At 43.3% G+C, this 115,343-nt stretch carries 99 protein-coding genes, 4 tRNA genes and 3 pseudogenes (2 of these 106 cut by a window edge); 30 read left to right on the forward strand and 76 right to left on the reverse strand.

Annotated features, from left to right (window positions below):
- From AAC852_RS15335 to AAC852_RS15390, 12 genes are all read right to left on the reverse strand, one after another.
- Positions 1–468, reverse strand: partial view of a phage baseplate assembly protein V gene (locus AAC852_RS15335; protein ID WP_340621748.1) — the 5' portion only. The gene continues 1,146 nt to the left of window position 1, outside the view; 468 of the gene's 1,614 nt are visible here — the first part of the coding sequence; it begins with the start codon at positions 466–468; its stop codon lies off the left edge, out of view.
- Positions 468–1,154: a CIS tube protein gene (locus AAC852_RS15340; protein ID WP_047684497.1), complete on the reverse strand. Its 687-nt coding sequence runs from the start codon at positions 1,152–1,154 to the stop codon at positions 468–470. The genes AAC852_RS15335 and AAC852_RS15340 overlap by 1 nt, the downstream gene beginning before the upstream one ends.
- The gene (locus tag AAC852_RS15345) at positions 1,151–1,348 is read right to left on the reverse strand and encodes a DUF5908 family protein (RefSeq protein WP_047684494.1); all 198 of its coding nucleotides are present in this window, start codon (positions 1,346–1,348) and stop codon (positions 1,151–1,153) included. Before AAC852_RS15345 ends, AAC852_RS15340 begins: the two co-directional genes overlap by 4 nt.
- Positions 1,345–1,803, reverse strand: a complete 459-nt coding sequence (locus AAC852_RS15350; RefSeq protein WP_047684491.1) for a phage tail protein — start codon at positions 1,801–1,803, stop codon at positions 1,345–1,347. Before AAC852_RS15350 ends, AAC852_RS15345 begins: the two co-directional genes overlap by 4 nt.
- Positions 1,804–1,818: 15 nt before the next feature.
- The gene (locus AAC852_RS15355) at positions 1,819–3,027 is read right to left on the reverse strand and encodes a phage tail sheath C-terminal domain-containing protein (protein ID WP_340621749.1); all 1,209 of its coding nucleotides are present in this window, start codon (positions 3,025–3,027) and stop codon (positions 1,819–1,821) included.
- Positions 3,028–3,093: 66 nt separating this feature from the next.
- A complete protein-coding gene (locus AAC852_RS15360; protein WP_340621750.1) occupies positions 3,094–4,542 on the reverse strand; it encodes a phage tail sheath family protein in 1,449 nt (482 codons plus the stop codon).
- 25 nt (positions 4,543–4,567) lie between these two features.
- Positions 4,568–5,638, reverse strand: a complete 1,071-nt coding sequence (locus AAC852_RS15365) for a phage tail sheath family protein (protein WP_340621751.1) — start codon at positions 5,636–5,638, stop codon at positions 4,568–4,570.
- Positions 5,639–5,676: 38 nt separating this feature from the next.
- Positions 5,677–6,126 (reverse strand): phage tail protein, encoded by a 450-nt coding sequence (locus tag AAC852_RS15370; protein ID WP_047684479.1) that lies wholly within the window; start codon positions 6,124–6,126, stop codon positions 5,677–5,679.
- A gap of 500 nt (positions 6,127–6,626) precedes the next feature.
- Positions 6,627–8,945, reverse strand: coding sequence for an FdhF/YdeP family oxidoreductase (locus AAC852_RS15375; protein ID WP_340621752.1), 2,319 nt, complete (start codon positions 8,943–8,945; stop codon positions 6,627–6,629).
- 525 nt (positions 8,946–9,470) lie between these two features.
- A complete protein-coding gene (locus AAC852_RS15380) occupies positions 9,471–10,238 on the reverse strand; it encodes a hypothetical protein (RefSeq protein ID WP_340621753.1) in 768 nt (255 codons plus the stop codon).
- A gap of 204 nt (positions 10,239–10,442) precedes the next feature.
- On the reverse strand, positions 10,443–11,663 hold the full coding sequence (locus AAC852_RS15385; protein WP_340621754.1) for a DUF819 family protein: 1,221 nt from the start codon (positions 11,661–11,663) through the stop codon (positions 10,443–10,445).
- Positions 11,664–11,717: 54 nt separating this feature from the next.
- A complete protein-coding gene (locus tag AAC852_RS15390) occupies positions 11,718–12,443 on the reverse strand; it encodes a M15 family metallopeptidase (RefSeq protein ID WP_052189693.1) in 726 nt (241 codons plus the stop codon).
- Between the two features lie 424 nt (positions 12,444–12,867).
- On the opposite strand from AAC852_RS15390, the gene pyrI reads away from it, so the two are divergent.
- The 4 genes from pyrI to nrdG all read left to right on the forward strand — a co-directional run bounded on the left by pyrI (position 12,868) and on the right by nrdG (position 16,494).
- A complete protein-coding gene (gene pyrI / locus AAC852_RS15395; protein ID WP_340621755.1) occupies positions 12,868–13,347 on the forward strand; it encodes an aspartate carbamoyltransferase regulatory subunit in 480 nt (159 codons plus the stop codon).
- 86 nt (positions 13,348–13,433) lie between these two features.
- Positions 13,434–13,820 carry a 2-iminobutanoate/2-iminopropanoate deaminase gene (gene ridA, locus AAC852_RS15400; protein ID WP_038261552.1) on the forward strand — a complete coding sequence of 129 codons (387 nt, stop codon included), beginning with the start codon at positions 13,434–13,436 and terminating at the stop codon, positions 13,818–13,820.
- 294 nt (positions 13,821–14,114) lie between these two features.
- On the forward strand, positions 14,115–16,025 hold the full coding sequence (gene nrdD / locus AAC852_RS15405; protein WP_340621846.1) for an anaerobic ribonucleoside-triphosphate reductase: 1,911 nt from the start codon (positions 14,115–14,117) through the stop codon (positions 16,023–16,025).
- Positions 16,026–16,029: 4 nt separating this feature from the next.
- Positions 16,030–16,494 (forward strand): anaerobic ribonucleoside-triphosphate reductase-activating protein, encoded by a 465-nt coding sequence (gene nrdG, locus AAC852_RS15410; protein WP_340621756.1) that lies wholly within the window; start codon positions 16,030–16,032, stop codon positions 16,492–16,494.
- 43 nt (positions 16,495–16,537) lie between these two features.
- On the opposite strand, the gene AAC852_RS15415 is transcribed toward nrdG, so the two are convergent.
- Positions 16,538–16,969 carry a YhbP family protein gene (locus tag AAC852_RS15415; protein WP_340621757.1) on the reverse strand — a complete coding sequence of 144 codons (432 nt, stop codon included), beginning with the start codon at positions 16,967–16,969 and terminating at the stop codon, positions 16,538–16,540.
- 116 nt (positions 16,970–17,085) lie between these two features.
- Entirely contained in the window at positions 17,086–17,337 is a 252-nt protein-coding gene (gene bhsA, locus AAC852_RS15420; protein ID WP_340621758.1) for a multiple stress resistance protein BhsA, read from the reverse strand.
- Between the two features lie 277 nt (positions 17,338–17,614).
- Between bhsA and AAC852_RS15425 the strand changes: the two genes are divergently transcribed.
- Positions 17,615–17,905, forward strand: coding sequence for a GIY-YIG nuclease family protein (locus AAC852_RS15425; RefSeq protein WP_340621847.1), 291 nt, complete (start codon positions 17,615–17,617; stop codon positions 17,903–17,905).
- Positions 17,906–17,994: 89 nt separating this feature from the next.
- Here AAC852_RS15425 and AAC852_RS15430 read toward each other — a convergent pair whose 3' ends face one another.
- The 4 genes from AAC852_RS15430 to AAC852_RS15445 form a co-directional block, all read right to left on the reverse strand.
- Positions 17,995–18,498: a GNAT family N-acetyltransferase gene (locus AAC852_RS15430; protein WP_340621759.1), complete on the reverse strand. Its 504-nt coding sequence runs from the start codon at positions 18,496–18,498 to the stop codon at positions 17,995–17,997.
- 300 nt (positions 18,499–18,798) lie between these two features.
- Positions 18,799–19,956 carry an ABC transporter permease gene (locus AAC852_RS15435; protein ID WP_340621760.1) on the reverse strand — a complete coding sequence of 386 codons (1,158 nt, stop codon included), beginning with the start codon at positions 19,954–19,956 and terminating at the stop codon, positions 18,799–18,801.
- An 18-nt stretch (positions 19,957–19,974) separates the two neighbouring features.
- A complete protein-coding gene (locus AAC852_RS15440) occupies positions 19,975–21,135 on the reverse strand; it encodes an ABC transporter permease (RefSeq protein WP_340621761.1) in 1,161 nt (386 codons plus the stop codon).
- A gap of 60 nt (positions 21,136–21,195) precedes the next feature.
- Positions 21,196–22,167 carry an HlyD family secretion protein gene (locus AAC852_RS15445; RefSeq protein ID WP_340621762.1) on the reverse strand — a complete coding sequence of 324 codons (972 nt, stop codon included), beginning with the start codon at positions 22,165–22,167 and terminating at the stop codon, positions 21,196–21,198.
- An 848-nt stretch (positions 22,168–23,015) separates the two neighbouring features.
- On the opposite strand from AAC852_RS15445, the gene AAC852_RS15450 reads away from it, so the two are divergent.
- The 4 genes from AAC852_RS15450 to AAC852_RS15465 all read left to right on the forward strand — a co-directional run bounded on the left by AAC852_RS15450 (position 23,016) and on the right by AAC852_RS15465 (position 29,049).
- Positions 23,016–26,006: an inverse autotransporter beta domain-containing protein gene (locus AAC852_RS15450; protein ID WP_340621763.1), complete on the forward strand. Its 2,991-nt coding sequence runs from the start codon at positions 23,016–23,018 to the stop codon at positions 26,004–26,006.
- Between the two features lie 146 nt (positions 26,007–26,152).
- A complete protein-coding gene (locus tag AAC852_RS15455) occupies positions 26,153–27,850 on the forward strand; it encodes a LytS/YhcK type 5TM receptor domain-containing protein (RefSeq protein ID WP_340621764.1) in 1,698 nt (565 codons plus the stop codon).
- Positions 27,851–27,852: 2 nt separating this feature from the next.
- Entirely contained in the window at positions 27,853–28,572 is a 720-nt protein-coding gene (gene btsR, locus AAC852_RS15460) for a two-component system response regulator BtsR (protein WP_340621765.1), read from the forward strand.
- 63 nt (positions 28,573–28,635) lie between these two features.
- Positions 28,636–29,049 carry a hypothetical protein gene (locus AAC852_RS15465; protein ID WP_340621766.1) on the forward strand — a complete coding sequence of 138 codons (414 nt, stop codon included), beginning with the start codon at positions 28,636–28,638 and terminating at the stop codon, positions 29,047–29,049.
- A 222-nt stretch (positions 29,050–29,271) separates the two neighbouring features.
- On the opposite strand, the gene AAC852_RS15470 is transcribed toward AAC852_RS15465, so the two are convergent.
- From AAC852_RS15470 to rlmE, 16 genes are all read right to left on the reverse strand, one after another.
- Positions 29,272–31,185: a DEAD/DEAH family ATP-dependent RNA helicase gene (locus AAC852_RS15470; protein WP_340621767.1), complete on the reverse strand. Its 1,914-nt coding sequence runs from the start codon at positions 31,183–31,185 to the stop codon at positions 29,272–29,274.
- Between the two features lie 171 nt (positions 31,186–31,356).
- Entirely contained in the window at positions 31,357–32,241 is an 885-nt protein-coding gene (gene nlpI, locus AAC852_RS15475; RefSeq protein WP_340621768.1) for a lipoprotein NlpI, read from the reverse strand.
- A 204-nt stretch (positions 32,242–32,445) separates the two neighbouring features.
- Positions 32,446–34,599 carry a polyribonucleotide nucleotidyltransferase gene (gene pnp, locus AAC852_RS15480; RefSeq protein ID WP_340621769.1) on the reverse strand — a complete coding sequence of 718 codons (2,154 nt, stop codon included), beginning with the start codon at positions 34,597–34,599 and terminating at the stop codon, positions 32,446–32,448.
- A gap of 303 nt (positions 34,600–34,902) precedes the next feature.
- Positions 34,903–35,172, reverse strand: coding sequence for a 30S ribosomal protein S15 (gene rpsO, locus AAC852_RS15485; RefSeq protein WP_038261508.1), 270 nt, complete (start codon positions 35,170–35,172; stop codon positions 34,903–34,905).
- A 151-nt stretch (positions 35,173–35,323) separates the two neighbouring features.
- Positions 35,324–36,271 (reverse strand): tRNA pseudouridine(55) synthase TruB, encoded by a 948-nt coding sequence (gene truB / locus AAC852_RS15490; protein WP_340621770.1) that lies wholly within the window; start codon positions 36,269–36,271, stop codon positions 35,324–35,326.
- The gene (rbfA, locus tag AAC852_RS15495; protein ID WP_340621771.1) at positions 36,271–36,681 is read right to left on the reverse strand and encodes a 30S ribosome-binding factor RbfA; all 411 of its coding nucleotides are present in this window, start codon (positions 36,679–36,681) and stop codon (positions 36,271–36,273) included. Before rbfA ends, truB begins: the two co-directional genes overlap by 1 nt.
- Before the next feature lie 106 nt (positions 36,682–36,787).
- Entirely contained in the window at positions 36,788–39,559 is a 2,772-nt protein-coding gene (gene infB, locus AAC852_RS15500; protein ID WP_340621772.1) for a translation initiation factor IF-2, read from the reverse strand.
- A gap of 25 nt (positions 39,560–39,584) precedes the next feature.
- The gene (gene nusA / locus AAC852_RS15505) at positions 39,585–41,093 is read right to left on the reverse strand and encodes a transcription termination factor NusA (protein WP_340621773.1); all 1,509 of its coding nucleotides are present in this window, start codon (positions 41,091–41,093) and stop codon (positions 39,585–39,587) included.
- 21 nt (positions 41,094–41,114) lie between these two features.
- Positions 41,115–41,567 (reverse strand): ribosome maturation factor RimP, encoded by a 453-nt coding sequence (gene rimP / locus AAC852_RS15510; protein ID WP_340621774.1) that lies wholly within the window; start codon positions 41,565–41,567, stop codon positions 41,115–41,117.
- 237 nt (positions 41,568–41,804) lie between these two features.
- Positions 41,805–41,881: transfer RNA gene (locus AAC852_RS15515), tRNA-Met, on the reverse strand.
- A 58-nt stretch (positions 41,882–41,939) separates the two neighbouring features.
- A tRNA-Leu gene (locus AAC852_RS15520) sits at positions 41,940–42,029 on the reverse strand.
- 112 nt (positions 42,030–42,141) lie between these two features.
- Positions 42,142–42,489 carry a preprotein translocase subunit SecG gene (secG, locus tag AAC852_RS15525; protein ID WP_038261492.1) on the reverse strand — a complete coding sequence of 116 codons (348 nt, stop codon included), beginning with the start codon at positions 42,487–42,489 and terminating at the stop codon, positions 42,142–42,144.
- 197 nt (positions 42,490–42,686) lie between these two features.
- Positions 42,687–44,018: a phosphoglucosamine mutase gene (gene glmM / locus AAC852_RS15530; RefSeq protein ID WP_340621775.1), complete on the reverse strand. Its 1,332-nt coding sequence runs from the start codon at positions 44,016–44,018 to the stop codon at positions 42,687–42,689.
- A gap of 83 nt (positions 44,019–44,101) precedes the next feature.
- Positions 44,102–44,947 (reverse strand): dihydropteroate synthase, encoded by an 846-nt coding sequence (gene folP / locus AAC852_RS15535; RefSeq protein WP_340621776.1) that lies wholly within the window; start codon positions 44,945–44,947, stop codon positions 44,102–44,104.
- A 113-nt stretch (positions 44,948–45,060) separates the two neighbouring features.
- Complete coding sequence (gene ftsH / locus AAC852_RS15540) at positions 45,061–46,986, reverse strand: ATP-dependent zinc metalloprotease FtsH (RefSeq protein WP_340621777.1); 1,926 nt, start codon at positions 46,984–46,986, stop codon at positions 45,061–45,063.
- 47 nt (positions 46,987–47,033) lie between these two features.
- Positions 47,034–47,663, reverse strand: coding sequence for a 23S rRNA (uridine(2552)-2'-O)-methyltransferase RlmE (gene rlmE, locus AAC852_RS15545; RefSeq protein WP_038261480.1), 630 nt, complete (start codon positions 47,661–47,663; stop codon positions 47,034–47,036).
- Positions 47,664–47,796: 133 nt separating this feature from the next.
- Here rlmE and yhbY point away from each other — a divergent pair, with 133 nt between their 5' ends.
- Positions 47,797–48,090 (forward strand): ribosome assembly RNA-binding protein YhbY, encoded by a 294-nt coding sequence (gene yhbY / locus AAC852_RS15550; RefSeq protein WP_340621778.1) that lies wholly within the window; start codon positions 47,797–47,799, stop codon positions 48,088–48,090.
- A gap of 151 nt (positions 48,091–48,241) precedes the next feature.
- On the opposite strand, the gene greA is transcribed toward yhbY, so the two are convergent.
- Positions 48,242–48,718, reverse strand: coding sequence for a transcription elongation factor GreA (gene greA / locus AAC852_RS15555; RefSeq protein WP_038261474.1), 477 nt, complete (start codon positions 48,716–48,718; stop codon positions 48,242–48,244).
- Between the two features lie 314 nt (positions 48,719–49,032).
- Here greA and dacB point away from each other — a divergent pair, with 314 nt between their 5' ends.
- The gene (gene dacB, locus AAC852_RS15560; protein ID WP_340621779.1) at positions 49,033–50,481 is read left to right on the forward strand and encodes a serine-type D-Ala-D-Ala carboxypeptidase; all 1,449 of its coding nucleotides are present in this window, start codon (positions 49,033–49,035) and stop codon (positions 50,479–50,481) included.
- 77 nt (positions 50,482–50,558) lie between these two features.
- Here the strand turns inward: dacB and cgtA are convergent, their stop codons facing one another.
- The 4 genes from cgtA to AAC852_RS15580 all read right to left on the reverse strand — a co-directional run bounded on the left by cgtA (position 50,559) and on the right by AAC852_RS15580 (position 53,336).
- Positions 50,559–51,728 carry an Obg family GTPase CgtA gene (gene cgtA, locus AAC852_RS15565; protein ID WP_340621780.1) on the reverse strand — a complete coding sequence of 390 codons (1,170 nt, stop codon included), beginning with the start codon at positions 51,726–51,728 and terminating at the stop codon, positions 50,559–50,561.
- Between the two features lie 130 nt (positions 51,729–51,858).
- Positions 51,859–52,116 carry a 50S ribosomal protein L27 gene (gene rpmA / locus AAC852_RS15570; RefSeq protein ID WP_038261469.1) on the reverse strand — a complete coding sequence of 86 codons (258 nt, stop codon included), beginning with the start codon at positions 52,114–52,116 and terminating at the stop codon, positions 51,859–51,861.
- 20 nt (positions 52,117–52,136) lie between these two features.
- Positions 52,137–52,445, reverse strand: coding sequence for a 50S ribosomal protein L21 (gene rplU / locus AAC852_RS15575; RefSeq protein WP_045968299.1), 309 nt, complete (start codon positions 52,443–52,445; stop codon positions 52,137–52,139).
- A gap of 124 nt (positions 52,446–52,569) precedes the next feature.
- Positions 52,570–53,336 (reverse strand): IS5 family transposase gene (locus AAC852_RS15580; RefSeq protein ID WP_340619644.1). Its coding sequence is split into 2 segments (ribosomal slippage): positions 52,570–52,961 and positions 52,961–53,336, totalling 768 coding nucleotides; the frame shifts between segments, so codons are not numbered across the junction.
- A 204-nt stretch (positions 53,337–53,540) separates the two neighbouring features.
- On the opposite strand from AAC852_RS15580, the gene ispB reads away from it, so the two are divergent.
- Positions 53,541–54,512 carry an octaprenyl diphosphate synthase gene (gene ispB / locus AAC852_RS15585; protein WP_340621781.1) on the forward strand — a complete coding sequence of 324 codons (972 nt, stop codon included), beginning with the start codon at positions 53,541–53,543 and terminating at the stop codon, positions 54,510–54,512.
- Between the two features lie 46 nt (positions 54,513–54,558).
- On the opposite strand, the gene AAC852_RS15590 is transcribed toward ispB, so the two are convergent.
- Together AAC852_RS15590 and AAC852_RS15595 are read right to left on the reverse strand one after the other, a co-directional pair.
- Positions 54,559–54,942 carry a DNA-binding protein gene (locus tag AAC852_RS15590; protein WP_340621782.1) on the reverse strand — a complete coding sequence of 128 codons (384 nt, stop codon included), beginning with the start codon at positions 54,940–54,942 and terminating at the stop codon, positions 54,559–54,561.
- A 75-nt stretch (positions 54,943–55,017) separates the two neighbouring features.
- Positions 55,018–55,365, reverse strand: a complete 348-nt coding sequence (locus AAC852_RS15595) for a DNA-binding protein (protein ID WP_340621783.1) — start codon at positions 55,363–55,365, stop codon at positions 55,018–55,020.
- Positions 55,366–55,552: 187 nt separating this feature from the next.
- On the opposite strand from AAC852_RS15595, the gene AAC852_RS15600 reads away from it, so the two are divergent.
- On the forward strand, positions 55,553–55,816 hold the full coding sequence (locus AAC852_RS15600; protein ID WP_047684383.1) for a helix-turn-helix domain-containing protein: 264 nt from the start codon (positions 55,553–55,555) through the stop codon (positions 55,814–55,816).
- Positions 55,817–55,927: 111 nt separating this feature from the next.
- Here AAC852_RS15600 and mdh read toward each other — a convergent pair whose 3' ends face one another.
- Positions 55,928–56,866 (reverse strand): malate dehydrogenase, encoded by a 939-nt coding sequence (gene mdh / locus AAC852_RS15605; RefSeq protein ID WP_340621784.1) that lies wholly within the window; start codon positions 56,864–56,866, stop codon positions 55,928–55,930.
- A 445-nt stretch (positions 56,867–57,311) separates the two neighbouring features.
- Between mdh and argR the strand changes: the two genes are divergently transcribed.
- The gene (argR, locus tag AAC852_RS15610) at positions 57,312–57,782 is read left to right on the forward strand and encodes a transcriptional regulator ArgR (RefSeq protein WP_340621785.1); all 471 of its coding nucleotides are present in this window, start codon (positions 57,312–57,314) and stop codon (positions 57,780–57,782) included.
- Between the two features lie 121 nt (positions 57,783–57,903).
- On the opposite strand, the gene mpl is transcribed toward argR, so the two are convergent.
- Positions 57,904–59,274: a UDP-N-acetylmuramate:L-alanyl-gamma-D-glutamyl-meso-diaminopimelate ligase gene (gene mpl / locus AAC852_RS15615; RefSeq protein WP_340621786.1), complete on the reverse strand. Its 1,371-nt coding sequence runs from the start codon at positions 59,272–59,274 to the stop codon at positions 57,904–57,906.
- 170 nt (positions 59,275–59,444) lie between these two features.
- Here mpl and fbp point away from each other — a divergent pair, with 170 nt between their 5' ends.
- Entirely contained in the window at positions 59,445–60,458 is a 1,014-nt protein-coding gene (fbp, locus tag AAC852_RS15620; RefSeq protein WP_340621787.1) for a class 1 fructose-bisphosphatase, read from the forward strand.
- A gap of 421 nt (positions 60,459–60,879) precedes the next feature.
- Entirely contained in the window at positions 60,880–61,410 is a 531-nt protein-coding gene (gene ppa, locus AAC852_RS15625; protein ID WP_047684367.1) for an inorganic diphosphatase, read from the forward strand.
- 133 nt (positions 61,411–61,543) lie between these two features.
- Here the strand turns inward: ppa and AAC852_RS15630 are convergent, their stop codons facing one another.
- From AAC852_RS15630 to tamA, 3 genes are read right to left on the reverse strand one after another with little or no spacing between them, the layout of a single operon-like run.
- Positions 61,544–61,891, reverse strand: a complete 348-nt coding sequence (locus AAC852_RS15630; RefSeq protein ID WP_038261434.1) for a gamma-glutamylcyclotransferase family protein — start codon at positions 61,889–61,891, stop codon at positions 61,544–61,546.
- Positions 61,892–61,893: 2 nt separating this feature from the next.
- Positions 61,894–65,655: an autotransporter assembly complex protein TamB gene (gene tamB / locus AAC852_RS15635; protein WP_340621788.1), complete on the reverse strand. Its 3,762-nt coding sequence runs from the start codon at positions 65,653–65,655 to the stop codon at positions 61,894–61,896.
- A complete protein-coding gene (gene tamA / locus AAC852_RS15640; RefSeq protein ID WP_340621789.1) occupies positions 65,652–67,394 on the reverse strand; it encodes an autotransporter assembly complex protein TamA in 1,743 nt (580 codons plus the stop codon). The genes tamB and tamA overlap by 4 nt, the downstream gene beginning before the upstream one ends.
- Positions 67,395–67,528: 134 nt before the next feature.
- Between tamA and msrA the strand changes: the two genes are divergently transcribed.
- Entirely contained in the window at positions 67,529–68,176 is a 648-nt protein-coding gene (gene msrA, locus AAC852_RS15645; RefSeq protein ID WP_340621790.1) for a peptide-methionine (S)-S-oxide reductase MsrA, read from the forward strand.
- 158 nt (positions 68,177–68,334) lie between these two features.
- Positions 68,335–69,576: pseudogene (gene paeA, locus AAC852_RS15650) on the forward strand (polyamine export protein PaeA); the annotation flags it as partial.
- Between the two features lie 15 nt (positions 69,577–69,591).
- On the opposite strand, the gene AAC852_RS15655 reads toward paeA, so the two are convergent.
- Together AAC852_RS15655 and AAC852_RS15660 are read right to left on the reverse strand one after the other, a co-directional pair.
- The gene (locus AAC852_RS15655) at positions 69,592–70,476 is read right to left on the reverse strand and encodes an IS982 family transposase (protein ID WP_340619422.1); all 885 of its coding nucleotides are present in this window, start codon (positions 70,474–70,476) and stop codon (positions 69,592–69,594) included.
- Positions 70,477–70,800: 324 nt separating this feature from the next.
- The gene (locus tag AAC852_RS15660) at positions 70,801–71,007 is read right to left on the reverse strand and encodes a DUF1107 domain-containing protein (protein ID WP_038261417.1); all 207 of its coding nucleotides are present in this window, start codon (positions 71,005–71,007) and stop codon (positions 70,801–70,803) included.
- A gap of 304 nt (positions 71,008–71,311) precedes the next feature.
- On the opposite strand from AAC852_RS15660, the gene AAC852_RS15665 reads away from it, so the two are divergent.
- Entirely contained in the window at positions 71,312–71,869 is a 558-nt protein-coding gene (locus AAC852_RS15665) for a YtfJ family protein (RefSeq protein WP_340621791.1), read from the forward strand.
- A 154-nt stretch (positions 71,870–72,023) separates the two neighbouring features.
- Here the strand turns inward: AAC852_RS15665 and cysQ are convergent, their stop codons facing one another.
- Complete coding sequence (gene cysQ / locus AAC852_RS15670) at positions 72,024–72,764, reverse strand: 3'(2'),5'-bisphosphate nucleotidase CysQ (protein WP_340621848.1); 741 nt, start codon at positions 72,762–72,764, stop codon at positions 72,024–72,026.
- Positions 72,765–72,826: 62 nt separating this feature from the next.
- Positions 72,827–73,447 (reverse strand): BamJ family beta-barrel-assembly machinery protein, encoded by a 621-nt coding sequence (locus AAC852_RS15675; RefSeq protein WP_340621792.1) that lies wholly within the window; start codon positions 73,445–73,447, stop codon positions 72,827–72,829.
- Between the two features lie 199 nt (positions 73,448–73,646).
- On the opposite strand from AAC852_RS15675, the gene AAC852_RS15680 reads away from it, so the two are divergent.
- Positions 73,647–73,826 (forward strand): hypothetical protein, encoded by a 180-nt coding sequence (locus AAC852_RS15680; RefSeq protein ID WP_340621793.1) that lies wholly within the window; start codon positions 73,647–73,649, stop codon positions 73,824–73,826.
- A gap of 65 nt (positions 73,827–73,891) precedes the next feature.
- Here the strand turns inward: AAC852_RS15680 and rplI are convergent, their stop codons facing one another.
- From rplI to tsaE, 17 genes and pseudogenes are all read right to left on the reverse strand, one after another.
- Positions 73,892–74,344, reverse strand: a complete 453-nt coding sequence (gene rplI / locus AAC852_RS15685) for a 50S ribosomal protein L9 (RefSeq protein WP_340621794.1) — start codon at positions 74,342–74,344, stop codon at positions 73,892–73,894.
- A gap of 38 nt (positions 74,345–74,382) precedes the next feature.
- Positions 74,383–74,610: a 30S ribosomal protein S18 gene (rpsR, locus tag AAC852_RS15690; RefSeq protein ID WP_000135199.1), complete on the reverse strand. Its 228-nt coding sequence runs from the start codon at positions 74,608–74,610 to the stop codon at positions 74,383–74,385.
- Positions 74,611–74,614: 4 nt separating this feature from the next.
- The gene (gene priB, locus AAC852_RS15695; protein ID WP_340621795.1) at positions 74,615–74,932 is read right to left on the reverse strand and encodes a primosomal replication protein N; all 318 of its coding nucleotides are present in this window, start codon (positions 74,930–74,932) and stop codon (positions 74,615–74,617) included.
- Positions 74,933–74,937: 5 nt separating this feature from the next.
- Entirely contained in the window at positions 74,938–75,336 is a 399-nt protein-coding gene (gene rpsF / locus AAC852_RS15700) for a 30S ribosomal protein S6 (protein ID WP_038261402.1), read from the reverse strand.
- Positions 75,337–75,468: 132 nt separating this feature from the next.
- On the reverse strand, positions 75,469–76,206 hold the full coding sequence (gene rlmB, locus AAC852_RS15705) for a 23S rRNA (guanosine(2251)-2'-O)-methyltransferase RlmB (RefSeq protein WP_340621796.1): 738 nt from the start codon (positions 76,204–76,206) through the stop codon (positions 75,469–75,471).
- Between the two features lie 75 nt (positions 76,207–76,281).
- Complete coding sequence (rnr, locus tag AAC852_RS15710; protein ID WP_340621849.1) at positions 76,282–78,747, reverse strand: ribonuclease R; 2,466 nt, start codon at positions 78,745–78,747, stop codon at positions 76,282–76,284.
- 56 nt (positions 78,748–78,803) lie between these two features.
- The gene (gene nsrR / locus AAC852_RS15715; RefSeq protein ID WP_340621797.1) at positions 78,804–79,223 is read right to left on the reverse strand and encodes a nitric oxide-sensing transcriptional repressor NsrR; all 420 of its coding nucleotides are present in this window, start codon (positions 79,221–79,223) and stop codon (positions 78,804–78,806) included.
- 352 nt (positions 79,224–79,575) lie between these two features.
- Positions 79,576–80,118: pseudogene (locus AAC852_RS15720) on the reverse strand (RNA-guided endonuclease InsQ/TnpB family protein); the annotation flags it as partial.
- 97 nt (positions 80,119–80,215) lie between these two features.
- Entirely contained in the window at positions 80,216–81,514 is a 1,299-nt protein-coding gene (locus AAC852_RS15725; RefSeq protein WP_340621798.1) for an adenylosuccinate synthase, read from the reverse strand.
- Positions 81,515–81,750: 236 nt separating this feature from the next.
- Positions 81,751–82,761: a protease modulator HflC gene (hflC, locus tag AAC852_RS15730; RefSeq protein ID WP_340621799.1), complete on the reverse strand. Its 1,011-nt coding sequence runs from the start codon at positions 82,759–82,761 to the stop codon at positions 81,751–81,753.
- Between the two features lie 2 nt (positions 82,762–82,763).
- Entirely contained in the window at positions 82,764–84,005 is a 1,242-nt protein-coding gene (gene hflK, locus AAC852_RS15735; RefSeq protein WP_340621800.1) for an FtsH protease activity modulator HflK, read from the reverse strand.
- A gap of 320 nt (positions 84,006–84,325) precedes the next feature.
- On the reverse strand, positions 84,326–85,606 hold the full coding sequence (gene hflX, locus AAC852_RS15740) for a ribosome rescue GTPase HflX (RefSeq protein ID WP_340621801.1): 1,281 nt from the start codon (positions 85,604–85,606) through the stop codon (positions 84,326–84,328).
- Between the two features lie 95 nt (positions 85,607–85,701).
- On the reverse strand, positions 85,702–86,004 hold the full coding sequence (gene hfq, locus AAC852_RS15745) for an RNA chaperone Hfq (protein ID WP_340621802.1): 303 nt from the start codon (positions 86,002–86,004) through the stop codon (positions 85,702–85,704).
- 108 nt (positions 86,005–86,112) lie between these two features.
- On the reverse strand, positions 86,113–87,054 hold the full coding sequence (miaA, locus tag AAC852_RS15750; protein WP_340621803.1) for a tRNA (adenosine(37)-N6)-dimethylallyltransferase MiaA: 942 nt from the start codon (positions 87,052–87,054) through the stop codon (positions 86,113–86,115).
- Entirely contained in the window at positions 87,047–89,047 is a 2,001-nt protein-coding gene (gene mutL, locus AAC852_RS15755; RefSeq protein WP_340621804.1) for a DNA mismatch repair endonuclease MutL, read from the reverse strand. The genes miaA and mutL overlap by 8 nt, the downstream gene beginning before the upstream one ends.
- 110 nt (positions 89,048–89,157) lie before the next feature.
- Positions 89,158–90,525 (reverse strand): N-acetylmuramoyl-L-alanine amidase AmiB, encoded by a 1,368-nt coding sequence (gene amiB, locus AAC852_RS15760; RefSeq protein ID WP_340621805.1) that lies wholly within the window; start codon positions 90,523–90,525, stop codon positions 89,158–89,160.
- Between the two features lie 14 nt (positions 90,526–90,539).
- Complete coding sequence (gene tsaE, locus AAC852_RS15765) at positions 90,540–91,004, reverse strand: tRNA (adenosine(37)-N6)-threonylcarbamoyltransferase complex ATPase subunit type 1 TsaE (protein WP_340621806.1); 465 nt, start codon at positions 91,002–91,004, stop codon at positions 90,540–90,542.
- A 262-nt stretch (positions 91,005–91,266) separates the two neighbouring features.
- Here tsaE and queG point away from each other — a divergent pair, with 262 nt between their 5' ends.
- Complete coding sequence (queG, locus tag AAC852_RS15770; RefSeq protein WP_340621807.1) at positions 91,267–92,424, forward strand: tRNA epoxyqueuosine(34) reductase QueG; 1,158 nt, start codon at positions 91,267–91,269, stop codon at positions 92,422–92,424.
- A 623-nt stretch (positions 92,425–93,047) separates the two neighbouring features.
- On the opposite strand, the gene AAC852_RS15775 is transcribed toward queG, so the two are convergent.
- Positions 93,048–94,481 carry a 4-hydroxyphenylacetate 3-hydroxylase family protein gene (locus tag AAC852_RS15775; protein ID WP_340621808.1) on the reverse strand — a complete coding sequence of 478 codons (1,434 nt, stop codon included), beginning with the start codon at positions 94,479–94,481 and terminating at the stop codon, positions 93,048–93,050.
- Between the two features lie 960 nt (positions 94,482–95,441).
- Here AAC852_RS15775 and AAC852_RS15780 point away from each other — a divergent pair.
- The 3 genes from AAC852_RS15780 (at position 95,442) to AAC852_RS15790 (ending at position 98,489) form a co-directional block, all read left to right on the forward strand.
- The gene (locus tag AAC852_RS15780) at positions 95,442–96,305 is read left to right on the forward strand and encodes a tetratricopeptide repeat protein (protein ID WP_340621809.1); all 864 of its coding nucleotides are present in this window, start codon (positions 95,442–95,444) and stop codon (positions 96,303–96,305) included.
- Positions 96,306–96,626: 321 nt separating this feature from the next.
- A complete protein-coding gene (locus AAC852_RS15785) occupies positions 96,627–97,535 on the forward strand; it encodes a DMT family transporter (protein WP_340621810.1) in 909 nt (302 codons plus the stop codon).
- Positions 97,536–97,577: 42 nt separating this feature from the next.
- On the forward strand, positions 97,578–98,489 hold the full coding sequence (locus AAC852_RS15790; RefSeq protein WP_340621811.1) for an AEC family transporter: 912 nt from the start codon (positions 97,578–97,580) through the stop codon (positions 98,487–98,489).
- 31 nt (positions 98,490–98,520) lie between these two features.
- Here the strand turns inward: AAC852_RS15790 and AAC852_RS15795 are convergent.
- Positions 98,521–98,596 (reverse strand) — tRNA-Gly (locus tag AAC852_RS15795).
- 261 nt (positions 98,597–98,857) lie between these two features.
- Between AAC852_RS15795 and AAC852_RS15800 the strand changes: the two genes are divergently transcribed.
- Positions 98,858–102,250: an indolepyruvate ferredoxin oxidoreductase family protein gene (locus AAC852_RS15800; protein ID WP_340621812.1), complete on the forward strand. Its 3,393-nt coding sequence runs from the start codon at positions 98,858–98,860 to the stop codon at positions 102,248–102,250.
- 64 nt (positions 102,251–102,314) lie between these two features.
- Here the strand turns inward: AAC852_RS15800 and AAC852_RS15805 are convergent, their stop codons facing one another.
- From AAC852_RS15805 to orn, 4 genes are all read right to left on the reverse strand, one after another.
- On the reverse strand, positions 102,315–103,016 hold the full coding sequence (locus tag AAC852_RS15805) for an FAD-dependent oxidoreductase (protein ID WP_340621813.1): 702 nt from the start codon (positions 103,014–103,016) through the stop codon (positions 102,315–102,317).
- A complete protein-coding gene (locus tag AAC852_RS15810; protein WP_340621814.1) occupies positions 102,985–103,746 on the reverse strand; it encodes an NAD(P)/FAD-dependent oxidoreductase in 762 nt (253 codons plus the stop codon). Before AAC852_RS15810 ends, AAC852_RS15805 begins: the two co-directional genes overlap by 32 nt.
- A gap of 312 nt (positions 103,747–104,058) precedes the next feature.
- Positions 104,059–104,134, reverse strand: a tRNA-Gly gene (locus tag AAC852_RS15815).
- Positions 104,135–104,334: 200 nt separating this feature from the next.
- The gene (gene orn / locus AAC852_RS15820) at positions 104,335–104,880 is read right to left on the reverse strand and encodes an oligoribonuclease (RefSeq protein ID WP_340621815.1); all 546 of its coding nucleotides are present in this window, start codon (positions 104,878–104,880) and stop codon (positions 104,335–104,337) included.
- Positions 104,881–104,990: 110 nt separating this feature from the next.
- Here orn and rsgA point away from each other — a divergent pair, with 110 nt between their 5' ends.
- From rsgA to mscM, 3 genes are all read left to right on the forward strand, one after another.
- A complete protein-coding gene (rsgA, locus tag AAC852_RS15825) occupies positions 104,991–106,061 on the forward strand; it encodes a small ribosomal subunit biogenesis GTPase RsgA (protein ID WP_340621816.1) in 1,071 nt (356 codons plus the stop codon).
- 143 nt (positions 106,062–106,204) lie between these two features.
- Positions 106,205–107,140, forward strand: a complete 936-nt coding sequence (asd, locus tag AAC852_RS15830; protein WP_340621817.1) for an archaetidylserine decarboxylase — start codon at positions 106,205–106,207, stop codon at positions 107,138–107,140.
- Between the two features lie 24 nt (positions 107,141–107,164).
- The gene (mscM, locus tag AAC852_RS15835) at positions 107,165–110,524 is read left to right on the forward strand and encodes a miniconductance mechanosensitive channel MscM (RefSeq protein ID WP_340621818.1); all 3,360 of its coding nucleotides are present in this window, start codon (positions 107,165–107,167) and stop codon (positions 110,522–110,524) included.
- Positions 110,525–110,913: 389 nt separating this feature from the next.
- Here mscM and AAC852_RS15840 read toward each other — a convergent pair.
- The 3 genes and pseudogenes from AAC852_RS15840 to AAC852_RS15850 form a co-directional block, all read right to left on the reverse strand.
- A pseudogene (locus AAC852_RS15840) lies at positions 110,914–111,183 on the reverse strand (helix-turn-helix domain-containing protein).
- A 260-nt stretch (positions 111,184–111,443) separates the two neighbouring features.
- A complete protein-coding gene (locus AAC852_RS15845) occupies positions 111,444–112,313 on the reverse strand; it encodes an integrase domain-containing protein (RefSeq protein ID WP_340621819.1) in 870 nt (289 codons plus the stop codon).
- Positions 112,314–112,543: 230 nt separating this feature from the next.
- Positions 112,544–112,753 carry a hypothetical protein gene (locus AAC852_RS15850; protein ID WP_340621820.1) on the reverse strand — a complete coding sequence of 70 codons (210 nt, stop codon included), beginning with the start codon at positions 112,751–112,753 and terminating at the stop codon, positions 112,544–112,546.
- A 584-nt stretch (positions 112,754–113,337) separates the two neighbouring features.
- Between AAC852_RS15850 and AAC852_RS15855 the strand changes: the two genes are divergently transcribed.
- On the forward strand, positions 113,338–115,119 hold the full coding sequence (locus AAC852_RS15855) for a type VI secretion system baseplate subunit TssF (RefSeq protein WP_340621821.1): 1,782 nt from the start codon (positions 113,338–113,340) through the stop codon (positions 115,117–115,119).
- A 29-nt stretch (positions 115,120–115,148) separates the two neighbouring features.
- Positions 115,149–115,343: the 5' portion of a type VI secretion system Vgr family protein gene (locus AAC852_RS15860; RefSeq protein WP_340621822.1), read on the forward strand. The gene runs 1,821 nt beyond the window's last position; the window shows 195 of its 2,016 coding nt (coding positions 1–195); it begins with the start codon at positions 115,149–115,151; the stop codon falls past the right edge of the window.

Consider the following 115,343-nt stretch of genomic DNA (forward strand, 5'->3'; position numbering starts at 1 on the left):
AAATTGCACCATTTGCTCATGTTTTTGATCTAATGCAGCAATCCGTCCAAAATGCGCTTTGATACCTGCCTGATTCAATAAGGTGTTCAGAATGGTTTTTTCGTTACTGGCCTTAAACAGTTGTGAGTGCTGAGTATCAACCATCAGTTGCAACCGATGTCTGACGACCAAAGTAAGCAATAATTGCTTATTTTTTATCTTCAACGTGTTACGGGTAATCAGGCCATTGAACAGTACCGATTTCCTGCCACCCTCAATCATTTCCAGCCGCAGAGTTTTCCCCACCTGACAATGTGCCAGTTCTGCTTGTACATCTGCCTGACTGAAAGCGGAAAGCGGTCTGTCTGGTAAGCTGAGTTTCAGCGTTGCACAAGGGATGCTGTTAACGCGGTAGTAGGTATCTGCATCAACGGCAGCCAACAGTGACAGCACCTTGCCATCTGCAATGATTTTCAGTTGATGGCTCATCAGGCGTCTCCTCTGGTGGCCTGCAATATTTCCCCCGGTACAAATCCGTTAAGATTATCCAGACCGTTTTGCCAGGCCAGCGTCAGGTAATCGACACCGCCAGACAGCGTTGAGGCTGTGCTGGCCGCCATCAGAGACAGCGAAACACCATCCTGTACCCGTAAGGCGATTTTCGCCGGTGATTTCAGGTTTTGTTCTGTCTCCTGTAAGACCAGACTTTCATCCGCCACCAATGTCAGGATGACCCGCGCCCGCAAAGGGGTAGCATCACGATCAAACAAGGTGTAATTGACCGATAAGCCTTTCGCTCTGCCGGCAAAATAGCCGCGGTTTTCCCAACGCATTTTTCCCCATTTAATTTGCAGGAATCGCGTTTCATTACTGGTGGCATCCACGCTGCACAATTGCTTAAGCTGCATTAGCTGAGCTTCAACAGGAGTTTTGTTGCCCGGCATCGTGGCGTCAAAGATCAGTTCAAGGGATAACCCTGCGGGCTTGGCCTGTACGTAAATGCTGCTCTGTTTTTCGCTATTAATCGCCTGGGATTGTTGATAATCCGTTTGATAATCCAGTTGCAGGGAATCGGGGTTATACAGGGCCTGAAGGGTGCCTGCCCGTATTTTTCCTTCCCGGTCTTTATAAGCGTTAATGGTCAGCTTCGCTAAACCACGTTCTATTAAACTCATGGACGCCACCCTTCCTCATCGCGTAATGCCGCTAACACTTCGCGTTTAATTTTTTCAACCCAAATGGCTTCATCCAGACTTTCCTGAATCAAAGAATGGCCTTGTTGAGCGGATTCATTCGTTTGTGTTGGTAGTGTTGGTGCGGATGAAACCACTTTTGCCTGAATAATTAATTCTCTGATTTCTACTGTCATACTTTGACTCCCAGCCAGCACATATCCTGATAGCGCAGTTCAAGGGTATTCACCAAGATGGCGTTACTGTTCGCATCAAAGTCACTGGTTTGCCAGCGTACCGGTAAAGCGTTACTTAACGTCCAACTGGACAAAGGCAGTGAATTTTCGTTTAACAGCATAATCACCACATCTGCATAGGCGATTTTTTCACCGCGCAATACCCGATCAAACATCCAGGTCAAAGGAGAAACCGTCATCACACCACGCTCCAGCGTTAATGTGCCGTGTTGGATCTTCTCGGCCAGATAGTTATTGCGGGCGTTCTCGCCGCCTTGACTGTGTTGAGTGACTTGAAGTTCACGACTCAGACCAGAAATACGTTGAAAACGGATATCCAGCGGATCAGGAATACCATTAAAAATAAAACTCGCCATAAAGCGGTGGGATACCACAGGGGTGTAATAATCGTTCATTGTGCTCTTTCCTTCTTAAGACAAAAGCGCTCCCGTTTGGGTATCAAATACCAAACTGATTTCGATAAATTCAGCGGGAGACAAGACGGCCAAAGCAACTTTCATGATCATTTTCCCGGCACGGATATCCTCTTCAGTCATCGTTTCATTTACGCCTAACAGCACAGTAAATGCCTCATCTTCCCGTGAACCATACAAGCCGCCCTGTAACCACAGTTGCCGTAACCAGTTGTAACTTTGCCCCTTGCATTTCATCCACGTCAGTTCGTTATTAGGCTCAAAGAGATACATACGGGCCAATTGCGCCAAATGCACGGTAACATAAGAAACCAGACGTCGTGTTTGCAGGTAACGCCACGGCGAGCTATCCCTGTTTTCCAGTGTGCGGCATCCCCATATGCGTATGCCTTTGCCGGGGAAAGTGCGGATCACATTGAGTGAAGCGCCATTGACGTTAAACAGCACACTCCCTTGCAGATAAGACTTAACCGGCCGAATAACCTGAGAGAGGGCAATATTGGCTGGTGCTTTCCACACACCGACGTCACTATCTGTGTGCTGGATAACTGCCGCAATCGCGGCGGTGGGAGAGAGCACGATATTGTGTGGGCTGGATATAACCTGATAAGTGGTTTCCAGACGAGGCCAATAAGCGGCTCCCCATTGGCGAAGCTCTGATGAGAGACCTTCCAGACATTGCCGGGCCTGTTCAACTTCATCCGGCGCATCCAGCAGCACAAAGAGATTGGCGCGGATCTGGCTTAGTTGCAGCAGTGCCATCCAGCTTTCAGACCACAACTTGATCAAAGTGTGTTGATCATCAATGTCACTGTCATTCAGTCGGGCAATATCCGGTGCCAAAATCAGGGTAATCTGTGATTCCCCACCGATAGCTTCTGACACCGCATCAGACCTTAATGCTGTTATCAGTACTTCGGCTTCTGCCTGGGTCATGTTTGCTGAGGGCATATTGCCTTGCAGCGGCAAAACAAAAGCCTGTTTCCCGCCATTATCGAAATAGTGTCTGACCGCCCATGCCATCAGATGATTGTCACCAAATAGCCGGGTATATTCCGCCAGATTGTCGATACGAACTGCGGTTTTTGCTTGTTGTGAATTGTGGGATGTATAACCAATAAATACTGGCACTGCGCCAGGTATTTCTTGCTGACCTGTAGCAATGATACTTTCTGTTAAAGTTACGCCCGGTTGAATTCTTTCCATCATCATCTCCTTTCATTGGGTGAGATAGGCACTGCTAATTCAGTGCCTGGTATTTAATCTCGGAGATTACTGAGCAACATCCTGCGTAAATTGCAGAACGATAAATTCAGCCGGTCGCACTGCGGCCAGACCGACTTTCATGATCATTTTGCCGTTTTTAATATCGGTATCAGACATGGTGATACCCTGACCAATATGGACAAAATAAGCTTCTTCCGGCTTATCCCCCATCAGGGCATTTTTTTGCCAGAGAGCATAAAGATATTGGTCAACGGCAGCTTTGGCACGCATCCAGGTCGGTTGATTATTGGTTTCAAATAATACGGCTCGCAATGCCTGACGGATATCGCGTTCGACGGAATTGAACAGGCGGCGGACAGGAATATAGCGCCAATGGGTATCGTTGGTGTCGGTACAAGTACGGGCTCCCCAAACCATTATGCCTCGATCAGTAAATGAACGAATGACATTAATGCCTTTGTTATTCATGTTGCCCTGTCGTTCGTCATCGACTATATCCGTCAATCTTTTGATGCCGGTAAGTGCAACGTTGGCTGGCGCTTTCCAGACACCACGCTGGTTATCTGTTTTGCAATAAATACCTGCAATGGCGGAACTTGGAGGAAAAATGAGTTCACATTGCTGTTTCTGCTGCAATTTGTCATTAATGTTCTGCGCCAGCGTCTTATCTTTTTTCCTGAGTTCATCCAGATTTTTCAGTTTATCTTTGCCTGATTCATCCTGATACCCACTGATAATAACGTCCTTATCGTCAGGCAAAGCAGATAATTTCAGGTTTGTTTCCAACAGAGGATAATAAGTGGCAACCTTAGCACCATTGCCTACACTAGTTGTCGGTTCACCATTGTGGCTATCTGCAATCAGAAAATAGCCTACTTTATCATCATCTAACAGTGGGCTGACTGCACCATAGACTTTGTTTTTATAATTCCAATCTGCTTCTGGACAAACCAACAGGGTGATATCCCCTTTTTGTTCTATCACATTAGGAATGGAGGCCAGAGCCAAATCGTCACTGACATTGTTTAACGGGTAGATATAACAAGCCCCACCCCCATTTTGAAAATAGAGCCTCAAGGCTTCTACGGCTTGAGATAGATTGACGTCCTCAATATTGTGAATCCATTTTTGGGGTTCTTCTTCCTCTGCCGAGAGAGTCTGAACGTTGGGAGTCTCCTGGGTTTCAGTCTCTTTATTTTCGATTTTTTCTTTCTTATCCTGTTCTTTTTCTGTTGCGCCTTTTTTTACGCCATCAGAAGAAGAAGAGGCTTCAAGACTAGAGCGGATGACAATTTCTGTCACTGGCGTCAAAGAAAAAGAGGAAGTAAATTCAAGCCAATTGTTGATACGCATACAGGCTTGGGTTGGCGCCGCCGTTTTTGGGGTAAATTTGCCGATAAAAACAGGCACGGCAGTTGGGCTGTTGCTAACAGACAATGCAAGGGATGCATCCTCTTCAATATAAACACCGGGCCCTTTTAAATTAGCTGGCATAATAATTCCTTATCAATCAGTATGATTAATGCTGTTCTACATCTTGCGTAAACTGGAGGATGATAAATTCCGCAGGCCGAACAGCCGCCAGGCCGATTTTTACAATCATTTGTCCTTGCTGAATCTGTTCTGGTGTCATCGTGATCCCCTTGCCAATCTGTACGAAGTAAGCTTCTTCTTCCTTACTGCCAGCCAATCCCCCTTGTTGCCATAAGCCATGAAGATAGTTGCTGATTGCCGCTCTGACACGTTCCCAAGTCGGCTGGTTGTTAGGTTCAAACATGGCGAAGCTCATGGCACGCTTAACATCTCGCTCAACGGTATTAAACAGGCGACGTACAGGGACATAGCGCCAGTTGTCATCATCTTGCAGTGTTCTTGCTCCCCAGACGGTAGCGCCGGTATTGCTGAAATTTCGAATCATATTGATGGCACGGCCGGAGTTATATGCACCCTGAACTTCATCCGTGATCAGGAATGCAGGCTCCAGACCCCCTTTCAATGCGATATTGGCAGGCGCTTTCCAGACTCCGCGAGAGAGATCGACAGAGGCGTAAACTCCGGCTATAACAGCACTCGGTGGAATGGTCGTCTTGGCCCAATCCGCTTTCAGCCACGGGTAGTAAACTGCGGCGAACGCTGTGGCGTCATATCTGTTCTTAACTGTCTCCGCATTCTTGATATTCAACGCTTCTTCAGGTCCATCAAAAATGGCAAATAACCCTTTCCCTGGTTGGCATAAGGTCGCTGCTGCTGTTTTAATATCTTCACCCGCAGCAACCAGCAAGGTGACATCATCTAAGGTTGGGATCACTTTTTCTAAGCTATTGGTCTTAACGAGATAGCAGTAACCTCCGCCATTGGTAAAATAAGCCCGCAGAGAAACTGACAATTTATCTGCTGTATTAAAATTATTTGATACCTTATTAAGATATTCCATCCAGGAATTAATTCGTAATGCGGTGTTTTCGGCAATAATATTATTTTTTTCATTTACTGCAAAAACAGGGACGGCGGTGGCGCTATGAGATACAGATAGCGCCAGGCTATTCAACTCTTCAATATAAACGCCAGGATAACGGGTATCGATTGTCATAAAAATTTCCTTATACAAGATAAGTAACTATCAATGCCTCAAACAGCCTGCATAGTTACGCGATCGGCTGTCAGAGTAATTTCCTGAACAGCGATGTCATTGCTGGTCGCATCAAAGGAAGGAGAAGTCAGCGAGGTAGGAAAAGCATTAGCAACATTCCAGGTCATTAATAACTCAGTGCCTGCATCATTGGTTAAGCTAATAGTAATATCTTTTTTCTCGACCTGATTAAGCTGGATAGAATTAATCCAATCAAATAATTCTGTTTTGCCCGGAAAAACCCCTTTACGCAGAGTAATATGAATAGGTTGACGCTGCCCCGGCATTTTGAACCAATTACCCACGCCATCACGGTATTCAATGGTTTCATAATTAATATCCAATCCTGAAACACTGTTAAATGGGATTTTTTCATCGCCAACAGAAACAATGAAACGATAAGAGGGAATCGGATATTCAACTGCAATTTGAGATGTGCTTATAGACATAATAGCCTCTTAAAAAAATGATTAGGGTTAGTTTCTTTGAAATAGGATGTAAGACTATATATTTGGAGAAAGCTACCGCCACAAAATGACAGTGAATATCATTCTGGAAATTTTTTGTGGCCATATCATGCTTACATTGATATTTATAATCGATACCTAAATCGATATTCATATCAATAATCATCGTGCCGAAAAATCTATAATGAGTATATTGCCAATAATGCAATTTGCTTTTTATGCAATTTAATTCCTGTGATAAAAATATTTTTGTTAATTGTTATTTCACAATGTTTAATATATGTTAAAAACCATTCAATAAATAAAATATAAGATATTAAAAATGAAAATAGAGTTAAGTGAAAAACTGCTATTAGGGTTATTAGGAAAGAAGTTATATGAAATGGAAAATGCAGATGTGATTTCAAAAACCGGGCTTGAATTGATATCTGCTTAAAGAACTATTTTTAATATAACAGTTCCTTAAGCAGGGCGACATAAAATTATACAAGGCGCTGAGGCTCTGATTCATGCAGTTCAGTCAACGATAATTTCACCGGAACAGATTTAGATGTTGGTGTCCCCGTACCATTACCAATGCTATCCATCGGGACTAACGGATTAGCTTCCGGGTAATAAGCCGCAAGGTTTCCGCGAGGAATGGTGTAAGGAACAAGTTTAAAGCCATGCACTTTACGCTCAATACCGTCATGCCATATTGTTTCGATATCAACCAGATCTCCTGCCTGATATCCCAATTGAGCAATATCTTCCGGGTTCATAAACAAAACTTCCCGCTGACCATAAACACCACGATAACGGTCATCCAAACCATAAATGGTCGTGTTGTATTGATCATGCGAGCGTAATGTCTGTAAAGCAAAGGGAATTTCAGCTCCGTCGATTTGTGGGAACAGTGTTTTTGGTAATGGTGCGTGGCTAAACTGAGCTTTTTTGCTCGGTGTCAGAAAACGCAGTTCTGCCGCAGCATTGCCAAGATAGAAACCGCCCGGCTGTTCACATTTTTTATTAAAGTCAGCAAATCCGGGAATAGTTGCCGCAATATGATCACGGATTTTGTTGTAATCTCCGGCTAATTCCAGCCAGTTAATTGTTGGGGTATTGCCCAAAACCGCATCGGCAATACCTGCAATAATGGCAGTTTCAGAACGTTGGGTATCAAATAGGGGTTTATTCACTCCCTCGGAAGCATGTACCATGCTGAAAGAGTCTTCTACCGTCACAAACTGTGCACCACTGAGCTGGATATCCTGTTCAGTACGCCCCAACGCAGGCAGGATCAGAGCATCTTTTTTACCAGTAATAAGATGACTCCGATTTAATTTTGTACTGATATGAACAGTTAAGTCACAATGCCGAAGCGCTTCTTCTGTACGTGGGCTATCAGGCGCAGCAGCGGCGAGGTTCCCTCCTAAAGCGATCAACACCTTCACTTGATCACGCAACATAGCTTCCAGCGCTTCCACGACATTATGGCCGTGGGCACGAGGCGGTTCAAAACCAAAATGGTTTGCCAGACTATCAAGGAAATATTGGGAAGGTTGTTCATTTATCCCCATTGTCCGGTTTCCCTGTACGTTGCTGTGCCCACGAACCGGGCATACGCCTGCACCGGGTTTACCCAATTGACCAAACAGCAATTGCAGGTTTGTAATTTCACGAACGGTATCCAGAGAATGTTTATGCTGTGTAATCCCCATCGCCCAGGTACAAATAACCCGTTCGGCGTTCTGATAAATATCAGCAGCCTCGCGTAACTGTGCCTGCGTTAAGCCTGATTGTTCTTCAATAAACGACCACTCAGTAGCAGCAACTTCCTGCAAATAAGCATCCACACCTTCGGTGTAGGCCGAAATAAAATCTTGATCAAAAATACCTGCTTTTCCGGCATTCGTCAGTGCGTTATGGGTTTCTAAAAGTGCTTTGACCATACCCCGCACAGCCGCCATATCTCCACCCAGTTTAGGCTGATAGTAACGATGGCTAATATTACCCGCTATTGGCGTGATCATTTCGAGTGGTTTTTGTGGATCAGCAAAACGTTCTAAGCCACGTTCGCGCAATGTATTGAAGGTGACAATTCTGGCGCCGTGCTCGGCGGCATGTCGTAAACTATGCAACATTCGTGGATGGTTTGTACCGGGGTTTTGACCAAACACAAAGATGGCTTCAGCGTGATCAAAATCATTCAGACGAATGGTTCCTTTGCCAACACCCAAACTTTCCAGCAACCCATAACCGCTTGCTTCATGGCACATGTTCGAACAATCTGGGAAATTATTGGTTCCCAATACCCGGCCAAATAACTGATACAACCACGAAGCTTCATTACTGGCCCGACCAGAGGTATACAGTTCCAACTGATTGGGGTTATCCATTGCCTTAATATGTTGAGCAATAAGAGAAAAAGCCTGCTCCCAACTAATTGGTTCATAGTGATCCGTTTTACGGTTATAACGCATCGGTTCAACGACCCGTCCTTGATATTCCAGAAAATAATCACTTTGTTGGTAGAGTTTACTGACGCTGTATTTAGCGAAAAATTCGTTGTCTACATGGCGACGGGTCGCTTCCCAGGTAACCGCTTTAGCCCCATTTTCGCAGAAACTGAAAAGGCTTTTGTTATCATCTCCCCATGCACATCCCGGACAATCAAAGCCTTTGGGTTTGTTCATGCGCATCAGGTTAACCATGTTTTTTAATGCTTGTTTACTATCAAAGACAAAGCGTGTTGTTGCCTCCAATGAACCCCAACCGCCCGCAGCAGCGCGATAAGGTTTTATTTTTGTTTTGAATTTCATAACAATCTCGATTTTTTAACATGGTGGTCAAAAAATTGGCCACGGATTGGCAGATGAATCAGAAACGACAAACTGATTTATTGTGATATTTATTCCGTTCTTATACAACGAGAAAACCGAATTGTCTTCCTATTGGTAGTACTGACTGAAATTTGTTAGAGATCACAATCTCCAATAGAGCAAGCAGATTGGTGAAAATAAACACAATAAATAATAAGACGTTATCAAAACAAGGTATTGCTTATTTTTAATTCATAACTGAGTGTTTTTTATGCTTCGAGCGGAAGGTACAAGTGTAATTTTTCTATACACAAGTGATCTTCTCACGGTGAAAGTGGTTCTGAGCTTGTATTCAACAAACAGAAAAATTTACTACATAAAAGTAACCATCCGATAAGCTACACCTAGTCAATATTATCCTGATAATCATACAAAATAATATTGGTCAGCGAAGATTACGGGTCGGGGGTGTAGTGATTACGGTGGCGAGTATAGAAAAGACCACATTCAGCGGCCTTATAATAATTAATTACTGGTTTCTTTAGACGGGGTAGTTAACTCTTTCTCGCCAAACGATACATAAGTATCTACATCAAATAGAGAAAATGATTCTATTTGGTCTATCGGTAATATATGTCGAAATTGATACACTGATAATGGATCAGAATTTAACGTTATATTTTTCTGGTTATAAATAGTCACATAACTATGCTCGACTTTGAAAGATAAGCTGTCTTTCTCTCGATACCCACTTATAAACGGTATAATTGACACCATTGCATCTGAATGAGTGTGAAAATTATAAAACTTCGCTTCATCAACCATTCCAACATATACCTTTCGAGATTTAAGAGTGACCATAACGAGAAGACCACGCTCTAAGGATTCTAGCAACAATTCATTTACAGAATCTTTTTTCGCATTACTCCTAATAGCCTTAATTCTATATTCATAGTTTTCTGATCTATTTTTAGCAATTGAAGCTTGAGCTATGCTCATAAGTACTGTAGATATAACCACAATCCATGAAAAAAAGCTTGCTGTGGCGTATCTAAATCCATTCAAATCTGTAGCAAATGTAAATTGAGTATATTTTACCCCTAAATATGCAGGTACATTCATAAGGTACATTGCTAAATACAATAGCGCATCAATAAATACAGCCATGATAAAACCGGCGATCAAAAATTCCCCGCCTTTTAAAGCCACTTGAAAGTAAGCATTCCACCCCTGCGCTTTTTGTAACTCAATTTTTGATGGTAAAATACTATATATACATACAGTATCACTCATTACATTCACTAAAAAGAAGATTTTACCTATCAATTTCGAAGCAACTTAATAATCTAAATTGAATGCTGCTCAATAACAAAGCCATGCCGGAACGCAACCTCGAACTCAGGGTATAGATCACCGGATGCTTACGGGTAAAAGGTAACAGCATCTATCATTACCCATAATTTTTTGGAAAATGTTATCAACACAGCACTCCTTCGGCTATGACATTTTCCCCACGACAAAATAAACAAATGTGCCAACGTAATTACCAATCACATAACCCACTGTGCCAATGACCATAATCGGCCCGACCAGAGTATTCCAACCCCGGCTGATTGCCATTGCTGCTGCTGTGGTTGGTCCACCAATATTGGCGTTACAAGCAAGAATGTTCTCCTCCAGACTGAATTTAAACACTTTCCCCGCCATGAAGGTGAGCAGCAAGTTAATCATGGCAATGATGAAAACAAAGACAAACAATAACGGCGCGTTGCTGATAATGGCGTGGATTGATGCGGGTATACCGATAACGACAAAAAACATATAAATAGCATAAGTACCAAGCTCCTGCGTACCATTTAGATTGCTGAATGTTTTTTTGAAAATCGATACAAGGATAAATGTCACCGTTGTAAGGAGCAGATATTTATCAGATATCAGGCTAAAAACCAGCTCTTGATAAATAGTGCCGGGTTGCCCAAACAATGCCTTTAACCATGATGAGAGGCGGAATGATAAAGCGACGATAAAGATTGACCATGCCAGCGATAATACAATGTCTTTCAGGGCGATATTTTTCGGTTTCCAATAAGCTGCGGCGAAGGTCTGGGCGTTATCCAGATTGGGATCATTATCTATCGCATCTGAATAAGGACTTCCCCAGAACCTCCTTGCCACTGTCCAGCCCGATATAACGATCAGGATAATAAAATAACCTGCCATCATCACATGATCAGCCACAATGGTGGATGCAACCATACTCTGAGAAGGTTCTAATTTAGCTGCCATCGCTGCAAAGTTGACACCTCCTCCCGTATAAGATGCGGAAATCATGCCACTGATTTTATCCAGTTCGGGAATATATCTCCTGAGCAGATGGAAAGCGATGATTGTTCCAAACATGGTGGCAATAGAAGAAATTAAAAATAATATCAATAACCGCCAACTGCCTTTAATAAGGTTTTGTAAATTGGTTTTGAATAATAATAGTGGAATAGCTAAAGGGACAATATATCCCCAGACAGCATCATAAACAGGGGCTTCAGTCGGAATAATATGTAAATTGGAGGCTAATATCGCTATTACCAGAGCAATAACCGCACCCGGTATTTTAGTCGCCCATTTATACTTCTGCTCAAACATAATTGCACAAGCTACTGCAATCATAATAAAAGCCCAAAGCATTAATGAATTATCAGCGCTAATTAAGGTACTTTTCATTATTCGCCCCTGTAATAAACTTTGTTTAGTTAAAGCTAATACATCCGCCGTATTTCAAGTTGTAGCTTTGTTTATATCTGCATCCACCGCGCCATAAATGGCGTTACTGTTTTTATAAAAAGCCCACGAGGAATTACCATAATCATAATGCCACCATTCAGTCGGCAAATTAGTAAAACCAACCTGAATCATGGTGTGATACAGTATCCTCCGGTATAAAGTAGCAGGCATGTTGTTTTCCGGTGTATTTTCTAACGCGGCGGTATAAGATAGCTCTACCACTTCATCAAACTCAGTCCCCATAAACAATGCCTTTCCAGATGTCATGTCAAACAGCGTCACATCCACTGATCCCCCCGTCAGATGAGGGCTAATCGGATTTAGTGCCGTCGGAGCCGGTGCCACAAATCGTTCCAGTAATTTTTTTTGTTCTTCAATGGATAATTGGCTGTATTGCTCAGCTATTTTAGCCTGAGTTTTTTCCTGTAATGCCTGCTGAGTTTCCCGTGAACGCCATCCATCCAAAACCAAAATCCCTAAATGAGATGGTAACAATTGTGAGGCTTCAACTAATTTTTCAACCACACTTTTTCTTACTGCACAATATTCAACAGAACCTTTTATACCTGCAAGAAAATAGACGGGTTGCGATTTTATTTTATCTGTCTCAGGAATTATCTCTAAAGATTCATGACATTCATTGATGTGTATTTTATTAATGTTGCTCCATTCAAAAATTCTTTCCGTAACAATTTTTTCCACATTCAGAGAGTGCAACATATTCACCTTTATATTTATCTTGATTTTCAAAATGTTACATTAAATAGATTTTGCTGATTATTTTAAGAAATAAAAACTGAATCATTAGTTTTTTTCTTTAAAAGAAACAGTACATTTACAGACTAGCAACAAAGATACAGGCTATCAAATTTTATTTTCTTCCTGTCGGGAAAATTAAATCATTATTTGGAATTACACTGATGGAGATACAGTATATATTTCTCAATAATATTACAAAAATTTATCATCAGGTATTTAACCCAAATGATTTGGTTGAAATACCATAAGAAATGATTTCACAAGCGACTATGATATGTTTATCACGCAAGATGAAATGCCAAACCTTATATGACAAAATAGGAGCATGTCCCTGATTCCCTAATATCTGGAGGAGAAATACCCTAAACGGTATTCAAAGTACAACATGACCCAAGACCATTCACTACAAGATCATCAATTACAAGTAGAAGCCATTAAATGTGGCACCGTTATCGACCACATTCCGGCCCATGTCGGTTTTAAGTTATTGTCACTATTCAAGCTCACAGAAACCGACCAACGCATTACTATTGGTTTGAATTTGCCTTCCAATCAATTGGGTAAGAAAGATCTGATCAAAATTGAAAATACGTTCCTGACAGAACAGCAGGCAAATCAACTCGCTATGTATGCGCCACATGCAACTGTGAATAATATTGAAAATTACGTTGTCGTGAAGAAGATGCCAATCAACCTGCCAGAGCAGGTTGACGGTATCCTTGTATGCCCGAACAGTAACTGTATCAGTCATAATGAACCAGTAGAAAGCAGTTTCCGCGTTATGGAAACCGCTAACGATGTCGTCGTCTGTTGCAAATACTGCGAAAAAGAGTTTGATCGTCAGGCTGTCATCAGCAACGATTAAAATCCCGCAGTTGATGCTGGCCAGAGGGGCACTATAATGTTGACCTCGCAAAAATTTTCCATTCTGACGTTAAACAGGAGTTTCTAATGTCACATTCCATTCACACCGACAATGCACCAGCCGCAATCGGCCCTTATGTTCAGGGTGTTGATCTGGGCAGCATGGTTATCACTTCCGGTCAGATCCCTGTTGATCCGAAAACGGGTGACGTTTCTGAAGATATTACGGCACAAACCCGACAATCACTGGAAAACGTCAAGGCTATTATTGAACAATCTGGCCTGAAAGTAGCGAATATCGTAAAAACTACAGTGTTTGTTAAAGATCTGAATGACTTTGCTACAGTGAATGCAGCCTATGAAGCATTCTTTACTGAACATAACGCGCCTTTCCCTGCTCGCTCATGTGTTGAAGTTGCTCGTTTGCCAAAAGATGTAAAAATCGAAATCGAAGCTATCGCTGTTCGTAGCTAATTCATAGCTTCATCAACCCTGATAGCTCAATATCAGGGTTGATATTCTCTCTTTTTGCCTCCCCACTTCGTCCCAGAATAATTTCCCTGTTCTTTGTCTTAGATCAACTTATTGCATGGTATATTGATTAGAAGAACCCACATATTGTGCTTAAATATAAAAATATAACTATATATGGTGTTTATGCACAAGATTATCCACATCAAATTAAAAACTGACCATCATGCAATTTTAGTTTGTGGGTAACATTTTGTGGGTAGCATATTGAGGAACTCTATTGTGAAAACGGTTGTGATGCAGCGCAATAACCATCCAGTTAATGTTGAGAAAAAAGCTCTCCATGAATGGCATGATCGACTAGATCAGGAAATTCGCGGCCTGATCGAACAAAGCGATCTACCTTTACTCAATGAAAATGCCAATAAAGATGCTAAAGTGATCCCCACTCAGCGTGACTTACTGGCAGGGATCGTCGCCAGACAGTATGCCAAACAACATATGCTGCCGAGTGATGTTGTTCTGGCACATGAAAAGGGAGAAATTCACTATCATGATCTGGATTATGCCCCATTTTTCCCAATGTTTAACTGTATGTTAGTTGACTTACAAGGCATGCTGACCAAAGGGTTTAAGATGGGTAATGCCGAGATTGAACCGCCAAAGTCGATCTCCACAGCAACTGCCATTACAGCCCAAATTATTGCACAGGTCGCCAGCCATATTTATGGCGGTACAACCATCGACCGTATTGATGAAGTGCTCGCCCCGTTTGTTGAAGCCAGCTATAACAAACATTTGATCATCGCAAAAGAGTGGAATATTACAGATCACACAGCCTATGCTGAAGCCCGCACCGAAAAAGAGTGTTACGATGCTTTCCAGTCTTTGGAATATGAAGTGAACACGCTGCACACCGCCAACGGGCAAACACCGTTTGTGACATTCGGTTTTGGACTGGGAACATCAAAAGAATCCCGTTTGATTCAAACGGCTATTTTACGTAACCGTATTGCTGGCTTAGGCAAAAATCACAAAACCGCCGTATTCCCAAAACTGGTTTTTGCCATTCGTGACGGGCTAAATCATAAGTTTGGAGATCCTAACTATGACATCAAATTATTGGCTCTGGAATGTGCCAGCAAGCGCATGTATCCCGATATTCTTAATTATGATCAAGTGGTTAAAGTCACCGGATCATTTAAAACTCCAATGGGTTGCCGTAGCTTTCTCAGTGTTTACGAAGAGAATGGTCAACAAATTCATGCAGGGCGCAATAATCTGGGGGTAATAAGCCTGAATCTTCCCCGTATCGCGATTGAAGCCAAAGGCAATGAAATGCGTTTTTGGCAGCTACTGGAACAACGCCTGTTGGTTGCCAAAAAAGCATTAATGACCCGAATTGGACGCCTTGAAAACACCAAAGCACGGGTTGCCCCTATCCTCTATATGGAAGGCGCTTGCGGAGTAAGGTTGAAAGAGGATGACAATATTGGCGAAATCTTCAAACATGGGCGGGCTTCTATTTCATTAGGGTATATTGGTATCCATGAAACGATTAATGCATTATATGGTGATCACTTTCATCTATTTGACGATGAACAACGTCGCCAAAAAGCAATCTCTATCGTCAAACGCTTACGCAAAGCGGTTGATACCTGGAAACAGGAAACCGGCTATGGATTCAGTTTATACAGTACGCCAAGTGAAAGTTTATGTGACCGTTTCTGTCGCCTTGATGCCGCTGAATTTGGCGTGATCCAGGGAGTCACGGATAAGGGTTATTACACCAACAGCTTTCATCTGGATGTAGAGAAAAAAGTTAATCCCTACGATAAGCTGGATTTTGAAGCACCTTATCCCCCATTAGCGAATGGTGGTTTTATCTGCTACGGCGAATATCCCAATCTGCAACATAATTTGAAGGCATTGGAAGATGTATGGGACTACAGTTATTCCCGTGTCCCTTACTATGGAACCAATACTCCAATTGATGAATGTTATCAATGCGGTTTTACCGGAGAATTTTCCTGTACCAGCAAAGGGTTCACTTGTCCCCGTTGTGGTAATCATGATTCAGCGCATGTTTCTGTGATCCGACGGGTTTGTGGATATCTTGGCAGCCCTGATGCCCGTCCATTTAATGCAGGTAAACAGGAAGAGGTAAAACGTCGCATCAAGCATCTCAACAATGGGTCAATTGGCTAATATCATGAATTACCATCAATATTATCCGGTTGATGTGGTTAATGGCCCCGGAACCCGCTGTACCCTGTTTGTGGCTGGCTGTTCCCATCAATGTCGTGGTTGTTATAACCAAAGTACATGGCGGACTGACTCAGGTCGCCCCTTCACGCAAGCTGTTGAAGATCAGATCATTACTGATTTGAAAGATCTCCGCATTAAACGGCAAGGGATATCATTATCTGGCGGCGACCCTCTTCATCCCTCCAATACGCCTGATATTCTCAAATTGATCAAACGGATAAAGAGAGAGTGCCCGGATAAAGATATTTGGCTATGGACAGGTTATGTCCTCCACGAGTTAAGCGGTCTCCAACAAGAAATTGTCAGTTATATTAATGTGTTAGTTGACGGAAAATTCGAACAGGATTTGCACGATCCGGCGCTAATCTGGCGAGGCAGTAGTAATCAAGTCATTCACTATTTACGATAATGAATTACGATAATTTTATGATATGAAATTTGCAGCACTAATATTAACGCCGCCAATGTAATTTTTTACCAAAGCCAAGTGTGTTATCCACCATTTTTATCTCATTCAGGTTCAATTGCCAAATAGGCGATTTTGCTGTTATTGCAACAGGAAAACGGTGGCAGTAGTTTGCTCTGGCAACTGTTTCAGCCTTACCTGTCAATGAGACGACTTCACCACGAAACTGAATGCCTCTGATTTGGGAAACATTGTGAGTTTGCCCGGCAATAGTACCTGCAACTATGGCGTTTTCCTGCATCATTTTACCGTGGCGGGTATCAGGTTCAGTCATAAACCAGAGTGCCATTTTATCGACATCAAAAACATAGAAACAATTTGCGCACCATAGATCTTGATTTGAAGAAGTACAAATTGTGAAGACATGTTGCTCGGCAAGATACTGGCAAATTATTAAGATATCTTTATTCAATTCCATCTAATTCCATACTGTTATATTTGCTTATCTCAATCAGAACACATCTGGATATTGATTCAGTGATGTGTTCTGATATTTGTACAGTAGTATAATATTTAAACTGATTTAACTATAAGTTATTTATAGATTTCTGCAACACCATGCAGTTTATCGTGGCCAGTAGCAGAAATAATGCGGAAATAAGCTGCTCCAGCTTTGTCAGCTTTTTTGGACAACTCTTCTGTCAGGTTATCCAGTGTTTCTGCTCCCGTCACAGAAACAACACCAATCTTCTCCCCTGTAGCATTTCTTACTTCAGTTGCCGCAAAAGAACCAAATGAAACAGCACATAGTGTTAAAAGAGTGGCAATAAATTTTGCATTTCTCATTTTTAGATCCTTTGTCTACTTTTCAATATAACGGAGTCTCTTTGTGATTTGGATCAAGTTATACGCTTCTTCAAAAAATGATAATTAGCAATTATTGCTATGGTTTTTCAATTATTTTGAATAAGAAATATTGTCACTTACTGTTAATAAACATGTAATTTAATATAATTCATCATGTTGTATGGTTACAAAAACCACAATACAGTCTATGGTCTCATAATGTTTTAATCTCATACGGTATTTATACATCTGTAATTATTTAATATAAATAATGAATATTAACAAATCTGATTGGTATCTTTACTTGATAAAAACCGAGAATGGTTCTTTATATACCGGAATTACTACAGATATTTCCCGTCGTCTGATACAACACAGTACAGGAAAAGGGGCGAAGGCTTTGAGGGGAAAAGGCACATTGACTCTGGTCTATCACAGTTTAGTACGGGACAAGAGCACAGCATTAAAGCTGGAATATCCGAAAAAGCAGCTAAACAAGCAGCAAAAAGAGAGGCTGGTTACAACCCAGCCTCTCTGTATAGCAACCTATTTGTCAGAGACTTCATGAAAATAGACAGTGTTGCCAGAGTATCTCTAGCATGACTTCAACATGTATTTACTAATTCTGTATTTACATCTTGTAATGACATCTTATAGTTACACATAGTCAAAATGACTGGGATATGTGACTAAACCATGACAATCATCCAGCGAGACATCAGCCAGTGTGTAAACCTGAAAGAATTCCTCACTATCAGGCCATTGGCAATGTAATTGGTACTCTCTAGCAAGCTTGAAACCAAAACGGTGATAATATTCCGGTTTACCAAGCACGACTACTGCACCATAACCGAACTCATTCAGGCTATCCAATCCTTCATACACTAACTTCTCACCAATGCCCTGACGACGATACGGTTCAGACACTACCAATGGTGCCAATCCAACCCAATTATGATCCTGACCATTGATGTCAACAGGTGTGAAACCAACATAGCCAATTACGTGACCTTCATCGTCAGTCGCAACCACTCCCAACGTCAACAAGCCATCTTCTCTTAATCTATGAACTAACTCAGCTTCTGTCGATGTCTCAAAGGATTCTCGCAGCAAGCGATCAATACCCATGGCATCAACCGGAATTTCGACCCTGATTAACATGACGATAACGCGCGATCGTTCTGATCTGCGCCCTCTTTTTGTTCCGCTTTGATAAATTGAGTTAACGATAATAAACCAAAACGGAAAGTGGATTTAACCTAACACAAGTCAGATCCCTTTTCGTGAAAAGGAACATGTCATTTTGCCAAAATACTGTGATATTTCCTGATACTACCTCAAGAATTGATAATAAAATTCTATCACTGAGATCCCGTAAATCAGTACCCGTGACATTTGCACGGAACCCGTCCCAAATCAATATATTTTCACTATCAGTCTGGCGATAATTCTTGATTACAGTTAATGCTTTCGCTGCCGTTTTATAAAAATCTTTAGTTCCCGCAGTTCACCATTACGCAATATCCCAACAAAAATCCCCAGGATCATGTACACGACACCAAGAAACAGGATCATTGCAATATCCCCTAACATACTTTGCAAGGGCATGTTCATTTGGTTTATTCCTGCGATAATTTTGGTTGCCCATGTGGATGGCAAAGCTGATGAAATCGCTCTTACCCAATCAGGCATCGCCTGAACTGGCCAGATAGTCCCCGAAATATAGAAAACAGGAGTAGTGATAAACGCCAATGTCAGATAAATCATTTCCACACTGCGCAAACACTCTGTTACCAGTTTACCTAACCCCAATACTGCCAGCAGGAATGGGAAAGTTATCAACAATAATTGATAAATTGGTGCATCCTGCCGATATCCTAATACCCATGGCCACAGAACAAAAAAGATCACAGACAGAAACAACCAAATAGGCAACAACGCAGACAAAGCCCCCAGATAGACAGGAAGTGGTGGGTTACCTTTAGGGGTGCTACGTATGGTGATACTCACACGTACACAAGCAATCAAAAAGGAGTGCTGCAAAAGCATCACCAGTAGTCCGGGAAAAACAATGGCAGCATAGCTGATCCCCGGATTGAATAATCCAATGGTTTCTCCTTTAATCGGTTGCAACAACACTTTCACCTGTTCCGTACTGAAACCTGATTTCAGCAGTAACTGTGCATTATATTCAGATAATAACTGTTGATACGCCAACGCCAAATCCTGCTGAATCTGCCCATTAGCAAGGCGGTTCGTCGCGTCACCATAAACTGGCACTGTCACATTTTTCCCACTTAAAAGACGTTTTTCAAAATCCGGTGGCACAATGATAATGGCGAAGATTTTCCGTCGTAATATGTCATTACGGGCGTTAGCAAGACTAGCGTAACTTTTGGTTTCAATTTTCGCCGTCGCATCAATATGGCGGATCAGCGCACGGCTCATATGACTGTTGTCCTGATCAATAATCGCAACGGGCAGATCCCATAATGTAGGGCGGATATAAACCAGACTCATCACACACAGAGAAACAATCAGCATTAACCACAAAGGTTTTTCCAGCATTCCCAACAATACATTGCGGAAAGTTTGCCAATACATTTTCCAATTATTCATTTACCTGCTTCCCCTGCATTATATGACTTCTCCTGGCTGATTAAGCCGTTTCCACAAACGGTTGCGGATCAACAAGGCACACACCAAAGGATAAATCACCAATAGCATGCAAACATGCAGGATGATTTTTAACGATACTTCCCGCAGAAAGATATCGAACATGGCATTTAAAGCATGAGTTAATGGCTCCAGGTTCGAAATAATTCTTGCCAGCCATACCATTGATAATTCAGGCACCACCATGCCAGAAAATGACATCGCAATACTGACCAGCATTCCGATTAGCGTATAAGCCGTCAATGCACTACCGGTGAAAGTAAACAGTAATAAGCCGATACTTTGAGCCGCAATCACATAAAAGAATCCAACAACCGGCATATATATCGGATTACCTGCAACTTTAGCATCAGAAAATGCAACCAATGCAGCAATTTCTATCATCAACAACAACGTAAAAATCAGGGTATAAGGCGCAAGTTTTCCTAATAAAGCCGATATAAAATATTTTGCGCTTAAGAGCTCCTTTTCCCTTGCCATTGTATAAATAGTACAAGTTACGACGAAAAGTTGTAATAAATGGATGGTTGCAGCAAATTGCTGGAAATAGATATAACTGCCACTGGCATTGAATAAGCTGTCATAAGACATCGTCGCTTTAGCAAGTGGTGGAAGCTGACGACCAATTTCAGATGCAATGATCTCACGATATTTGGCATTTGTTTCTGCCATCAATCCGCTGAAATCCTGAACGGAATAACGCCCTGAACCATAAAACAAGGCATTATAATAGATGCTCACTGTCGGCTGTTTACCACTCAACGCATCTTTTTCTAGATCGGGGGGGATATAGAGTAAAGAGTAATCCTTTGCACTGCCCAATCTCTGTAATGATTCTGTCAGACCATTATCATAGGTTTTGATATCAGCGTGAGGTGCCGCATTTAAATTGCGGATTAATGTGCGTGATAAGGTACTGTGATCATTATCCACTACTGAAACAGGCAGGTTTAGCAGTGTTCCTTCCGAAAAATTGGCACTGATTAAGATAAACAACAACAGAGGAAACAGCCAACTCAGCCAGTGAAAAATCGGGCTACGGACTGCAACCACCAGCTCACGGATAAACGTATGCTTAAAGCTATGCCATCTAAAGACTATGCTATTTAAAGACCACGCCATTTAAAGACCATGCCATTTAAGACCACGCCACGCCGATTTTCTGTTCATCAAGCTGCCACCTTATTTATCCCAGCGCCATAATGCACTCATTCCCGGACGCAGCCCATCAACAGGTTGTAGTGGATATAAACGCACTTCAAATGTTCTCAGATCAAAGTCCCCTGTCGCACGAGTTGCTCGTTTTGTTGCGTAATCTCCCATTGGCGCGATATAACGTACCTCTGCCTCAATATCTTTATTATTCAAAGCCGGTACACGCAATGTCACTTTGTCACCTTTACGGACTTTAGCCAGAATATCTTCGCGCAAATTATAAATAAAATAAGCTTCGGGGATACGTACTAATGTTGCCAATGGGCTATTGGCATTGAAAAGTTGCCCGACCTCCGCCGGAAGTGGCCCAATTTCACCATCAACGGGAGCTTTTACCTGTAGGTCATTACTCTGAATTTTTAATTCCTGTAATTTTTCTTCAGCTTCATTCAGGGCTGCCTGATATTGTTGCCGTAATTCTATACGATCTCCATTTTTCCCTGCATCTAGCTCCGCTTTTGCCGACAGCATTTTCTGGTAAGCAATATCACGCGCGTTTCGTGCGTTATCCAATTCACTGGCAGATGAATAACCTTTGGCTGAAATATTACTGAGTCGCTCAAATTCACGTTGAGCGTTTTTATATCCAAATTCAGCCTGTAAGTATGCCGCTTCCAAACTGCGAATATTCTCTTCTCGTGTTCCATGCAAAGATAAATTGAGTTTTGCTTTGGCCTGATCACGGGCGGCTTGAGCTGCGGCAACTTTTGCAGTCAGTTCAGGGCCATCAAGGCTTACCAATAGTTGCCCAGCTTTTACGTCATCTCCTCTCCTAACGTGAAGCGCAATCACTCTTCCAGAGGCTTTAGATGCAATGATGACCTCAGGTGCTTCAACCTCTCCCTGCAACAATAAGTCCTGATGATGTGAACGAAAAAGCACAGCCATTGCGATCAAAAAGATAATCAGCAATATCGTGAAAAGTGTTCTTTTCTTCATTATGTTTTGTAAGCTCCAAGCATACAACCAGATCAAAACTCGTCAGCGATTCCGAATTAGTTTAGCGGTACCAATCTAGTGTGACACTATCTTCATAAATTCTTTTTAGAAATTCGTGCGCCTGATCATTGCCAAAAATGAAATGCTTTATGCAGATACCTATCACATTATATACCCAATCAATTTCAAGTGTCAGTAAAACGAGAAATTAACACATTCCCTCAATTCAACTTATTATCTGATTATTTTTATTTCTTAAAATCAATTCATCAATTAATATTTAATGATGAATTATAAAGAAAGCTCTTTCTGAAACCATATTACACAATATTCGCCAATAAAAAATTAAAGATTAATAAACTTAAAATAAAAATAAAAATAAAAATAAAAATAAAAATAAAAATAAAAATAAAAACCAATAATAATTAGCAAAGAATATTTAACCATCAAAAACCCTCTTACTATTTAAAGTTATTTTTCCCCTTTCCAGACAATCCCTGTTTATATAAGATATATAAGTTGCAACATCATGTTTTAATTTACATAAATACCAAAACCCTTGTTTTAACCTTATGAGGAAATATGTATAAATCACCTATTATTTTTTTATTATCAGTCTTATTTTTTATTTTCAATGCCTGATATAGAAAGTAATATTGACCACTAAATAATTTTATGCTGGAATAAAAAATACATATACAAGATATGTCAGATCAATAATCCTTGCGTTAACGAGTTAACAATTTTTTTTGTTAACCAATTTATGATGTCTCAAATAAGGCAATACCGTTTTGCCCTGCTTTTATTTCATCATCACCTGATGCTGTTACTATTACAGGTTTATTTTTATGCACAAAAAATTTGATAAATCCCAAGAACAAAATCAGCAACACTCGCTGAAACGAGTAGCCTGGGTGAATATTATCGCCCAATTTGCGTTCCCACTCGCTGGCACATTTACGCCTATTATTGCTGCCGCCGAAACGCATACGATTTCTCAACACTCTCCTCTGGCAATACCAACTGAGCCTTATATTCTGAAACCGGGAGAAACGATCCATACAATAGCTAAACGTTACGGTTTCACCATTAATCAACTCAAAGAAATAAATAAATTCCGTACTTTCAGCAAACCGTTTCCAGTACTTGGGGTTGGTGATGAAATTGATGTCCCCAAATCCCGCCCTAATAAATATTTACCATTCAATGACTTTTCATCAGAGCCATTTTCTAAAACCGATGATACAGAACGCAAGCTGGCTAATGCGGCTATCCGTGTCGGTGAGATACTGAACAGCGATAAAGCAAGCGACAGCGCAATAAACCAGATAAGCAATTTAGCGGTGGGAGAAGCCAATCAACAACTCCAGAGCTGGTTAGGATCTTACGGTACAGCACGTATACAAGCTAATATTGACAGACGAGGTCGTCTGGATGGTAGTCAACTTGATATGTTGCTACCTCTGTATGACAGCAAAAGTAAAATGGACTTCACTCAATTTGGCCTACGCCGCATTGATAAACGCAACACCATCAATATCGGTATCGGACATCGCCAGTTTTTTGATAGCTGGATGCTAGGATATAACGCTTTTCTGGATCACGATGTTACCGGAGATAATACCCGACTTGGCCTCGGCGCAGAGTACGCCCGCGACTATCTGAGACTAGGCATGAACGGCTATTTTCGCTTAAGTAACTGGAAAGAATCGCATTTGCTGAAAGATTACGATGAACGTCCTGCCAATGGGTTCGATCTGAGAGTACAAGGGTATCTCCCCACTTTGTCACAACTTGGCGGTAAGTTGGTATATGAACAATATTTTGGCGATGAAGTTGGGTTAATCAATAAAGATCACCGCCAAAAGAACCCCGCGGCCTTTACTGTCGGAATTAACTATACGCCTATCCCATTGCTGACTTTCGCTATTGACCGCAAACAAGAGATGTCCAGCAATAAAGACACTCAATTCAATATAGAGCTGAACTATGACATTGGTACACCATGGTCAACACAGATTGATCCCGATGCCGTAATATTCAAACATACGCTACAAGGCGGTCGTTATGATCTCGTTGATCGTAATAATCAAATTGTTTTGCAATTTCGTCAACGTGAAGTCATTAGTCTGACATTAGACAAACTGATTTCCGGTCATGCAGGTGAAACCAAACCTATTCATCTTAGAGTAAACAGTAAATATGGCCTGAAAACGATCCAATGGGAGATTGGAAGCCTGCTTGCCAACGGAGGCAAGATCAAACAACAAAACAGTAATACCTATCTGCTGACCCTGCCGAAATATCATCGTCAAGGCAATAACACTTATACCGTAGGTGCTATTGCCTACGATGAGCATGACCATGCTTCCAAACGAGCAGAAACTGAGGTTCAGGTACTACAAGCACAGGCAAGTGCTGACAAATCTACGTTCACCACAAAAGACAGCGAATTGTCAGCAGATGGTCACTCCACCACCATCCTTAAATTGACACTAAAAGATGGGAACGGTAATCCAATTCCTGATGCTGGTGAGGATATCAAACTCATGAGTAGTAAATTAAGCGGAGCCGGTAAAGATCCTCAGATTGGGCAAATAAAAGAAACTCGACCAGGGATCTATGAAGCGTTACTCACCGCTGGTGAAAAAATTGGCGTGCTGACCATTACACCTGAGGTAAAATGCCTTGATATCAAGCCAATAGAGATCACCTTTTTTCACCCTGATAAACCAATTATTAAAGATCTCAGTATGTCAGGCAGATTAGAAATGGGACATATCCTCAGTGCAACCTATACCTTCCATGCTAATAACGGAGAAAACGTGGACAAATCACGCTATGTGTGGGGAGATAAAGGGAATGTTGATATTACCAAAGGCGGCACTATCGTCGAATCGGGTAAGGTCCCCAGTTATACATTGACACTGTCAGATGCAGGTAAAGTAAAAGCACTTGTTGTTCAGGCACAGAATGGCCTCCACATTACCGGGAATACCAAAGCGATTGATACCCGTATGGATCAAGAGCAAGGTAACCATACCTATGGTGGTACTGAAGGTGGAAAAATCAAAGGGATTGCTGATAATCTGGAAGTCACCATCAATACAAGGAAAGTTAAAAAAGGCGAAACAATTACCCTAAATATGAAAGCGTTCAATCACGGACAGCCTGTAAAAAATGTCCCTATAGAAATAAAAACAGCCAAAGCACTAAACCGTCAGGAAGTCCCTCAGACAGTTACTGCGCTGATAGACAGTGAATCAGGTCACTACCAAGGAGTAACGGGAGATCAGGGTAGTTTATCACTCCCTATCACCGATCCAAATGGACTGGGCGTAAAAACGACCTTGCAAATAAAAGCATATGGTGTCTCAAACCCAAAAACTGAAGATGTCATTTTTACTGTCGTGACCAGCCCTAATTCTAAGTACGCCAATTTTTGGGGACATATGGCTGAAACGGTGACAAATACAAACGGAGTTATTTTTGACCGACCTCTGCTACAAGCCGAGTTAGCAATGGGTATGAAAGGAATGACTACTTATACTGAAAATGGTGAGATTTGGCCACGTCGAGTCTATAAAGGCGCTGTATGGTATTGTAAAATAATGCATAAAAAATTACCGACAGCAGAAGACTTAGCCAGCCTGTACCAAGCACATCAACAAAATGCGATGCATGAGTTGTATGGCTGGCCACAATTCCGTTCTTACCGTTCTTCAACACCCGGAATAGATGAACATGGGAAAAATGCTCATTTCGCCGTGAACATAGATGATGGTACAGTTCATGTTATTAATGAGATAGTCACCGATTACGTTATCTGTACTGAGTAATCCTATTCCTGCTTATTTCGTCAAAAGATCCTTAAGAAAATCCGCCCTTGCCGAAGAGGGCGGATATACCCATTGACGGCGTTAAATTCAAGCTTTGATAATGGCCGCATAAATTTATTTATCGATCAAACATGCCGTGAAAAAATATGTATGAATTTACCCTCGTGTTATTACTGCTCCAGCAGATGTGTATCTATCTGGTGATTGCCTGGCTACTGAGTAAAACGCCTCTGTTCATTCCTTTACTGCAAGTGAGTGTTCGCTTACCTCATAAGCTCATGTGTTATACCATTTTCTCCATCTTCTGCATCATGGGAACCTATTTTGGCTTGCATGTTAATGATTCTATAGCTAATACCCGTGCTATTGGTGCTGTATTAGGTGGTTTCCTTGGCGGGCCAGCAGTCGGAGCGATGGTAGGATTCACAGGAGGATTGCATCGCTATTCCCTTGGCGGGCTGACCGCATTCAGTTGTATGGTATCCACCATTATAGAAGGCGTTATTGGCGGTCTTGTACACAGTTATTTAATGAAGCAGGGCAAGATCAATAAGTTACTTAATCTATGGACTGCGGCGATTGTGACATTCTTTGCCGAATGTGCTCAGATGGGGATCATTCTGCTGTTTACTAATCCTTTCAGTGAAGCATTTAATTTAGTGAAAAATATCGCCGCTCCTATGATCATCGCTAACAGTATCGGGGCAGCTATGTTTATCCGTATCTTATTGGACAGACGCGCCATATTCGAAAAATATACCAGTGCTTTTTCTGCTCAAGCCCTGAAAATCGCGGTATGCACCGAAGGGATATTACTTAAAGGATTTAATGAAGCTAACAGCATGCGTGTAGCAAAAGTTATCTATCAGGAACTGGAAATCGGGGCTGTTGCAATTACTGATCGGGAAAAACTACTGGCATTTATCGGCATTGGTTCCGACCATCACTTACCGGGAACGCCTATTGCTTCCGAGCAATCACACCGTGCGATAGCAAATAATGAGGTAGTCTACGCTGATGGTAATGAAACTCCCTATTGCTGCTCTCTTAGTCCCATTTGTAAATTGGGTTCAGCACTGGTTATTCCTCTGCGGGGAGAAAATCAGCAAGTGATCGGTACGATAAAATTGTATGAAGCCAAAAACCGTTTATTTAGTTCGATCAATCGAACATTAGGGGAAGGAATTGCCAGCTTGCTTTCTGCCCAAATCCTTGCGGGACAATATGAGCGGAATAAGCAATCTCTGTTACAATCAGAAGTGAAGCTACTTCATGCGCAAGTGAATCCTCACTTTTTATTTAATGCCCTGAATACACTACAGGCGGTGATCCGACGCGATAGCCAGCAAGCGGGTCAGCTTGTGCAGTACCTTTCAACATTCTTTCGCAAGAATCTGAAGCGACCAGAAGAAATCGCCACACTACAAAATGAAATAGAGCATGTGAATGCTTACTTACAAATTGAAAAAGCGCGATTCTGTGAGCGTCTCCAGATAATCATAGACATACCGGAGTCTCTACGTTATGCCAAATTGCCTGCATTTTCCCTGCAACCTATGGTCGAAAATGCGATTAAACATGGCACATCACAGTTACTGGATACCGGAAGAATTACGATTAGAGCCCATCAGCAAACTAATCTGCTATTGGTAGAAATTGAAGATAATGCGGGGCTTTATTGCCCGAAAAAAATGGGGGATGGACTTGGAATGAGCCTGGTAGATAAGCGCCTGCGGCTTCGCTATGGTGAACATTATGGTGTACGTGTTGATTACCAACCAGAAGAATTTACTCGTGTCATTTTATGTTTACCACTGGAAAAAGAGGTTGATAAGGCAGCGTAGGTATGAATGTATTAATTGTTGATGATGAGCCGCTGGCTCGTGAGAATTTACGTTGCCTGTTGGAAGAGGAAACAGATATTCAGATCATCGGTGAATGTGCCAATGCAGTAGAAGCCATTGGCGCCATTCACCGTCTGAAACCGGATGTGATTTTCCTTGACATTCAAATGCCCCGCATCACCGGGCTTGAAATGGTGGGTATGCTCGACCCTGAGCATCGCCCTTATATCGTTTTTCTTACCGCTTTTGATGAATATGCGATACAGGCATTTGAAGAACATGCGTTTGATTACCTGCTAAAACCGCTGGAAAAAGAGCGACTGAGCAAGACATTACAACGACTTCGTTCGGGTTATCAAAAACAGAGTCTGGCAGATCTACACTCCGAAAATGAGCAACTGAAATATATTCCCTGCACAGGACACAGCCGGATATGGCTGATGCAACTGGATGACGTGTTGTATATCACCTCACGTTTGAGTGGTGTATATGTGATGAGTGCCAACGGACAGGAAGGTTTTACTGAATTGACCTTACGCACTCTGGAAACCCGTACGCCCCTGACTCGCTGCCATCGACAGTATCTTGTCAATATGACCCATTTGCGGGAGATTGTTTTTAGGGAAAACGGCCAGGCGGAATTGGTATTGCGCAATGATGAACGTATTCCTGTTAGTCGCCGTTACTTAAAGCCTCTCAAAGAGGAACTGGGGTTAATTTAATCATTTTTTTAGAAATAATGTCTGTACTCTCTACCATTAAGCCAAAATGAAATAAGGAAATGTATGGCCGATCTCTATCTAAAAATCAAAATCAAAATCAAAATCAAAATCAACCAAATGATCCTGAAAAATCTCAGCAATCAAAAAGAACTGAGTATTACAGGAAATTTCAGTACCTCCCGCTTATTGGTTGGTGATTTTTATAATGCAGAGCAGCAATTGCATTTGTTGCTTAAGCAACATGGTCTCATCCGATTCATTGACAGATTCTTCGGATGCAAACATCGGGTACTTATCCATCCATTAGAGCAATCCGAAGGCGGTCTTTGTTCCGTCGAAGAACGTGTGCTATTAGAAGTGGCCTATAGTGGCTCTCGATCCAGAATGAAAAAAATGGTTATTCATCAAGGTGAGCACTTACTTTCAGATTTAGAAATCAAAGACATACTGGGACTTAATACACAAGCTGTGAGTTAAGAAATCATCTGTTTTTTGATTAAAAAGACAGCAATAAAAAGCAGTCTATAACGAGTGGTTTCAGTTCACATTCAGAAAGCGCTTCATACAGCCAGAAAATGGCTACGAAAATGAGAATATTGAAAACATAAAAAAGCCCTTTCTTTTATAAAGAGAAAGGGCTTATTTCAATTCGATATTTCAGCGTGTTATTGCTAACACGAAACAACAATCAATGGCGTATTAAACGTTGCCATTACTTTGTTGCTGACGACGACGTTGTGCACCACCGTTGAAATCGTCATTATTGCGACCACGGAAAGAACCACGCTCACCGCCACCACGGCGTTCATTGTTAAAACGACGACCACCGCCGTTACCAAAACCGTCACGGTCACGGCGTGAACCATTGCCACCATTACCATTACTGTTGCGACCACCACCACGACGTTCACGGCGTTCAAATGGCTGTGCATCGCCTAGCAACTGCATGTTCATTGGTTTGTTCAAGATACGGGTACGGGTAAAGTGAGTCAGTAACTCCCCTGGCATCCCTTTTGGCAACTCAATTGTGGAGTGCGTTGCGAACAGTTTGATATTGCCGATGTAACGGCTGCTGATATCACCTTCGTTAGCAATAGCACCCACAATGTGGCGTACTTCAACACCATCATCACGACCCACTTCAATGCGGTACAGTTCCATATCGCCAACATCACGGCGTTCACGACGAGGACGGTCACCTCTGTCACCTCTATCACGCTCACCAAAGCCATTACCATTACGGCGACGGTCATCACGATCATTGAATTCACGGCGAGGACGACGAACCGGATCTGGTGGCAGAATCAATGAACGTTCACCTTGTGCCATTTTCAGCAATGCCGCAGCTAATGTTTCCATATCCAGCTCGTCACTGGTGCCTAATTTAGACAACAGAGCACGATATTGATCCAGATCGCTGCTTTCCAACTGCTGCTGAACGTTAGCAGCAAATTTTTCCAGACGACGCTGGCTCAGAAGTTCAGCATTCGGTAACTCTACTTCCGGGATTGTCAGTTTCATAGTGCGTTCAATGTTACGCAGCAGGCGGCGTTCGCGGTTTTCAACAAACAGCAGAGCACGACCAGCACGACCGGCACGACCTGTACGGCCGATACGGTGAACATATGACTCAGCATCCATCGGAATGTCATAGTTAACAACCAGACTGATACGGTCAACATCCAAACCACGGGCAGCAACATCTGTTGCGATCAAAATGTCCAAACGGCCATCTTTTAAACGCTCCAGAGTCTGTTCACGCAGAGCCTGATTCATATCACCATTCAGTGCCGCAGAGTTATAACCGTTACGCTCAAGCGCTTCTGCCACTTCCAGAGTCGCATTCTTGGTACGGACGAAAATAATCGCCGCATCAAAATCTTCTGCTTCAAGGAAACGTACCAGTGCTTCATTTTTACGCATACCGTAAACAGACCAATAGCTCTGGCTGATATCTGGACGGTTGGTTACGCTGGTCTGAATGCGAACTTCCTGTGGCTCGTTCATGAAACGACGAGTGATACGACGAATCGCTTCAGGCATAGTTGCTGAAAACAATGCTGTCTGATGTTCTGCCGGGATCTGGCTCATGATGTTTTCAACATCTTCAATAAAGCCCATACGCAGCATTTCGTCAGCTTCGTCCAGCACCAGACCTTTCAGGTTGGACAGATCCAACGTACCACGCTTCAGATGATCCAACAGACGACCCGGTGTTCCCACTACAACTTGTGGCCCCTGGCGCAAAGCACGCAATTGAACGTCATAACGCTGTCCACCATAGAGCGCGACAACATTCACACTACGCATATGTTTGGAAAAATCTGAACATGCTTCAGCAACCTGTACCGCCAGTTCACGGGTCGGTGCTAACACAAGGATCTGTGGAGCTCTAAGCTCAGCATCGATATTATGCAGTAAAGGCAAGCTGAAAGCCGCAGTTTTACCACTACCAGTCTGCGCCATACCCAGCACGTCACGACCATTTAACAGGTGAGGAATACATTGCTGTTGAATTGGTGAGGGCTTCTCGTAGCCCATGTCTTGCAGTGCGGAAAGAATAGGTGCTGATAACCCTAAATCAGCAAAAGAGATTTCAGTCTCAGTGGTCATGTAATGGTGCCTCATTGATCGTGGCGGCCAGTCTACATAACACAGTGAAAAGAATTTCTATCATTTTCATTTAAAATGTGAACTGGCTCAAATTATGTTATAAAACGAACAAACAAGTCCCCACCTCTTATAGATGTGGACTTAAAAATCTGTCGTGAAAATGTTCGTCAGCTATTGTTGGTTCGATTCTGATAGGTCATCTTGTCTTTGGCCTAGCAGCGCCAATTCCAACAATGCATAGCGGTGCTCAACAAAGTTATGGACATTATTAGCTACCGTCAGCTTGAATAACGCAACCGCGCTATCCTCATCCCCCAGACTTAGGTAATGCTTACCTAAATAGAAGTCAGTTTCACTGAGATGCTCAGCGAGCGAAGTGTTATCTGTCGAACCCTGTTTCAGGCGTTCCATCAGTGTTTTCTCACTGATCTTACCTAAATAGAATTCAACAATATTCCAGCCCCATAGCCCCCGGTTCGTTTTGTCAAAACGATGCGACAAATTAGTCATTGCAACCTTCGGATCGATTTTCTCTTCCACAAGGTACAACCACAACGAACGGAAGGGATCATTTGGATCGTCTTGATAAAACGCCTGCAGATCATCCTGCGCTAAACGATAACGGCCACCGTAATACAGTGCAATTCCGCGATTCATTCGCGCGTAGTTGTAAGTTGGATCAAGCTCTAAAACAGAATCAAACGCTTCATAGGCAGCATCAAAATTGCCTGCCTGCGTAAAATAAATCCCCAAATAATTAAAAATCTCAGGGATATCAGGACGGATAGACAAAGCCACTGAAAAATCATTCTGTGCCAATGCCCTCAGCCCGAGGCTATCATACAGCACACCTCTTTCATATAAAAGCTGTGCATACTCATCTTCCTTAAGAGAGCGGCTCGCAAGTATTTGTTCCATGCGCGCCAAAATAACCTCTTGTTGCAATGTTGGTTGAAGTGGAATAGCAAAAACTTCATTTTTACGCCACTCAGTGCTGCCACATCCTATAAGGAAAAAGATAGCTGCAACGTAATACCAGCGCAGAAAAGAATTCATTTCCCACTCCCGAAGTCAGACATTAACCAGAATGCCCTGTTACTTCACCCACGGTTGTTCCACCCACATTGTATATTTCAGGCATCCTGCCAGAAATTAGCTGCCCTCCTTTATCTTTCAAATTGTCCTTTGTTGGCTGACAATTTGAAATCTATTGGAGATAAACGGCGCCCTTTTTACAGGACACCGTTCTTTACGTCAAATTTATTCTACTGAAGATTCCGGTGATTGTGATGTTTCATCGATAATATTCAGCATAGTATTAACTACTGCTTCTTTCATGCTCAGGCGGATACGACCTTGACGGTCAATTTCCAGCACCTTGACAGGAACTTCCTGACCAATCTGCAAATAGTCAGTGACTTTCTCCACACGCTTGTCTGCGATCTGAGAGATGTGTACCAATCCTTCTTTACCACCGCCAATCGCAACAAATGCGCCAAAGTCAACAATACGGGTGACTTTACCAGTATAAATACGGCCAACTTCAACTTCAGCAGTAATCTCTTCAATACGGCTGATAGCATGACGAGCTTTTTCACCATCAGTCGCTGCGATCTTCACAGTACCGTCATCTTCGATTTCGATAGTTGTGCCTGTTTCTTCAGTCAGAGCACGGATCACGGAACCACCTTTACCAATCACATCTTTGATCTTATCTGGATTTATCTTGATGGTGTGAATACGTGGTGCAAATTCAGAGATATCATTACGTGGACTCTGGATTGCCTGCTCCATGACGTTCAGTATGTGTAAACGAGCACCTTTGGCCTGATTCAATGCAATTTGCATGATTTCACGGGTGATACCTTCAATTTTGATATCCATCTGCAATGCGCTGACACCATCACGGCTACCTGCAACTTTAAAGTCCATATCACCCAGATGATCTTCATCACCCAGAATGTCAGAAAGAACCACAAAGTTATCACCTTCTTTCACCAGCCCCATGGCGATACCTGCAACTGCTGCCTTAATCGGTACACCTGCATCCATCAGTGCCAATGAAGCACCACAGACGGAAGCCATAGAAGAGGAACCATTGGATTCAGTAATTTCAGAAACCACACGAACGGTATACGGGAATTCGTTAATGCCAGGCATTACCGCCATAACACCACGCTTCGCCAAACGACCGTGACCAATTTCACGGCGTTTTGGCGAACCAACCATACCCGTTTCACCAACAGAATATGGAGGGAAGTTGTAATGGAACAGGAAGCGATCAGTGTACTCTCCCATCAGTTCGTCGATCACCTGGGCATCACGTTCAGTACCCAGTGTTGCTGTAACCAGTGCCTGAGTTTCACCACGGGTAAACAGAGATGAACCGTGAGTACGTGGTAATACGCCAGTACGAACGTCCAGTGCACGAACCATATCTTTTTCACGACCATCAATGCGAGGCTCACCACGCAGGACACGTCCACGAACGACATTTTTCTCCAGAACAGACAACACTTCAAGCACTTCTGTCTCTTCCAGTTCAACACCATTTTCTGCCGCTTCTGCCAAAATGATAGCAGAAACTTCTTCTTTGATAGTATCAACCTGAGCGTAACGCTCCTGTTTTTCAGTAATGCGGTAAGCATCACCCAGACGGTTTTCAGCCAACTTAGCAACGCGATCATGCAGAGATTGGTTGACAGGCTCTGGTGTCCAATCCCACTTCTCTTTACCCGCTTCAGCAACCAGTGCATTGATATTATCAATTACAATCTGCTGTTGTTCATGGCCGAACACTACCGCCCCCAACATCTGTTCTTCTGTCAGCAGATCCGCTTCGGATTCAACCATCAGTACAGCGCTTTCAGTACCTGCAACAACCAAATCCAAGCGGCTGTTTTTCAGCTCATCGCTGGTTGGGTTCAATACATACTGATCATTGATATAACCAACGCGCGCTGCACCAATTGGGCCATTGAATGGAATGCCAGACAATGCCAACGCCGCAGAAGAACCAATCATAGCAACAATGTCCGGATGAACCTGTGGGTTTACGGAAACAACGGTTGCAATGATTTGAACTTCGTTCAGGAAACCTTCCGGAAACAGTGGGCGCAATGGACGGTCAATAAGGCGGGCAACAAGGGTTTCACCTTCACCCGGACGGCCTTCACGACGGAAGAAACTGCCAGGAATACGGCCAGCAGCATATGTACGTTCTTGATAGTTAACAGTCAGTGGGAAGAAATCCTGACCTGGTTTCACTTTTTTCTGACCAACAACGGTAACAAATACCGCAGTGTCATCCATATTTACCATAACAGCCGCTGTCGCTTGACGAGCCATCATGCCTGTTTCGATGGTCACAGTATGCTGACCATACTGGAATTTACGAACAATCGGATTCAGCAAAATAATATTCCTTCGTTAGTGTTGCTGCCTTTTAACTATCAGCAACAATGGATATTCTCTTCATTGCTACACCCTCACGACTAATGACAGCACTTAATCCCCTTTGTCTTTCAAGTGCAGCTTTGTTAGCCGCGCTATAACTTGGCATCTACTGGGTATATCCTTTTAAGTACTCTCATTAGCCGCGCGAGTCACTGTAGCTGAAGAGGTTCAAATATTTCAGAAACGGAATTTAAGTTTCTTAAATTCTACTTTCTAGAAGAAAAGGGGCCCAATAGGCCCCTTTCCACTGAAACTCATCAATTAGCGACGCAGTCCCAGACGCTCAATCAGCGCGGTGTAGCGTGCCAGATCTTTACGCTTCAGGTAGTTCAGTTGGTTACGACGCTGTGCAACCATACGCAGCAGACCACGACGGCTGTGGTGATCTTTTTTATGCTCTGCAAAGTGACCTTGCAGATGGTTGATTTGTGCAGTCAGCAGGGCAATCTGAACTTCGCTAGAACCACTGTCGTTAGCGCCACGGCCAAACTCAGCAATAATCTGCGCTTTTGCTTCAGTACTTAGAGACATAGTATAACTCCAAATATAAATTATGAATGACGAGTGCCGATCTCTAATTCAGCCACTCAATACAGGCGCATTATTCTACGCTGCAAATAGGTGAAGCGCAAGATAACCCCATAATTGCTTACTTTTGATATAATTCAACCATCATTCGGTTTTAACTATCATAAGCTTCAACTACCAAACGACGCGGAGCTACTAAGCCATCGTCATCAATCACGGCAATACCGATGAATTTGTTTTCATCTCCTTCGGTAATACGTACCCACTCACCAGATGGTAAACGATGCTGGCTACGAACAGGCTGTCCCTGCTTAAAATAAGCAGCAACAACAGATGTCAGATGAATTACAGGGAAATGCACAACGGCCGTATCCATCGGTAACAACAATGGGTCGAGCAATTCTCCTGCTTCAAACTGTTGTCTTTCCGCCTGTTCTTTTAACTCATATAACTGGTCCAATGTCACCATTCTATGATTAGGATAATTGGCAACCTGCAAACGACGCAGATAAATCACATGGGCACCACAACCCAACAACTCTCCTAAATCGTCAATGATCGTACGGATATAAGTCCCTTTGGAACAGTGGATTTCCAGCTCCAGTTCATCACCTTCCCAGCGAATGAACTGTAATTCATAAACAGTAATTGGACGCGCTTCCCGCTCAACTTCAATGCCCTGACGAGCATATTCATACAGCGGTTTTCCCTGATGTTTTAATGCAGAGTACATGGAAGGAACTTGCATGGTATCACCACGGAATGTTTCCAATGCCGCATCAAGCTGAGCCAAAGTCACCTGAACTTCACGTTCACAAATGATTTTTCCATGAGAATCGGAGGTATCAGTGCGCTGTCCTAAACGGGCAATGACTCTATAGCGTTTGTCAGAATCCAGCAAAAACTGAGAAAACTTAGTCGCTTCACCCAGACAAATCGGCAACATTCCAGTTGCCAGCGGATCTAACGCACCGGTATGACCTGCTTTGCTGGCATTAAAGACTCGCCTTACTTTCTGTAAAGCATCATTGGAGGAAATATCCTGTGGCTTGTCCAGCAACAGTACGCCGTGTATCGCACGACCCCGACGACGACGCCCCATTACTTTTCCTCGTTATGATCCGCAGAAGCACGACGCTGCTCATCATTTTTTACGACATTAGTCACCAGATTTGACATACGCATCCCTTCTATCAAAGAACTGTCGTAAGAAAACGTCAGTTCAGGAATAATGCGCAGACGCATCGCTTTGCCCAGTAAAGAACGAATAAACCCAGAGGCTTCATTCAATGCCTTGATACCCTCTTGAACCTTATCTGAATCATGTTCTTCTACTAACACATTCAGAAAAGTCACAAATACTTTGGCATAAGCCAGATCGCGGGAAACCTCAACACCAGAAACAGTTGCCATGCCGATACGGGGATCTTTGACTTCACGCTGTAAAATGATGGCAATCTCTTTTTGCATTTCTTGTGCAACGCGCTGAGTACGACTGAATTCTCTTGCCATTGTTTTATCTCCTGACATTTGGGGGGCATTAAGCCCCCCAAGAATGGATGAATCTATACCCGTTTTTCAAGCTACTACCTGAAATCTATTGGGCAATTGTGGTTTTTTAATCGATGGAGCGTTTAATTTCAACAACTTCGAAGACTTCTATCATATCGCCAACACGAACATCATTGTAGTTCTTCACACCAATACCACATTCCATGCCATTACGAACTTCGTTAACGTCATCCTTAAAGCGACGCAGAGATTCCAGTTCACCTTCGTAGATAACCACATTATCACGCAGGACACGGATTGGATTATTACGTTTAATGGTACCTTCTGTCACCATACAGCCAGCAATTGCACCAAATTTCGGTGACTTAAAGACATCACGGACTTCTGCCAGCCCCATGATTTGCTGTTTGTATTCTGGAGCCAACATACCGCTCATTGCCTGTTTGATTTCATCAATCAAGCTATAGATAACGGAGTAATAACGCAGATCAACACTTTCGTTTTCAATGATTCGACGTGCAGAAGCATCAGCACGGACGTTGAAGCCCAGAATGATTGCGTTGGATGCCGCCGCAAGCGTTGCGTCAGTTTCAGTGATACCCCCCACACCGGAGCCGATAATTTTCACTTTCACTTCGTCAGTAGACAACTTCATCAGTGAATCACAAATCGCTTCGCACGTACCCTGAACGTCGGTTTTCAGGACGATGTTCAGCTCAGATACTTTACCTTCTTCCATGTTAGCAAACATGTTTTCCAGTTTAGATTTCTGCTGGCGAGCCAGTTTCACTTCACGGAATTTACCCTGACGGTACAATGCCACTTCACGGGCTTTTTTCTCATCACGTACAACAGTTGCTTCATCACCCGCAGATGGCACGTTGGACAGACCAAGTATTTCCACTGGTATAGAAGGGCCGGCAGACATGACTTCCTGACCAAGTTCGTTACGCATCGCACGGATACGGCCATATTCGAAGCCGCACAGAACAATATCACCTTTGTTCAGAGTACCAGACTGCACCAGAATGGTTGCAACAGGACCGCGGCCTTTATCCAGGAAGGATTCAATGACCACGCCATTTGCCATACCAGTACGAACTGCATTCAGCTCCAAAACTTCAGCTTGCAGCAGGATAGCTTCCAGCAATTCATCAATACCAATACCAGCTTTAGCAGATACATTGATAAACTGGTTTTCACCGCCCCAATCTTCCGGAATAATGCCGTACTGCGACAGTTCATTCTTCACGCGATCCGGATCAGCTTCTGGTTTATCAATTTTATTGACCGCAACAACTACCGGCACACTCGCTGCTTTGGCGTGCTGGATAGCTTCAATAGTCTGAGGCATCACGCCATCATCCGCAGCGACAACCAGAACAACAATATCGGTTGCCTTAGCACCACGAGCACGCATGGAGGTAAACGCAGCGTGGCCTGGAGTATCCAGGAAGGTGATCATGCCTTTTTCAGTTTTCACATGATATGCACCGATATGCTGTGTAATGCCGCCCGCTTCACCGGAAGCTACTTTGGTTGAACGGATGTAATCCAACAAAGAAGTTTTACCATGGTCAACGTGACCCATGATGGTAACCACAGGCGCACGAGGCTCTGCCTGAGTTTCACCAGTATCACGATCGCTCATCAGCGCTTCTTCTAGCTCGTTTTCACGACGTAGAATAACTTTGTGCCCCATTTCTTCGGCAACCAGTTGAGCTGTTTCCTGATCGATAACCTGGTTAATGGTCGCCATTGCCCCCATCTTCATCATGGTTTTGATGACCTGGGAACCTTTGACAGCCATCTTATTAGCCAGTTCAGCAACGGTAATGGTTTCACCAATCACTACATCACGGTTAACAACTGCCACAGGTTTGGTAAAGCTCTGCTGCAAAGCAGAGGTTTTGCGCTGTTTGCCTTTGGTTCGACCAACCGCACGTGCTTCTTCACGATCAGCTTTCGATTCAGAATGTTTGTTATTCTTCTTCTGGCGGGAGGATTTGCCGCCACGATTGCGGGCACGGCGATCACCTTCAACTTTAGCGTCATTCTCATCTTCCGCATCACGGGCATGACGGGAAGTGGTTACATGATAGTCATTGCTGTCATTAAAATCAGAGTCGTCAGACCATTTATCCTGATTTTCTTCTGCCATGCGGCGGGCTTCTTCTGCTACCCGTCTTGCTTCCGCTTCAACTTTACGACGCATCTCTTCTTCAGCTTTGCGTTTTAAATTTGCTGCTTCAGCTTCACGACGCGCTTTTTCAGTTTGCGCTGCTGGCTCAGTTTGCACTGGTTTCGATTTCTTTTCGGTATGTTGCTTAGTCACTTTTTCTTTTTCCGCTGCCTCACGCTGAGCCTTTTCAGCCTCTTCACGTTTGGCTTTTTCTTCTGCTTCACGTTGAGCTTGCTTTTCTGCTTCGCGTTTTGCCTGTTCTTCCGCGTTACGTTTCGCTTGCTCTTCCGCGAGTTTCTTCGCTTCAGCTTCAAGCCGCGCCTTTTCTTCTGCCTCGCGCCGAGCCTGCTCTTCCGCTTCACGCTTCGCCTGTTCTTCCGCTTTAGCTTGTTCAATCGCGTCACGGTTCACATATGTGCGTTTTTTACGGACTTCAATCGCTACCGATTTACTTTTGCCACCGGTGCCAGGGACGTTCAGTGTACTGCGCGTTTTACGCTGTAGTGTTAATTTACCTGGCTGACCACCAGTACCGCCTTGTTCGCGGTTCAGGTGTGCCAGCAAAGCTTCTTTTTCTTTCTGGGAAACAGAGTCAGTTGCGGTTTTCTGAATGCCAGCATCAGTGAATTGCTGGATCAGGCGTTCAACCGATGTCTGGATCTCTTCTGCCAGTAATTTTACGGTTACCTCTGTCATTCTGTTCCTTCCTGCTACAGTTTATTTATGCATCATCGCCAAACCAACAGATATTACGGGCTGCCATAATGAGTTCTCCTGCTTTCTCATCATTCAGTCCTTCGATATCAGATAAGTCGTCGATACCCTGCTCGGCAAGATCTTCCAGAGTGCAGATGCCACGGGCAGCCAGGTTAAACGCCAAAGTACGTTCCATGCCAGGCAGATCCAGTAAATCTTTGGCAGGTTGCTGATCACCAAGACTCTCTTTCTGAGCCAGTTCCAGCGTCGTCAAGGCCGCTTTTGCACGTTCACGGAGAACTTCAACGGTTTCCTCATCAAGGCCTTCCACTGCCAGAAGTTCATTGATTGGCACATAAGCCAACTCTTCCAGTGTGGAGAAACCTTCTTCGACCAATACAGTGGCGAAATCTTCATCAATGTCGAGATGCTTAGTAAATGTATCAATAGAAGCATGAGCTTCTGCCTGATGTTTCGCTTGCAGCTCTTCCGCAGTCATGACATTCAATTCCCACTTGTCATCACCACGATGTTTTTTCAGCAATTGTGCCGCCAGACGGACGTTTTGGCCATTACGACCAATCGCCTGAGCAAGATTGCTGTTTTCCACGGCAACATCCATCGTACAGTTATCTTCATCAACAACGATAGATGCAACATCCGCCGGAGCCATTGCATTAATAACAAATTGCGCAGGATTGTCATCCCACAATACGATATCAATTCGTTCGCCGCCCAACTCACTGGAAACGGCCTGTACCCTTGCACCACGCATACCTACGCAAGCACCAACCGGATCGATACGCTTGTCATTCGTTTTCACCGCGATTTTGGCACGGGAACCCGGATCACGGGCAGCAGCTTTGATCTCAATGATCTCTTCGCCAATTTCCGGTACTTCGATGCGGAACAATTCAATCAGCATCTCTGGACGAGAACGGCTAATGAAAAGCTGTGCACCACGTGCCTCTGGACGCACATCATACAAGACACCACGAACGCGGTCACCCGGACGGAAGTTTTCACGTGGCAGCATATCTTCACGCAAAATAACCGCTTCAGCATTATTACCCAAATCAAGCGTAATATTATCACGATTTACTTTTTTGACCTGACCGGTCACGATCTCGCCCTGCTGTTCACGGAACTGATCGACGACCATTGCACGTTCAGCCTCACGTACTTTCTGCACGATAACCTGTTTTGCAGTCTGAGTTGTAATACGGTCAAAAGTTACTGATTCAATTTGATCTTCAATATAACCACCCAGTTCAATTTCTGGGTCTTCAAATTTTGCAGCTTCCAATGTGATTTCACGCGTCGGTAGAGTGACTTCTTCTACAGCTAACCAACGGCGAAAAGTATCAAAATCACCGGATTTACGATCGATGCAAACACGGACATCGATTTCCTGCTCATATTTTTTCTTGGTGGCTGTCGCCAATGCAATCTCTAATGCTTCGAAGATTTTTTCACGAGGGAGAGATTTTTCATTAGAAACCGCTTCCACAACAGCCAGAATTTCTTTATTCATCCTAGTTGCCTCATCCGAACTTTAAAAGTGGGGTACCAGATTCGCTTTCTGGATGTTGCTCAGTGCGAACACTTCGTCTTTTCCATCCACCGTAACCGTAATCATTTCACCATCAACAGCTTTGATAATTCCTCGCCATTTACGACGGTTTTGCATTGCCATGCGTAACATCAAGCCGACTTTTTCACCCATGAAACGCTGGTAGTGTTCAGCCTTAAACAGTGGACGATCAAGCCCCGGTGAAGATATTTCCAGGTTATAAAGCCCTGAGATCGGATCTTCAACATCGAGTACTGCACTGACCTGATGGCTAACATCAGCACAATCATCAACAGTGATACCCTCCTCACTATCGATATAGACCCGCAGTGTCGATACACGTGCGCGAATAAACTCCAGGCCCACTAATTCAAAACCCAAAGCTTCAACTGGTGCTGAAATCATCGCTGTTAATTTTTGCTCTAATGTGGACAAGCCCACCCCCAAGACATAAAAAAAGGGCTATATTAGCCCAGTAGTTCTGCTGTCAAATAACAAAAAACCCCGAAACCCGGGGCTTTATGCAACTGGACCCTATTTACTGCCAGTGGTCTCAACCAACTTCTTCTATACCTCTCAAAGCTATACTTCTGGAAGCAACCTGTCAAATCAGGATTGAGACCCTAGGCTGCTAAATCATAACTATTTGAAAGGGTATATGTTGTTAAGAAGTGGTTGCGGGAGCCGGATTTGAACCGACGACCTTCGGGTTATGAGCCCGACGAGCTACCATGCTGCTCCATCCCGCGTTCGAAAACGTGGCAAATCTTACGCTGATAACACTAAAAACGCAAGTTTCTAGATTAATGGTGCCGAGGACGGGACTTGAACCCGTACGCCCGTTGTTTAGGCACTACCACCTCAAGGTAGCGTGTATACCAATTTCACCACCTCGGCACTGATTGTAGAACTGTTATCTTAACCTGTTAAGTACTAACTGTTTAAATCAACAACCCTACTTCAATTCTTTTTCTGACTATTCTTTTTACCGAAAGCTTTCTATCGAGAGCTACTGTGGGATATCACTATTCGGTTTAGTTGGCTTTGCTGGCACTACTGGCACTTCTATTTGTTTCTCAACTTGTGCAGGTTCAGCAATATTTTCCCACTTACCGCTTGAACCAGTTCTGTTACTGGTCATATTACCCAGTACCAAACTGATAACAAAAAACAGTGTTGCAAAAACTGCTGTCATGCGGGTCATAAAATTCGCAGAACCCGATGAACCAAATATTGTTGCAGACGCACCCGCACCAAAGGAAGCACCCATATCAGCACCTTTCCCCTGCTGTAGCAGAACCAGAGCGATTAGCCCGATACCGACCAGCAAGAATATACCTAAAAGAGCTTCATACATATGTTGTACCCGTTTCCTCGTGGGATTTGCCATAACTTTGGTAATGTCATAACTCTGGTAACGTTATACTGCATTACCCGCTCAAAATTAAAAAAATTAACTTATTGAGCGGGTGTGAATACTAACCAAAGCATTTCAGACAAGCAAGGTTAATTTTAAATACTGATGCTGATCGAAGAAAAAATCAACAAATCAGGCTATTTTTTCACAGCATCTGCGATACGATGCGCCAGTGCCGTAACCTGCTCCTCATCTTCACCTTCTACCATCACACGGATCAGTGGCTCAGTGCCCGATTTGCGTAACAGTACCCGACCACGGCCATCTAACTCAGCTTCAACTTCTTTAACAACTTCGAGTACGCGTTCTGATTGCAAAGGGTCGTTATCACCACTAAAACGAACATTGACCAGCACTTGTGGCAACAATTTCATGCCACTACACAGATCATGCAGACTCATATCGTTACGTACCATAGCACTCAATACCTGCAAACCAGCAACAATACCATCGCCTGTTGTGGTTTTATCCAGTAATATGACATGGCCTGAATTTTCTGCGCCTAAACGCCAGCCTTTTTCTTGCAACTTCTCCAGTACATAGCGGTCACCGACTTTGGCACGTTCAAATGGAATGCCAAGCTGTTTCAATGCCAATTCCAATCCCATATTGCTCATCAAAGTTCCCACTGCTCCACCGCGCAGTTGCCCTTGTCGCAATGCTTCACGTGCGATGATATAAAGTATCTGGTCTCCATCCACTTTTTGACCCAAATGATCAACCATGATTATCCGATCACCATCACCATCAAATGCCAAACCAACATTTGCCTGCTCTTCCAAAACCCGTTTCTGTAATAGCCGGACATCTGTCGCACCGCATTCTTCATTGATATTGATGCCATTTGGCTCACAACCAATGGTTATCACATCAGCGCCCAACTCTCTGAGAACGTTCGGTGCGATATGGTAGGTAGCACCATTAGCACAATCCAATACAATTTTTAATCCATTTAGACTTTGTTCACTTGGGAATGTGCCTTTACAGAATTCGATATAACGGCCTGCCGCATCAACGATACGATTAGCACGCCCTAATTCAGCGGATTCTACGCAGGTCAGCGGTTTTTCCATTTCGGCTTCAATTGCTTCTTCCACATCATCAGGAAGTTTAGTGCCATCAATGGAAAAGAATTTAATACCGTTATCGTAGTAAGGATTATGAGAAGCAGAAATAACAATTCCCGCTTCAGCGCGGAAAGTGCGTGTCAGGTATGCTACGGCTGGCGTCGGCATCGGGCCAGTAAACGATGCTGATAGCCCTGCGGCTGCCAACCCCGCTTCCAAAGCAGATTCCAGCATATAGCCGGAAATGCGGGTATCTTTGCCAATAATAATTTTGCGAGAACCATGACGCGCCAGTACTTTACCCGCGGCCCAACCAAGTTTTAAAACAAAATCGGGGGTAATTGGACTATTACCGACTTTGCCACGGATACCATCAGTACCAAAATATTTACGGCTACTCATAAATTTCTTTCTTCCTTTGCTGAACGTATTCTTTGTTCACAATCTACGTTTTGCTAATAATTTATCTGGGGGATTCGGATTCGCTACTGACGACAAATCGTCTTCTCTGACAAGGTTGCCTGAACAATCTGCATTGCCTGCACCGTTTCTTTTACATCATGCACGCGAATAATCTGAGCTCCCTGCATAGCCGCAATGACAGCACAAGCAACACTTCCCGTTACTCTCTCCTGTGGTGGGATATGAAGTAACTGGCCAATCATGGACTTGCGTGACATACCAGCCAGAATCGGCAGACCAAGATAGTGGAGTTCTTTCAAATGAGCCAATAATTGATAATTATGTGATAAATTCTTACCAAAACCGAATCCCGGATCTATCATCAGCTTGTTTCTTTTAATACCTGCCGCAACACAGCGTTCAATCTGCTCTTCTAAGTATGTTTTGACTTCTGCCACAACATTTTCGTAGTGAGGTTCTACCTGCATTGTTCGGGGTTGTCCCTGCATGTGCATTAAACAAACTGGTAACTCTGTTTTTACCGCTGCCTCTAGTGCACCCGGCTCCTGCAATGAACGAATGTCATTAATGATATGAGCCCCTGCTTTGGCAGCTTCCTGCATTACGATAGCTTTTGACGTATCAACAGAGATCCACACCTTAAAACGCTGTGTCAAAGATTCTATTACAGGCACAACGCGATCTAGTTCTTCCTGTTCACTGACATCATCAGCACCTGGACGTGTTGATTCGCCACCAACATCAATAATAGTGGCTCCTTCTTCAACCATTCTGGCAGCATGTTGTAGTGCCGCATCAAGGGTACTGTGAGTACCACCATCTGAAAAAGAATCAGGGGTAACATTCAGAATTCCCATGACTTGCGGATGGGAAAGGTCAAGAATACTGCCTCTGGATGTGAGTTTCATCGCTAGGGGGCCTTAATGTTAAAAACCCCAGGACAAACCCGGGGTTTAGTAAGTACGGTCTGTCAAAACCAGAGGCAACCTTTCTATCAATGATCGCCCTTGGTTTGAATAGATTACGCAGTTGGATTACCATCCGCAGGTTTCGTGGCCTGCTGCTGAGACGATGTATTCTGACGATTATTACTGCTATTACCACCATTATCGTTATCGCCTTCCCAACCTGCCGGTGGACGGACTGTAGTGCGGTTCATCAGGTCATCAATCTGAGGTGCATCAATGGTTTCGTACTTCATCAAAGCATCTTTCATTGAATGCAAGATATCCAGATTATCCATCAGAATCTGACGTGCACGCTGGTAGTTGCGATCAATGATAACTTTCACTTCTTGATCAATTAAACGTGCAGTATCTTCCGACATGTGTTTTGCCTTAGCCACAGAACGACCAAGGAAAACTTCGCCTTCTTCTTCCGCATACAACAGTGGACCTAGTTTTTCCGAGAAACCCCATTGTGTCACCATGTTACGGGCAATAGATGTTGCCACTTTAATGTCATTGGAAGCGCCCGTAGAAACATTATCTGGGCCGTAGATGATCTCTTCTGCAAGACGGCCGCCGTATAAAGTAGAAATCTGACTTTCTAATTTCTGACGGCTGGCACTGATTTGATCACCTTCTGGCAAGAAGAAAGTTACACCCAACGCGCGACCACGGGGAATGATTGTCACTTTATGGACAGGATCATGTTCAGGAACCAGACGGCCAATGATGGCATGTCCTGCTTCGTGGTAAGCGGTGGATTCTTTCTGCTCTTCTGTCATGACCATTGAACGGCGCTCTGCACCCATCATGATCTTATCTTTTGCCTTCTCAAATTCCACCATAGACACGACGCGTCTGTTGCTACGAGCGGCAAATAAAGCTGCTTCGTTCACCAGGTTTGCCAAATCCGCACCAGAGAAACCTGGTGTACCACGGGCAATAATGGAAGCATCAATGTCAGTATCCAATGGAATACGGCGCATATGAACTTTTAGAATCTGTTCACGACCGCGAACATCTGGCAGACCAACGACAACCTGACGGTCGAAACGGCCCGGACGCAACAGAGCCGGGTCCAGAACATCAGGACGGTTAGTTGCTGCGATAACGATAATGCCTTCGTTACCTTCAAAGCCATCCATTTCAACCAGCATCTGGTTCAGCGTTTGTTCACGTTCATCGTGTCCACCACCCAAACCAGCACCACGTTGACGCCCTACGGCATCAATTTCGTCGATAAAGATAATACAAGGAGCGGCTTTCTTCGCTTGTTCAAACATATCACGAACACGAGAAGCACCAACACCAACAAACATTTCAACAAAGTCAGAACCAGAAATGGTGAAGAATGGCACTTTAGCCTCACCTGCAATTGCTTTCGCTAGCAAGGTCTTACCTGTACCCGGAGGCCCTACCATCAGGATACCTTTCGGGATCTTACCACCTAGTTTTTGGAAACGGCCGGGTTCACGCAGGTATTCAACTAATTCACCTACTTCTTCTTTTGCTTCATCACAACCAGCAACATCAGCAAATGTGGTTTTGATCTGATCTTCCGTTAACATACGGGCTTTGCTTTTACCGAAAGACATCGCCCCTTTACCGCCACCACCTTGCATTTGGCGCATAAAAAAGATCCAAACGCCAATCAGCAGTAGCATTGGGAACCATGAAATAAAGAGAGTCGCTAACAGGCCTTGTTGCTCTGGTGGTTCACCAACAACTTTTACCTGTTTGTTGAGCAGCGTATCCAGCAGCTTCTCATCCTGAACTGGCATATACGTGCTATATTTTCCACCGTTGTCTTTCTTAGTGAAATCAATGTCACGACCCGAAATACGTACTTCACTGATTTGATTATGTGATAACTCACTGATGAAGTTCGAGTAATCCACCCTACGACCACTGGAATCGCCGGGACCAAAACTCTGGAACAATAACATCAAGACAACTGCGATGACTAACCAGAGAATCAGGTTTTTCGCCATGTCACTCAAGGGATTAACCTCATATTACAACTGTGTTAACAAATAGCAGCAGGGTACTACACTTTCCGCCCTGTCGCTACAATGTATACTTCACGTGATCGTGCCCGCGAAGCGTCTGGTTTACGAATTTTGACTTTCGTAAAAAGGGAGCGTATTTCCCTCAGGTACTCATCAAAGCCCTCTCCCTGAAACACTTTGACGATAAAACTACCCCCAGGGGCCAGCACATCACGACACATATCCAACGCTAACTCAACCAGATACATGGATCGAGGAATATCGACCGCGGGGGTTCCACTCATATTGGGAGCCATATCCGACATGACGACCTGGACTTTATTATCACCAACTCTCTCAAACAATGTTTTCAATACAAACTCATCACGGAAGTCCCCCTGTAGGAAATCAACTCCAACAATGGGATCCATCGGCAAAAGATCACAGGCAATTACCCGACCACGATCACCAATCTGACTGACTACGTACTGAGACCACCCACCAGGGGCAGCGCCTAAATCAACAACGGTCATGCCCAGTTTAAAGATTTTGTCGCTTTGCTGTATCTCATCAAGTTTAAACCAAGCGCGGGAGCGAAGCCCTTTTTTCTGCGCCTGAAGAACATATTTATCACTAAAATGTTCCTGTAACCAGCGACTTGAGCTTGCTGAGCGTTTTTTATTGGCCATTGTTTTTTCCAACTATACTAATAGAGAGCCCTATTTTTGCATTCTCTTATCAAACTACACCACACACTTATGGTGATAGATAGTAGATGGCGGTAGAATATGTCGTTTTCAATCCCAACTAAGCAAAAAAACGATGACTCTTAACAAGAAACAAGTGCAATACCTGAAAAGTCTCGCTCATTCATTAAAGCCTGTTGTTATGATCGGTAACAACGGACTGACTGAAGGCGTATTGGCCGAAATCGAACAAACCCTTTCGCATCACGAGCTTATCAAAGTCAAGGTTGCAGGCGAAGACCGGGAAATCAAAACTTTGATCGCGGAAGCTATTGTTCGTGAAACTGATGCATATAATGTGCAAATTATTGGAAAAATGCTAGTTCTCTACCGCCCATCGAAAGAGCGCAAGATTAGTTTACCGAAATAATCTCAACATATTTATACAAAAGTGCCATTCTACCATGATAAAAAAGGCCAAATCAGGCCTTTTTATTTCCATCATCAATATATAATCGCTGTTTTCTATGCCCCTCCCCGCTCTATGAGCGGGAAGGTTAATTCAACTTTTAAATTGAATATCAAATATACTCAACGTTCAGAACTTCATATTCCACTTTGCCGCCCGGAGTATCAATCACAGCAACATCATCCACTTCTTTACCAATTAAGCCACGGGCAATAGGCGAGTTAACCGACAGCAGGTTTTCTTTGATATTCGCTTCATCGTCCCCCACAATGCGGTAAGTCTGTTCTTCATCAGAATCAACGTTTAACACCGTTACCGTTGCGCCAAAAATTACACGGCCATTGTTGGTCATCTTAGTGATATCGATCACTTGTGCATTAGAAAGTTTAGCTTCGATTTCTTGAATACGGCCTTCACAGAATCCTTGTTGCTCACGAGCAGCGTGATATTCAGCATTTTCTTTCAAGTCACCGTGCTCACGCGCCTCAGCGATTGCAGTAATAATTTGAGGGCGACGTACATTTTTCAGATATTCTAATTCTTCGCGCAATTTATCTGCGCCACGTACCGTCATCGGAATTTGTTTCATTTATCAAACCTCTAAATCAATCCTAAGCCCAGACAACATCTTCCTGATTTTTGCAATAGCATCACTTCTCTTGCAATAACAGTATATTGCAATAGACTACAACACAATGAGCACACCCTATCAGGCGGGCTTCCAGACAATAAAAAGAGTATAAACTACAGAATACTCTGATAGTTCACATACATATTTAAACTGCTAATCTATCATTTTAACGTAGAGTTGATGATGGATCATCGTTTACTTTTTCCTGAATTGCATCTTAGTATTATTGATACAAATATTATCGGAATACATTCAATTTATATGCGAGATCTATGGCTCTTTTAAAGATTACCAGCAGAATAGCTTGTATGCTCAGTTTGAGCCTGAGTATTTTCAGTGCAAATGCCTCTTCAATTGAAGAAAATATTCAATATTTGCCAGCGGGAACTAATTTTTCGTTTATCGCCCAGAAAATCGGCGAAAAAACACCTCTCATTAATTATCATGGACAGCAATTGGCATTACCTGCCAGTACTCAGAAAATCGTGACAGCATTAGCTGCCTTATTGCAGCTTGGCAAAGATTTCCGCTTTGTCACTACATTAGAGAGTGACGCTAATGTTGAAGATGGCAGATTAAAAGGCAATCTTATCGCCCGTTTCGTTGGTGATCCATCGCTAACACGCACACAACTGCGCAATATGGTAGAAAAGTTAAAACAATCTGGTGTACAGCAGATTGAAGGTGATCTCATCATGGATATTTCCATTTTTTCCAGCCACGATAAAGCACCCGGTTGGATATGGAATGATATGACGCAATGTTTTAGTGCCCCTTCTGCTGCTGCTATTGTGGATAAAAACTGTTTTTCAGTCTTACTCTACAGCGCCGAACAAACTGATGCATTAGCCACTGTTCATGTTCCTTCGTATTATCCTGTCAATGTATTCAGTGAAGTAAAAACACTTGCGAAAGGTTCTCCAGAAGCAAAGTATTGTGAACTTGATGTGACAGCAGGAGAATTGAACCGTTATACGCTGACTGGCTGCCTGACACAACGTAGTGAACCCTTGCCACTGGCATTTGCTATCCAGAATGGAGCAAGCTATGTGGGCGCTATTCTGAAAAATGAACTACATCTTGCTGGAATTGAGTTAAAAGGCCATCTACGACGCCAATCGCTTCCTGAACAAACGGAAAAGATCCTCGCATTAAATCAATCAATACCTTTACATGATCTGCTCAGAATCATGCTGAAAAAGTCAGATAATATGATAGCTGATACCGTTTTTCGCACCCTGGGACATTATTACTTTAACGTTCCCGGCACCTGGCGCTCAGGCTCTGATGCTGTTCGTCAGATCTTAAAACAAAAGGCAGGTATTGATCTTGGTAATAGCGTCTTAGTTGATGGTTCCGGTCTCTCACGTCATGACCTTATCACTCCTTCAACAATGATGGAGATTTTACAATTCATTGCCCAGCACAATAACGAACTGGATTTCATCTCTATGCTGCCGCAAGCAGGTTATGATGGGACTCTAGCCTATCGTCCCGGTCTGCATGAGGCGGGAGTTAATGGTAAAGTTTTTGCGAAAACAGGATCATTGCAAGGTGTATATAACCTTGCTGGCTTTATGAAAGCTGCCAGCGGACAACAGATCGCTTTTGTTCAATTTATTTCGTCTTACTCCGTCTCTCCTGAAGATCAACGTCAGCGCCGTGTTCCTCTGACTCGTTTTGAAAGCCATTTATATAAATCGCTATACAAAAACAATTGACGAAAATACCTTCAGAGAGAATAAGAAAAAAGGGCGCTTCAAATACGCCCTTTTCCATCATTTAGATATCTGAGAACTTAGCGTTTGTAAATAAATTCAACGCCTTCTTCATCTTCTTCATCCCAGTCGTCATCCCAATCATCTGTATCAGATGATTGCTGCAACTGTTCCTTATGGTAGTCATCCCACATGAACTCAACTTTCTTCGGTTGAGATCCTTCCTCGGCATCTATTTTGCGAGGCTGAGCCTTGATGAATTCCATGATATCCCAGCAGAGCTCTTTCACTCCCTGACGATTCACGGCTGAAATCATGTAGTAATCGCCTTCCCAGCCCAGTTCATCAGCAATCGCCTTCGCTTTCAATTTGGCTTCTTCCGGATCAGTCAGATCAACCTTATTGAATACCAACCAGCGTGGTTTTTCAGCCAGTTTTTCACTGTATTTATGCAGTTCATTGATGATAATACGAGCATTCTCTACTGGATCAGATTCATCAATTGGGCAGAGGTCAATTAAATGCAACAGTACACGGCAACGCTCCAAATGTTTCAGGAAACGAATACCCAAACCAGCACCTTCTGATGCACCTTCAATCAAACCTGGGATATCTGCTACGACGAAGCTTTGCTCGTTATCCATACGTACAACACCAAGGCTTGGTACTAACGTCGTAAATGGATAATCAGCGACTTTCGGTTTTGCTGCTGAAACAGCGCGGATGAAGGTAGATTTACCCGCATTTGGCATTCCCAACATCCCTACGTCAGCCAGTAACATCAGCTCCAACAGAAGCTCACGACTTTCTCCCGGCGTTCCCATGGTTCTCTGGCGAGGCGCGCGGTTAACAGAGGATTTAAAACGGGTGTTACCCAAACCATGAAAGCCACCTTTCGCAACCATCAAACGCTGCTCGTGACGTACCATATCGCCCAGAATTTCCCCTGTCGCGATATCACGGATACGAGTCCCTACTGGTACTTTAATGGTAATATCCTGACCACGCTTGCCGGTACAATCACGGCTTTGCCCATTTTGCCCACGTTCAGCGCGGAAGGACTTCTCAAAACGGTAGTCGATTAGCGTATTGAGGTTTTCATCTGCCAGTAGATAAACATCACCACCATCACCACCGTCACCGCCGTCCGGCCCACCTTTTGGAATATATTTTTCACGACGGAAGCTGACACAGCCATTGCCACCATCTCCCGCTACAACCAGTATCCTGGCTTCATCTACAAATTTCATCACTTTTCTCCGTAGGATAGCCACTATAAAGCTGGATGGCAGATCGTACCCAGAGATGGCATAATCCAAAATATAAAAAGCCCCGCAACACACATTGCAGGGCTTCCGATTCGATCGAAGTTCAAAAAACTTATTCAGCTACAATGCTGATAAATTTACGGTTTTTTGGACCTTTAACTTCGAATTTAACTTTTCCGTCAGCTAATGCAAACAGGGTGTGGTCACGACCACAACCTACATTGTTACCTGCGTGGAATTTAGTACCACGTTGACGAACGATGATGCTACCTGCCAAAACAGATTCACCACCAAAACGTTTTACACCCAGACGTTTGCTTTCAGAATCGCGACCGTTACGAGTCGAGCCGCCAGCCTTTTTGTGTGCCATTAATCTGCTCTCCTAATATCTTAAGCGATGCCAGTGATTTTAACATCAGTGAACCACTGACGGTGGCCCTGCTGCTTACGGCTGTGTTTACGACGACGAAACTTAACGATTTTAACTTTCTCACCACGACCGTGCGCAACAACTTCAGCTTTAACTTTAACGCCTTCAACTACTGGAGCGCCGATTTTGATGTCTTCACCATTAGCGACCATCAGAACCTGGTCAAACTCAACAGTTTCACCTGTTGCGATGTCCAGCTTTTCCAAGCGAATAGTTTGACCTTCGCTTACTCGGTGTTGTTTACCACCACTTTGGAAAACCGCGTACATATTAACTCCGCTTTCCGCGCACTCCCTAAAATTCTTTCCAGAGCGCGCTATAAAATATTCACAATAGGGCGCGAATTCTACGCAAAAACCACTTGGAAGACAAGAGCAGAATTAGATAGTGTCGTCATGAGATACTTAACCAAAGAGCAAGGCAACGGATTTGGACCGCGGCAAGAAACGATGCACTATTTTTGGCATAGCGGGTTGCTATGCCACGCCAGCGTTTAAGATGAAGAAACGCATTTTCAACTAAATGCCTGAGTCGATAGAGGTCTCGATCATATTCTCGTTTCACTTTGCGATTTTTTCGGCCGGGAATTTGCGCTGCCATGCCTTGTTTTTTTGCTTGTTCAACAACGGTATTACTGTCATAGCCCCGATCCGCTAATAAATGTTCTGCCTCTATTCCGTCAATCAAGGCCTCAGCTTGTGAGCAATCCGCTGTGGGACCGCTTGTAATAAGCGCTCTGATCGGCATACCATGCGCATCCACGGCCAGATGTATCTTTGTATTGAGCCCCCTTTTGTGCGCCCCATATCCTGATTGCCTCCTGCCGCTCCTGCGGCATGGGGATGAACCTTAATATGACTGGCGTCAATCATCAGCCATTCGAAATCGGGTTCAAAGATGAGTTCTTCAAGCAGTCCTTCCCATACGCCTTTGTCCCGCCACCGACAAAAACGGCGATGCGTATTTTTCCAGTCGCCATAATCGGGCGGTAAATCTCGCCAGGGTGCGCCTGTCCGTAAAATCCAGAACACGGCATTAATAAATAATCGATTATCATAAGCAACACGCCCCCAGGCCCCCTTACGCCCCGGTAGGTGAGGTTCAAGCAAACTCCAAATATGATCGGAAATATCGTGACGGCGGTGTGCGGGTGTGCTCATGGTTAAGTCATCCATTCATGTAATATAGGGTGATTATTACATGAATTTATTTATGACGACACTATCTAGAACAGAGGAGAAAAAAGCCGAGTTTTTCGATTGTCATTTATTTGAACGGTTTTTCAAGTACAATCAACATATCGCGATATCTATTGATACACTAATTAATGAGCATAGCTCTGAATCAGAGTCCGAAGCCAAAACATGAACTTAGAATCTATAATTAAACTTACAGCTGATGATATGGCAGCGGTTAATGAAACAATTCTTAACCAATTAAATTCTGATGTAGCGCTAATCAACCAGCTTGGCTATTACATTATCAGCGGCGGTGGTAAACGTATTCGCCCAATGATCGCAGTGTTGGCTGGTAAGGCACTGCATTATGAGGGAAAGAAACATATCAAAATTGCTGCCCTGATTGAATTTATCCATACAGCAACCCTACTCCATGATGACGTCGTAGATGAGTCCGATATGCGCCGCGGTAAAGCAACTGCCAATGCTATGTATGGCAATGCAGCCAGCGTTCTGGTTGGCGATTTTATCTATACTCGCTCGTTTCAGATGATGACAGACCTCAATTCTATGCGAGTGCTGAAATTGATGTCTGACGCCACGAATGTTATCGCTGAAGGTGAAGTGATGCAGTTGATGAACTGTAATGATCCGAACATTTCAGAAGATGACTACATGTGCGTAATTTACAGTAAAACTGCACGCTTGTTTGAAGTAGCCGCGCATTCTGCTGCTATTTTGTCTGGTGCAACTCAGGAGCAAGAAGAAGCACTACGTGATTATGGTCGCTATCTTGGTACTGCATTTCAATTGATTGATGACCTGTTAGACTACGATTCCGATGATAATACACTTGGGAAAAACACTGGAGATGATTTAAACGAAGGTAAACCGACCCTCCCACTTTTACATGCAATGAATCATGGAACGCCGGAACAGTCAGCACTGATCCGCGAAGCTATCGAGAAAGGCAATGGCCGCCATTTGCTGGATACTGTGCTTACAACGATGAAACAGTGTGGTTCACTTGATTACACCCGCCAACGGGCGGAGGAAGAAGCAGATAAAGCAATCTCAGCGTTACAAGGACTTGATGATTCTCCATACAAAGCGGCCCTAGTGGGATTAGCCCACATCGCTGTACAACGACTTTCCTGAGCCAGGCCCAGTAGTATAGTATACCTTGGGTAGTAAGTATCCCAGACTATTCAGTCTGGGATACTCCTTTATTTTCAACCTCTTGAATTCCTATATACTGTACAATGCTGGCAAGTCCTTTACGTAAAATGAACTTAACCATCCGCTCCCTTTCTGGCTTGGTCAATTGATAGTAAGCTTCCACCCAAATCATAAATGGATCCTGTCGTTTGTTCCGATAATACTCAACCGAGTTCTCACTGACGGTCAGTACATTCAAAACATCTTCGGGCAAGCTATTGATATGATATTCGAGGGCTTTTCCCTGCACTCCACGCTTACGGCGTTGTTCCCAGCCTTCACGTCTTGCCATCAGGTTTACTCCCTGGGGAGACGATGGCAGACCAGCGAGGCCAATGAGTTCCTTTGCAGAATACCATTCTTTTTTCATCTCTCTCTCCTCGCTTTGTACCGGAGCAGTAAAGAGGAAGCCAAATTTTGAACATTTAGCTTTTCAAAAGCTGCCTCAGGTAGCTACGATTTTTTCCAAAAAACTTCTTATTCCATCTCGTAGTATCACTTCTGTAATTATCTCCTTTTCTTCATCCGTGAGTAGATTAAACGCACTTACCCAAATGGATAGTGGGTCCTGTTTCTGAACCTGATATTCAGGTGATATTTCATTAAGTTCCAGAGCTGCCAATGTTGATTCAGGAAAACATGAATAGTGATATTCAATTGCCCTTCCCTGAACACCTGTTCGTTTTTGTCTCAACCACTCTTCACGTTTGGCTCTGGCATTCACTCCTTGTGGTGATCTAGGTAACTCACCTACACCGGTCAACTCCATTGCCGTATACCACTCTTTTTTCATAATGTTTCTCTATTTTTGTAACCAAGTTCAAAAAAGAAGTTATTAAGAAAAAATTAAAAACATTTTTAGAAAAAATAATGTTATTTTATTTTCTTAATAACAGATCCATGTTCGTTATTAATTTCACTCTAACGCTTTAGTTATACCACTAATGTGGCTCTAAATTTAATAGGAAAGGATTAAAAAAATGATTTCTATGAAATCGGATTGGCATCCTGCTGATATTATTGCTGCTTTACGTAAACGTGGAACAACTCTGGCCGCTGTTTCTCGTGAATCAGGACTAAGCTCATCAACTTTGGCGAATACTCTTTCTCGCTCGTGGCCCAAGGGAGAATGGATAATAGCAAACTACTTAGGTATTCATCCGTCTGAAATATGGCCAAGCCGTTATTTCAATCCCCATACTGGAGAATTATTAGAAAGGAAAGTAAGAGAGAAAAAAGAATAATTAGCTACCAATATAATTATTGAAAGAAAAACCGCTAGCTTTTTTAAACTAGCGGTTTCCGTTATCTAATATATTTAAATTAATTCGTATAATAATAGATTAATAATTAAATTAACCATTAATAAATCTTTCGCCTAATTCAATATCTTTTTTCAGAACATCCAGCATATTATCCAATGCTTTCTGTTCAAACTCACTCAATTGGCCAATGTCTAAACGTTCTTCAATACCATTTTTGCCCAAACGAACAGGTTGTGCGAAGAAACGAGCGTATTTGCCGTCACCTTCTACGTAGCTGCATTCGATAACATTGCTTTCACCCTGCAAACCACGGATCAAAGAAAGACCCAGACGTGCTGCTGCTTGGCCCATAGACAAAGTTGCAGATCCACCACCTGCTTTTGCTTCAACAACTTCAGTACCTGCGTTCTGAATACGTTTCGTCAACGCTTCTACTTCTTCATCAGTGAAACTGACATCCTGGATCTGAGACAATAATGGCAGAATAGTTACGCCGGAGTGACCACCGATAACAGGAACATTCAGCTCTTCTGGTTTCTTATCTTTCAGTTCTGCCACAAACGTATTAGAACGGATAATATCCAGAGTAGTTACACCAAACAGACGATTTTTGTCGTAAACGCCCTCTTTTTTCAGAACTTCGGCAGCGATTGCCACAGTGGTGTTAACAGGGTTAGTAATAATTCCGATTAATGCTTTTGGACATATTTTAGCAATCTGTTGAACCAAATTACGGATAATCCCTGCATTAATATTGAACAGATCTGAACGATCCATACCAGGTTTACGGGCTACACCTGCAGAAATCAATACAACTTCCGCCCCTACCAATGCAGGAGTTGCATCTTCACCAGCAAAACCAGTGACCTTCACAGTTGTTGGGATATGGCTCAGATCGGCAGCCACACCTGGGGTCACCGGAGCAATGTCATACAAGGAAAGTTCTGAACCTGAAGGAAGCTGGGTCTTGAGTAGAAGGGCAAGTGCCTGACCAATACCACCGGCTGCACCGAGAACTGCAACTTTCATCCTGATACTCCTTTAAATAAATGCTGTAAAAAACTTAAACCTGTCTGGTTAAGAGACTCTATATTTCCCATACAAAGTATAAATATGGGATACGCTCTCAGCCTTATTCATCACTACGTATTAAAAACAATCTGTTAACAGACAGATTATCTACCTAATAGCCCAATGATGGAACACTAAAGTTTTTTATTTTAGACAAAATGCTTATCTGTTAATGAGATAATGGGCACTTTTTTAGGAATTATTCCTGTTATCTTATTAATTGCTCTGTTGATTAACTTGTCCTTCTCCTTTTCCCTGAATAATGCAATTTTATTAACAATAAATTTACTGAGCTCAATAATGTAATTATGCTCTCTATATTGGGTTTTTCTTCTCTTCCTTGCATAAAAATTCACTTTTTTGCAGAATATTGGCTTCATAGTGGATTCAACGATGGTGAAATATGCGAATTCTTTCGAAACAGGAAGATTTGATCAAAGCTTTCAAGGCATTATTAAAGGAAGAAAAATTCAGTTCTCAAGGCGAGATAGTTACAGCACTCCAAGAAGAAGGTTTTGAAAACATTAATCAATCTAAAGTTTCCAGAATGCTGACAAAATTTGGCGCTGTCAGAACCCGTAATGCAAAAATGGAAATGGTCTACTGTCTGCCAGCAGAATTAGGTGTGCCTACTGCCACCAGCCCATTGAAAAATCTGGTATTAGATATTGATTATAATCATTCCGTAGTTGTTATTCGTACCAGTCCTGGTGCGGCACAGTTGATCGCGCGTTTATTGGATTCATTAGGAAAAGCAGAAGGGATCCTTGGCAGTATTGCAGGAGATGACACTGTTTTTTCTACGCCAACACAAGCCATTACAGCCAAACAGCTTTATGAGGCTATCCTCAACTTGTTTGAGCAAAAACTGTAAACCAATCGTCCATCAAAACCATGTAAAAACACGGTATCACTGCATACCATTTTTCCAGAGAAAATTTTGCAAGAGGATCGCTTGATCATCGCGATCCTCTTGATTTAACGCTTGTGATCAATTAAGCAGCGTGTGCTCTCTTATTCAACGCCGCCAATAATTTCTCATGAATACCACCAAAACCACCATTACTCATGATCAATATGTGGTCACCTGGCTGTGCTGCCTCCACAATCATACGTACCAACGTGTCAATATCTGCACTCCAGCGAGCAGGTTGAACACATTGTTCCACAATTTCAGCAACCTGCCACTGGATATTACCAGGCTGAAACAGAAAAACTTCATCCGCTCGGCCCAGAGAAGGTGCAATATCATTTTTGCTTATACCCAGTTTCATGGTATTCGAACGTGGTTCCAGTACTGCAAAAATGCGCGCCATACTGCCCGCTTTGCTTCTCAGAGCTTCCAGTGTCGCCAAAATGGCCGTTGGATGATGGGCAAAATCATCATAAACCGAGATATCATTCACTTTGCCGAGTAATTCCAGTCGGCGACGAGCATTGATAAAGTCACCTAATACCTGACAGGCATCCTCAGGCTGAATTCCTACATGGTGAGCTGCTGCAATAGCCATTAAGCCATTATGCATATTGTGTTCCCCCACCAATGACCAGTTAACTTCGCCAACTAATTCACCATGATGGTACACTTGATAGGTACTGCTGTCCTGAGTGGTTTTTTGGACGTGCCAGGCCCCTGTTTCCCCTAGGTGTTCCAACTCACTCCAGCACCCCATTCCAAGCACTTGTTTCAGATTTATGTCATTATCGGGCACAAGGATCTTACCCATGCCCGGTACGATTCTGACAAGATGGTGAAATTGCTTTTGGATGGCAGCCAGATTTTCGAAAATATCAGCATGATCGAATTCAAGATTATTTATGATGAGCGTACGAGGACTATAATGAACAAATTTCGAACGTTTATCAAAGAAAGCACTATCGTATTCATCCGCTTCAATCACGAAAAATGGGCTTTCACCAATCTGTGCTGAAACATTAAAATTGCCCGGCACACCACCGATAAGAAATCCCGGTTTATAGCCACAAGCTTCCAGGATCCACGTCAGCATACCCGCAGTTGTTGTTTTACCATGTGTTCCTGCAACAGCCAAAACCCAACGCTCTGGTAAAACATAATCATGTAACCACTGTGGGCCGGATGTATAAGGAATACCGCGATCCAGCACCGCCTCAACACAAGGATTACCACGTGTCATAGCGTTACCAATGATCACCATATCTGGCACAGGATCGAGTTGTGAAGGATCGTATCCTTGGATCAGTTCAATACCCTGATTTTTTAACAGAGTACTCATAGGAGGATACACATTGGCGTCAGAGCCGGTAACTTCGTGACCTAATGAACGAGCAAGTATCGCCAGCCCTCCCATGAAAGTACCGCAGATGCCAAGAATATGAATACGCATTTATTTCTATCCGATATCATGAAGTGTATCACTATTCTAACCATCAAATCACAGATTAGAAATGCAATAGCCTATCAATCATTTTATTCTTTAGCTAAACTGCCCGCACTTAAGTGTTACCAAAATATACAGCACGATTTTAAAACCATAACCAAATCAGGGCCTTCGTCATGAAAACATTAGGCGAATTCATCGTCGAGAAACAGCACGACTTTCCTCATGCTACAGGTGAACTGACCGCACTACTTTCTGCCATTAAATTAGGTGCCAAAATTATTCATCGGGACATTAATAAAGCTGGCCTGGTAGATATTTTAGGCACCAGCGGTGTTTCTAATGTTCAGGGTGAAGTTCAGATGAAACTGGACTTGTATGCCAATGAAAAACTCAAAGCAGCATTGAAAGCACGCGGTGAAGTAGCGGGTATTGCTTCCGAAGAAGAAGACGAGATCGTCATCTTTGATGGTGACCGGGCAGAAAATGCGAAGTATGTTGTTTTGATGGATCCACTGGATGGTTCTTCAAATATTGATGTAAACGTTTCCGTTGGGACTATTTTCTCCATTTACCATCGAATTACGCCAGTTGGGCAACCTGTTACCGAAGAAGACTTCCTGCAACCGGGTCATCGTCAGGTTGCAGCGGGTTATGTGGTTTACGGTTCGTCCACCATGTTGGTTTACACTACGGGCTGTGGTGTTCATACTTTCACTTACGATCCTTCTCTTGGTGTATTCTGTCTGACCCATGAGAAAGTCCAGTTCCCGGAAAAAGGTAATATGTACTCAATTAACGAAGGGAACTACATCAAATTCCCTCTGGGAGTGAAAAAGTACATTAAGTATTGCCAGGAACAAGACGAAGCAACTCAACGCCCTTACACTACCCGTTATATTGGCTCATTGGTTGCCGACTTCCACCGCAACCTGTTGAAAGGTGGTATCTATATCTATCCAAGCACAGCAAGTCACCCGACGGGCAAACTCCGTCTGCTGTATGAGTGCAACCCGATTGCTTTCCTGGCTGAACAAGCCGGCGGCAAAGCCAGTGATGGCATTAACCGGATTTTAGATATCGTACCAAGCAAGCTGCATCAACGAGTGCCTTTCTTCGTCGGAACCAAATCTATGGTAGAAAAAGCTGAAAGCTTTATGGCTGAGTTTCCAGATGAACCGGATGAGTAATATAAGTCAACTGGTTGATTAATTGGTTATAAGAAGAGGCGAAAATTCGCCTCTTTCTACTCAGTTGTCTCTGTAATATTTATCAGTATCTTTTGATTTGCCCCAACCTAGTTTTGTTCAATAAATTATTTTGTTCATGATGCATGAAGAAACGTTCTTATCAGAAATTACAGCAAGCCTTCTCGCTGGCCTCCTAAATACAGTGGATAAAGAAAGCCTGATCGACGATGTAATAAGGCAATGACTGGCAGAACAGTCGGAAACCATAGTTCAAATCATGAATGATTTTTGGACAGGGATCCTCTACCACTATTAACCCATAGGAGTACAGGCATAATACAGAAAAATGGAATTACTTTAAGTCTGTTTTGGCTATAATAGCCCGCACTCCATTTTGGTTTGAAATTGAAGGAAACCTTTTATGAGCCTGAACAATGTACCGGCGGGTAAAGAACTGCCAGAAGACATCTACGTTATTATTGAGATCCCTGCAAATGCCGATCCAATCAAATATGAAGTGGACAAAGAATCCGGTGCTCTGTTTGTAGACCGTTTCATGGCGACCTCCATGTTCTATCCATGCAACTACGGTTATATCAACAATACCCTGTCTCTTGATGGCGACCCTGTTGACGTACTGGTTCCAACTCCATACCCATTGCAGCCAGGCTCCGTTATTCGCTGCCGTCCAGTTGGTGTGCTGAAAATGACCGACGAATCTGGTGAAGACGCTAAACTGGTTGCTGTTCCTCATTCTAAACTGACTAAAGAATACGACCACATCAAAGATGTAAATGATCTGCCAGAACTGCTGCGTGCTCAAATTACACATTTCTTTGAACACTACAAAGATCTGGAAAAAGGTAAGTGGGTAAAAGTTGATGGTTGGGAGAATGCCGAAGCCGCTAAAGCAGAAATCCAATCTTCTTTCGAACGCGCTGCAAAAAAATAATCCTGACGGATAACAGCAAGTTTTGATTATAAAAAAACCTCTGTATTTTTATTTATTGGCACAGAGGTTTTTTTATTTGGTTATATTGGTTAATCTGTTAAAAATGATATAAAAACAGTAACATCGCTGATTTTTATCTCTCCTCGTGCCGCTTCAGCCAGTCACCACTTTCTATTCGAGGCACTCCCTCAACTGATAACATGTATAAATAGATCCATGCACTACCATAAGGAGTTTTGACCAATTCCCTTTGATATTCCTGAGTATTCTTTTTCAAATCATCCAGTTCAGTCAAAATGGATGACGTAATGCGATAAACCTCACATTCAATTGTTCCTTCGCCACGGATCACCGCTGGATAATGCCCCAGATCATAAATTTCATAACCTTCCAACCTATGCTCCCCCAAAAGTTGAGCGTAGGTCATCCAGTGGTGATTACCTTGTTTGCGCCTCAGGCTGCCATAAACAATAACTCGCATCTTTAAAACTCAAACTCATAGAGCAGATCTAAAGCCTGATCAATACCAGATACCGCTTCCAGATACAATCTCGGCATCACACGGTAACGTAACGTCAGAGTTGCCAGAGAGTCAAAAATGCCAACACCATATTTTACCTGTAAGTCGTTGGTAATCTTGCCACTCACAACAACCTGCGATTTGTTACCAATTCCTTGTGTGTCCAGCGCCAGATCAGAGACACCAAAGGTTTCACCAATTTTGCCCACCAATCTACCGCTCTGCGCGACACCCAAACCAATCAACATAGAAGTCATCTGGGTGTTATCAGCCCCCCCTTTCTCTAACCCCTCACCACGCAACAGGTAAGATAACGCTTCCTCTTGCGATTTGACTGGCTCAGAGAAAATTTCAATCTTAGGTTTATCTGCCAACCCCATCACTTTCACACCAGCAATAACATCATTCGCTGTCGATTCAGGGTTACGGATCGCTTCAATATTCAACATAGGTTGATCCGGTGGACCAGAGAACAGAATAATTCCCTTACGCACCTGTAAATCCTGCCCATAAGCGCGAAAGCGACCATCCGGAATATCAATTTGACCGTTCAGCCCCAATCCCTGCTGATCCTGAATGACTTTCAGGTCTCCTTTCAACTGAGCGTTCAAACCAAATGCACTCAAGCGGACATCATCACCTACGTGAATATTTAAATTACTTTGAATCAAAATGGACGATTTTTTCTTTTCTATCGGCTGTAGATTTTTATCCAGCATCACTTCATCAGAAGAAACATCCACTGCAGATTCCGGTAATTCCTGTACGGTAATGCGTGCCCACGGAATATCCACATTGCCATTGAGCTTCAATAATTGGGACGTCGCTTCAAAAACCAGATCAGGACTCACATCAATTTTTACCATTGGTGGTACTGTCACACGCAGTTTTTCACCATACGCTGTCACTCTGGCATACCATGCATCCAGATTGCGCCAGTCTGCATGACCATTAAGATTAAGTTGCCCTCGCGGAGTTTTGATCACACCATCCAGATCGGAACGGACACCATCAAAATGAACTGCTACCTGACTTTGATTGATATCAAATGGCAGCCAGTGGCTACTGATCTGAAAAACATCTGCTTTTAATATGCCAAATAACAATGGATTCTTAGCATTACCACCAAGGCGCAAGTTCGCATTTAAATTCCCTTCAGCTTTTTCACCTTTATCCAGAATCGGTTTCATCAACTTCAGAGAAAGGGACTGGATATCTACATTACCCGCTAATTTACGATGGCCTTCTAAATCATCGACTTGAATATGGCCATTCAGTTGTCCATTATCTGCCAGTTTAAATAACCACGATAAATCCGCCTTACCATTTGTCAAACCAGCACTCAAAGTCAATGTTTCAAAATCAACAGGTAAAGTGGTGCCTTCCACAACCTGCCGAATCTGGACGCCGTTTCCTTGCAGAGACACGTTCGCTTGTGGTAATTGATGCCCCGCTGTCCATTTGACATTGGCACTCCCACTAAATACGCCTTTAAGTTGGGTTGTTTTATCCAGGAATGGCTGGATCATGGCAAGATCAAAACGCTCAAACACAATATCAGCCTGCCCACTGGTGCCTGCTTCAATCGATTTCGGAATACAAAGTTGGGCATTTGGGTTCAACCAACAATGAGTACCAACGATCACTTTTTGCTGTAAATTCTGATAATCAATAGCGATCGCTTTACTTAAGCGCCACTCACCAACCGGGGTCTCAAAGTAGGTATTGTTGATACTGCCTTTCCAGCGTTCTTGTTTACGGTCAAAACTACCATTGAGCGCCAGCTTACCTGATACGGGATTCCCATCCACCTGCAATTGTAAGTCATGCTGTTTTTCTGTTCCCTTAGCATTGAGCATCAAGTTACTGATAATCAGATCTGACTGCTTCAATTGACGAATAACAACCGATAATTGCCCTCCAATCTGGTTGGTAGAATGCACATTTCCTTTAATAACCGCGCTATCCACCCTCAGCATATTCTGCCAGCCCACACGATGTGCATTTAAATCTGCCACAACTTGCGGTGCTTTCATGTTGCCACGCAGCTTCACATCACCGACAACGACGCCTGACAATCCCGGCAGCAAGCCATTTAATTGTGGGGCATTGATATCGCCATCCAAATTCCATTTTTTATCGCTAAGATATCCTTTAATATCCAGCGTGTTACGACCAAAAATGAAGTTAAATTGGGGAATATCCCATTGTCCGGCCGCATTGCCGGAAACTTTGCCATGTGCTTTGATGGTATTCTGTTTTATATCACCATCAAGGGATATTTCAGGAAATTGGAGCTGCCAACTGCCACCATATAAACTGCCACGTACTGCCACCTTGCCACCTATTTTGGCAGGCCATTCCGGCCACTGTTTAGCAGTATCAATGCCATTAAGCGTCAACAGCGCATTCCAGCTAATGGCTTTGCTCCAGTCAACTACACCAGTGAGATCCGCATGCCCCTGTAATGCAGATAGACGCAATCGCGTTAATTTGAGTAATTCTTCACTCCCTTTTGCATCCAGCACCAATAATGCCGGTGGAAGTTCTTCACCTTTAATATCAGAACGCAGGGAAAGATCATAACCACTGGCCTTACCATTCAGACGTAATTTGACATCATTTAACTGATATTCAGATTTACCTGTCAATGGCCACTGTAACCGTTTACCTGCCAATGTCAGGCGTACAGGCAAACCCGCTTTAGCTAATTCGACCTGAGCATCCAAATTAGCATTCACTGGCCCTGAAAGATTCAATGCCAGATTAAGCTGCTGTAATAAAGATCCGTTCAGTTTTGCCTCAACCTGTTGCCCGTTCAATTCATCCAGCTTGGTATTGCCCTTAACTGACAAATTGACTGGCCATTGTTCGGACAGTTTTGCCGTTCCCTGTATCGCGAGGGAACCTTCCGGTGCACTCACGCTGAAGGTTTTGATATCTACCTGTTGCCCCTGATTACTGGCTTGCAGTTTCAGATCATTAAGAGTGATAGCGGTATCTCCCGTCAGACGAAGCTGGCGGCCGTGAATATTTTCTACCGTAATATCAAGAGGAATAGGAACATTAGGCAATTCAGCCAATAGTGGCTTAGAAAACAGTGTCTTTAAAACCTCTCCCAATGATTCCTCTGGTTCAGCTTTCTGCTGAGTTTTCTGTGCAGTATGTCCAGGAGGTGTTTTCGGCAATGTAACCAATAGGTTATTGACTTGTATGGGTTTTAGCGTCAGATGTTTTTCCTGCCACTGAGCACCCGCTTTGAACTCATCTAAATCAATGACTGTATCATCTACTTTGACATAGGTATTCTTTAAAGAAAGCAGATCCAACGAAATAGGATATGGTGTTTGCAGTTCAGTTAATGGCTCTGATTCTGACGGGCTTTCTGATGGCGGAAGTTCTGTCGTATTAACTAAAACAGATACCCCTTCCGTCGTCAGAGCACTGACACAAACATGACTGTGTTTCAAACAAGAGAGGCGCAACGAAAGGTGTATCTTGTCAGCATTAACATCAACACCCGGTATCTTATATTTTATACCTTGTAATGTTAAATCGCGCCAACCGCCACTGATACCTGCTATCTCTAACCCTGGAACTAAGCGTGTCGCACTGTTAATCATAAAATGCAGGCCGGTTTGTGTACCCACTAATCCCGCAATCGCTATCAACAACAGGCTAACAACCAATAGGAAAGCAATGCTAAGCCTTTTTGCCCACCTCATAGTTCAGCCCCTAAACCGATATAAAATTGAATGCCATGATTATCTTTATCTCTCACAGGGGTTGCCAGGTCGAATTTAATCGGCCCAACGGGAGAAGCCCAACGTATGCCTAAGCCTGCACCTGTTTTAAAATTACTCTTCCTGATATCATTCACTGCTTCGCCAGTATCCACAAACAATGCACTCCACCAATTACCATAGATATTGTATTGATATTCCAGCGAGCCAATAACCAATTTTGACGCCCCCGTTAATTTACCATTACTGTCTTTAGGGGAAATTCTCTGGTACTTATAACCACGGATACTACGATCCCCCCCAGAGAAGAAACGCAAATCAGGTGGCACTTTCTCGAATTGATTCGTTTCTATCCAACCAAGATCTCCCCGGAAAACAAAACGGTGTTTATCACGAAACGTTCTGATCCAAACATGGTGAGCCTGTAAGACCAGAAAATCCACACTTGATCGCCAGGTCGTATCGGAAACATCAATTGAATAACGCTGACTGTCTCCCCAATAAGGCATAGTACCGCCACGCTGACGAATTCGGCTGATATTCGCACCCGGATAAAGCAACGTTGTTGTATTCGTTACATTAGCCTGAGTAAAGTGGCTGAGGCTCCAGCGCAAATTGACACTGTATCGCCACCCAGTGGAGAGATCCCAGTTGCGCGAAAGGTTTAAGGTTGTGGTATCCGAGACGGTATCATTGATATTTTTACGCTTATAACCCGTCTGTAACTCATAATATTGTTCAAGTGGATTAGCTTTAAGTGGCATTTTATAAGACGCATCAATCAATTGATCACGTCTGGAAATATTGATACTGGTACTCAAACTGTGCCCACGGGAGTTGAGCCACGGCTTTTTCCATTTTGCTTGAATACGAGGGCCAACGTCTGTTGCATATCCTCCTCCCAATTCAACATAATTGGCAGAACGGGGAACCAAAGAAGCATCCAGTGGCAATATCTTATCTTTGCTATCACGACCCGCCATAAAATCAGGCACGACAACCGCTGAGTTGAACCATCCGGTATCTGCCAGACGGCGGTTAAATTCTGCCAGTTCTTCCGAAGAGTAATAATCTCCTTCTTTAAACGGCACAAGATTATTCAGGTAACTTTCTTGGATTTGTGAGCCTTGAAACTTAACAGGACCAAAGCGATAACGCTCTCCACTATCAAAATCAAAATTCCAGAAGGATTCATGCCGTTCCTGAGATACTCCCAGTTCACTTTTTTTTAACTCGGCATCAAAATATCCCTTCCTGAGCGCCAGACTATTTAATCCACTCTTAAAGTTCTCATACTCACTATGATTTAAAATCGTCCCTTTCTTCGGCATATTTTTTTTGATAAGTACGGCGTAATCCTGATCGGTTTTAGCTCCCCCTTCTAAATCAACCTTAACTTCAGCGACCCGCACTGGTTCACCTGGTGTGACTTTTGCTGTCAAAACAGGACGGAAAGGGAGAGTATTTTCCTGATAAGTAAACTCAATGGTAGGATCATAATACCCCAATGGTCTTAACCCTTTCCGTATAGCTTTTTCGACACGGGCACGAAAACGTCCATCGGGGGAAGCCTCATCAGTACTGATATTTGATAGCTGCACTCTGGCATTTTTATCCAGCTCGCCAGAAAGTCCTTCCACTTTCAATCGTAAATTTGCACTATAAGCCGATGGAGCTGCGATAGACACACAAAAAATAAATATGCAAGGGTATCGTGACACGCGAACTCCTAATATTTATTTAGGGGTAAGATTCAGCAGCATAAAAGAATACTGCCATGGATTAATTCTGGTAAAGTTTGAAAGATAAACAAGCAACCCATCACCATAAAATAGATGACAAACGGGAGAGAATCTTGCCAAATTCAGTCAACGAAAGCCAACATGTTTCTGAACAGAATGCATTACCAGGCCGAGAAATACCATTAACTGTATCACCCTATCACTACGTTACACAGCATGTGATAAATAACATACCTGATAATATGGAAATTGCTTATGTAGGCATGGGATGCTTCTGGGGTGTCGAACGTCTTTTTTGGCAGCAGGAAGGCGTGTATACCACATCTGTTGGTTACAGTGGAGGCACTACTCCAAATCCGACCTATGAGGAAGTCTGTTCAGGGTTAACCGGACATACCGAAATCGTCAGAATTGTATTTGACCCGACCAAAATCACCTATGGGCAATTATTGAAGTTGTTCTGGGAAAACCACGATCCTGCACAAGGCATGCGTCAACAAGGTGATATCGGTACACAATATCGCTCTGCCCTTTACACGGTTTCTCCTGAACAACATGCGCAGGCACTCTCCAGTCGCGAGCAATATCAGCAAGCAATGGCTGATAATGACGATAAGCGCACAATTACCACAGAGATCCGTGAAGCCGGACCATTCTATTTTGCAGAAGATTATCACCAGCAATATCTGATGAAAAATCCTGAAGGATATTGTGGATTAGGTGGCACAGGCATCTGTTTTCCACCTCCGTCCAGAAACTAGCCGATTTAATAAACCCAAGTTATAATTATCGGACTAAATTCATTTGTCTTACGGTACTGTGCCGTAAGGCATTATTTGTGTAATTTTTCATATCTTCCTCCAGTGTTATTCAAATAAAAAAACCTACCCTGCCACTGGAGATAAGACACGGATATTTTATGTTAAACAGTTTATTAGTCATACTTTTGCTTTGTGCGATTAGCGCATTTTTTTCGTTATCTGAAATTTCTCTCGCCGCTTCAAGAAGAATCAAATTAAAACTGATGGTCAACGAGGGAAATATCAATGCAGCTCATGTTCTCAAATTACAAGAAACACCGGGCATGTTTTTTACTGTCGTACAGATTGGCCTGAATGCAGTAGCCATCCTCGCAGGGGTTGTCGGAGAATCTGCCTTTTCTCCTGCCATTAAATCATTACTGCTCAAATTCATGCCTTATGAATGGGCAGAACAACTTGGCTTTATTTGTTCTTTCACTATCGTAACCAGCTTCTTTATTTTACTTGCTGACTTGACCCCTAAACGCCTTGGAATGATTAAACCCGAAGCTGTTGCAATCAGGATTGTAAATCCAATGCGTTTTTGTTTGGCAGTATGTCGTCCATTAGTCTGGTTGTTCAATGGGCTTGCTGATTGCATATTCAAAATCTTCAAAATCCCGCTGGCACGCAATGAAGATATCACCTCTGATGATATTTATGCTGTGGTTGAAGCAGGGGCCGTCGCTGGAGTATTACGTAAACAAGAACATGAGTTGATCGAAAATGTTTTCGAACTGGAGTCCCGTACTGTTCCTTCTGCCATGACGTCCCGTGAAAGCGTGGTTTATTTTGACAAAAATGAAGACGAAAACAGTATCAAAGAAAAAATCTCTACCCATCCACACTCAAAGTTCCTCGTCTGTGATGGAGATATTGATCATGTCCTTGGTTATGTAGACTCCAAAGATTTACTGAACCGCGTTTTGAATGGGCAGAATCTCAGCTTAAAAAATGGAGTTCAAATCCGCAATGCTCTGATGATCCCTGATACTCTCTCGTTGTCTGACACCCTGGAAAGTTTCAAAGCTGCCGGTGAGGATTTTGCCATCATTCTCAATGAATACGCACTGGTGATGGGTGTGATAACTTTGAATGACGTCATGACGACTTTAATGGGAGATCTGATTGGTCAGGGTCAGGAAGAACAGATTGTTGTCCGCGATGAAAATTCATGGTTAGTAGAAGGTGGCACGCCTATTGAGGATGTGCTGCGAGTTTTGGATATTGATGATTTCCCGGATTCCAACAATTATGAAACGATTGCCGGGTTTATGATGTTCCGTTTGCGGAAGATCCCAAAACGCACAGATTATGTGAAATTTGAAGGTTACAAATTTGAAGTAGTCGATATTGATAACTAACCCCAATTCCGCTTAAGCTATTACTGAAATATCTTCTTCTGAGTAGAAAATTTTCAGTGATGGCTTTTTCTCTTTAAGGCAGTAAGCAATCAATCCCGTTAAAATGGTTAACAAAAAACCGGTTATACTTCGGTGACGAGAATGTTCTAATTGAGAGCCGTTTTTTAATTGTCCATTAATCGTTTCAATGATAAAACGCTTTTTAAGCATAACCTTATCCCACTCAGCCAGTGCAAGCGCTTTCATGTTGCGGCGCTTTTTCGTGATAAAGGTGATATCCGTTTTAGCTAAATCATCCGCCAATTCCTGACTCAGATATCCTTTGTCGCCGTAAAGAGAACCCGTGAGATCTTTTGATAATTCGCGTACAGGCTCCCTATCATCCACATTACCCGGGGTCACTTTAAGCGCTAAAATTTCGCCCAGATGGTTAATAATCAGGTGTAATTTGAACCCATAGAACCATCCCATTGAGGTTTTTCCGCGTTGCGCTATGCCCTGAAAGACCTTATGACGAGGAATACGGATGTTATGACAAACGCGCAAACTCGTGGAGTCGATAAAAGCAATGCCTGTCGGTTTTCCTTTTAATTGAGTCAGATAACTGGATAAGGGGACCAAAACGGACGGGGCAACGCTGATAAAACGGGTATAACTGAGCAAGGAGGGGAAGTCGCGGTGATGGTATTGCCAGATATGCTCCAAATAAAAGTTTTTAAAATCACGGTAATGCGACCGCTGAAAGAGGATTAAAATTGTCATGATTTCACTGGGATACATGCGGCCTTGTCTGCGGCGCAGGCGGTATCCGTTATCGAGACAAAACTGCGCCCACTGGGGGATGAAAAGACGACAAAAGTCGTCGACATCGCAGAAAATTTCAACTAACTTGTCCATGGCCTGTTCCTCCCCGGAGTCGTTTTAGGCTTTCACCAAAACTTTGCTCCTGGAACAGGCCTCTCGTCAATTTCTTATCAGAATTCAGGTTAACTACAAAATTGATCAATTACTGGTAACCAAAATTGTGGATACACCATCTCCTTCCAGTTCAGGCCCTACTGAGCAGGCAGTACCTGAGTAATAACTCAAAGAAAAACTGTCATTAGAAAAACTCTCCTTACAAAAAAACGGCCGAAAGGAAAGGCCGTTTATTATACCAATTATGTTGCGTCAATCATGATATATATCATATAAAATCATTAAGTTAGCTGTTACAGAAAGCTATCCCATTTCAGCCTGTAGGAGCAACACGTGCTGGTTAACTTCACTCATTACATGGAAATGACGTTTATCTTTTATCCTTGGAGGTAAAATTTTCCCATAATTAAATTCAAAAGCACCCATATCCTTAATATACAACCGCCCACGGAATAGGGTTTTTACGTAGAGAGCAATTTTTAGTGGATTATAGTGGCGAAAGATTTTCATCTCTTTTTATTCCTCCGTGCTTCTTACGATACTATTTTTTACTGCAACACATCACTGCTGTGTACGATGTATAGACTCTATATCCGGCAATTTGTTCCCCAACATTGAAGATTCAATCACTGCTTTTACGTAACATAATGAAAAAATGGAGCATTATGTTATATTGGCTGAAGATTACCGTATATTTTATTTTGAATGTTAACAAATTGTTGTATTTTGTAAGGACAGACCAGCCAACAAGCGCTATGCTGAATAGGATACACCTTGATAACATGCCATATCATGCCAAAAATAAGGAATAAATATGCTAAAAAACATAATGTTACCTTTAATATTGAGCTTAGCTTCAATATCTGCGTTTGCCCACAATATTACTGTCGAAAAACCTGTTCCTGTTGTCATCATAACAGATAAAGGTGAACTACTTCTCAATGACAATAAGTTTAGCTATCAGGAATGGAGCAGTGCAGAACTTCCAGGGAAAGTAAGAACTATCCAGCATATTGCCGGGCGCAGCTCAGCCAAAGAGATGAATGATCCCCTTATTCAAGCCTTGAAAGCGGCTAACCTCCCGAAGGATCAATATCAAACCACCAGTATTGTAAATACCGATGATGCTATTTTTGGCACCAGTGCTTTCGTCCGCAGCAGTCTTGAAGACAGTAAAAAAGAGTTCCCCTGGTCACAATTTATTGTCGACAGCCATGGTGTTGCCAAAACAGCATGGGGGCTGGAACCCAAAAGTTCAGCAATCATTGTGCTGGATAAGAATGGTAATGTGAAATTTGTCAAAGATGGCAAATTAAGTCATGAAGAGATCGTACACGTTCTTGCTTTGATCAAAGAAGAACTGAAAAATTAATTATCTTCTTATTTCTCTATCATATTGAAGCTGGTGATAATGGTTTTGTGACAGGAACCATTATCACTTTAGCTATTATAATAAAGACAATTGGTGTTAATACGTTGATGTTAAAACGGTAATATTAAAATTGAGCTACGATTCGTATCACACATTAAAAAATCGTCACTCTGAACCCCGGATTTAAAAAAGATTCACGCGGTACATAACTTAGTGTTTTACCTGCCCAATCGGTTACATGTGCACCCGCGGCGATTGCAACAGCATGACCAGCGGCAGTATCCCAAATATTTGTTGGCCCGAAGCGGGGATAAAGCTGCGCTTTCCCTTCAGCAACCATACAAAATTTAAGTGAAGATCCGACTGATAACGTCTGATGCGAACCTAATTGAGTAAGATAATCTTTCAGTTCATCATCCATATGCGAACGGCTAACTACAACAGTGGGTGGTATTACAGCAACAACTTTAATGGGAAATCTCTGCCCGTTTGTTTCTTTCCACGCCTGACGTTCCTGCCCTGAATAAAGAACATCATGTGCGGGAACATAAACCACCCCCATCACGGGTACACCATCCTCAATTAGTGCAATATTAACGGTGAATTCACCATTTCGGTTAATAAACTCTTTTGTTCCGTCCAGCGGATCCACCAGCCAATAACGCTGCCAGTTTTTTCGTTCATCCCATGTTGGTGGATCTTCTTCTGACAGTAACGGAATATCAGGCGAAATACGCGTCAAACCCGCTTTAATGATCTGATGGGCGGCAAAATCCGCCGCGGTAACAGGTGAATCATCCGTTTTATGTTTTACTTGTAACGGTTGCTCATCATGATAAACCGCCATGATTGCTGTTCCTGCTTCCCGTGCCAATTGGCAGATCTGTTGTAACATCATACACCTCTGCATTTTCTAAAATAAAATAGCCGGCTAGCCAGCTATTTTATTGATCAGAATTACAGAATCTCAAGTAATTCGACTTCAAAGATCAATGTACTGTAAGGAGGAATAGAAGCACCAGCACCACGCTCACCATAAGCCAGATTATGCGGAATATAGAGCTCCCACTTGGAACCAACAGGCATCAGAGTCAGCGCTTCAATCCAACCTGGGATCACACCACTGACAGGGAATTCTGCTGGTGTTCCACGTTGTACAGAGCTGTCAAACACAGTGCCATCAATCAGGCGACCGGTATAGTGAACACGGACACGATCACTGCGGGCAGGGATTGTGCCATCACCCTGAGTCAAAACAGAGAATTGCAAACCAGATTCTGTGCTGTTTATACCTTCACGTTGGGCGTTTTCTGCCAAGAACTTTTTGCCTTCTTCTGCCATCGCCTGCTGGCGTTCACGACGAACGCTATCAGCACGTTCATGTACTTCACGCAGAGCACGATGCAACTCTTCCACAGGAAGTGCCGGAGCACGGTCTTCCAATGCATCACACAAACCTGCCAACAGAGCTTCTGGCTCCAATCCCTGCAAACCAGATTCCTGCAATTGTTGCCCAACCTGCAAACCAATACCGTAGCTTGCCCGTGCCTCAATAGATTCAAAAGAAGGTTTTGCCATGAAATTACCTGTTATTAAATGGATAAAGGTTCAAGCATAACAGCCCTGCCTGGATGGGTAAACGCATGAAAGAATTTAAGGCGATGTTTTACTTTTGTAAAACATTATCCATTATTACACTAGAGCATAAATTAAGCAGGATGAGAAACAATTAAGGCTGCTGCTGTTTTTCGTCAATCTGGAGGAGCTAATTACCAGCATGGTGAGAGGAACAAAGCTGGAGGTCATCTTACCTAAAGAGTTATCTACCCAACGGGAGATCCTTACTCATCAGATGAAATCATTAGATTTTTCCGATCGTCAGGTCGAATTTATTGAGAGAATACCTCAAGATATCACCGAAAAAGTGAGCGAAATAGCGAAAGTCATCATTTCGTAAGAAAACAAAAAACGCCAGCATTGCCAGCGTTTTTTGTGTTCACATGTTCTATCGCTAATCAGAGATTAAGCTTCTGGAACGATGTTAACGTTCAACTGTGCGAATACATCGCTGTGTACCTGAAAGTGAACTTCGTGCTCACCAACAGTACGCAGAACGCCGTTAGGCAGGCGAACTTCGCTCTTAGATACAGCAACACCAGCCGCAGTAATTGCGTCAGCGATGTCACGAGTACCGATAGAACCGAACAATTTACCTTCGTCACCCGCTTTAGAAGCGATAGTGACAGAACCCAGTGCGTTGATTTGCTCTGCACGAGCTTGTGCTGCTGCCAGAATGTCAGCCAGTTTAGCTTCCAGCTCAGCACGGCGAGCTTCGAAGAATTCGATGTTTTTCTTAGTTGCAGGAACAGCTTTGCCCTGTGGAACTAAGAAGTTACGGGCATAACCCGCTTTAACGCTAACTTGGTCACCCAGGCTACCCAGGTTTGTTACTTTATCAAGCAGAATAACTTGCATTACCTTATCCTCTCAAAGTCGTGAATGGACTGTGCCTATTACTGATGACGATCAGTGTAAGGCAACAAAGACAGGTAGCGCGCACGCTTGATAGCACGAGCGAGCTGGCGCTGATATTTTGCACGAGTGCCGGTGATGCGGCTAGGTACAATTTTACCACTTTCGGTAATGTAGTTTTTCAGCGTAGCAATGTCTTTATAATCAATCTCTTGTACGCCTTCCGCTGTGAAACGGCAGAACTTGCGACGACGGAAATAACGTGCCATTTGGCTAGTCTCCAGAATCTATCAATTCAATCTGCTCGGCATGAAGAACCAGTTTGTTAAGACCATTGCGCCCATGGTGGGAGTTAATGAATCCTGAAACGGTTATTCGACTACCGACCGTTATACTGTGAGTATATTCCTGTAACAACTGTCCACTGGCAATAACGGGCATTCTGCACCATGATTGCCTGTTTAATCCGGCTTCCTGTTGCTGTGAACGATGTTCAAGCACAAACTGACAATGCGGAATACCGGATGGACTGATTCTTCGTATCGGTGCTTTGCACACTGTGCCAGAAAGCACCAAACGATTGGTTGTCACGATGGTTACTCTTCAGAATCCCCAGCTTCATCAACATCATCAACCAGGTCTTCTTCCAAGACCAGGTCACGGCTGCGACGTTCGTCTTTAGCCTTAACCATTGGTGATGGTTCAGTTATTGCGTGCTTAACGCGCATAACCATGCTGCGGATAACGGCATCGTTGAAGCGGAAGTTAGTTTCCAGCTCATCAATCGCTTCTTGTGGCGCTTCAACGTTCATCAGAACGTAGTGAGCCTTGTGCAGTTTGTTGATTGGATAAGCCAGTTGACGACGGCCCCAGTCTTCCAGACGGTGAATCTGACCTTGCGCGTTAGTGATAGTCGCACTGTAACGCTCGATCATGCCCGGAACCTGTTCGCTTTGGTCAGGATGGACCATAAAAACGATTTCGTAATGACGCATTATCATTGCTCCTTACGGATTATTCAGCCTCCTGTCAGGGTCAGCCGTGGCCCATGGAGGCAAGGAACGTGTTGAGTACGGCTGAAAAATTGACGCGTCACTATACCCGCACAATAAAAAAAACTCAAGCAACTATTGGGTGCTTCTTTGGCGCACAATTTCAAACAGGCAAATTCCTGTTGCTACTGATACATTCAGGGAAGAGACTGAACCCGCCATCGGAATGCTAATCAGTTCATCGCAATGTTCACGGGTCAATCGACGCATACCTTCACCTTCGGCCCCCATAATCAAAGCCATCGGGCCTGTTAGTTTGCTCTGATATAAAGAATGCGTGGCTTCCCCCGCAGTTCCTACAATCCAAACATTATTTTCTTGTAGTAAACGCAGAGTACGGGCAAGGTTCGTGACACGGATCAGTGGAACACTTTCTGCCGCACCACAGGCAACTTTTTTCGCGGTGGCGTTCAACTGAGCGGAACGATCACGAGGGACAATAACTGCATCAACTCCTGCCGCATCGGCAGACCGCAGGCAAGCGCCCAAATTATGCGGATCGATGACACCATCCAGCACCAACAAGAAAGGACGCTCCCATTGAGCTAACAGATCAGGTAAATCATTCTCCTGATATTGTCGTCCAGGCTTAACCTTAGCAATAATACCTTGGTGTACCGCGTTTTCTGTCTGCCCATCCAACCATTGACGGTTAGCCAGTTGAACTGAAACACCGATATTTTCCAATTCCTGTAACAGCGGAGTTAAACGGCGATCTTCGCGCCCTTTCAATACATAAACTTCCATAAAACGCTGTGGATCACGTTCCAATAAGGCTTTAACGGCATGGATACCGTAGATAATTTCACTCATGACTGGATGATACCTAAAAAATAGAAGGCGGCAGAAACCGCCCCTGATTATCTGTAGTTGTTAGCTATTTGTCTGTCAGCTATTTTCTCGCGTTTTCTTCGCGCGTTTTGCTTTCAATTTTGCCGTTATCTTTTTGGTTTTATCTGAAACTTTTTTCTTCTTGCCTGATTTATTGTTTGATTTGTCTTGCTCCGTTTTTTTCTTCTTACAGAACTCACTGTCTTGACGGAAAACACGATCTGACTCGAAATTGGCTGATTTTTTATAATCTCGCCCTTTTTTGGCATTTTTACGTTCAGAAGCCCCTTTTTTCGCTTTATCTCTTACAGTTTTACCTTTATTACGAGCCTTGCGGGTGGTAGAAAGCAGAATAAAGTCAATCTTGCGCTCATCCATGTGCACCGCTTCGACACGAATTTCCACTTCATCACCGAGCCGGTAAGTCTGCCCGGAAGATTCACCTATCAAACGCTGGCCGACATTATCATATCGGTAATAGTCATTATCCAATGTTGAAACATGCACCAAACCATCAATAAAAAGATCATGCAGTCTGACGAAGAAACCAAAACCAGTTACACTGGTAATCAAACCAGTGAAAATATTACCTACCTGATCTTGCATGAAATCACATTTCAGCCAATCTGCCACATCTCTTGTCGCTTCATCGGCACGACGTTCAGTCATCGAACAGTGGTCACCCAATTGTAGCATCTGCTCCATATCATTGTGCCAGCCACCCGTTGGTGTCCAATGCTGCTCAACAGTGCCATTCTCTCGTGCCAGCAGGTATTTGATCGCACGATGCAATGCCAAATCAGGATAACGGCGGATTGGCGATGTAAAATGCGCGTAAGAACGCAGAGCAAGACCAAAATGCCCACGATTTTCCGGATCGTAAATAGCCTGTTTCATAGAGCGCAATAACATCGTCTGCAACAGTTCATGATCAGGTCGTTCAGCCACTATTTTCATCAATTGAGCATAGTCTTTTGGCTCTGGTGTCATGCCCCCCAATAGACTCAGTCCCAATTCATTAAAGACTGAGCGTAAATTCAGAATACTTTCTTCTTTCGGTCGGTCATGAATACGATACAAAACGGGTTCACGCTGCTTTTCAACAAAACGGGCTGCCGCAATATTTGCCAGGATCATGCACTCTTCAATGAGTTTGTGAGCATCGTTACGTACTACCGGCTCAATACGTTCAATACGACGTTCTGCATTGAAGATAAACTTTGCTTCTTCAGATTCAAACGAAATAGCACCACGTTCATCACGCGACTTATCCAATGCCTGATAAAGTTCATGTAAATGCTCAATATGCTTTACCAATGGTTTGTAATGCTCACGCAGTTCTTGGTCGCCCTGCAAGATTTTCCATACTTTGGTGTAAGTTAAACGAGCATGAGAATTCATTACAGCTTCGTAAAACTTGTATGAAGAGAGTCTCCCTTGGGCAGAAACCGTCATTTCGCATACCATACACAGGCGATCAACTTCCGGGTTAAGTGAACACAATCCATTCGACAGAACTTCCGGCAACATCGGCACAACTTGCGATGGAAAATAAATGGAGTTACCACGGCTGCGTGCTTCGGCATCCAAAGGGGTTTGTGGGCGCACATAATAACTGACGTCTGCAATCGCTACCCATAACCGCCAGCCACCGCCCCGTTTTCTTTCGCAATAAACCGCATCATCGAAATCACGGGCATCTTCACCATCAATAGTAACTAATGGTAATTCTCGTAAATCAACGCGCCCTTGTTTAGCCGATTCAGGTACATTCTCATCCAGATCAGCGACCTGTTTTTCCACCATTGGCGGCCAATTATAGGGGATTTCATGGGTTCGAAGGGCAATATCAACTGCCATGCTTGTTCCCATCGTTTCACCGAGTACCTCAACAATTTTGCCAATCGCTTTAGTACGGCGAGTCGGGCGATTCGTCAATTCCACAACGACGACATTCCCCATTCTTGCCCCACAAATCTCCTCTCTAGGGATCAAAATATCGAAACACAGACGGCTATCATCAGGTACAACAAACCCCATACCAGCATCAATAAAATACCGTCCAACAATTTGGCTGTTCTTTGGCTCCAACACTCTTACAATTCGAACTTCAACCCGACCTTTACGATCCGGACGTAAAGGTTGTGCCAGTACAACATCGCCATGGATCGCCATTTTCATCTGCTCTGCCGACAAATAAAAATCTTCTTTGTGACCTTCCACTCGCAGAAAACCGTAACCATCACGATGACCAATCACTGTACCCTTCAATAAGTCCAATCTTTCTGGTAACGCATAACACTGGCGGCGAGTGAAAACTAATTGTCCATCACGTTCCATTGCCCGCAAACGACGGCGCAATGCTTCCTGTGCATCTGCGCTGGTTAACTGAAGTTCTTGTGCTAATTCCTGACGACTTACCGGAGTGGTGTGTTTAGAAAGGATATCCAAGATATATTCCCGACTTGGGATAGGAGATTCGTATTTTTCAGCCTCTCGGTCCTGAAAAGGATCTTTTGACATCGCAATTCCTCTGTTGTCATCAGTAAGCTGTTTATCCCCATATTTCATTTCTTGCTTCATTTTGTCAGCAACAATTTATAAAGGGGACGATTGTCTTCGACCATATCGGCCAAAGTATATTGATTCAATTCTGCCAAAAAATTTTCTACTGCTTGATTCAATACTGATTTTAACCGACAAGCAGGTGTAATATGGCAACTACTACAGTTAACTAATCCAAGTGGTTCTAATGCACGAACCACATCACCGATTCTAATCTCGCTGGCGGCCTTACCCAGACTAATGCCGCCATTTTTCCCCCTAACAGCATTAACTAGCCCCAAGTTACTCAGTTGATTAATTATTTTTACCATATGATTACGTGAGACACCGTAAACTTCTGTTACTTCAGTAATGTTTGTCATCTGGCCTTCTGGTAAAGAAGCCATATAAATCAGGGCACGCAAGCCATAATCGGTAAAACTGGTTAACTGCACACTTACCTCTGGGTGGCTGAATATAACGGGGGGTTATTGATAACCAAACAAACAGATATTATTGGTTTATCATTAGCTGGTCACATTATGTGGGTATTTTAAAAATTAAGCAAAACGAGCTGCTCCCTTTTCTTTCTATCTCCTTAAAACACAAAATCAGACAGTCAACAGAACTTCTTGCAGAGAGTGATAAATTCGAAGCTATACGACTTTGTAAGAGAAAAAATCAAGGGCAATCGTTAGCTTACATGCAGCTAGTCAAATTTATTCAACACAGCTACTTGAGTTTCAGGTGTTATTGCACGCATTAAGTTGAAAACGGAAATGAATTTGTGCTGTTCTTCTTCGGTGATTATATGACGGATTTACTCTGGCCTCCGAGGGCAGAAACAGCGAGTCCCGCCGCCTGTAATTCTGTTATACCCTTGCGCTGAATGTTAATGGCCGCATTAATATCGCTGTTGTGCTCAACATGACAGATAGGGCATTGCCAGAGACGCTTATTCAGTGGCATTTCTAGCATTCTGTGACCGCAGCAATGACAATTTTTTGAACTGGCAAACCATTGTTCCAGTTTGACCAAGTGCTCCCCTGCCTCTGCTGCTTTGTATTCCAGTTTCATGATAAAACCATGCCACCCCGCATCTCTGATAGCACGCACCAGACTAGGGTTTCTCATCATGTTTGCCGTTTTCAGCGTCTCCACAATTACTGCTTGGCTTTCGTCAACAATTGCACGAGAGAGTTTATGCTGAAAATCAGCGCGGGCACAGGCTACCCGTCCATGTACTGCCGCCAGTTGTAACCGCGCTTTGCGGCGGTTAACACTCCCTTTCTGTTTTCGGGATAGCGCTTTCTGCCTCCATTTCAGGTTGCGGCTGGCGTTGATAAGGTGGCAAGAGTAAAGAGTAGGTAGGCATTGTGGGCTTGTTAGTAAATTAAACCGGGCATAAAGCCCGGTTGTAGATACTTTAAAGATTTAAAATCATCAATTAAGCATCAAATGGATCCCGCAGGATCATGGTTTCAGAACGATCTGGGCCAGTAGAAATAATATCAACAGGAACGCCGGTCAACTCTTCAACACGTTTGATATAATTCAATGCTGCTGCTGGCAACTGGCTGTGTTCTTTAACACCGAAAGTGCTTTCATCCCAACCTGGCAGCGTTTCATATACCGCTTCCAGACCTTCCCAGTTTTCTGCGGCCAATGGTGTAGTCTCAATGACAATACCATCAGACTTACGATAGCCAACGCAGATTTTCACTTCTTTCAAGCCATCCAGTACGTCCAGTTTAGTCATACAGAAGCCGGACAGAGAATTGATTTGGATAGCGCGACGAATAGCAACGATATCCAGCCAACCAGTACGACGGCTACGCCCTGTGGTTGCACCAAATTCCTGACCTTTCTGACGCAGATATTCGCCAGTTTCATCAAACAGTTCAGTTGGGAATGGACCAGCACCAACACGGGTAGAGTAAGCTTTAATGATACCCAATACATAATCAACATAACGTGGTCCCAGACCTGAACCAGTTGCAACACCACCCGCGGTAGTATTAGAAGAGGTTACATAAGGATAAGTACCGTGGTCGATATCCAGCAATGTACCCTGCGCACCTTCGAACATTACCAGTTCACCTTTCTGAGTTGCTTTGTAGAGCAGGTCAGAAACGTCAACTACCATGTCAGTCAGAATATCCGCAACTGCCAGAATATCATCCAGCGTTTTCTGATAATCAACAGCAGGTTCATTGTAATAGTTAACCAATTGGAAGTTATGGTAATCAATGATTTCTTTCAGCTTAACTGCGAAAGTTTCTTTATCGAACAGATCGCCCACACGCAGGCCACGACGAGCCACTTTATCTTCGTATGCAGGCCCGATACCACGGCCAGTTGTACCGATAGCCTTAGCACCACGTGCCTTTTCACGGGCATTATCCAATGCAACATGATAAGGCAGGATCAACGGACAAGCTTCGGAAATAAGCAAGCGCTCACGTACAGGAACCCCACGTGATTCAAGCTCCTTCATCTCTTTCATCAAAGCATCTGGTGCTAAAACGACCCCATTTGCGATAATGCTAATGACATTTTCACGTAAGATCCCAGATGGGATTAAGTGGAGAACGGTTTTTTCACCGTTGATGACTAGTGTATGGCCTGCATTATGGCCGCCCTGATAACGAACCACATATTTAGCTCGTTCAGTCAGCAAGTCGACGATTTTACCCTTGCCCTCGTCACCCCATTGGGTGCCCAATACGACAACGTTCTTACCCATTTCAAAAGTTCACTCGGTTGCTTAAAAATGGATTCTAACATCTCATTTAGCACCTTTCAGTATTTTTTATCACTTCTGTTATTTCGTTTCGTCATATTAATGGGCTGCTAAGTAAACATTGGTAATGATGGCAGACAAAATATGAAAAAGCCACTGTAAGTTTTCTTACAGTGGCTCAGATGAGATTTCTTTTTTCAATTCAGACGAATATAAAACAATTCACCTATCAGAACTCATTAGTTATCAGCACGGTTAACATGATCACGCTGTTTAGTCGGCTCTTTCATATAACGGAAGAAATCAGTATCCGGACTGAGAACCATGATATTGCCCTCATTCTTGAAACTTTTCTCATAAGCACGCAAGCTACGGATGAAAGCGTAGAAATCAGGATCTTTATTGAAAGCATCAGCAAACAGTTTAGTGGCTTCTGCGTCGCCTTCACCACGTAAAACCAGTGCCTGACTATATGCCGCTGCTTTAATCTCAGTAGCCGATTTGTCAGCCGCAGCACGGACCTTCTCAGCTTCTTCCATACCCTGTGAACGATGGCGACGTGCTACCGCTTCACGTTCTGCACGCATACGCTGATAGATTGCACCAGAAACTTCATCAGGCAAGTTGATTTGCTTGATCCGAACATCCACAACTTCAATTCCTAACGCAGCCATACTGTTCGGGTTGAAAGCGGGTTGTTCACCTTTAGTTTCTTTCTTCACACGGGCAGCAGCAGAGACGATTGCACTGTCTGCGGAAGAATTATCATCACTTGTCCCCAAGTTTAGGGCATTACGCACATCCGTCGTCAAACGACCACGAGAGTCTGTCACAATGCCACGAACATCCAGACGACCAATTTCAGAACGCAGGCGGTCACTGAATTTACGTTTTAACAGCACTTCAGCTTGAGAAATCGAACCATTCCCCGTTGCCAGATAATAGCTACTGAAATCTTTAATCCGCCATTTCAGATAAGAGTCAACAATCAGGTCTTTATTTTCACTTGTCAGAAAGCGATCAGCTTTGATATCCATCGTCTGGATACGGGCATCAAGTGTTTTGACAGTTTCAATAAATGGAATCTTAAAATGCAGGCCGGGCTGATAAACCATTGGCTTATTTTCAGCATCACGCACCACTTTGCCAAAGCGCAGCACAATACCACGCTGACCTTCATATACGATAAATATCGATGAATACAGCACAACCAATACGGCGGCAATAGCAAAGACGAACGACTTACGCATGATTATGGTCTCCCTTGTCTTGTCGTATCACCACGCAGGTTGTTTGAATCATCATAGCCAGAACTGCCATAACCAGAGTTGCTATAACTAGATGGCCCGTGTGTTGGTGTAGAATGTGTCGTGCTGCGTTGCTCCGATGTCACCTTCACTTCTGGCTTAACCTTTGCGGCTTCAGCTTGACTACGCAGAACCTGATCCAGTGGCAATACCAGCATATTGTTGCTCTTTTCATTTGCAATCACTTTACGGGTATTACTCAGAATACGCTCCATCGTCTCAATATAAAGGCGCTCACGGGTAATTTCCGGTGCAGCTTTATATTCTGGCAGGATTTTAGCGAAACTTGCCACTTCACCCTGTGCATTCAATACGATACTGACTTTATAGGCTTTAGCTTCTTCGATAATACGTTGAGCGTCACCCTTGGCAATCGGTAAGACAGAGTTTTTATAGGCTTCTGCTTCACGAATCGTTTTCTGCTCTTCTTCGCGGGCTGCGATAACGTCATCAAACGCCGCTTTCACCTCTTCAGGTGGACGCGCAGTCTGGAAGTTAACATCCAACAAAGTGATCCCCATATTATACGGACGAATGGTTTCTTCCAGTACTTTTTGGGTATCGTTACGCACAATAGTACGATCCGCAGTCAGGATTTTTTCCATTGTGTATTTGCCGACAACCCCGCGCACAGCACTGTCGGTCGCTTGACGCAGGCTGTTATCAGGATTAGTGACATTGAAAAGATAGGCGGCAGGATCAGTAACACGATACTGAACGTTCATTTCAGCACGTACTACGTTTTCGTCCGATGTCAACATGACACCTGATGTTGCCAATTCACGAACAGATTCAACGTTAACAGCACGAACCCGGTCGATAAATGTCATCTTCCAGTTCAAGCCGGGCTGCACGATATGGCTAAATTTACCCAAGCGGGTAACAACGCCACGTTCTGTTTCTTTAATGGTATAGAAACCACTTACAACCCAAACAGCAACTGCAGCAGCAACGGCGAGGCTAATAAGACGCCCACCAAATTTAAGGTTCTGTCCAGAACCATTTCCACTTTTGTTTCCACCGAGACCACCGAGTTTTTCACTCAGTTTACGGAACAGATCGTCGAGATCAGTTGCCCCACGGTTTCGACCACCTTTATTGTTGCCGCCGGAGTTGCCGCCATTATTATTGCTGCTTCCCCACGGGTCGCGGTCCTGTCCGTTATTACCGGGCTGATTCCACGCCATGTTTTAGCTCCACTTTTAGTTTTTCACTGGTTTTTCAGAGGTGACTGCTCTCCACCCAGATGGGTGAGGCCTCCCATTTCACAGGCCGTTGCCTGTCCCTGACAGGTCTGACAGTGGCCTCCATGGGCAGAAACGATAACTTTCATCGTTTCGTAAGCAACCAATATTTTTCGGTGATACTTTTGACAGTGCTGATTCCGTCACTGCAATTCTGGCACAGTCATTTCATCACCACCATTCCATCACCGCTACTCCATGACTTTAAGCACCTTGAAATGGCAGACAAAATGATACCTTGTTTGTTGTCCTGCGCCAATCAATCAGACAACATAGTCTGGTAAATTTGGCTCTTGTTTGCACAGACGACGCCAATCAACCAACGGCATCCTGACTTCAAGCCCCAACTGGCCATCTTCTTCCATCCACTCACGCTCAATCGCCTGAAGCTGGTAAAAACGACTACGCAAACGCCCTGCTTCTGGTGGAAGATGCAATTCATAATGCGCAATTTCCCCTGAAAGACGCTCAGTCAGCGCCTGTAATAACAGAGGAATGCCTTCTCCAGTCTGAGCAGAAAGCCAGACTCTCACCGGACGATTTTCCTCATCACGGTCAATACGGGGAACAAAATCAGCCAACATATCGATTTTGTTCATCACCAATAGAGAAGGGATCTCATGCGCCTCAATCTCTTCCAGGACACTATCAACAGCAAGGATATTTTCATCCAAACGATTATCTGACGCATCAACAACATGAAGCAGCAATCTTGCCTGCCGGGTTTCTTGCAAAGTAGCCTTAAACGCTGCAACCAAATCATGAGGCAAATGGCGAACGAAACCAACGGTATCAGCCAAGACAACCGGACCAACATCATTCACATTGATCCGACGCAATGTAGGGTCGAGAGTAGCAAAAAGCTGATCCGCAGCATATACCTCAGCCGAAGTTATTCTATTGAATAAACTTGATTTTCCTGCGTTGGTATAACCGACGAGGGAAACAGTAGGAATATCGGCTTTATTACGTGCCTGACGTCCCTGTTCGCGTTGCTTTTCTACTTTATTGAGACGCCCCAGAATCTGCTTGATTTTGTCACGCAGCATACGGCGGTCTGATTCCAACTGGGTTTCTCCCGGACCACGTAAACCAATCCCCCCTTTCTGACGTTCAAGGTGAGTCCAACCCCGAACTAAACGGGTGGATAAATGACGCAATTGTGCAAGTTCTACCTGCAACTTACCTTCATGCGTTCTTGCACGCTGGGCAAAAATATCCAGGATCACACCCGTGCGATCCACAACACGGCATTGACACAGGCGTTCAAGATTACGTTCCTGAGCAGGGCTGAGTGCATGATTAAACAACACCACATCTGCGCCACTGTTTTTGACTGCTTCAGCAATTTCTTCTGCTTTGCCTTCCCCGACAAAATATTTCGGATGCGGAGCCTTACGGCTTCCTGTCACTATCTGCACAGGAGAAACACCTGCGGAAGTCACCAATGATTCGAATTCACCGAGATTTTCCGTATCTTTCTCCTGTGAGAAAAAAACATGCACCAGAACAGCTAGTTCTCCGCCTTCATAACGATCAAACAACGGTGCAACCCCTCAGGCTGAGTAAAATCCATAGGAAAAACATAGGTAAAGTCTCCCTACCTATGTTTTTATTTACATCAGGCACTATCACTGATTTATTCAGCGATATCATTTTCCTGCTGTGCCGCCGAGCTAGTATTAGCCTGATAATTTCCTACACTGGCCCCCACACTTGCATTGCTACCATGATGAGACACTGGGCGGGAAGGCACAACAGTAGAGATGGCGTGTTTATAAACCATCTGACTGACTGTGTTTTTCAGCAAAATGACAAATTGGTCAAAAGATTCAATTTGACCCTGCAATTTGATGCCGTTGACTAAATAAATAGAAACCGGGACCCTTTCACGTCGTAATGCGTTCAGGAATGGATCTTGCAAAGATTGCCCCTTAGCCATTCTATATTTTCCTTATTTTGTTGTTTTTAACTAAGAACCCGTTGGTTCGAAAAAGTAACTACTCAAAAATGACACTTTGTACTGATCAATTGTACACAATCAATAAATTTATGTACTAATAACCTGCATGACTGTATTTAGTGCTTGTTCAGGTTGATCACTGTCCAACCAAGTCACATTGTCCCAACTCCTGAGCCATGTGATCTGACGCTTCGCTAGCTGGCGAGTCGCACAGATACCACGATAAACCATCTCATCATGAGAGATTTCGCCTGCGAGATAAGACCACATCTGACGATAACCAACACAACGAATGGAAGGTAAATCTGTATGCAAATCGTTACGAGCATAAAGCGCTTTAACTTCATCTTCAAACCCTGATTTGATCATTTGTTCAAAACGGGCAGCAATGCGCTGATGCAGAACTTCACGGCTTGCAGGCGCAATCGCAAATTGATGAACACGATAAGGCAATACTTCTCCAGACGTTTCAGTCAATGTAGTTAGAGTTTTACCCGAAATCCGAAAAACTTCCAGTGCACGGGTAAGACGTTGTGGATCATTTGGGTGAATTCTTGCGGCAGAGACCGGATCGATCTCCTGCAACTGTCGATGCAATGCGTCCCACCCCTCTTCCGCTGCTTGCTGCTCAATCTGTGCCCGCACTTCAGGACTTGCAGAAGGCAATGGCGATAATCCTTCTAGTAATGCTTTGAAATATAGCATGGTTCCGCCAACCAAGAGTGGAATTCTCCCGACAGCCGTAATTTCTGCCATGTGTTTCAACGCATCACGACGAAAATCAGCAGCAGAATAAACTTCGGCAGGATCTAAAACATCAATCAAACGATGAGGTGCCTGTACCTGTTCTTCTGGGGAAGGTTTCGCTGTACCAATATCCATGCCACGATAAATCAATGCAGAATCAACGCTAATCAGTTCAACCGGAAGATGATGACGTAAAGCGATTGATAATGCCGTTTTTCCTGAGGCAGTTGGCCCCATGATAAAAATGGCTGTGGGCAATTGTTGAGTTCTTAAATCACTCATGATTAAAAAGTGCCACCACTGCTTGTAAATCAATTAATTGTAATAATCCCTCAGGCGGAGATTCCACCAACTGAGGGCAAAGACGCTCGACATCAGCTAAAAGCTGAACAGCCTGCGCAACGTTCCACGTTTCGTGTTCGCTCCCCAAATGACGGGAAAGCCAGATTGCCACCTGTTCTACAGAGGCCGATGACTGCTCTGTCAGATAACCCAACAATGCCGGAAAAAGTTTTGGCAGGTTCTGTTGACGTAGAGGCAACGATACCGCATGAATGGTCACTTTTCCATGCGCGACAGTAGATTCAAAACCAAAAGTCTTTAATAGTTCACTATTCTGCTTTAAGACACTAATTTCTGCCTGATCGAGAGACAGTTTCAATGGGATAAGCAGTGGTTGTGATTTTAGCCCTTGTTCTCCCGGAGTTAACTGTGCCTGCCTCAGCCAACGCTCCGCAACAGGTAAAGATAACAATCCAATGCCTGACGCCGACTCAAACAAAGCATAGTGAGAGGCATAGATACTTAATACCTTGCCGAAACTATAACTACTACTTTTCCCTTGTACGACAGTTAAATGAGTCGGTGTTAATGTTGTTTTTTCCGTGTCAGGCGTTGGTTTTCCAGAGTCTCGTTTCTCAGGCGTTGCCTTTTCAGGAAATAATGGTTGTTTTTCCTCTGACGCAAACTGCATCAGTTTCTGATACAACTCCCCCTGTTTTTTCTGATAATTTTCCCCATGATGAGGCTGTCGGTTAGAGCTATGCTCTGAACGCTGACCTGAAGACGGGTTTTTGAGTGGTTCTTGCCTTTGTTTATCATGCTGCCCGGACGAAGATGAAGATACAGAGCGAGAAGATGATGATGTATTTGAAGGCGACTCTCCCGATAACGCCTTTGTTTGTTGGAGAAAATGGTTTTCTCCCGCAGAAGGCCGATTTTCCGGTATCCAATTGGCGGTATTCTCCTGACAATCAAGTGCCAGTTCAGCGCCATTACCCCGCTGTTTCAATACTGCGGCTACGCCCTGATAAATAAAATCGTGCACCAAACGCGCCTGATGAAAACGCACTTCATGTTTGGCTGGATGCACATTGACATCAACTTGATGCGGGTCGATCTCCAGGTACAGAACATAAGCAGGTTGCTGTTCTCCTTGCAGCAGATCTTGGTAGGCCTGACGAATAGCATGATTAATCAACCTATCCCGCATCATACGTCCATTAACATAGCAATACTGAGTATCACTAGCCACAGCAGTATTCATCGGATCAACCACCCAACCTTTGATAGATAAAGAGTCGTGCTGCCATGATAGTGCAAGTGCCTGCTGCACAAATGCCGCGCCACAAATTGCTGCTAATCGACGTTCATGTTGAGATTCTTCTTTGGCCGGGCGATATTGACGAACCAATTTTCCGTTGTGATTCAGATTGATCGCCACATCCAACCGGGCAAGTGCGATTCTGCGCACGACTTCATCGATATGGCTGAACTCCGTTTTTTCCGTTCTCAGAAATTTCCGACGGGCAGGCGTGTTATAAAACAGGTCTAAAACCTCAACCGTCGTTCCAACAGGGTGAGCAGATGGCTTTACCGTTACTTCCATATCACGACCTTCAGCATAAGACTGCCAGGCTTCGGCCTGATTTTCAGGACGAGATGTTAGCGTCAGCCGTGAAACGGAACTGATACTGGCCAGGGCCTCCCCTCGGAATCCCATACTGACAATGGCTTCCAGATCATCCAGAGAAGCTATTTTACTGGTAGCATGCCGAGCCAATGCCAACGTGAGGTCTTGCCTGCCAATACCGCAGCCGTTATCACGAATACGGATCAATTTTATGCCACCACGCTCAATATCAATGTCAATGCGGGTAGCGCCAGCATCAAGGCTATTTTCCACTAACTCTTTCACTACCGATGCAGGGCGTTCAACCACTTCACCAGCAGCAATCTGATTTGCCAATTGTGGGGGTAATATCCTGATAGCCATCATTCGACCTTATTCACTGTTTCTTACGTGTTAATTATTACGTGTTAATTATTACGTGTTAATTATTACGTGTTAATTATTACGTATAGTTTCTTGCTCACGGTTTAAAATTACTTTGGTGCTGTTTGCAACGGATTAGCCTGAAAATAGTGACGTAACCCCAGATGGATGGCTTGCGCCAATTTTTCTTGATACTGCTCGGAACTCAGCAACCCTTCTTCTGACGAGTTACTGATAAAACCCGTTTCTACCAAGATGGAAGGAATATCCGGTGAACGCAGAACGCCCAAACTGGCATGTTCTGGTGTACGTTTATGCAAAGAACCCACCTGAGTTAACTGATGCAAAACCTGAACAGCAACGTCATAACCTACCCGCTGTGAATGCCCGAATTGCAGATCCAACACAGCCTGACTCAAAAAAGGATCAGTGCCATTGGCAAGGGCATCTCCCGCACCACCTAACAATTCAGATTGTTTCTCATGCTGCTCCAGCCAATTTCCCAATTCACTGTTCGCACGACGATTAGACAATACCCAAACAGAAGTTCCTTTGGCACTACGATTAGGTGCAGCATCCGCATGGATGGAAACCAGCATATTGGCTTTGTGTTTACGGGCGACCTCCGATCGTCCTGCTACCGAAATAAAATAATCACCATTCCGTGTCAGGACAGGTTTGAACATGGGATCATTGCGCAGAAGTACTTCCAGTTTACGCGCTACACTGATGGTAACATTTTTTTCCCGCAATCCCCGCTGTCCGATTGCCCCCGGATCTTGTCCTCCATGCCCGGCATCAATGGCAATAACAACTGGATATTTCCCTTTAGCTGCCTTAGTTAGCTGTTTTTTCACTACTTGTTCACCATGAGCAGACGTAGTTTTAGCAGCCTGTTTTGTCGACATTGTACCAGAAGTTGACTTATTTGTTAGTAATTGCTTACCTTCATTTGATACTGGATTTTCTCTGAATGCAGGTTTTTCTTTCAATGTCGATGAACGACTCGCAGTACCATCTACTACTTTTACTACTTTCAGGGTAAAGATAATCTGGTACTGGTGACCTGATTGCTTCACAACGGAAGTTGCTGTTGCCTTCTGCGCCAACTCCAGCACAATTCGCTTATGCAGTACATCAGGTGGCTGACTGGTTCGGATGACTTTTACCAAATTCTGTTTTGTCTGACCCTGGCCTGATAAATGCATCGGCAACCCTGTGAAATTAGCGGATTGACGAATATCCACCACCAGTCTTTCAGGGTTATGCAAAGGGAAGAAACGATATTCAGGATGCCCACCTGTGAACCCCAATGTCACAGTCGCTTCAGATGGACTATTGCTCACATGCACATTTGACAACGTAGACGCCATTGCTGTTGTCACAACCAGTTGGCTTAATATCACAAACAACATACAAACCATCAGCCAATGGGGTTGCCATTTTTGTATCGTCTTCACGGAGAAGGCATTCATCATGGTCAGGGATTCCTTCATAAGGATTTCAGATTATCCAGTAAATTTTCACCATATTCAGATAACGCCACAAAACGCGCTTGTCGACCTTCATTGTTATAGGTCAAATGCAACTCAATATCAGCTTCAGGCAAAAACCCTGCCCCCTGCTGCGGCCATTCCACCAAACAAATGGCATCCTGATGAAAATAATCCCGAATCCCCATAAATTCCAATTCTTCCGGATCAGCCAGACGGTACAAATCAAAATGATAAACAGAGCGTGGTTGCAGGGTATAAGGTTCCACCAACGTATAAGTAGGACTTTTTACATGTCCCTGATGACCGAGAGCTTGCAGGAAACCACGACTGAATGTCGTTTTTCCTGCACCAAGATCACCATATAAATAAATAACATAGCCGCGTTCGCAAGCTGCCGCCACTGCATTGCCCAGCGCAACCGTAGCATTTTCATCTGGAAGTGATAAAACGAGTTCTTTCATCGAAAATTATCTGTTGTATTTATTAAATTGAAGGATATTGAAATATACACATCTTCTTTCAAGTCGCGACCTGAAATCCATTAAGGTATATAAAAGGCATATCAGCCAACAAATAGTATGAGTTTAACCAATAACCATAATATAACTTAGCTATTACCATTTAGCATCTTCTGTGCTAACACCAAGCCTGATGCCACATTTTTTGTCTTCAATCTATCCTGTGTTACTCTACGCTCCTTTTACAGCAGTAAATTAATATTTCATGGCAATCCCTCTCGATCTGAGTCTTCTGGCAACAAACATCAAGCAATGGGGGCTTTCCCTTGGTTTCCAGCAAGTTGGCATCTGTGATACTGATTTATCCACAGAAGAGCCGAGATTACAGGAATGGCTCGATAAGCAATATCACGGTGAAATGGACTGGATGGCACGTCACGGCATGATGCGAGCACGTCCCCATGAATTACTGCCCGGCACTTTGCGGGTTATTAGTGTACGCATGAATTACCTGCCCACCAAAGCTGCTTTTGCCAGTACATTGAATGACCCTGAACTGGGCTATGTTAGCCGTTATTCACTGGGCAGAGATTACCATAAACTGCTACGCCAACGGCTTAAAAAGCTAGGTGAACAAATACAGGACTATTGCAGCGCCCATGAATACCAAGGGAACCTGAATTTTCGTCCCTTCGTCGATTCAGCTCCCATTATGGAACGCCCATTGGCAGCAAAAGCTGGACTTGGTTGGGTTGGCAAACACTCACTTATATTAAACAGGGAATCGGGTTCTTGGTTTTTTCTGGGAGAATTACTTATTAATCTTCCCTTACCTATTGATACTTCTCAAGAAGAACAATGCGGACGTTGTGTCGCCTGTATGACCACCTGCCCGACAGGAGCAATTGTCGAACCTTATACGATTGATGCCCGCCGCTGTATTTCGTACCTGACGATTGAACTTGACGGATCTATCCCAGAAGAATTTCGTCCATTGATGGGAAACCGAATTTATGGTTGTGACGATTGCCAACTTATTTGCCCCTGGAATCGTTTCTCACAATTAACGGATGAAGGTGATTTCAGCCCTCGTGCCGCACTGCATACGCCTAAATTACTCGATCTATTCAGTTGGAGCGAAGAAAAGTTCCTGCGCATAACAGAAGGTTCAGCCATACGACGTATCGGTTATCTACGTTGGCTGCGCAATATTTCAGTTGCGTTAGGTAACGCACCTTATCGGGATGAGATTGTACTAACTCTGGAAAAAAGAATCGGCTTGAGTGATGTATTGGATGAACATATTCACTGGGCCATTGCTCAACAGATATCTCGTCGGAATGCTAATGTAGTTGAAGTCCAAACGTCACAACAGAAACGATTAATACGGGCAATTACCAAAGGGTTACCCAGAGATGCTTAATATACAATCAGCTTAATTTCTTATTAAAAAACCCTTCTATTTCCTTGTGAATAAAATAAAAACGCTTTGTTGATCAAGGCGCAAAGAAAGGATAAATGTTAATTCAATAATTTTGAATAATAGCTAATTATTCTAATTTATCAATTAGTTAATCAATAGATATTATTTTAAATAATGGGTTACAAAGCTTAAATGTAATCGTATTGCCTGTGGATAACTCTGTGTAACAATCAAAGCAATATCGAGCAACTCAATAGGGTAGTTACGTTAAATACTGTGGATAAAAAATAGAGATTGCACTTCGTTGGAAAAGTATTAGGTATTGGCAATAAAAACGGAATCCACTCCCCCATTCTAGACGCTACTGGAGAAATTTTCCTCTGCCTACCCAAAAATGAGGCGGCATTATGGACTTGTTGAAGCAGGATGGCAAGCGCTTTATCAATAAATTATTTTTGGCCGAACTCTGACAAGTTATACGGATACGGAATAAAGAAGTGCCAACACTCAATGCCAGCACTCTTTTCTTACTGACTATTTCATTATCAACTATTACCACTCATTATTATCCGGCAAAGTTAACGTGACAACAGGATACACATCGCAGCAGGGTAAAAATGACTTTAACTCGTTTTTATCCTTTCAACCAGTTCTCTGGATAACTCCCAGTCGTATTGATTGTAAAGACGCCCCAACGTTTGATAAGGAGCTCCGGCATAAAACAGTTCATACTGATGATGTCTCGAAGCAAACTCTGAGCCTACCGCATCCCACACTAACTTCATCAATCTGATCCTTTCGACAGGTGAGGCAATGGATGAATACTGTGTTTTCTCAATAACACTTAAAATTTCATCATCCTCTAAATCAGCCGCACTTGATGGCAACATCAAAACGCCTCCCCCCGCCAGTTTTCTGATTGTCTCCAATACATTTGGATACATTGACTGCGAGATAACCCGATACGTATAAAGCATGGTCTTATCAGGCAAGCAGAATCCATTATGAATTTTTGGGCAATGAAGCACACTCTTAAACAACCCTTCAATATTCATGGCATAGCAGGCGAGCTGTGCAAGTGATTCCTTCACAGCAGGATACTCGCAGACACCGTTGGTTTCAGCCATTGCCTGCGCTAATCCCGCTAAAAAGTGCAATTTTACTGCATAACGGGCCAGGCTTTGGATATCCATCAAAATTTCCGTAGCCGTTGACTCCATCTGCTTATTGCACATCTCGATATCTTCAAAGATAAATACCCTTTCCCAAGGCACCAAAACATCATCGAAATAGAGCATTGAATCATTTTCATCAAATCGGGATGACAATGGATAATCTGTGGGATTAGCACCAAACTCATAGGAGCGTCTGGATATGATTTTTATGCCTTTCGTATTGAGTGGCATAGCAAAAGAAAGCGCATAGCGTTCATCAACATCTTTTTTCAGCGGCTTAGTAGCACCGACTAATACTTCATCAGCCAATACAGCGCCCGTAGCAAGCATTTTAGCACCTCGGACAATAATGCCCTCGGCATTCTTTTCCACTACACCAAGGGCATGATAGATATTCTTATCATGTCCACCGGGTGTCTTTGAACGGTCACCCTGCGGGTTAATCAGAGCATAAGCCAGATAAAGATCATTCTTACTTGCATAGGCAAAATAATTTCGCAAAGCATCAGCGCGTTCTTGAGAGTAAGATTCGAATAATTCAATATGTGTCAGCATTCCGGCTAGTGCCGATGACGTGTAATCGGGGCTTCTGCCAAGCCAGCCCACCGTCTGCTCAGCCCATTCATATGCTGCATAACCACGCGCAATTAGCTGTTCAGGGGTAGATGGCAACTGCCAGTATAAACTCATCTGCTCGCCAGCTTCTGTTGTGAAAGTCATCTTATCCGCATGCTGAATTTTATAATCATACAAACTCGCTACAGATCTAATCGCATTCCTGAACGCCGGGTGATCCACATGATCTGTGATCTTTTCGCCATTGATAAAAATAGTGCGTCCATCACGTAAATCCTCCATATATTGCTTTCCGGTTCTTACCATCTTTTCTATGCTCCTATCGATAACGACGATTTTTAAAGGTCAAGAAAAGAAATCTTTTTATTCAGCACTGGAGATCCAATATACAAGGATAATTGTCCTCAATTGGGAATAATATGACTACGATATATCTCATTAAAATATCGCAGAAAACAACAGCCTATTAGCCGCACCGATACTGGTCGTGATTACCCTTTCCAGCACAAAAAAAGAATATACTTTTCAAGGCAATGAGATATATTCATGTGGATTAACCAGAAAAGCGATATCAAATTACGATGTCATCATAATAATGAATAACAAGCAAATTAGCTTAATCAATGGGTATTATAATCTTATAACACTGTTTCAATTATTATATAAATTTACCCTCCATTCTGTTTATTATTCAATAATACAAAATATTACTCTAACTCATCACGAATGTCTTATTGTGAGATAACTCATTAATTTTCATTTGTCTTTGCTGTATATTTATATCTTTTAGTTATAAACTAATGCATAAATAACATATTGGATAATCAATTATAAATGAGGTTGTTATCTATGATTGTTAATGATAAATCAAACGTACCACATGTTGTAAATACAAGTGATGACTTATTGTTTATATACGAATGTTATCATTGCATATTGGGAATGAAAAGGAACGAAAAACTGACAAGTATAAATTGGTTCCATTCAAGTAACCTCTCTCTTTCAATATTACAGATACATATGATTGACCTGCTTATTTCAATGGAAAAAAGCAAATATGAGCAAGCTAAAGCACTTCTTGATACATTAATAATGATAAGTGAAAAATAATCAGATGAACGTGCTGAACTCATCAACTCAGGAATAATTTCTTTAATTAATAATAATTATTATCAGGCCAGAAATTATTTTTATAAATGTTTACTAAAAAAACCTAAAGATATATTCAGTTTTTACACCTGTCATATGATTGAGTTCAATAATGGCATGACCGAAACCATGCTTGAAACGCTCAATCTGGTTAATAAACACTGGGATATTAACGATGAATTCTACAGTTATTTTCAAGGTATTAAAGCATTCATTCTGAACGAAAATAAATACTATGATGAATCTTATATAAGTGCATATAACTCATTGAAAATAAATAATCTTGATATTTATGCCATTCATGCCATTTGCCATTATTTTTATGACAAAAAACACTTTAGTGAAGGGAAATACTGGATGGATACCCTGAAAGATAAATGGCAATATAATTACGGCATGAGAATTCATCTATTCTGGCATTACGCTATGTTTCTTATGGAGATGAATGAAATCGATCAGGCAGTGAATATATACCATCAGATTCGCCATAAAAATGATAGTAATGGGCTTGAAGATTTAGACGCGACTTCTTTATTATTCAAGATGAAATTCATATATGGGAAAAATGATCATCATATACAAAGACACTCAGATTTACTTTTTGAATCATGGAACAATAAGGAAGAACTTGGTTTTTATTTTTTCAATGATTTCCACGCAGCTTTAGTATTTGGCGTCAATAAAAAATTCGATATGATAGATTATCTCATTGAAAAAACGAAAAATAGTAACCCTATAGGTTATTATAATACTAAAAGAAATCTGCTTGAGGCCATAAAAAATTACAGCCAAGAAAATTATGATAAAGTCGTTTTAATTTTAAATGAGCCAATTAACTATCAATTTATGGGCGGAAGCCGTATTCAACGAAGTATTATCAATAAAATATTATCTGATTCTAAATCTAAACTAGGGTTAGCTGAGAAAAATGAAAACAAAATACCAAATAATCTGATAACGCCAGAAATATATACCCAATAAGTTTCGAATCACTTCATAGTGAGGGCTTTCTTCACCTCAGTCATATAGTTAACTATGTAACTGAGATAAGTAATTACATCAATTTAAAAACTAATAGTAAAAGTCGTTTCTCATTAATTTTACAGCCGCCTCAAGCAATTTCTGAGAGCCATACCACTTTCTTGCTTTGTATTTTATGATGGCATTGCTAGTATAAAGAAAGCTGAATTCATCAACTAAGATACCATGATGTAGCTAATAAAAAATAGTAAAAACAGTTCGTTATTACCATTTCCTTACTAACATGTTGGAACTGGAAAATATTACAAGGTGATAATAAAAATGGACGAAAAATCAAATGATTACTCAAGCTACATTAAACTCATTATTGTTTCAGTTATATGGGGTGGAACATTTATTGCTGGAAGGTTTATTTCATCTGATACCAATTCGTTATTATTAGCCACTGTTAGATTTATTCTTGCAGCATTTGTGTTAATAATAATTATTGCTTTTTCTAAAAAAGGATTTATCAGAATCAATAAAGCACAAATGGCAAATATAGCGATACTAGGCTTCTTTGGCATTTTTGTTTATAACATCTGTTTTTTTTATGGACTGAAGTATATTGATGCGTCAAGAGCGTCTCTTATTGTTGCAATAAATCCGGCAGTGATAGCAACTGTCTCTTATTTCCTATTTAGAGAAAAAATGTCTGCTATAAGAATCATCGGCATTTCGTGTTGTTTATTTGGTGCAGGCATTGTTATTATTGGAAATAATTTATCAACTTTATTAAATACAAAAGGAAATATAATCGGTGATATTTCTATATTAGGATGTGTAATTAGCTGGGTTATTTACAGTATTTTTGGTAAGAAAACAGTCAATGAAATTGGAGCATTACACACTGTTGCTTACTCAGTCATTGCTGGAACCGTGATGTTGACAATAACAGCTTTGGTTACAAATGATATGACACCATTAGCCTTCGTTTCTTTATCAATGAACGACTTAATCAGCCTGATTTATTTGGGAGTCATAGGCTCAGCTATCGCTTATGTTTTATATTACGATGGTATCGGTAAAATTGGTGCTACAAGAGCGGGGGTATTTATCGCATTAAATCCCTTAACTGCGATATTAGGCGGGGTATTATTTTTACAGGAAAAGTTCACTATACCTATATCTATCGGTGGTATTTTTATTATTACAGGTATTGTGATGACCAATAAAGAGATAAAAAAATAACACTCAAGGCAGAATAATCTATTATTCAAGATAATAAAATATATGAATCAGATCTTCATCATTCTCTGGCCTTTGTTTGCCCTGATATTATTAGGATTTATTCTAAAACGTAATGCGATGTTTAGTACTTTATTTTGGCAGGGAGCAGAAAAACTCAATTACTTCTTACTATTTCCTGCATTATTAATAAATAGTCTGGCTACCGCTTCTTTGGATAACCCACAATTATCAAGGTTAGTTTGGGCAATTCTCACTGTAATTAGTATTGGCTATGTTATATTAATTTTTTTAAGATATTTATTCCAATGGCCAACCCAACGTTTTGGTGTCTATGTACAAGGGACATTACGTTTCAACACTTATCTCGGATTAGCTATCACAATAGATATATTTGGTACTCATGGGATCGCTGTTGCTTCACTGATACTCGCTATCTTAGTACCCCTTTGCAATACAGTTTCTATTTTAGCATTAACACCAAACAAAAATACTTTATCTATTAAACAATTCGTGATGGTTATTATTAAAAATCCCTTGATCATAGCTTGCTTCATCGGGATATCATTCAACCTGTCCAAAATTGGCCTACCTTACGGTTCAGGGCAATTTTTAAAAATTCTGGCAAGTGCAAGCCTTCCATTGGGATTGATTTGTATCGGTGCATCTTTACAACCATCAACGTTAAGATCTGATAAAAATTCAATTATTATCAATAGTCTATCCAGATTATTATTAATGCCATTCATTGCCGGGATTATTGGTTTTCTTTTTCATCTCAATATATTAGAACTCAATTTACTGATCCTATTTTTCGCAATACCGACAGCACCAACGGCCTATATCTTAACCCGACAGCTAAATGGAGACAGCCAATTGATGTCAGCGATCATCACGCTACAAACAATTACTGCTGTTATTACTTTGCCTATTATATTAAGTTTAGAATTAAACTAGGTGAGAACGACTAAAGAAAGGATACATGATTTGGAGCGGGAAACGAGACTCGAACTCGCGACCCCAACCTTGGCAAGGTTGTGCTCTACCAACTGAGCTATTCCCGCACCTCAAGAACGGACGCCATTATGAACGCCTTCAATAAAGATGGCAAGCTATTTACTCGCACATCAAGACTGAACGCTTAAAAGACATCCAACAAGGTTGCAATTTGATAAGTGAAGGGATATTTAAAATTTAACATTATATATACAACTATCCCCCTAATAAGATTTGTACTTGTCGGAATAATTTGCTGGAAATAGATTAGAACCATTTTTTAGTCGTATCTTATACACGGTGATTGCCCTTCAGTAAGGCCCGAACATATGACTCAATATTATCCACCTAAATTTGTTACTGGCACAGATGCTCTCATTGAGCTTCTCCTAGCTCAGGCTGAGCTGGATAGAAGTCGTCATCTTAATACAGCAGGATTTGTTTCAGGATATCGGGGCTCACCGTTAGCCCGTTTAGATCAGACATTATGGCAGAACAGTAAAAAACTGGCTCAAGCCAATATTCATTTTCAGCCCGCAGTCAATGAAGATCTTGCGGCTACTGCGATTTATGGTACTCAAAAAGTTGAATCTGACCCTGATCGCAATGTCAGTGGTGTTTTTGGCATGTGGTACGGCAAAGGGCCGGGAGTAGACCGTTCCGGGGATGCACTCAGGCATGGCAATGCCTATGGCTCTTCCCCCAATGGTGGTGTGCTGGTTATTCTTGGTGATGATCATGGCTGTGTGTCTTCTTCCATGTCTCATCAATCTGATCTCGCTTTGATGGCATGGAACATGCCAATCTTACACCCGGCCTCCGTTTCTGATTATCATGACGTGGGATTATGGGGCTGGGCTGCATCCCGGTTAAGTGGGGCTTGGATTGGCTTTAAAGCCATCAGTGAAGTCGTGGAAAGTTGTGCTATCAGGGAGCGTAAACCTTTTCCTGAATATGAAATACCTCAAGTTGATCCCGGCCCAAGTGGGCTTCATTGGCGTTGGCCTGACCTCCCCAGCCCTCAAATAGAACAGCGTTTAGCTTATAAACTTAAAGCTGTTCAAGACTTCGCCAAACTTAATCCAATTGATCAACTCATTGCTCCATGTTCACATCCACAAGCTTTATTAGTGACTGTCGGCAAAGCCCATCGGGATGTTTTAGAAGCCCTGCGTGCCGGAGGCTTACCTCCTTCTGAATTAGCAAAACACGGTATTGCTTTTGTCCATGTACGTCTGGTTTATCCTTTATCTCCACTTCTCAGCGAGATCGCATCACAAGTTACTGATATTTTTGTCATTGAAGAAAAAAACTCTGTAGTCGAAATGCTACTCGCACGGCATCTCATTAATTTGCCACAACATATCAACCTGATAGGTAAGCATAATCATCTTGGACAAAAATTTGTGCCCACAGACACAGAGCTACGTCCTTCACGACTTGCTCCACTGCTTGCAGGATGGCTGAAGAAATTCAATTTATTTCTCTCTGTTCCTTTGGAATGGTCAACTCAAGCTGCATTACACGATATTACGCTTCCCAAACGTACTCCCTATTTCTGTGCGGGATGTCCTCACAGCACTTCGACCCGTTTACCAGAGGGCAGTCAGGCTCAAATCGGCATTGGATGTCATATCATGGCCGCATGGATGGATCGCGATACAGGTTACGGCCTAACACCCATGGGAGCCGAAGGTGCCGATTGGGTAGGCCATTCCCGCTTTATTAATCGTTCTCATGTCTTTCAAAATCTGGGGGATGGCACTTACTTCCATTCCGGGCATTTAGCTATTCGTCAGGCAGTCGCTGCGGGAAGCCACATTACTTATAAGCTGCTGTTTAATGAGGCAGTAGCAATGACAGGCGGGCAACCACTGGATGGAAATATTACCATAACGCAGATCGCGTCTTTAATGCTGGCTGAAGGTGTGAAGTATGTTGCAATTGTGACTGATGAGCCTGATAAATATAAAGGTAAAAACAGCCTTCCTGCCAAAGTGAAGGCTTATCAACGGGATTATCTCGAAGATATACAGAAACGCTTTCGAGACACTGATGGGGTAACGGTCATTATTTATGATCAAACCTGTGCAACAGAATTACGACGTAAGAGAAAAAGAGGATTAGTACCGAAAGCGACAAAACGAGCAGTAATTAACGAGTTCGTCTGTGAAGGATGTGGTGATTGCCAGATACAATCCAATTGCCTTGCAGTGATCCCAACCGAGACATCTCTGGGCACTAGACGCGCGATAGATCAGCATGTTTGTAATTCAGATCTCTCCTGTCTGAAAGGTTTTTGTCCTAGCTTTATCACTATAGAAAACGCGGAACCTCGCCAAGACACCAGCAAGATATTTCCACAGAAACAGCTTGATAAGCTAGTGAATAAACTCCCCCAACCAGTCTTAAACTCCACAGACATTCCTTATGAAATCCTATTCGTTGGTGTAGGTGGTACTGGTATTATCACCGCCGGTCACCTGCTTGGTATCGCTGCCGAAATAGAAAACTACGCCGTCAGCTTGCTTGATTTTACTGGTTTTGCCCAAAAAGGCGGAGAAGCAATCACTCATATTCGATTCTGTCGGGATATCAATAAACTACATCAGGTCAGAATTGACCGGGGACGCGCCAATCTCGTCCTTGCTGCTGATTTAGTTGCTGCAACAGGGCAAAACTCACTAGAAGTGATGTCGAAAACAGGAACTAACTGCGTACTTAATACCCACAAGACGCCAATCGGCACTATGCTGAGAAATCCCATGCTGAAATTGGATCATACCAAAATGCTGGATACTCTCCACCAACATTGCCAGACACTGCGATCTGTTGACACAGAGCAAATTGCCGCAGATTTGGTCGGTGACAGAAATCAAACTAATATCGTCTTAATTGGTTATGCCTGGCAACTTGGTCAGATCCCAATCAAACTATCCTCTATAGAAAGCGCCATTCAGAAAATGTCCCATCCAACAGATAACATTACAAATAATGCACAACGCGCCTTCAATCTCGGCCGCATTGCTGCTGAACAGCCCGAACTTCTGAATAATTTTCTGCATGTTAAACCGAAACAGACTATCGAGACGTTGGATGATCTTATTTTGCATAGATATAGACTTCTGGTTGATTACCAGAATGAAAAATATGCACTCCGCTATTTGAGCCGTGTTGCACAAGTCCAACAAGTTGCTCAACAAATTGATGCAGAAGACCTGACCAAATCTATTGCTGAAAATTTGTTTAAGCTAATGGCATATAAAGATGAATATGAAATTGCCCGTCTCTACGTCAAAACAGGGTTCTTTGATAAACTTCGTTCACAATTTGATAACGCAGGTAAGATCCGCTTTCATCTGAGCCTTCCTTTTTTCAATCGCAAAGATCCCCGAACAGGTGAGCGAGGCAAACAGGAGTATGGCGCATGGATCATTCCTGTTTTTCACTTTCTTGCAGCATGTAAACTATTTCGCGGTACAATTTTTGATATTTTCGGCTATCAAGAAGAGCGTAAACAGGAAAGAAGTTTACTACTCGAATATGAGCGATTAATCGATTTCCTACTGGAAAAATTGGATCGCAATAACCTGGCAATTTGTCAACAAATTGCGACTCTGCCTGATCAGGTACGAGGTTTCGGGCATGTGAAACAAAAAGCGATAAGAAATATGCAGGAACGCAAGGCAGTTTTGCTAAAAGAGCTGGAAAAAGCGGTATAACGATACACATGGACATCACTAATAACCGTGATGTCCAACAGTTTTATCTTTTTCAGTAAATTTATTATTTCCAACAATTGTAGTAAGCACGTAATCGCTGTGTTATCTGCTTTTCACGGCAAGAGAATGCAATCAATTCAGGAGGGGGTGTAAAGGTTTTATCGATCAATTCAGCCTGTGCCCGATACTCACAGAGTAAACCTTCGTTGATGAGGCGTTCCCATCCTGGTTTGATATTCCACATATTTTCATAACCCATCGCTACCGTTTGTTTTGCCGCCTCCAAAACAGCCATATCCCGCTCAAACCCAATTAAAGGTGGACGAATAGGGTTAAAGTCTTTTAAATCAATTTCCTGATTCGGTAATCCCATTATTTCATTTGCAACATAGTCGGCTAAAAGCGGGGATTGGTGCAGACCGTCCCGGTAAGTGCCAGTCACAAGCCATACCCCATTAATGCCACACTCGCCAATCAATGGAAAACCATCTGCGGAGATAGGCCGATTACCAACCTGAATTGCAATTATCTCTGATTCATACAAATCAATGTTTATCTGATTATAAGCGCACTCCAAAAGGAACTGGACGGTGGCAATTGACCCATACATGTGAGGTTGGTTTTTCACAAGGTTGGTTGCACCAACGTAAAGAACACCATCACCACGCGGCACACAATGTAGACCACAAGCAAACGCACGATTCGGAGTCCGAATAACCGAGGTTGGTAGTGCATCAGCATTTTTGAGTTTGAGTAAAACAGACACTCCATAGCCTGAAAAGAGTGGGGGAATTTTCTGCACTAGCGGATTGGTCTGATAATACATCAAGCGACTGTACACCTGCTGCAATAATCACTTTGTCTGCGGTAAGACGCCTGCCATCAACCGTTTCAACACCCGTTACACCACCGTTTTCTGTGAGAATGCGCTTAACATTGTTATCGACTATCTCTCCCCCTTCCTTGAAAAAGGCAGAATCCAACATTTCAAGCAATATATGGGAATTAAGAGCGTGTTCCTCTGAAATATAAAGCCCTTTAAGTGAGCGCATTAAGTTGTTCGCTTTCATTCCCTTAATCAATTCTGGATCAACAACTTCATAAGGTTCATTGTGCTCACGAAGCGTACGCTCTATAGCATCATAGTTAACACTATCAACTTCGGCCATACCTGCGGTATTGAGAATGACATGCGTCCCTTTTGCCGTAAACAAAGGACGAGTATCCCCTGAAGAAGCGGCCAAACGCTGTGTCCATGCTGACCAACGATCTTTCGCGACACGATCCATTTTGAGTTTCAACTTCCCATAGTCACTCGCAATAAGACCGCTTGTTACCTCACCAAAACAACCATTCATTGCTCCTGCAGCTCTTGACGCAGCATTGCTACGATCAAGACTTCCCACCCTGCATACTTTCAATCGGCGACTGATAAGTTCATAAGCAAGTGAGCCTGCAATAGCACCAGATCCTACAACAATGACATCAGAGTTCATTCTGTACTATCCTCTTAATTTAATGGACAAATGTCCCTAAAAAGGACTAGGGACAGGTTGGAGAAGCTGTGCAGAAAACTGGATATGGAAAACGTTTCTATAAAATAATACGCTTATTCTCAGCCTGGAGAGTTTTAGCAATATTTATTTCTATAGGTGATTATACCAAGTTGGATTTAACTTAGCAGAGGGAGCGAACATCGGTCAACATCAATCCTTATGGATTGGACAGGCTGAAATTACAAAAAAAGCGCCGAAAGGCGCTTTTTCTATGTGACTTGCAGACTATTATGAAATCCACCGTCCTGAATTTGGAGCGGGAAACGAGACTCGAACTCGCGACCCCAACCTTGGCAAGGTTGTGCTCTACCAACTGAGCTATTCCCGCTTAATTTTGATGTGCTGTACTTTCGAAATTCTTCATCGGTACGGGGAGCGCATTATACGAAGAATTCTTCTTCTGGCAAGACCCAAAACATAAAAATTTGCATTTTTTCTCTGATTGATGGTTAAACCAGCAAATTATCCGCTTAACCATCAACTCAGAGATAAATTTATGTACAATCAATCCTTATATCGGTTCGCCCTTTACTTTTGGATAAAATGCTCGCGGTAATAAACCAGTTCAGCAATTGATTCCCGGATATCATCCAATGCCTGATGGGAATTCTTCTTACTTAATCCGGCCAGCAATTCAGGTTTCCAACGACGCGCCAGCTCTTTAAGCGTACTCACATCCAAATAACGATAGTGAAAATATTTTTCCAGTTCAGGCATATAACGGAACAAGAAACGGCGATCTTGACCTATGCTGTTACCACAGATAGGTGATTTTCCTGCCGGCACCCATTGCTCCAGAAAAGCAATCGTTGCTTTTTCAGCCTGAACCTCATCAAATGAACTCTGCTTTACACGTTCCACTAACCCGCTGGCGGTATGCGTTCGAACGTTCCAGTCATCCATCAGGGCCAGTTGTTCATCTGACTGATGTACTGCGATAACTGGTCCCTCCGCGAGGATATTCAGCTCTGAATCGGTAACGATCGTCGCAATTTCAATTATGCGATCACGCTCTGGATCTAAGCCCGTCATCTCTAAATCTATCCAGATAAGATTGTTCTCACTTTTTGACATGATATATCCTAGGTTCCTTCAAAACAGGTAATCTGTATCAGAGGTGTATCATAACGTTTTTGATCACCCACAGCGATAATCAGCAAGATAGATGAAATAAGTGAGGTTCGGTGGCTAAAAGTAAACTCTCCAAAGGGCAGCAACGCCGTGTGCAGGCCAATCACCAGCGCAGGCTGAAACAGCCGCTCAACAGGACTGGTGCCCAAAAACCAGAACTGGATGACAGCCAGCTTGGTGAGCCACAAGAAGGGCTGGTTATCAGTCGATTCGGCCAACATGCAGACATTGAAGCCACAGACGGCTCCATACAACGCTGTAATATCCGCAGGACAATCCGATCACTGGTAACCGGTGACCGTGTCGTATGGCGACCCGCATTACAACTTCAGTCTGATGTGAAGATCAATGGGATTGTCGAAGCGGTACATGAACGCTCTTCCGTCCTCACCCGCCCCGATTATTACGATGGCATTAAACCCATTGCAGCTAATATCAACCAAATTGTGATTGTTTCTGCCATATTGCCTGAACTCTCACTGAATATTATCGATCGCTATCTGGTTGCGTGTGAAACACTCAATATTGAACCTTTGATTGTGCTCAATAAAATTGATCTATTGGATGAAGAAAACCGTGAATGGGTCAACAGTGTCATGGATATTTACCGTCATATCGGCTATCGGGTACTGGAAGTCTCCCGCTATACAGAAGAAGGTATACCAGAACTGATTAACTTACTGGCTGATAAAATCAGTATCTTCGCTGGTCAATCCGGAGTCGGGAAATCCAGCCTGCTTAACACCCTGCTCCCGGATAGCGAAAAAGAGATTCTGGTCAATGAAGTCTCGGACAATTCCGGCCTTGGTCAACATACAACAACAACAGCACGCCTCTATCATTTTCCACAGGGAGGAGATGTCATCGACTCCCCCGGTGTCCGGGAATTTGGGTTGTGGCACCTGACACCAGAACAGGTCGCACAAGGTTTCATTGAATTCCGTGATTATCTTGGTGGATGTAAATTCCGTGATTGTAAGCATCTGGATGATCCTGGCTGTGCTTTACGGGAAGCTCTGGAACTAGGGTCTATCGCGGAAGAGCGTTTTGAAAATTACCACCGCATACTAGAAAGTATGGCTCAGGTAAAGCCACGCAAAAATTTCACTGAAGCTCAAAAATGAGACACAATAATTAGCAATACGTTGCCCTGACATTCAACATAAGGGCAAGTACAATAGCTGACTTTTGCCCAATTTACCCATATACCCTATAAATTTCAGACTGCGAACTTGAAAGACGGGTATAAAAAATCCAAGAGGTTAATGTGCTAGACAATATTAAAATCAGACTACAATATTTACTGCCAAAGCAATGTATTACTCACTTAGCAGGTTGGTTTGCGAATAAAAAGGCGGGTTGGTTAACACAACTTGCCATTCAGGCTTTTGCCAAGGTTTATAAAGTCAATATGAATGAAGCCCAAGCGTCTTCTTTTAAAGCTTATTCAACCTTCAATGAGTTTTTTGTCCGCCCATTAAAAGAGGGTATTCGTCCTATTGTTAATGAAGCTCACCAACTGGCTCTTCCCGCAGACGGCGCTATCAGCCAGTTAGGGGCTATCCGGGAAGAACAAATTATTCAGGCAAAAGGCCACTACTACACTGTAGAAGCATTGTTGGCTGGTCAATACCCGCTTGCCGAGCAATTCCGCAATGGTCAGTTTGTCACGATTTACTTGTCACCAAAAGATTATCACCGTGTCCATATGCCATGTGACGGCGTACTGAAAGAGATGATTTATGTTCCGGGAGATCTGTTTTCCGTCAATCCATTGACTGCCACAAATGTCCCTAATCTGTTTGCACGCAATGAGCGGGTTATCTGCCTGTTTGATACTGCCTTCGGCCCAATGGCACAAATTTTGGTCGGTGCAACTATTGTAGGTAGCATAGAAACCGTCTGGAGTGGCTGTGTGACGCCTCCACGTGAAGGCATTATCAAACGCTGGACTTATCCAGCAGAAGGTGAAGAAGGTGCCGTTTCCCTCAAAAAAGGAGAAGAAATGGGTCGTTTCAAACTTGGTTCAACCGTGATCAACCTGTTTGCTCCTAATCAGATTCAGTTTGCTAATAATTTATACAGTGGTACACAAACCCAGATGGGTGACTTGCTGGCACAAACTATCTCCCAAACTCTCATCAAAGAGGGAGAACAGACTGAGCACGCTGATGTTTCCATGAATCAAAATAACGCTAGTTAATTTATTACCAAGGAGCCCCTTATTGTGCGCCTGATTATCAGCTTACTTCTTAGCCTGTTAATTGCGAATCTGGCTTTTGCTTCCACAATACAGTTAGATGAAAATCAACTGAAACAAAATCTAAAGCAGGTTGAAGGCAGTAAAAATCCACAGGATGCGGAGGTTGCGCAAGCATTTCAAGGGGCTGTCAACTGGGTTAATGATACCAAGTCCTCTAAGGAAAGAATTGAGAAATATCAACAAGCCATTGATGATTTTCCTAAAATCATTAAAGAGTTGCGCCAAAAAATTCTGGCTGCAAGTGAGCCTCCTCCTACTATTGCGGCTAACCAGCCAATCAGCAGCTTAGAGCAGCAAATTATCCAGCTCAGCAGCCAGTTACTGGAGCAAGAACGGCAATTACAACAAGAACAGGATAAAATCCGGGAAATCAGTGACTCTGTCAACCTCTTACCTCAACAACAAGCTGAAGCAAGACGCATGTTAACCGAGGCAACTTCCCGGCTTCAATCATTGAGTCCTTCTCCTACGCTGTTGGGTGAAGCCCAATTAACCCTTGCACAAGCAGAAGTGAATGCCCGCAAAGCGGTGACTAATGAATTGGAGATGGCACAACTTTCTGCTAATAATCGACAGGAAATTGCCCGCTTACGGGCAGAATTATTTAAAAAACGCTATCAACGGCTAGATCAACAACTCCAGCAATTGCGCAGTCAATTAAACGCTCAGCGGCAACAAAAAGCAGAGTCAGCCCTTGAACATACTGAAATGCTGGCGGGACAGAATGGAGGGAAACTGCCGCAATTTTTATTGGATGAACTTCAGCAAAACCGCCATCTGTCACAAATGCTTAACCAGCAAACCCAACGTATGGATTCCATTGGCTCACAACAACGCAAAGCAGCCGATGATATTTTACGGGTACGCCAGACACTCAATACCATTCGTGAACAGGCGCAATGGTTAGGTGATTCAACAGCACTAGGGGCAGCTTTAAGAACCCAGTTAACCCACATCCCGGATGTTCCGAAATCCCAACAACTTGACCGAAGCATAGTGGAATTACGGGTCGAAAGGCTGAAATATGAAGAAATGCTGGAAAACTCTCAACGGGAAATCGGGCAAACTCCCGTTGCATATAATAATCTGACCCCGGCACAAAAACAGGTTTATGATTCCCTTATCCGTACCAGAAAAGAGTTACTGAATTCTCTGCTTTCAGGTTATGACAGCGAAATATTGGAGCTGACAAAACTCAAAGTCTCCACCAGCCAATTAAATGATGCTTTGAAAGAAGTTAAAGATGCAACTCACCGTTATCTGTTTTGGGTTGCAGATGTCGATCCTATTTCCCTGGATTACCCACTACGGGTAGTCAAGGATCTGACCCGTCTGCTCTCTCTGGACACATTCTCCCAATTGGGCATTGCCATTCACGTTATGCTGACCACGCAGGACACTCTGCTTTATTTGCTAGGGACACTATTGCTGGTGATTTTCAGCATCAGTTCACATCGCCAATATCATGCTTTCCTTGAACGTTCCAGCAACCGTATTGGCAAAGTGACACAAGATCACTTCACCCTTACTCTGCGTACAGTATTCTGGTCTGTTATCGCGGCACTCCCCCTGCCGATGCTTTGGTCAGCGATTGGCTACGGCTTGAAAAATGCGTGGCAATACCCAATGGCGACAGCAATTGGCAACGGGGTCAGTGAAACAACGCCTGTCATGTGGATTTTCATGCTCAGTGCAGCATTTGCCCATCCTAATGGTCTATTCATCGCTCATTTCCGTTGGCCAGAAGAACGGGTAAAACGGGCAATGCGGTTTTATCGTTTATCGATATTCCTGATTGTCCCCCTCATGATGGCACTTATCACATTCAACAATTACAGTGAGCGTGAGTTTGCCGCGACACTCGGCAGATTATGCTTCCTGATGCTTTGTGTTTCCCTGAGCTTGGTTACCATTACGCTAAAACGCGCAGGTATTCCACTGTACATGGACAAACACGGTTCAGGTGAAAACATCATAAGCTCTGTGTTGTGGTGGATACTACTCTCTGCCCCCATTCTGGCTGCTCTGGCATCCGTACTCGGCTACCTGCAAACGTCACAAGCATTATTGGCTCGGCTAGAAACTTCGGTTGCCATCTGGTTCTCCCTGTTGGTCATCTACCACATTACTCGTCGATGGATGTTAATCCAACGTCGTAAAATTGCGTTCGAAAGAGCGAAGCAGCGTCGTGCCGATATCCTTGCCCAACGTGCCAAAAATGAAGAAGACTCCTCCAATATCAACAGCAGCGTTGAAGGATCCATCGAAATAGAAGAACCGGTTATCGATTTAGATGCAATCAGCGCCCAGTCCCTGGGATTGATGCGTTCTATCCTGACCATGATCGCGCTGGTTTCATTAATCCTGCTGTGGTCAGAATTACATTCTGCTTTCTCTTTCCTCGAAAACATCCGGCTATGGGATGTCACCACAACCATCAACGGTGTTGATACCGTTCAGCCAATAACAATGGGTTCCGTTCTGATTGCGATCCTGGTTATTGTGATCACTGCGCAGCTTATCCGCAACCTCCCTGCACTACTTGAGCTGGCATTGTTACAGCACTTGGAACTAACACCGGGCACAGGTTATGCCATCACAACATTAACCAAATACGGTATTACCCTGATCGGTGGGATTGTCGGTTTCTCACTAATAGGCATTGAATGGTCGAAACTACAATGGCTGATTGCAGCAATGGGGGTTGGGCTTGGTTTTGGATTACAGGAAATTTTTGCCAATATTATTTCTGGCCTGATGATCTTGTTCGAAAAACCAATCCGCATTGGCGATACTGTGACCATTCGTGGTTTGACTGGTAGTATCACGAAAATCAACACACGGGCAACCACTCTGTCCGATTGGGACAGAAAAGAGATTATCGTTCCTAACAAAGCATTTATTACTGAGCAATTTATCAACTGGTCATTGTCAGATACAATTACCCGTATTGTCTTGACTATTCCTGTACCCGTGGAAACAGAGTCCGCGAAAGCAACTGATATATTAATGACTGCCGCCAGGCGATGCCCGTTAATTCTCGATAACCCGATACCCGAAGTCTATCTGGTTGACCTGCAACAAGGGATTCAGATCTATGAACTGCGTGCGTATGCCGCAGAAATGGGGCACCGTATGCCTGCCCGCCATGAAGTGCATCAGTATATTTTGCAGGAATTCCGCAAACATGATATTACCCTGCCGTTCCCACCATTTCAGGCACATGTTGATATTTTTGGGCAGGAAATTCGCAGTACTACTATTCGCAGTAATACTACCAATACATCAGGTCGTAATCCTCCCCGTAAACCAGGAGATCTGTAAGGTTAAGGCTTAATTAGAGAAGAAAATTAAGGAAAGAAGAAATTCAAAATATGGTGAGACGCATCCCTTTTCAAATAAGTGGCTTACTGGCATTAAATGGTGTTTCTATTCTGGGAATGGAATATTTCAATAACAAATTGAATATACTTAATTTATTTTAAGTAATTTGTTTTATGCCCCTTTTAATGCCCCTAGATATCTTTGCTTACTTTAGTTTTACTATCTGACTGATTTAGCTTATTTATATTGTTTATTGTGTGTTTTACATACCATCTTAAAGCAAAAAAGCCGTGAAGGTTAAAAATGGTCAGATTTGGCTGCCATTTTACGCTCAGGGCTTGAGATAAAAAATATTCATTTTTACGACATCGATCACAAATTAAAGCGGATTATTCCTGTGGTTTACTGCGAATCTTACGTTCAATCAACTGACCACGCCGATCAAAGTAACGGCTCGGCCAGATTTCTGAGGGATGGATTTCAAGATAGTTAGCGATTATCCATTCACCTTTAGGCCACTACCTGCTGAGTGCATTCGCGAGTGTCGATGAACTGAGTCCCGCTTCACGGGAGAGGGCTGCTAAGGTTGTTCCGCGTTTACGAAGTGCAGCGATGATATCGGCCTGATGCCAGTCATTTTGAACATTGTTGTTATACATTCCTGCTACCCCTTTCCATTAATTAAAATTGATGGTGGCGATTCAAGCAAGGTTCGCATTACCGGAAACACTCAACCGGCGAGACCGAAGCCTCCCCTGCCTGAATCACCATTGAAAGGGTGATAGCAGACGCACTGGTAGAGAAACATCCTACCAGTGGAGTGTTTTCAGGGATGCGAAGCCCTGTCCATCGGATTTTGCCAATGGCGGGAATACTTTAACTAATTGTTTTACCTAACACAATAACCGAACGACTAAGTTTAACGGTTATAAACCCGTTCGACATAACGCCCACGACCATCGCCATGCCCCAAATCCATTGAAAACAGCGCTCTTGCTTCCTGACGGCTAAAACCATATTGTTGGTAAAAGTTCAGTGCATCCTGCGCCCACGCATAGCGCAAACTATGAGGAGAGTGGCGACCTGTTAAACCAATCTTTGTGGTGTGTGTTCGCCAGTAGTTCATAGCTTGCCTGAGTTCCGGTTTATCAATCAATCTGCCACCACGTTGCTCTGCGATAGTAATGGCCTGCTCAACAGCTTCTTTTACCGCTGCAACATCCAATACGCGGGTTTGCCGTGGTCGTCCGCCTTTTGTACCGAAAACAACATGCAGTTTCGGTTCTGGCTGTTCTAACTGTTTTCGCCAGCTTTTCAATGATGCACTGCATTGTACTGCTTCCTGAGAACGTAACCCCAGCAATCGGGCGAGTTTCAGTGTGACGGCAAATCCAGCATCACGTTCAAGCGCTTTCTGATAAATAACCTGAAACGCGGCATCAGGGATCGCCTGTTTTGTTCCGGCGCGGCTGGTGCCGCTTATTCCCAATGCCAGATTGCTCAAACGTGGCGAGGTTCCCAGTTTTTCCCGGCCTGCCATGCGGAAGATATTACGTAGTGCGGACATTTCATTTTGCACCGTTCGTTTGGCGATCCCCTGAGATAAACGGGCATCAACGTAATGCTCCACATGCTTAGCTTTCAAATTTTTGAGGCTTTTGACCTGAATATTCAGGCTCAGTAACAACGCCCCCAAACGCCCCGCAATCCGAATACGATCATGGCAGGTCTTATGGCTGCCACCACTCTGACGTGCAAAAAACTTTAATTCTTTAATCAATCGGCTCACTGGCTTCCTCCATGCTTATACCTGACAACCTACAATCTCTGGCGCGCGACCGTTCTGGCAAAACAGAAAATACCTGTCTTGCCTTTGATCGATATCTGTGCGCCAGAGTGAACGCAGGTTGAGGTATTGCGGGGTATCGGTTGAGTACGCTGTACTGCCGCCTGTGTTAACAGGTCATCCCCACCGGCTAAAAAGCCAGCCTCGATATCGTCAAGTTCTCCTTTTTAAATCTAAAAATGCAGTGTCAGATTCACTGAATGGTGAAGCAGGCTAGAGCCTGTCAGAGTTGCGTGGTTCTTTGGCTGCGGCGTCACTTTCAGCGATAAATCCGCAAAAAGTGACGCCTTGAGTTTCCGAATAATCAGCAAAGGCCGTGCAAGCGTTGAAATGCCCGCAGGCACAGCAAATGCCGCCAAATTCAGTGTCAAACGGATAGTCATACGTTAATGGTTTAGCTGTGGAAAAATTGCCTATTGAATAATTCAAACAGGGATAGATAACAGTATGAACGGAGGCACAAAAGCCATTCTGTTGTTCATTGAAAATAAATAGGATTTATCCTGCTTTGAAAAGTCAGTGTATGAACCCACGTTCAATACACTTCAGTAACAAGATAAAACACCTTTTGGGCGTATTTTTAGTTTAAGAGACCTTCATTGCCAGACGAGGGGTTAGGTGTCCTGACAATATCTGCTTCCAAAGGTGAGCAGATGTACCGCATCACATGCACTCCCTTTCAGGCTACAGGAGTTTTATTTCGCCGCTTTACGCTGATCCTTTCAGGCGCCAGATCATTTTTTGTAGAAAAGATATTAACGGTTTAGCCGGACAGGGTCAAAGGCGTATTTTCCCTGTTTTAAAAAGAATTTTGTTATGTAAGACAAAAATCAAAATTTGTTAATTTAATTAACGTTAAATTCCCTATAATGGCTTATTTAATCCTGATTTCTTTATTATTCATAAACGTTTTCAATTAAATGCCGATAGATTATTCAGTTGAATATCTGAGCAAGGAAAGAGCAGAATGAAAAATCGGAAAGAATCGCTGTACCTGCAAGAGTTAGCCTACCTGCGCGAATTGATGAAACAGATTGCCGCCGAAAACCCGCAGTTAGCTGAATTTCTGGAAAATCCCAATGACCCTGATATTCAACGCCTGATAGAAGGTTTTGCGTTATTAACGTCCAATGTGCGCAGCACCATCGAAGACAGCATTCCACAAATCACCCATGAAATGCTGGGTCGTATCTGGCCTCATCCCCTGCGCCCCGTTCCGCCCGCCACGGTAATCCAGTTTACGCCTCATCAGGATATTCATCAGGGCGCAGTCGATATTCCGAAAGACGCCCCGGTGACTGCCGCTGTGGGAGAACAGCATTTTCCCTTTCATACCTGCCGTCCCCTGCATATCGAACCGTTCATTGTGCTGGATAAAAAAATCCAGAAAACCCGTGAATACAGCGACATTGTTCTGACGCTGCGCCAGACCGGTAACGAGGTATTAAGCTGGTCAGGTGGAAAACTGCCTTTTTTTCTGGGGACGGATAAAAACCGGGCGGCGCAATTAAGTTTGTGGCTGGATATGCACATTGAGGAGGTTTATCTTCGTACGGCAGAGGGCGAAAAAAGACTCCGGGACAGTGATTTTCTGGGCTGGCCTGAGAATTTACAGCAGACCCTGTTACCCACGGAAAGCATGCTTTTTGCTCATCTGCAACAGATAACCGAATATTATTGCCTGCCTCATGTGTTCAATTTCATGACGCTGGATATCAATGAGCAACAGCATTTGCTGTTAAACCCCGATGGCACCTGTGAACTGATTATTCGTCTGCAAGGCGAGCTGCCGGTTGATGATTTAGGCGACGCCTTTCAGTTGGGGTGTGTTCCGGCGGTACATCTGGTGCCGATGGTCAGTCAGCCCATTTCGCTGATACCTGATAATGCGTGTTATCCGTTGCCGCTGGCAGAAACGGAACGGCTTTTTCGTGTTAATAATATTCAAACCGCAAAACAACCCGGTGAAAAAGCGGTTCAGGGCAGTACGCCGCGGGGTAAATCCTGTCATTTTCTGCCGATTGACCAGTATCACGCCAGAAGTGACTGGCTGCTGGAGGCGGGTGAACCCGATAACGTTTATTTTCAGTCGGTGATCACGGATGATTTGCTGGGGCGTATTCACAACCGGATACGTTTCATCGGAATGGATGGAGAAGCGGCGAATAACCTGTCACCCCAGTCTGTATGTGCTGACTTCATCGGCTATCATGAACAGGCCATGAAACTGGCTATCGGTGACATTACGCTCACGCAGGAATCCGTGCCCGCCCATTTATCTGCGAGTAATATCACCCCGGTTTCCTCCGATTTTCCGCCAATGGTGCTGGGTAACTCGGACTGGTTGCTGATTAACCTCTTAAACATTCCCCCGTTTTTGCTTTTCCATGCCAAATCACTGAAAGGTTTTCTGCGTTTATACGACTGCTATGCCGGGCATGACCGCAGGCTCAGCCGCCGGATGCAGCAGCACATTAACGGTATTGTTCATATTGACGCCTTATCAGATCACTGCCTTGATTACAGCAGAGAAGGAGTTCCCATTAATGGCAGCAAACTGCGTATCTGCCTTGACCCGGACTGTTATGAAAATGACGGTGTGATGTATCAGTTCTGCCGAATAATCGACCAATTACTGGCGTGTTTCGTCGTACGGAATAATTTCACTAAGCTGGAAATTTATCGGCAGGGTGAGCGAACCCTGCTATGGGCATTCCGGCAGCGGCTTGGCCTGCGCAGTGAAATGTAACGATAGGAAATGAAAAACAGGAGAGAATAATGCTAAAAAGTGGATTACGTTTTCTTTGCCGGATAGGGAGTTTGTCTGAAGATACCTTTGCCGTAGCGGATTTTACCCTGCGGGAAGGGCTTTCTGACCTGTTTACCCTGAACCTGACGCTGGTTCAATCTCTGCCCGATAATCCTTTTAAACCGAAGCCGGAAATCGATTTAACCGCACTGTTGATGCAGGAA

The organism is Xenorhabdus siamensis, assembly GCF_037996745.1.
GTDB classification, from domain to species: Bacteria; Pseudomonadota; Gammaproteobacteria; order Enterobacterales; family Enterobacteriaceae; genus Xenorhabdus; species Xenorhabdus indica.

Excerpts from the sequence above, each read along its gene's own strand:
- AAC852_RS15855 (WP_340621821.1), top strand. The coding sequence starts at position 113,338 with ATGAAAAATCGGAAAGAATCGCTGTACCTGCAAGAGTTAGCCTACCTG.
- AAC852_RS15385 (WP_340621754.1), bottom strand. The coding sequence starts at position 11,663 with ATGAAAAGTACCTTAATTAGCGCTGATAATTCATTAATGCTTTGGGCT.
- queG (WP_340621807.1), top strand. The coding sequence starts at position 91,267 with ATGGCAATCCCTCTCGATCTGAGTCTTCTGGCAACAAACATCAAGCAA.
- AAC852_RS15350 (WP_047684491.1), bottom strand. The coding sequence starts at position 1,803 with ATGAACGATTATTACACCCCTGTGGTATCCCACCGCTTTATGGCGAGT.
- AAC852_RS15785 (WP_340621810.1), top strand. The coding sequence starts at position 96,627 with ATGGACGAAAAATCAAATGATTACTCAAGCTACATTAAACTCATTATT.
- hflK (WP_340621800.1), bottom strand. The coding sequence starts at position 84,005 with ATGGCGTGGAATCAGCCCGGTAATAACGGACAGGACCGCGACCCGTGG.
- ppa (WP_047684367.1), top strand. The coding sequence starts at position 60,880 with ATGAGCCTGAACAATGTACCGGCGGGTAAAGAACTGCCAGAAGACATC.
- AAC852_RS15780 (WP_340621809.1), top strand. The coding sequence starts at position 95,442 with ATGACCGAAACCATGCTTGAAACGCTCAATCTGGTTAATAAACACTGG.
- AAC852_RS15340 (WP_047684497.1), bottom strand. The coding sequence starts at position 1,154 with ATGAGTTTAATAGAACGTGGTTTAGCGAAGCTGACCATTAACGCTTAT.
- AAC852_RS15680 (WP_340621793.1), top strand. The coding sequence starts at position 73,647 with ATGGTGAGAGGAACAAAGCTGGAGGTCATCTTACCTAAAGAGTTATCT.
- AAC852_RS15675 (WP_340621792.1), bottom strand. The coding sequence starts at position 73,447 with ATGGCAAAACCTTCTTTTGAATCTATTGAGGCACGGGCAAGCTACGGT.
- tsaE (WP_340621806.1), bottom strand. The coding sequence starts at position 91,004 with ATGAAAGAACTCGTTTTATCACTTCCAGATGAAAATGCTACGGTTGCG.
- folP (WP_340621776.1), bottom strand. The coding sequence starts at position 44,947 with ATGAAACTCACATCCAGAGGCAGTATTCTTGACCTTTCCCATCCGCAA.
- rpsF (WP_038261402.1), bottom strand. The coding sequence starts at position 75,336 with ATGCGTCATTACGAAATCGTTTTTATGGTCCATCCTGACCAAAGCGAA.
- btsR (WP_340621765.1), top strand. The coding sequence starts at position 27,853 with ATGAATGTATTAATTGTTGATGATGAGCCGCTGGCTCGTGAGAATTTA.
- AAC852_RS15445 (WP_340621762.1), bottom strand. The coding sequence starts at position 22,167 with ATGAAGAAAAGAACACTTTTCACGATATTGCTGATTATCTTTTTGATC.
- ridA (WP_038261552.1), top strand. The coding sequence starts at position 13,434 with ATGTCACATTCCATTCACACCGACAATGCACCAGCCGCAATCGGCCCT.
- mdh (WP_340621784.1), bottom strand. The coding sequence starts at position 56,866 with ATGAAAGTTGCAGTTCTCGGTGCAGCCGGTGGTATTGGTCAGGCACTT.
- nlpI (WP_340621768.1), bottom strand. The coding sequence starts at position 32,241 with ATGAATTCTTTTCTGCGCTGGTATTACGTTGCAGCTATCTTTTTCCTT.
- AAC852_RS15630 (WP_038261434.1), bottom strand. The coding sequence starts at position 61,891 with ATGCGAGTTATTGTTTATGGCAGCCTGAGGCGCAAACAAGGTAATCAC.
- nrdD (WP_340621846.1), top strand. The coding sequence starts at position 14,115 with ATGCAGCGCAATAACCATCCAGTTAATGTTGAGAAAAAAGCTCTCCAT.
- fbp (WP_340621787.1), top strand. The coding sequence starts at position 59,445 with ATGAAAACATTAGGCGAATTCATCGTCGAGAAACAGCACGACTTTCCT.
- pyrI (WP_340621755.1), top strand. The coding sequence starts at position 12,868 with ATGACCCAAGACCATTCACTACAAGATCATCAATTACAAGTAGAAGCC.
- AAC852_RS15725 (WP_340621798.1), bottom strand. The coding sequence starts at position 81,514 with ATGGGTAAGAACGTTGTCGTATTGGGCACCCAATGGGGTGACGAGGGC.
- mutL (WP_340621804.1), bottom strand. The coding sequence starts at position 89,047 with ATGGCTATCAGGATATTACCCCCACAATTGGCAAATCAGATTGCTGCT.
- AAC852_RS15360 (WP_340621750.1), bottom strand. The coding sequence starts at position 4,542 with ATGCCAGCTAATTTAAAAGGGCCCGGTGTTTATATTGAAGAGGATGCA.
- bhsA (WP_340621758.1), bottom strand. The coding sequence starts at position 17,337 with ATGAGAAATGCAAAATTTATTGCCACTCTTTTAACACTATGTGCTGTT.
- ispB (WP_340621781.1), top strand. The coding sequence starts at position 53,541 with ATGAACTTAGAATCTATAATTAAACTTACAGCTGATGATATGGCAGCG.
- argR (WP_340621785.1), top strand. The coding sequence starts at position 57,312 with ATGCGAATTCTTTCGAAACAGGAAGATTTGATCAAAGCTTTCAAGGCA.
- miaA (WP_340621803.1), bottom strand. The coding sequence starts at position 87,054 with ATGAGTGATTTAAGAACTCAACAATTGCCCACAGCCATTTTTATCATG.
- rplI (WP_340621794.1), bottom strand. The coding sequence starts at position 74,344 with ATGCAAGTTATTCTGCTTGATAAAGTAACAAACCTGGGTAGCCTGGGT.
- AAC852_RS15810 (WP_340621814.1), bottom strand. The coding sequence starts at position 103,746 with ATGAACTCTGATGTCATTGTTGTAGGATCTGGTGCTATTGCAGGCTCA.
- amiB (WP_340621805.1), bottom strand. The coding sequence starts at position 90,525 with ATGATGAATGCCTTCTCCGTGAAGACGATACAAAAATGGCAACCCCAT.
- rplU (WP_045968299.1), bottom strand. The coding sequence starts at position 52,445 with ATGTACGCGGTTTTCCAAAGTGGTGGTAAACAACACCGAGTAAGCGAA.
- AAC852_RS15390 (WP_052189693.1), bottom strand. The coding sequence starts at position 12,443 with ATGTTGCACTCTCTGAATGTGGAAAAAATTGTTACGGAAAGAATTTTT.
- AAC852_RS15355 (WP_340621749.1), bottom strand. The coding sequence starts at position 3,027 with ATGGAAAGAATTCAACCGGGCGTAACTTTAACAGAAAGTATCATTGCT.
- rpmA (WP_038261469.1), bottom strand. The coding sequence starts at position 52,116 with ATGGCACACAAAAAGGCTGGCGGCTCGACTCGTAACGGTCGCGATTCT.
- AAC852_RS15850 (WP_340621820.1), bottom strand. The coding sequence starts at position 112,753 with ATGACTATCCGTTTGACACTGAATTTGGCGGCATTTGCTGTGCCTGCG.
- yhbY (WP_340621778.1), top strand. The coding sequence starts at position 47,797 with ATGACTCTTAACAAGAAACAAGTGCAATACCTGAAAAGTCTCGCTCAT.
- AAC852_RS15455 (WP_340621764.1), top strand. The coding sequence starts at position 26,153 with ATGTATGAATTTACCCTCGTGTTATTACTGCTCCAGCAGATGTGTATC.
- AAC852_RS15665 (WP_340621791.1), top strand. The coding sequence starts at position 71,312 with ATGCTAAAAAACATAATGTTACCTTTAATATTGAGCTTAGCTTCAATA.
- rnr (WP_340621849.1), bottom strand. The coding sequence starts at position 78,747 with ATGTCAAAAGATCCTTTTCAGGACCGAGAGGCTGAAAAATACGAATCT.
- nusA (WP_340621773.1), bottom strand. The coding sequence starts at position 41,093 with ATGAATAAAGAAATTCTGGCTGTTGTGGAAGCGGTTTCTAATGAAAAA.
- AAC852_RS15800 (WP_340621812.1), top strand. The coding sequence starts at position 98,858 with ATGACTCAATATTATCCACCTAAATTTGTTACTGGCACAGATGCTCTC.
- glmM (WP_340621775.1), bottom strand. The coding sequence starts at position 44,018 with ATGAGTAGCCGTAAATATTTTGGTACTGATGGTATCCGTGGCAAAGTC.
- rpsR (WP_000135199.1), bottom strand. The coding sequence starts at position 74,610 with ATGGCACGTTATTTCCGTCGTCGCAAGTTCTGCCGTTTCACAGCGGAA.
- AAC852_RS15590 (WP_340621782.1), bottom strand. The coding sequence starts at position 54,942 with ATGAAAAAAGAATGGTATTCTGCAAAGGAACTCATTGGCCTCGCTGGT.
- AAC852_RS15370 (WP_047684479.1), bottom strand. The coding sequence starts at position 6,126 with ATGTCTATAAGCACATCTCAAATTGCAGTTGAATATCCGATTCCCTCT.
- nrdG (WP_340621756.1), top strand. The coding sequence starts at position 16,030 with ATGAATTACCATCAATATTATCCGGTTGATGTGGTTAATGGCCCCGGA.
- AAC852_RS15435 (WP_340621760.1), bottom strand. The coding sequence starts at position 19,956 with ATGAATAATTGGAAAATGTATTGGCAAACTTTCCGCAATGTATTGTTG.
- AAC852_RS15600 (WP_047684383.1), top strand. The coding sequence starts at position 55,553 with ATGATTTCTATGAAATCGGATTGGCATCCTGCTGATATTATTGCTGCT.
- AAC852_RS15375 (WP_340621752.1), bottom strand. The coding sequence starts at position 8,945 with ATGAAATTCAAAACAAAAATAAAACCTTATCGCGCTGCTGCGGGCGGT.
- hfq (WP_340621802.1), bottom strand. The coding sequence starts at position 86,004 with ATGGCTAAGGGGCAATCTTTGCAAGATCCATTCCTGAACGCATTACGA.
- tamB (WP_340621788.1), bottom strand. The coding sequence starts at position 65,655 with ATGAGGTGGGCAAAAAGGCTTAGCATTGCTTTCCTATTGGTTGTTAGC.
- secG (WP_038261492.1), bottom strand. The coding sequence starts at position 42,489 with ATGTATGAAGCTCTTTTAGGTATATTCTTGCTGGTCGGTATCGGGCTA.
- rlmB (WP_340621796.1), bottom strand. The coding sequence starts at position 76,206 with ATGAGTGAAATTATCTACGGTATCCATGCCGTTAAAGCCTTATTGGAA.
- AAC852_RS15470 (WP_340621767.1), bottom strand. The coding sequence starts at position 31,185 with ATGACCACTGAGACTGAAATCTCTTTTGCTGATTTAGGGTTATCAGCA.
- AAC852_RS15380 (WP_340621753.1), bottom strand. The coding sequence starts at position 10,238 with ATGAGTGATACTGTATGTATATATAGTATTTTACCATCAAAAATTGAG.
- orn (WP_340621815.1), bottom strand. The coding sequence starts at position 104,880 with ATGTCAAAAAGTGAGAACAATCTTATCTGGATAGATTTAGAGATGACG.
- AAC852_RS15655 (WP_340619422.1), bottom strand. The coding sequence starts at position 70,476 with ATGGACAAGTTAGTTGAAATTTTCTGCGATGTCGACGACTTTTGTCGT.
- rbfA (WP_340621771.1), bottom strand. The coding sequence starts at position 36,681 with ATGGCAAGAGAATTCAGTCGTACTCAGCGCGTTGCACAAGAAATGCAA.
- mpl (WP_340621786.1), bottom strand. The coding sequence starts at position 59,274 with ATGCGTATTCATATTCTTGGCATCTGCGGTACTTTCATGGGAGGGCTG.
- hflC (WP_340621799.1), bottom strand. The coding sequence starts at position 82,761 with ATGCGTAAGTCGTTCGTCTTTGCTATTGCCGCCGTATTGGTTGTGCTG.
- AAC852_RS15440 (WP_340621761.1), bottom strand. The coding sequence starts at position 21,135 with ATGGCGTGGTCTTTAAATAGCATAGTCTTTAGATGGCATAGCTTTAAG.
- cysQ (WP_340621848.1), bottom strand. The coding sequence starts at position 72,764 with ATGTTACAACAGATCTGCCAATTGGCACGGGAAGCAGGAACAGCAATC.
- AAC852_RS15790 (WP_340621811.1), top strand. The coding sequence starts at position 97,578 with ATGAATCAGATCTTCATCATTCTCTGGCCTTTGTTTGCCCTGATATTA.
- AAC852_RS15465 (WP_340621766.1), top strand. The coding sequence starts at position 28,636 with ATGGCCGATCTCTATCTAAAAATCAAAATCAAAATCAAAATCAAAATC.
- rlmE (WP_038261480.1), bottom strand. The coding sequence starts at position 47,663 with ATGGCCAATAAAAAACGCTCAGCAAGCTCAAGTCGCTGGTTACAGGAA.
- infB (WP_340621772.1), bottom strand. The coding sequence starts at position 39,559 with ATGACAGAGGTAACCGTAAAATTACTGGCAGAAGAGATCCAGACATCG.
- AAC852_RS15430 (WP_340621759.1), bottom strand. The coding sequence starts at position 18,498 with ATGTTAATCAGGGTCGAAATTCCGGTTGATGCCATGGGTATTGATCGC.
- truB (WP_340621770.1), bottom strand. The coding sequence starts at position 36,271 with ATGGGGCGTCGTCGTCGGGGTCGTGCGATACACGGCGTACTGTTGCTG.
- greA (WP_038261474.1), bottom strand. The coding sequence starts at position 48,718 with ATGAAACAAATTCCGATGACGGTACGTGGCGCAGATAAATTGCGCGAA.
- AAC852_RS15345 (WP_047684494.1), bottom strand. The coding sequence starts at position 1,348 with ATGACAGTAGAAATCAGAGAATTAATTATTCAGGCAAAAGTGGTTTCA.
- AAC852_RS15365 (WP_340621751.1), bottom strand. The coding sequence starts at position 5,638 with ATGACAATCGATACCCGTTATCCTGGCGTTTATATTGAAGAGTTGAAT.
- AAC852_RS15660 (WP_038261417.1), bottom strand. The coding sequence starts at position 71,007 with ATGAAAATCTTTCGCCACTATAATCCACTAAAAATTGCTCTCTACGTA.
- rpsO (WP_038261508.1), bottom strand. The coding sequence starts at position 35,172 with ATGTCTCTAAGTACTGAAGCAAAAGCGCAGATTATTGCTGAGTTTGGC.
- cgtA (WP_340621780.1), bottom strand. The coding sequence starts at position 51,728 with ATGAAATTTGTAGATGAAGCCAGGATACTGGTTGTAGCGGGAGATGGT.
- AAC852_RS15415 (WP_340621757.1), bottom strand. The coding sequence starts at position 16,969 with ATGGAATTGAATAAAGATATCTTAATAATTTGCCAGTATCTTGCCGAG.
- dacB (WP_340621779.1), top strand. The coding sequence starts at position 49,033 with ATGGCTCTTTTAAAGATTACCAGCAGAATAGCTTGTATGCTCAGTTTG.
- AAC852_RS15775 (WP_340621808.1), bottom strand. The coding sequence starts at position 94,481 with ATGGTAAGAACCGGAAAGCAATATATGGAGGATTTACGTGATGGACGC.
- AAC852_RS15595 (WP_340621783.1), bottom strand. The coding sequence starts at position 55,365 with ATGAAAAAAGAGTGGTATACGGCAATGGAGTTGACCGGTGTAGGTGAG.
- AAC852_RS15450 (WP_340621763.1), top strand. The coding sequence starts at position 23,016 with ATGCACAAAAAATTTGATAAATCCCAAGAACAAAATCAGCAACACTCG.